Genomic DNA, 111048 nt, shown 5'->3' on the forward strand with positions numbered 1-111048 from the left:
TCCGCGTCCCGTGCAACCACGCCCGAAGAGTCCGCACCGACGGACCCTGCGCCGGCGGCGTTGCCCGTGGGTGTTGCGGCGAGCCTGCCGGCGACCGTGTTGGGCACGGCGGGGCGGTCCTGGTCCCGGAAGAAGACGTCGACCGGCCGCTCGGTCGCCCGACCTGGCGTGCCTGCATCCGGGATCAGGGCGCCCAGGCCCCGCCCGAGCCCACGTCGCTTGTCACTCATGCGTTGTCCTTCTGCTCTGCGCCGCGGTGCGCGATCTCGGCGGCTGCTGCGTGGTAGCACCGGGCGCCGGTGCTCTGGGGGTCATAGGTGATCACGGTCTGCCCGAAGCTCGGGGCTTCCGATACCCGCACCGAACGGGGGATCGTCGCCTCGAGGACCTGCTCTGGGAAGTGCTCCCTCACCTCTTGCGCCACCTGGGAGGACAGCCGGGTCCGTCCGTCGTACATCGTCAGCAGGATCGTCGAGACGTGCAACGCCGGGTTGAGGTGGGTGCGGATGAGGTCGATGTTGTTGAGCAGCTGGCTCAGGCCCTCGAGGGCGTAGTACTCGCACTGGATCGGGATGAGTACCTCGTCCGCGGCGACGAAGGCGTTGACGGTCAGCAGGCCCAGGCTGGGCGGGCAGTCGATGAGCACGTAGTCGATGCGCTCCTCGCCTCGATCCTGCGCGGTCTGCATCCACGCGGCGATCGCCTTCGTCATCCGGCTCTCCCGCGCCACGAGCGAGACGAGCTCGATCTCCGCACCGGCCAGGTCGATCGTCGCCGGCACGCACCACAGGTTGTCCACCTCCGGACATGGCTGCACGACATCCGCGATCGGCGTGCCGTCGACGAGCACGTCGTAGACAGAGGGCACCTCGGCGCGGTGGTCGATGTTCAGAGCGGTGCTCGCGTTGCCCTGGGGGTCGGTGTCGATGAGGAGGACACGCAGACCCGCCTGGGCGAGTGCCGCGGCGAGGTTGACTGCGCTCGTCGTCTTGCCGACACCGCCCTTCTGGTTGGACACGGTGATGACCCGCGGCCGGTCCGGCCGGGGCAGGGTGGCCGCTGGAGCGGGAGTCGGCACGCGCCCCACGTCCGGCGTGCTCGGCCCCGGCTGGGCGGTCGGCTGCGCTGACCCAGAGGGCGCCGAGGTCAGGCCCGGCCCCTCGGCGGGCTGGTCGCCTCCCGCACCTCCGAGCCATCCGACCGGTGCGGTCTCCGCAGGTCCGGCGACCGCCGGCCAACCGATACCCATGACGACGGAGCGTGGTGAGGTCACCGAGACATTCCTCCTGTGGGGACTGCGAGCCCAGCCATACAACCCCACCACGGCCCGACACGCCAAAACGGGGACCGGGCGGACGGTCTGCCGTCGGGTCGCATGGCACTTGTCCATCGGATGTCCACAGCTGGTGGTGGAAAAGTCGAGGGCTCGCGGGGCGTTTCACGTGAAACGCGCGGACCGCGCGGCGGCGACGCAGGGCACCGTTTCACGTGAAACGGTGCCCTGCGTGTGCAGGAGCCGATCCCGGTGCTCAGTGCGCGCGCGGACCGGTCGTGCAGTCGACGGTGAGGGTCGGCTCGGCCAGGACCTCGGTGCCGTGAGCGCTGACCCGGCTGGCGACCACCCCGAGCCGACGCAGCACCTTCGTGGCCGCCTCGAGCTCCTCCTGCGCGGATCGGCCCTTCATGGCGACCATCGTGCCGCCGGGCGCGGTGAGGGGGAGACACCACCGGGCGAGCTTGTCCAGACGGGCTACCGCCCGGGCGGTCACGTACGCCCCCTCCAGGCTCCCGTGAAGCTCCTCGGCGCGACCCCGGTGCACCGTGACATTGTCCAGGCCGAGATCGGCCACGGTGGACTCCAGCCATTGGGTGCGGCGGAGCATGGGCTCGACGAGGTGCAGGTCGAGGTCGGGGCGGGCGATGGCCACAGCCACCCCGGGCAGGCCCGCCCCCGATCCCACGTCCACGACGCGGGCGTCACGCGAGAAGGCGTCCTCGATCACGGCGCAGTTGAGGATGTGGCGCTCCCAGAGGATCGGCACCTCCCGCGGACCGATGAGGCCGTGGCTCACGCCGGTGTCGGCGAGGATCGCCGCGAAGTCCTCGGCACGGGCAAGGCGCCCACCGAAGACTCGGCGGGCGCCTTCCGGTGCCTGGGGCAGCTCAGCTGTCATGGGCCCAGCGTTTCACGTGAAACGTCCTCAGTCCTCGTCCGTCGCGGAAGTGTCGTCGGCCTGATCCGTGGCCACCTCTTCCGTGGCCACCTCTTCCGTGGGCAGCTCCTCCGTGGGGGCGGAGTCCTGTGTCGCGGGATGGATGACGACGAAGCGACGTGGCTCCGTCCCGGACGAGTCGGACACGAGTCCGGCGGCGAGCACCTCGTCGTGGACGACCTTGCGCTCGAAGGCGCTCATCGGCTCGAGCTCGACGGACTCGCCGTCGGCCGTCACCGAGGCGATGGCGGTCCGGGCGATGTCCACCAGCTCGGCGCGGCGGGCGGCCCGGTGGCCGGCGACGTCGAGCATCAGACGGCTGCGGTCTCCCGTCGCGGACTGCACGGCGAGGCGGGTCAGCTCCTGGAGCGCCTCGAGCACCTTGCCGTCCTGGCCGACCAGACGTCGGGGCACGCGTCCCTCGTCGGAGTCGACGATGGCGACTGCGGCCCGGTCACCGTCGATGTCCAGGTCGATGTCGCCGTCGAGGTCGGCGATGTCCAGCAGTGTCTCGAGGAAGTCGGCCGCGACCTCACCCTCGCGCTCGAGCAGCTGACGGCGCGTCTTCTTCGGGGCCGCGTCCTGTGCGGGTGCGGCGGCCGAGTCCTCGGTGGGGGCCTCGGTCGTGGTGTTCTCGCTCATGCACTTCTCCTGCGTGTGGCGGGTGGTCGTCCGGCGCTGCCGGGACGACCGAGGTCAGTGGTCGGTCTCGGGCTGCTGCTCGTCGACGGCAGCGCCCGGCCCCGTCCTGGGCGGCTGACCGCCCTTCTTCTTGGCACGCTTCTTGCCGGTCGGCTGCTGGCGCTGCCCGGAGATGACGCCCTTCGCCTCCAGCTCGGAGGCCATCTCGGCATCGTGCCTGCGCTCCCGCGACTCCTCGGGGGTGTCCAGGGGCTTGCCCGACTTGCGGCGTCGGTCCTGCATCGCCTTCTCCGCGGCGGAGCCGGGGGCCGGCATGCGGCGAATCACGTAGAACTGCTGGCACATCGTCCACACGTTCGTGGTGAACCAGTAGAGGAGGACACCGATCGGGAAGTAGACGCCGGACACGGCGAAGATGATCGGGAACAGGTAGAGCATGATCTTCTGCTGCTGGGCGAAGGGGCCCTCCAGCGCGGACGCCGGCATGTTCTTGCGCATCAGCTGGTGCTGGGTCGTGAAGGTCGTGAGCGACATGAGGATGATCAGCGTGATCGTCACGAGCTTGACGCTCAGCCCGCCCTCGGTCCCGAGGAACTGGGCGGACAGCTGGGCCCCGAAGATCGAGGAGGACTCGGCCTGCGCCGCCACCTGCTGGGTGATCGGGCCGATACCCCGCTGGGCGCCGGAGCCGATCTCGTCGAGGCTGTTGAGGACCCGGAAGAGACCGAAGAAGAACGGCATCTGGGCGAAGATCGGTAGGCAGGAGGCGAAGGGGTTGGTGCCGCTGTCCTTGTACAGCGCCATCGTCTCTTCGGTCATCTTCTGCTTGGACTCGGGGTCGTTCTTCCCCTTGTACTTCGCCTGGATCTTCTGCATCTCCGGCTGGATGAGCTGCATCTTGCGCGAGGCGTGGATCTGCTTGACGAAGAGCGGGATGAGCGCCGCCCGCATGACGATGACGAGGCCGACGATGGACAGGCTCCACGTCCAGCCGTTGTCGGCAGGCAGACCCACCGCGGTGAGCAGCCCGTGCCACAGATACATGATCCAGGCGACGAGCCACTCGAAGGGGTACATGATGTCGCTGAAGCTCACGTGGTGGACGTCCTTCTGTCTGTGGCGTCGCGGGCGACGCCGTCGTCGTGGTCCTCGATGTCGGCGAAGCGCGGTTGGCTCAGCTCAGGAGCGCCGCGTTGCGCCCACGTCTCGGGCACGTGGTCGATGCCCCCGGCGGACCAGGGGTTGCACCGCACGATCCGGTGCACGGTCAGGTAGCCCCCACGCAGCAGGCCGAACCGCTGCAGGGCGGTCACGCCGTAGGCCGAGCAGCTCGGGAAGTACCGGCAGCTCGGCGGGAGCAGCGGCGAGACGAGCAGCTGGTAGCCGCGGACGAGCCAGATCAGGGGCCGGGCGAGGAGCGTCATGGTCCCTCACCAACGAGCAGGCCGCGCAGGCAGTGCCGCAGCGCCTCGCCCAGCTCGTGCGAGTCGGCGTCGGCCGCGGCCGGGTTGGCGCGGACCACCACGTCCGTCCCCGCAGGGAGGGAAGGGAGGAGGCTCGCGGCCTGGGCCCGCAGGCGCCTCTTGACGCGGGTGCGCGTCACGGCGTTGCCCACGGCTTTGGACACGACGAGACCGACGCGCGGGGAGTCGTCTCCTCGAGCGTCGGTCCGGGTCGAGTCCGCCACACGGGCATGGACCACGAGCAGTCGGGAACCCTGGCGTCCAGCGCCTCGTCCCCGGATGGTTGCCGCGAAGTCCGCGCGATCCGTCAGGCGGTGCCGCGCGGGCAGCACCCGGCAGCTCGTCAGGCGGAGAGCTTGGAGCGGCCCTTGGCGCGGCGGGTGGACAGGATCGCCCGACCGGCGCGGGTGCGCATGCGCAGACGGAAGCCGTGCGTCTTGGCGCGGCGACGGGTGTTGGGCTGGAAGGTGCGCTTGCTCATTGCAGTCTCCGATGGGTCGATGGGGCCCGTGTGGCCCGGTGCGGAAGTCGGCGAGCCTCTTCGGCCGCGATCGGAAGCCCACGTCGTGACGCCGGAGCGGTCCGGCAGATCATGGGCATGCGAAAGCGGCCGACAGGCCGACGTCCACGGTACGGGACGGCCGAGCACGGGGTCAAACCGCCCTTCGTCCTCGTGCGGAGTGACCCCAACCGGGCCACGTTGCCAGCACCTGGCCCCTGGTCCCCGCAGACACGCCGAGGGCCGGGACACATCGACGGGCCCCGGGTTGCCCCCACCCGTCCGGGTTGTTAGCGTCGCTCCTCACCACCTGCCATCGGTATATACCCACAGACTGTGGACAACGCTGTGGATCCCGTGACCGGCAGGCGATGATGTCAGTACCAGCGCGTGAATCGATCGGCCACCGGGCCGCAGGAATGTGGGTGAGTCCGTGACCGGAGCCGAGGTCGACTTCGGTCAGGTCTGGCGCACCACGCTGGACTCCCTGGACGCCGACGGTGTCCCGGTCACCCGCCGCGCGTTCCTGAGCATGGCTCGCCTCGTCGGTCTGCTCGACGACACCGCGCTCATCGCGGTGCCGGACGACTTCTCGAAGAACTTCGTCGAGCAACGCCTGCGCATGCACGTCACCCAGGCCCTGTCCGAGCAGCTCGGCCGCGAGGTCCGTCTCGCCGTTACCGTCGACCCCGACCTGGCCGACAGCGAGCCGCTGCCCCCGACCCAGGGTCTCGCCGAGCCGCTGCCTGGCCCGGTCGAGGAGCCCACGGACCGGCCCCGCCCCCAGGGCCTGTCCTCCACGCTGCCCGTCGACGGGCGCGACGACGGCCTCGTCGACGAGGACCCCGAGCCGGCCCCTCCCTCCCGACGCGGCCGCCCCGAGCCGGAGCAGGTGGAGCTGACCCGGCTCAACCCGAAGTACACCTTCGACACCTTCGTCATCGGCTCGAGCAACCGCTTCGCCAACGCCGCCGCGGTCGCGGTGGCCGAGGCGCCGGCCAAGGCGTACAACCCGCTGTTCATCTACGGCCAGTCGGGCCTGGGCAAGACCCACCTGCTGCACGCCATCGGTCACTACGCGCGCAGCCTCTACCCCCACGTCAAGGTGCGGTACGTGAACTCGGAGGAGTTCACCAACGACTTCATCAACAGCATCCGTGACGACAAGGCCGCCAACTTCCAGCGTCGCTACCGCGACGTCGACGTGCTGCTCATCGACGACATCCAGTTCCTGCAGGGCAAGATGCAGACGCAGGAGGAGTTCTTCCACACCTTCAACACGCTGCACAACGCCAACAAGCAGGTCGTCATCACCTCCGACGTGGCGCCCAAGTTGCTCTCGGGGTTCGAGGAGCGCATGCGCAGCCGCTTCGAATGGGGCCTGCTGACCGATGTGCAGCCGCCCGACCTCGAGACGCGGATCGCCATCCTGCGCAAGAAGGCCATCCAGGAGAAGCTCTCGGTGCCGGCCGATGTGCTCGAGTTCATCGCCAGCCGGATCAGCACCAACATCCGCGAGCTCGAGGGCGCCCTGATCCGCGTCACCGCCTTCGCCAGCCTCAACCGGCAGCCCGTCGACATCGGTCTGGCGCAGATCGTCCTCAAGGACCTCATCCCCAACGAGCAGTCGAGCGAGATCTCGAGCGCGACGATCATGGCCCAGACGGCCGACTACTTCGGTCTGACGATCGAGGACCTGCAGAGTGCCTCCCGCACCCGGCTGCTCGTCACCGCGCGCCAGATCGCCATGTACCTGTGCCGCGAGCTGACCGACATGTCGCTGCCCAAGATCGGTGACCAGTTCGGCGGTCGTGACCACACGACGGTGATGCACGCCGAGCGCAAGATCCGCGAGCTCATGGGCGAACGACGCGCGATCTACAACCAGGTCACCGAGCTCACCAACCGCATCAAGCAGCAGGTCGGCTGACGATCCCGGACTCTCGTCCAGTCTACGAGCGATCTGATACACGCTGATACACCGCCATCTGGATCGGTGATGCCTGCTTGTCCACAGGCTTCTCCCCACCTGTGTGTGCCCGGAGACCACATCGTGACCGTCTCCCCCGATCGGTCGCGCTCTCCCTTCGCCCACCCTCTGTCCACAGATCCACAGGGTGTGGACAACCCTGTGGGTCGTCGAAAGATGCCGGGACGAGCACGGATCCGTCCCCGCTGTCCCCATCTCCACACCGAGCCTGTGGGAAACCGGGGACGCCGAGGGCCGGCGACGGGTCACCGCTGTCGGTGTCCGGGCGACGCGTCGGGATCGGCCACCCAGCCTGAGGACGACGGTGTGCGCAGGCCTGTGCACGGACTGTGCAGGACGCCTGCGCCCTGGTGACGAGCTCGCGTCACCCACACCCGGTCCTTGTCGTTCCCCCCTTCGTCCACAGGCTCGCCCACAGGCACGATGCCCGGGACGACGGGGCCCAGCAGGGTTGTCCACGGTATCCACACCGCCTATGACAACGATGAGTCCTCTCTCCATCCGATCCCTCCCCCACGCATGGCTCCTGCCCGGTCTGTGGACCACGGCCTGACGGGCGGATGACAACGGACCCTCGGTTCCCCGTCGCGGCCCCGACCGCGTAATGTCAGGAACCCACGCGCTCGACGGCGCGTGGATCCGTGTCATTCCCATGAGCACGCGCACAGGGCGCGTCGAAGGGCAGGTCTGTCGTGAAGTTCCGCGTCGAGCGCGATGTGCTGGCCGAAGCGGTCACCTGGGTGGCCCGCGGGCTGCCGAACCGTCCCCCGGTGCCCGTGCTCGCGGGTGTCCTCATCGAGGCTGCCGACGACGGGACCCTCACCCTCTCGACCTTCGACTACGAGGTCTCGGCGCGCATCTCCGTCGCCGCCGAGGTCGCCGAACCCGGCACCGTCCTCGTCCTCGGCCGTCTCCTCGCCGACATCTCGCGCAACCTGCCCGCCAAGCCCGTCGACGTGGCAACCGAGGGCGCCAAGGTCCAGGTCACCTGCGGCAGCTCGCGGTTCGCCCTGCTGCAGATGCCGGCCGACGAGTACCCGACCCTGCCGACCTCGCCCGAGGGCAGCGGCTCGGTCGACGGCACCGTCTTCACCCAGGCCGTCCAGCAGGTGCAGATCGCCGCGGACCGTGGGGACACCCTCCCGATCCTCACCGGGGTGCGCGTGGAGATCGAGGGCGAGAAGGTCACGCTGCTCGCGACCGACCGCTACCGACTCGCGATGCGCGAGCTCACCTGGAACCCCAACGTCTCCGACGCGAGCCACGTCGCCCTCATCCCCGCCCGCACCCTCTCCGACACCGCCAAGGCGCTCGGCGCCGCCGGCTCGATCGAGGTCTCCCTCGGCGCGGCCGCGGGCGGGTCCGGGCTCGCCGGGTTCGAGGCCGGGCAGCGGCACACGACGACCCGCCTGCTCGACGGCGAGTACCCCAAGGTCGCCAAGATCTTCCCCACCTCCAGCGAGACCGAGGCGGTCGTCGACACGGAGGTGCTCACCGAGGCGGTCAAGCGCGTCGCGCTCGTCACGGAGCGCAACACCCCGGTGCGGCTGCGCTTCACCGAGGGTCAGGTGACCATCGAGGCCGGCGCCGGTGACGACGCCCAGGCCTCCGAGGCGGTGGAGGCGGTCGTCCATGGTCCGCAGATCGAGGTCGCCTTCAACCCCGGCTACCTGCTCGACGGGTTGGGTGTCCTCGGCACGGCCTTCACCCGCCTGTCCTTCACCGCCCCGCTCAAGCCGGCCATGATCACCGGCCAGGAGAGCCAGGACGGCGAGATCGACACCACCTACCGCTACGTCCTGCAGCCGGTTCGACTCGCCGGCTGAGGCCCCCCTTCGTCCCCGTCAAGGAAGGTCCCGTCATGCAGCTCGGTCTCATCGGTCTGGGCAAGATGGGCGGCAACATGCGTGAGCGTGTGCGCCGCGCCGGCCACGAGGTCGTCGGCTACGACACCAACCCCGAGGTCTCGGACGCCGAGAGCGTCCAGGCGATGGTCGACGCGCTCGCCGCGCCGCGGGTCGTGTGGGTCATGGTCCCCTCCGGCGAGATCACCCGCGCGGTCATCAGCGACCTCGCCGAGCGCCTCGAGCCCGGTGACCTCGTGATCGACGGTGGCAACTCACGCTTCAGCGACGACGGCCCCAACGCCGAGCTCCTCGGTGCGAAGGGGGTCGGCTACCTCGACTGCGGCGTCTCCGGCGGCATCTGGGGCCTGGACAACGGCTACGGCCTCATGGTCGGCGGCGACGCGCAGCACGTGGAGCAGGCGATGCCGATCTTCGACGCCCTGCGGCCGGAGGGACCCCGCGACGAGGGCTTCGTGCACGCGGGCGCCGTGGGCGCCGGCCACTACGTGAAGATGGTGCACAACGGCATCGAGTACGGCCTGATGCACGCGTACGCGGAGGGCTACGAGCTGCTCGAGCGCAAGGACATCGTCACCGACGTGCCGGGGGCCTTCAAGGCGTGGAGCCGCGGCACCGTCGTGCGGTCCTGGCTGCTCGACCTCATGGTCAAGGCCCTCGAGGAGAACCCCTCGCTCGAGGACGTCAGCGACTACACCGCCGACTCCGGCGAGGGGCGCTGGACCGTCGAGGAGGGCATCGCCAACTCGGTGCCGATGCCGGTCATCTCTGCCTCGCTCTTCGCGCGGTTCGCCTCGCGCCAGCAGGTCAGCCCCGCGATGCAGGCCGTCGCGGCGCTGCGCGGGCAGTTCGGTGGTCACCAGGTCATGACGGTCGCCGAGGGCGAGGACCTGCGGGCGGAGGCGGCCAAGGGCGTCGCGGCGGCCAGGACCAGCCGGGCGCAGGAGGAGAAGAAGATCGACAAGCCAGCCTCCCCCGCAGAGGCGCCGAAGGGGGACGCGGCCGATGCCGGTCCGACCTCCGGCACGCAGAGCACGGGTGGGTCGCCCGGGCCGACGAGCGGGACCGGCTCGACGCAGTGACGTGCACGTACGCCACCTGAGCATCGGCGACTTCCGCAGCTATCCCAGCGCCGAGCTGGCCCTCGAGCCGGGGATCACGACCCTCGTCGGGCTCAACGGGCAGGGCAAGACCAACCTGGTCGAGGCGATCGGGTACGTCGCCTCGCTCTCGAGCCACCGGGTCGCGACCGACCAGCCGATGGTCCGCTTCGGCTCCGACCGGGCGATCGTGCGCTGCGCGGTCGTGCGGGACGGGCGCGAGAGCCTCGTCGAGCTGGAGATCACCCCCGGCCGTGCCAACCGGGCCAAGCTCAACCGCTCCCCCCTCCCCCGGACCCGCGACGTGCTCGGCACGCTGCGCACGGTGCTCTTCGCACCCGAGGACCTGGCCCTGATCAAGGGTGACCCGGGCGAGCGGCGACGCTTCCTCGACGACCTGCTCGTGCAGCGCCAACCGCGCTGGTCGGGGGTGCGCTCGGACTACGACAAGATCCTCAAGCAGCGGGGCGCCCTGCTGAAGTCGGCGGCCGCGCTGCTCGGCTCTCGGCGCGGGCGTGGGCGACGCAGCTCCTCGGCCCCCGAGGGCGTGGACCCGCGCGCCGCGGTCGAGGACGCACTGCGGACCCTGGAGATCTGGGACGACAACCTCGCCACCCTCGGCAGCCAGCTGCTCTACGCCCGGCTGCGTCTGCTGCGCGACCTCGTGCCGCACCTGCAGGAGGCCTACCGGGAGGTGAGTGCGAACCAGTCCGAGGCGACCGCGGTCTACCGCAGCTCGCTCCACGAGGAGGCCGCCGAGGCGATCGCTGCCGGCGAGGTGCCCGAGCCGGAGCAGCTGCGCGCCGCGATGCTCGAGTCGATGGCGCGGGTGCGTGACCAGGAGGTCGAGCGGGGGGTCAACCTCGTCGGCCCGCACCGCGACGACCTGGTCCTCGGGCTCGGTGAGATGCCGGCCAAGGGGTACGCCAGCCACGGCGAGTCGTGGTCCTTCGCCCTCGCGCTGCGGCTCGCGGCGTACCACCTGCTGCGTCATGACCTCGGGGACGACCCGGTCCTCGTCCTCGACGACGTCTTCGCCGAGCTCGACTCCGGCCGGCGCGAGCGGCTGGCGGCCATGGTCGCCGACTGCGAGCAGGTGCTCATCACCGCGGCGGTGCCGCAGGACGTGCCGGAGAGCCTGGCGGGGCAGACCTTCACGGTCTCGCTCGGTGAGGTGGGCGCGGCATGAGCCAAGGGGAGGTCCCCCCGCCCGGGGACGAGATCGACGCGGCCGCCGCGGCGCTCGCCCGGGCGCGCGCCGTCGCCAAGGGCAAGGGGCTGCGCCCCGGGATGAAGCCGCGCCCCAGGCGGAAGTGGCAGCCGCAGGGCATCCTGTCGACGGGTGGCCGTGACCCGCAGACGATCGGCGACCAGGTCGAGCGCCTCGTCGGTGACCGCGGCTGGCAGGTCGACGTCGCGGCGGGGTCGGTCATGGGTCGGTGGGGCGAGATCGTCGGTCGCGAGGTGGCGGAGCACTGCGAGCCGGTGACCTTCGAGGCCGGGGTCCTGTCCGTGCGCGCCGACTCGACCGCCTGGGCGACCCAGATCCGGCTGCTGTCGAGCTCGCTCCTCGGACGGATCAGCGAGCTCGTCGGGCCCGACGTGGTCCACGAGATCCGGGTGCACGGGCCGAGCGCGCCGTCGTGGTCGCGCGGCCTGCGGCGCACGAGCGACGGCCGGGGTCCTCGCGACACGTACGGGTAGCCCTTCGAGACGGCCGCGAGCGGCCTCCTCAGGATCCGGGCAGGATGGGCCCATGGGGATCCTCGACACCGACGCCATCGTCCTGGACCAGGTCCGGTCCTTCCTGAGCAACGACTTCGCGATCCACGACCTCGCCGGCACGCCCATCGGGCGCATCGTGACGGAGGGGAGCGCCGGGGCACGGATGCTCATGGGCAGCCGGCAGCTCGCGGTCGTCGACACCGACGGCACCCTGCTCGTCCGCGTCGTCGACACGCCCGACCTCGGCCTCGACCGCTTCCAGGTGCAGGACGGGCAGGGCGGGGTGATCGCCCAGGTCGTCAAGGAGTTCACCTTCTTCACGAAGGCGCTGCGCATCGAGTGCTGGACCGGGCCGCAGCTGCGCCTCGAGGGATCGATGTGGGACCGCGAGTTCACCGTCACCGGACCCGGCGGGCTCGCGGCGACCGCGAGCCGGCACTGGCCGGGCGTGGCCCAGGCCTTCCTCGGGCGGGAGCGCTACGTCCTGGGGTTCAGCCCGCAGGTGCCGGTGCCGGAGAAGCTCGGCACGATCGGCGCGGTCATCGCGCTCGACCTCATCCGGGCCAAGGAGCGCAACGACGGGTGAGCGCCGCCCCGCAGACGCGGGACGGGCCCCCTTCGTCCGGCATTCCCCTAGGGCAATGTAGACCTGGACGTGCATTCCCCTAGGGGAATGCGGACCTTGACGCGCATTGCCCTAGGGGAATGCACGACCGGGACGAAGGGGGGCGCCGCGCCTCGTCGTCGGAGCGTGCCGGAGCGTCCGGACGCGCCGGCGTCTCAGAACTTGTCGGCGACGAGGCTCTCGAGGAGGAACACGAAGGTGTCGTGGGCCTCGATCTGGGTCCAGTGACCGCTCTTGGGGATGATGTGCAGCGACGCGTCCGGCAGGTGCTGGGCCAGCCAGGTGCTCGACTGCACCGGGACGATGATGTCGTCGCGACCGTGGACGCACAGGATCTTGTGCGGGATCGTCGCCATCTCCTCGGCCGTGAAGCCCGGCTTGGGCGCCGAGGGGTCGAACATCGCCGCGTGCGAGCGCTGGATGTCGGGCCGCTCGATGTAGGGCATCCGCTCCGCGACGACCTCGTCGACCTTGGCGGCCAGGACGTCCATGTCGTAGACGAAGGACGAGAGCAGCTGCTTCATCGACGCCGGCGTGGGGTCGGCGTAGAAGCCGAAGAGGTGCTGCAGCCCCTCGGTAACCGGCAGGTCGGGTGCGCCGCCGGAGCCCATGAGGAGCATGGTGCGGATGCGCCCGCCGTCGAGGAGGGCCATCTCGAGCGAGATCATCCCGCCCATCGAGTTGCCGACGAGGGTGACCGGCTCGGTGATGCCGAGGTGGTCGAGCAGCTCGAAGAGGGTGCGGGCCTGGACGAGGTTGAGCGCCTTCATCCCGCGCGGCGGGTCCTCGAGGTGCGTGGAGTCACCGAAACCGATCATGTCGGGGGCGATGCAGTGGTAGCGGTCCCCGAGCTCCTCGATGACGGCCTTCCAGTTCGAGGTCCCGGTGGCCCCGGGCCCGGAGCCGTGCAGCAGCAGGAGCGGGGTCATGCCCGGCTCCCCGGTGGTGTGGACCCGGTAGGTGACCTCGCTCAGGGCGACGTCGCGGCTGGTGACCTCGGCGTTCTTCGTCGGCATTGACGTGTCCTTATCTAGAGTGTTCGTTACACGATAGGCCGGAAGCCGATGCGGAACAAGGCCTTGCCATGGACCGCTGGAACTGATGATCTGTTGCATCTACTACACGGAAGGCGGGTTGACGGATGAGGATGGCCAGCAGCGCAGGACGAGGGGTGGTTCTGCCGGGAGGTGCGGAGGGACCTCTCCACGGGTGGGACGTCGCGACCCTGAGCGAAGGGAGGATCGGCCCGGACCCCATGGCGATGTACGCCGCCGTGGACGAGCTGCGCTCTCTGGTCGCTGCGGCCGACCCGTCCACCGCCACCCCCGTGGCGCTCGAGGAACTCGAGGCGCCGGTCCCCCGCCCGTCGTCCGTCGTCGCCATCGGCCTCAACTACGCCGAGCACGCCCTCGAGTCCGGCTTCGAGCCGCCGGCGGACCTGCCGCCCGTCTTCACCAAGTGGCCGAGCTCGATCACCGGCGCCCACGGCGAGGTGGTCCTGCCGGAGGGGTCGGTCGACTGGGAGGTCGAGGTCGTCGCCGTCCTGGGACGTACGCTCCACCGGGCGAGCCCGCAGGAGGCCGTCGCCGCCCTCGCCGGGGTCACCGTCGGGCAGGACCTCTCCGAGCGGGACCGCCAGCTGCGCGGCCCCGCGCCGCAGTTCGGCCTGGCCAAGTCCTTCCCCGGCTTCTCCCCGATCGGTCCCTGGGTGGTCACCCTCGACGACGCGCCACCCCTGGACGATCTCGCGCTCGGGTGCGCGGTCGACGGGGAGGTCGTCCAGGACGGCACGACGGCCAAGCTCCTCTACCCGATCGCCCGGGCGATCGCCGAGCTGTCGCAGGTCCTGACCTTCTCCCCCGGCGACCTCGTCTTCACCGGGACGCCCGACGGGGTCGGCATGGCCCTCGACCCGCCGCGGTTCCTGCGGCCCGGGCAGACGCTCACGACATGGGTGACCGGGGTGGGGCGCATGGAGCACCGGCTCGTCACGGGCTGAGCCGACCCGACGGATCGTGCCCCGCCCCCCCTTCGCTGCACCGGAACTGACAGAGAAGTCTCGGTAAGCCTCTTGCCCTATCGGCCGCTGCTGTGCTTCCCTATAACGGTCGCTACATGACGAAGACGTCATCGAAGCCCACGAGTCCCCGGACGAGGGGGAGCGACCCCCACTGCGCACGCAGGACGCCGCACCAGCGGCATGACACGGCAAAGGAGCCGACCATGTCCCGCACCACCATCCCCGTTAGGCCCGCGTGGGCCCTGGCCGCGGTCGCCAGCCTCTCCCTCGTCCTCACCGCGTGCGGTGCGGGCGAGTCGTCGTCCGACACGGCCGACACGGCCGGCACCGGGAGCACCGCCAGCGCCGCCTCGGTCGACGAGGCCAAGGCCCAGGTCGACGAGTGGAGCAAGGAGATCACCGAGTGGCCCGAGGTCACCCCGATCGCCGAGCCCGCCGACCTCAAGGGCAAGAAGGTCACGATCATCCCGCTCGGCGACCAGATCCCCGTGATCCACGGCGTCGGCGAGGGAGAGAAGCAGGCTCTGGAGAAGCTCGGCGCGTCGGTCAACGTCTGCGACGGCAAGTTCAACCCGACGACCGTCGCCGACTGCCTGAAGACCGCCGGCGACCAGAAGGTCGACTACGTCATCACCAACTTCGTCGACTACGACATGGTCCCCGCGGCCATCGACGCGCTCACCAAGAGCGGCACCAAGGTCCTCATCGGCTCGATGCACGAGTCGAAGAAGGCCAAGAAGAACGAGAACCTCGCCTTCTTCGACGCCACCGAGCGGGTCGCCCTCCTCTACGAAGCCATGGCGACTGATGCCTTCGCCGGCCAGGGCGAGAAGACCAAGCCGCTCTTCCTCAAGCTCATGGACTCGTCGACGACGAAGACCGCGAGCGAGCGGATGATCACGAAGTTCGAGGAGCTGTGCCCCTCCTGCGAGAGCAGCTCGGTGGAGTTCACCACGGCCAACCTCGACAAGCTCTCCTCGACCGTCTCGGCCGAGCTCGTGAGCAACCCCGACACCAACGCGATCGTCGTCCCGGTGGACACCTTCGTCCCGCCCGCCATCCAGGGCGCCAAGAGCGCCAACAAGATCAAGCAGATCAAGGTCTACAGCTCCAGCAGCGACCTCGCCGGCCTCCAGCGGGTCAAGGACGGTACGCAGGCGAGCGACCTCGGCACCCCGGTGATCTTCGAGGGCTGGAAGCACGTCAACGCGCTCATGCAGATGGCCTCCGGCGAGGAGGTGCAGCCGGCGGATGTCCTCGTCACCCGCGCCTTCACCCCCGACAACGTCAAGGACCTGAAGCTCGACCCGAAGACGTACCTGACCGATGACTGGTTCGGCACCGGCTACCAAGACGACTTCCTCACCGCGTGGGGGGTCAAGTAGCCCATGGCGACGCTGATGAGGCTGGAGGCTCGCGGGCTCAGCAAGACCTTCGGCTCGAACACGGTCCTCTCGGATGCCGACCTCGTCATCCGGCCCGGCGAGATCCACGCCCTCATCGGCCAGAACGGCTCGGGCAAGTCGACCCTCGTCAAGGTGCTCACGGGCTACCACGCACCTGACGAGGGCGGCTCGCTCCGGGTCGACAACACCGCGCTGGCGCTGCCGGTGCGGTGGAGCGAGGCGCAGCAGGCCGGGATCTCGGTGGTCCACCAGGACCTCGGCCTGCTCGACCACCTGTCCGTCGCGGAGAACATCGGGATCGGCGGTTACACCGCCCACCCGCTGACCCGCAAGATCGACTGGGCGGCCCAGCACGACGTCGCCCGTCGGGTGCTCGCCCGGCTCGAGCTCGAGGTGGACCCGCGGACCCCGGTCTCGCGACTGTCCGCCGCCGAGCGGGCCGAGGTCGCCATCGCCCGGGCGCTGCGCGACCAGCGCCCCGGCGAGGGCCTCGTCGTCCTCGACGAGGCGACCCGCGCGCTGGCCCGCGAGGAGCTCGAGCACTTCCACCGCCTGCTGCGCAAGGTCGTCGCCGACGGCACGAGCGTGCTCATGGTGAGCCACAACCTCGACGAGGTCCTGTCCGTCTCCGACAAGGTGACCGTCCTGCGGGACGGTCGGGTCGCCGGCGCCGGGGTCACGACGAGCGAGACCGACGAGGCGGGCCTGGCGCGCCTCATGCTCGGCAAGAGCGTCGACGCGGCGATCCGCCGCTCCGGCGTCCCGGACCCGCAGGCCCCGGCGCTCGTCGTCACCGGGCTCGCCGGGCCGGGCGTGGAGGACCTCGACCTCACCGTCGGCGCCGGCGAGGTCGTCGGCCTCACCGGTCTGCCCGGCTCGGGCTTCGAGTCGGTGCCCTACCTCCTCACCGGAGCGCGGCCGGCGAGCGCCGGCACGCTCGAGGTCGGGGGCCAGCGCCTCCCCCTTCGCCGGCTCACGGTCGCCTGGGCCGTCCGGCACGGGATCGCCCTCGTCCCCGAGGGCCGGATCAAGGAGGGCCTGGCCGTGGAGCTGTCCCTCCGCGACAACATCGCCCTGCCCAACCTCGGCCGCCGAGGTCGACCGTGGTTCGTCTCCCGCGGCTGGCAGGAGTCGGACAGCCGGCACTACATCGACCGGCTCGACATCCGCACCCCCGGCCCGCAGGCGCTCGTCAAGGAGCTGTCCGGGGGCAACCAGCAGAAGGTGCTGCTCGGCAAGTGGCTGTCCGTGCGACCGGACTTCCTCGTCCTGCACGAGCCCACCCAGGCCGTCGACGTCGGCGCCCGTCGCGACATCCTCACGACGATCGGCGAGGCCGCCGACCGCGGCATCGGTGTCCTCCACGTGAGCATCGAGCCGAGCGACCTCACCGAGGTCTGCGACCGCGTCCTCGTCCACCACCCCGGCCGGCCGCTCCTCGAGCTGCGCACGACCGACCCCGACGAGCTCCTCCGGGCCATCTACGCCGAGCCCGGGGACACCGCCCCCACCGCCACCGCTGGAGCCACCCATGTCTGACCACAAGACCCCCGTCCCCCCGTCGTCGTCGCTCGACCGCGTGACGAGCGAGTCCGACAGTGCGGACCGCCTCGTCTCCGACTCCGGCACCCCCGCGGGGTCGGCCCCCGCCCCGACCCGCACGACGCTGCGCTCGCGGTTCGAGCCGGGTTGGCTGCACACGATCACCAGCCGTTACGGCCTGGTCATCGTGTGGGTCGCGATGATCGGGGTCTACGCGACCCTCATGCCGACGAAGTTCTGGAACACGAGCACCCTCTCCTCGATCCTCGGGTCGCAGTCGGTACTCGTCTTCCTCGCCCTGTCGGCGATGATCACGCTCGTCGTCGGCGAGTTCGACCTCTCGATCGCCTCGGTCATGGGCATGTCGGCGACGACCGTCGCCGTGCTCGGCGGGGTCCACGGCTGGCCCATGGCCGCCGCCGTCGCGGCCGGTGTCGCCGTCGCCCTGGTGGCCGGCCTCGTCAACGCCTTCTTCGTCGTCTTCATGGACCTCAGCTCGCTCGTCGTCACGCTCGGCATGGCGACCCTGCTCACCGGCCTGACGCAGATGATCTCCGGCTCGAACATCGTCTCGGTCGACGCACCCGGTCTCGCATCGATCGTCGACCACCGTCTGCTCGGCCTGCCGCTCAGCTTCTACTACGGCATCGCGCTGGCCGCCCTCATCGCGTACGTCCTCGGCTGGACGCCCCTGGGCCGCGGCATGCTCTTCATCGGCTCCAACCCGGAGGTCGCCCGCCTCGCCGGGATCCGGGTCAACCGCGTGCGCGTCGGCAGCTACCTGGCCGGAGCCCTCATGGCCGGCCTCGCCGGCATCATCCTCGTCGGCACGGTGGGCGGCATCGACCCCAGCACGACGATGACCTTCCTCCTGCCCGCACTCGCCGCCGTCTTCCTCGGCACGGCGGTCGTGCAGCCGGGCATGTTCAACCCCATCGGCACGATCATCGCCATCTACTTCCTGACGACCGGCATCTTCGGTCTCCAGCTGCTCGGCTTCTCCGGCTGGATCCAGAACGTCTTCTACGGCGCCGGCCTCGTCATCGCCGTCGCCCTGGCCAAGGTCATCCGCTCGCGGACGACGACGGCCTGACCCCCTTCGTCCCCACCACCACAGGACCCACCATGAGCTCACCCCTGCAGTACGTCCGTGCCCACGCCGAGCAGCTGCGTGCCGAGGCTCGCCCGAGCGACGCGCTCGGCCGGCTCACCGACCGCAGCGTCGAGATCCTCCGCGGCTCGGAGGGGATGAAGATCCTGCAGTCCAAGGACCACGGCGGCTTCGAGGGGCACCCGACCGAGTTCTTCGACTGGGTCGTCGAGGTCGGTCGCCACCACCCCTCCGCGGGATGGGTCGCCGGCGTCGTCGGCATCCACCCGTGGGAGATGGCGATCTGGGGTCCGCAGGCGGAGGACGACGTCTACGGCGCGAAGGGGGAGAAGGCCGAGGACTGGGTGTCCTCGCCCTACGCCCCCTTCGGTCGGGCGGTCCCCGTCGAGGGCGGCTACCGCTTCCGCGGTCGCTGGCCCTTCTCGACCGGGAGCGACCACGTCGAGTGGGCGATCCTCGGCGGGATGGTCGCCGGCGACGACGGGCAGCCGACGAGCCCGCCCACCCTCCTGCACGTCCTCGTGCCGAGGGCGGACCTGCAGATCGTCCCCGACAGCTGGAACGTCATGGGCCTGGCCGGGACCGGGTCCAACGACGTCGTCGTCGACGCCTTCGTGCCCGAGCACCGGGTCCTCGTCGCCGACGACGTGCGCGGCAACGTCTACACCGACCGGTACCGTCCCGACAGCCCGCTGTACCGGATGCAGTTCGGGATGATGTTCCCCTTCGCGATCTCCGCCGGCACCTTCGGCATCGCGCGCGGCGCGGTCGACGCGGCCTACGCGCACATCGAGAAGCGGGTCTCCACGCAGGGCACCGCGAGCCGGACCGATCCCTTCACCATGGCCGCGCTGGCGCGGGCCGAGTCGGACGTCGAGGCGGGCATGGCCCACATCAAGCAGCTCGTCAGCGAGCACTACGACACGCAGAGCGGCGGCGCCGAGCACATCAGCGTCGACGACCGGCTGCGCTTCCGCATCGACCAGGTGCGGGCCACCGACCGGGCGATCGAGGCCGTGGGCGAGCTCTACCGACTCATGGGCTCGAGTGCTATCCAGCAGGCCTCCCCCCTGGAGCCCTACTGGCGGGACCTGCAGGTCGCGGCCTCGCACGTGTGCAACGTGCGCGAGATCTGCTACTCCGCGTGGGGTGCCCACCGCTTCGGTGGGCAGGTCCCGCCGACCGCCCTGTACTGAGGCGGGTCTTGCCAAGCCCACGAGATCCGTCCTACTCTGTAACAACCACTACAGCGAAGACGCTGGACCGTCCCCGATCCGCCGAAACCGTCGGCGGCTGATCGGCGGTACGGGTGCCTGAAGACAAAGGAGTCTCGATGAGCCAGTCGATCACGGAGGAGAGCACCTCCCGGTCCGTCACCACCCCTGACTGGACCATTCACTACAACGAGGCCGGTTCCGAGGATGCGCCCGTGGTCGTGCTGCTGCACGGCTCCGGCCCCGGTGCGACCGGGTGGAGCAACTTCAAGACCAACATCCCCGAGCTGAGCAAGGACTTCCGGGTCATCGCCCCGGACATGCCCGGGTGGGGACGCTCGTCGACCGTGACGAGGGACGAGAACGACCACGCGAAGGCCGCCGTCCAGCTGCTCGACGCCCTCGGGATCGAGCGGGCCACCTTCGTCGGCAACTCGATGGGTGGCATCACCACGCTGCGCCTGGCCACCGAGTACCCCGAGCGCGTCAGCCGGATCGTCACGATGGGCCCCGGGTCCGGCACCGTGCCGATCACCCAGCCCGGCGGCGGCCTCTCCGAGGGGATGAAGGTCCTGCTCGGCGGCTACCGCGAGCCGACCGCCGAGTCGATGAAGCGCCTCGTCGAGGTCATGACCTACGACTCCGCGCGCTTCGGCACCGACGAGCTGGCCGCGGAGCGGGCCCGCTCCGCGCAGGCCAACCCCGAGCACCTCGAGAACTACCTGGCGGGCTTCGCCGCCGGCGGACCGATCGCCAAGTGGTTCAGCCTCGACGCACTCACCTCGGTGGACGTCCCGGCCCTGCTCATCCACGGCCGCGACGACCGCGTCGTCCACTTCGAGCACTCGCTCCACCTGCTCGCCCGCATTCCCGACTCGCGCCTGGTGCTGCTCAACCGCTGCGGTCACTGGGCCCAGGTCGAGCACGCCGACGAGTTCAACCGGATCGTCCGCGAGTTCCTGCTCGCCACGGCCGCCTGACCCACCCGCACCAGACCGAAGAGAGATCAACGATGACTTCTCAGCTGACCAGGACCTCCCCCCTCGAGCACATCCGCGCGAACGCCGAGACCCTCCGGGCCGAGGCCGCCCCGAGCGACGACCTCGGCCGCCTGACCGACGCGACGGTCAAGGTGCTGCGCGACTCCGGCGTCATGCGCCTGTTCGCCCCCGAGCAGTACGGCGGCGCGGAGGCGCACCCAGTCGAGTTCATGCAGGCGGCCATGGAGGTCGGCCACAGCTCCCCGTCCGCGGGCTGGGTCACCGGCGTCGTCGGCGTCCACCCCTGGGAGATCGCGATGATGGACCCGCGCCTCCAGGAGGAGATCTGGGGCGAGGACCACGACGTGTGGACCGCCTCGCCGTACGCCCCCTTCGGCGTGGGTCGGCCGGTCGACGGCGGCTACCTCTTCTCCGGCCAGTGGCCCTACTCCACCGGCACCGACGCCTCCGACTGGGTCATCCTCGGCGGCATGGTCGGCGACGCCGACGGCAAGCCGCTCATGCCGCCGCAGGTGCGCCACTTCGTCATCCCGCGCAAGGACTACGAGATCGTCGAGGACAGCTGGAACGTCATGGGCCTGAAGGGCACCGGCTCCAAGGACGTGAAGATGACCGACGTCTTCGTCCCCGACTACCGCACCGTCGGTGGGGCCGAGATGAACGCCGGCGCCTACGAGGACCGCCAGCCGGGCAAGACGCTCTACCGCCTGAAGTTCCCCGTCGTCTTCTCCGCGGCGATCAACTCCGGCACCCAGGGCATCGCCGAGGGCGCGCTCAAGGTCTTCCACGACTACGTCCTCGAGCGGGTGAGCGCCGACCAGCGCGTCGCCAAGCAGGACCCGGTGCTCATGCACGTCTACTCCGAGGCGGCCGCCGACGTCGCCGCGAGCCGCACGGTGCTGCTCAACGACATGAAGGAGCTCTACGACTTCGTCGACGCCGGTGGCGAGCTGACGATGAACGAGCGGGTGCGCGTGCGCCGCAACGGCGTCCGCGCCGTGCGTCGCTCGGTCGACGCGATCGACCGGCTGTACAAGATCGCCGGGTCGCAGAGCATCCACGAACGCATGCCCAACGAGCGCTACTGGCGCGACATGCAGGCCGGCATGAGCCACATCTGCAATGTCGACGGCCCGATCTACAACGCCGCCGCGACCCTCGACTTCGGCGGCGAGATCACCAACCCCATGCTCTTCGCCTGACGGCGCCGCAGCTCCCCACCACGCAGGAGATCCCGACATGATCACTCGACTCGCCTACCTGGGCGTCAGCTCCCCGAACCACGACCAGTGGCCCGACCTCGCCGAGCAGGTCTGGGGTGCGCAGGTCGTCGACGCCGGCCCCGACGGCGCCACTCGCATCAAGTTCGACGACGCGCCCTGGCGCATCCAGGTCCACCCCGGTGAGGAGGACCGCACCGAGTACATCGGCTGGGCCGTCAACTACGAGGAGGACCTCGAGGAGGTCCTGCGGATCTGCGCCGACCTCGGTGTCGAGCACGAGCGCGGGGACGAGGCCCTGGCCCTGTCCCGCGACGTCAACCGCATCGTCGTCTTCACCGACCCGTGGGGCTTCCGCCACGAGGTCACCTGGGGCCAGAGCTCGGTGCCCGGCAGCTTCCGGCCGAGCCGACCGATCAGCGGCTTCGTCACCGGCGAGCAGGGACTCGGGCACGTCCTGCTCCTCCTGCCCGACATCGAGGAGGGGCACGAGTTCTTCAGCAACTTCGGCTTCCGCCTCTCGGACAAGATCATCGTCCCCGGCCGCCTCAACGCGCGCTTCTACCACTGCAACAAGCGCCACCACAGCCTGGCCCTCGGCCAGTGCCCTCCCGGCGTCGCGGGCCTGAACCACCTCATGATCGAGGTGCGCGACATGGACGACGTGGGCACCGGCTACGAGCTGGCCCAGGAGCACGGCGTGCCGATCACCCTGAGCCTCGGGCGGCACACCAACGACAAGCAGTTCAGCTTCTACCACACGACGCCGAGCAGTTTCCACGTCGAGTACGGCTGGGGCGGGCTGGAGGTCGACGAGGAGGAGTGGATCCCGAAGGTCTACGACCGCACCGCGACGTGGGGACACGTCCCGGGCGAGGGCACGCAGGGCGGCCGTCCGCCCGGCATCATGCACCCGCTGCGCGAGGCGCAGGCCGTCATGCACGAGGTCCCGGAGGCCTGAGGACGGTGCCTCTTCCCCCCTTCGCCCACGCAGCCGACCTGCTGGGGGTGGCCTCGGACGTCACCGCGCACGACAAGCGGGTCGCGCTGCGGGCGGCGCTGTCCGCGGGCACCCTCGTGTTGCCCGGGGCCACGGACGCCATGGGTGCCCGCCTGGTCGAGCAGGCCGGCTTCTCCGCCGGCTACCTCACGGGGGCCGGCCTGGCCAACGCGACCTACGGGCTGCCCGACATCGGTCTGGTCTCCCTGACCGAGGTCGCGGCCCACGTCGACCGGGTCGCCAACGCGGTCCGCCTGCCCCTCGTCGTCGACGCCGACACCGGCTACGGCGCAGCGGTGTCCGTCATGCGCACCGTGCAGGTGCTCGAGCGCGCCGGCGCCGCCGGCATCCAGCTCGAGGACCAGGAGATGCCCAAGCGGTGCGGGCACTTCGACAGCCACGCGCTCATCCCGGCCGAGCACATGGCGGCCAAGATCGTCGCCGCCGGGCAGGCGCGCCAGGACGAGGCGACGGTCATCGTCGCCCGCACCGACGCCCGCAGCGTCCACGGCATCGACGAGGCGATCGCGCGCGCCCGGCTCTACGTCGAGGCGGGGGCCGACGTGCTCTTCGTCGAGGCGCCGCGCACCCGTGAGGAGCTGGCCCTCGTCGGCCGCGAGCTGGCCGGCACGCCGCTGCTCGTCAACGTCGTCGAGGGCGGCAAGACGCCGCAGCTCTCGCTGCAGGAGTACGAGGAGCTCGGCTTCACCGTCGTCCTCTTCGCCAACTACCTCATGCGCTCGATGATGTCGGCCGGTCGCGACGCGCTCGCCCACCTCGCCGCGACCGGCGAGACCGGCTCGCGGGTGGACCGGATGGCCAGCTGGCAGGAGCGCCAGGAGCTCTTCAACCTGCCGCGCTTCACCGAGGCCGAGGCCTGGTTCGACGGGCTCGGGCAGGGCGCACCGTGAGCACCAAGGTCTTCGCCGACGAGCCCGGCATCACGGCCGACGGCCTGCCGGTCGAGCACGAGCTGCCCGAGCGCGTGGGCGTCGTCGTGCTCGGCGGCGGCATGGCCGGCGCCGCGGCGATGCTCGCGGCCGCCGAGGAGGGGCAGTACGTCATCCTCCTCGAGAAGCTCCCGGTCCTCGGTGGCTCGACGATCCGCTCCGCCGGCCTGAGCGCCTTCGTCGGGACGGACGAGCAGCGCGAGCAGGGCATCGAGGACTCCGAGGAGCTCCTGCGCTCCGACCTGCTCGCCGTCGGTGGCCACCGCAACGACCCCGAGCTGGTCGACACCTACGTCGCGCACCAGGCGGGGACCTACCGCTGGCTCAAGGAGCACGGCGTCGAGTACGGCCACATCCACGCGGCCTCCGGGCAGTCCGTGCCGCGCTCGCACCCGAGCGACACCACCGCGACCCTGCGGCGGCTCTTCACCGCCGCCGGGGCCCTCGGCGCACGGATCATCCTCGACGCACCGGTCGAGCGACTGCTCACCGAGGGCGAAGGGAGCGAGCGTCGCGTCATCGGGGTGCTCGTCGAGCGTGACGGCGAGGAGCACACCGTGCTCTGCGACGCCGTCGTCGTCGCCACCGGCGGCTTCGCCCGTGACCGTGAGCTGCTCGACCGCGTCGCGCCGCAGATGGAGCACGCGCTCCTTGCCGGCGGACCGGGCAACAGCGGAGACGGCATGGTCATGGCCCAGGCCCTCGGGGCCGGCGTGCGAGACCTGCCGTGGATCAAGGGCACCTACGGCATCTACGCCGAGCCGCACCCCGGCGAGGACGGCACCGGGATCCTCGCCGTCTACAAGGGCGCGATCATGGTCGACGTCCACGGGCGCCGCTTCGTCGACGAGTCCCGTCCGTACAAGGAGCTCGGCGACGCGAGCCTGGCCCAGGAGGGTGGCTGGACCTGGCAGGTCCTCGACGCCCGGGCCATGGCGCTCACGAGCGACGAGGTGCCGATCTACGACTTCGCCGGCCGGCTGTCCGCCGGGATGCTCGAGGTGGCCGACACGGTCGAGGAGCTCGCCGAGCGCCTCGGGACCGACCCGGGCGTGCTCGAGGAGAGCGTCCGCGACTACAACGCGCGGATCGCCGCCGGCGAACCCGATGCCCGTGGTCGCCGGCACCTCGTCGGCGGGGTGGGCCACCCGACCCCCATCGACACCCCGCCCTACTACGCCCAGCGGTCCGGGACGGTCGTCCTCGCGACGTACTGCGGCCTGACCGTCGACCCGTCGATGCGGGTGCTCGACGTCTTCGGCGACCCGATCCAGCGGCTGTACGCCGCGGGCGAGGTCGTCGGCGGGCTCCACGGCGCCGGCTACATGACCGGCTCGAGCATCGGCAAGGCCGCGATCTTCGGCCGGATCGCCGGCACCCACGCCGCGCACGAGGAGAGTGACCTGGAGTGGTGAGCGGATCCGTGTTCGACATGACGGGACGGGTGGCGGTCGTCGTCGGTGCCTCCGCCGGAGGCCTCGGCCAGGAGGCCGCCCGCGCGCTCGCGGCCGCCGGCGCGACCGTCGCCGTCGCCAACCTGCCCTCCCTCGCCGACGACCTCGACAGCGTCCGCGCCTCGCTGCCCGGCACGGGCCACACGGCCCACGCCGTCGACGTCACGGACGAGGCGTCGGTGACCGCGCTCGCCGACGCGGTCCTCGAGCAGCACGGCCGAGTGGACTCCGTCGTCAACGCGGCCGGCGTGATGCTGCGCAAGGCCTACGACGAGACGACCGTCGAGGAGTTCGAGCGGGTCATCAAGGTCAACCTCGTCGGCTGCTGGCTCGTGGGCCGCGAGTTCGGCTCCCGCCTGGCCGCGGCCGGCGGCGGCCAGCTCGTCAACATCACGACCGTCTACGCCGAGCGCGTCGGGCCGATCCCCGAGAGCGCCTACTACGCCTCCAAGGCGGGGGTGGTCAACGTGACCCGCTCCCTCGCGAGCGAGCTCGGGCCCGCCGGCGTCACCGTCAACGCGCTGGCGCCGGCCGTGTTCTACCCCACGGCCATGACGATGCCGCTCGCCGACGACCCCGAGCAGCTCGAGTGGTTCTCCCGCCGCACGATGCTCGGCCGCCTCGGTGACGTCGACGGCGACCTCGCCGGTCCGCTGCTCCTCCTCGCCACGCCCGCCGGCAGCTACGTCACCGGGCAGGTGCTCTACGTCGACGGCGGCTGGTCCGCCTGGTGACGACGACACCGCCCCTCCCCACTGCCCCACCCCACCCCCACACGAAGGACGCACCATGACCACCGACCGCACCGCCCTGCTCATGCTCGACTACCAGGTCGCGCTCGGCCAGGAGGGCGACCTCTGCCTCGCGCCGCCGCTGGCCGCCCAGGTCCGCGAGCGTGGTGTCGTCGCGACCGCCTCGCGGGTGCTGGAGGCGGCGCGCGCCGCCGGCGTGCCCGTCTTCCACATCCGCCTGGCCTTCGACCCGGCGTACCGCCTGCGGACCAACCGTCTGGCCCGCTTCGACGGCTACCCGAACAACCAGAAGATGCGCGTGGGCAACCCCGAGACCGAGTTCCTCGCCGAGCTCGCCCCGCGCGAGGACGAGGCCGTCGTCGACAAGGGGTGCGTCGACCCCTTCGTCGGGACCGCCCTGCGCGAGGTGCTCGCCGCTGACGGCATCGACCACGTCGTCCTCGGGGGCATCGCCACCCACCTCGTCGTCGAGTCGGCCGCCCGCCACGCGAGCGACTCCGGCCTGCAGGTGAGCATCGTCGAGGACATGTGCGCCACCCCCGACCCGGCCCTGCACGAGCACGCCGTCGCCAAGACGCTGCCGCTCTTCGGCACGGTCACCACGGCGGACGAGGTCATCGGGAGCTGGGCATGAGCGCGGCCGACGTCGTCGTCGTCGGCTCCGGGATCGCCGGCCTCTCCGCCGCCATCAGCGCCCGCGAGGCCGGCGCGAGCGTGCTCCTCCTCGACCGGGCCACCGAGTCCGAGGCCGGGGGCAACACCCGCTACACCGAGGCGTACATGCGGATGGCCTCGGTCGACGAGCCCGCCGACGGGCTCGCCGACGCCCTTGTCGACGACTTCATGGGCCACCCGGACCCGGGCCTGATCGCCGACCTCACGAAGTCCTGGGAGCGGCGCTCGCCGCTCCTGCGCGCCCACCCGATGGTCGACCTCGACTACGTGGAGACCTTCGCCGAGAGCGCCGGCCCGACCCTGCGCTGGCTCGAGGGTCACGGGATGTCCTTCGGCCAGCTGCCGACGCTCTTCCTCACCGTCTCCACGACCCGACTCGCGCCGATCGGCGGCGGGCTCGCCCTTGTCGAGACGCTCACCCGCCGCGCCAAGGAGCTCGGTGTCGAGCTGTCCTACGAGAGCACGGTGCGCGAGCTCGTCGTCGAGGACGGGGAGGTCGTAGGCGTTGTCGCCGGGACCAGCTCCGGGAGCGTCACCCACCACGCCACGCATCGCGGCGTCGTCGTGCTCGCCTGCGGCGGGTACGAGGGCAATGCCGAGATGATGGCCAGGTACCACGGCGACAAGGCGATGACCTGCCGTCCGGTCGCCCGTGGCGGCAACTACAACAAGGGCGAGGGCATCGAGATGGCGCTGGCCGCCGGGGCGGCCACCGCGGGCAACTTCAGCCTCTTCCACGCCGAGCCGATCGACCCGCGCTCCGGAGACCCGGAGGCGGCGATCATGGCCTTCACCTACGGCGTGCTCGTCGACGTGCACGGACAGCGCTTCGTCGACGAGGCCCGCGGTCCCATCGACGCCTGGTACGAGCGCACGACCCGCGACATCCAGGCCCAGGACCGCGGCATGGCGTGGATGATCCTCGACGCCGCCGGCCAGGCGGTGCCCAACATCCGCACCGCGATCCGCACGGAGGAGCCGCCGGTCACCGCGGGCACCCTCGAGGAGCTCGCCGCGGCCATCGACGTCGACCCCGGCGCGCTCTCCGCGACGATCGCGCAGTACAACGCGGCCTGCCCCGGCGGCGAGTGGGACGTCACCCGCCCCGACGGGCTGGCCACCTCGGGCGTGCACCCGCCGAAGAGCAACTGGGCCCGCCCGATCGAGCAGGGACCCTTCGTCGCCTACCCGATCATGGCGGCCAACGTCTTCACCTTCGGCGGGCTCAAGGTCGACGCGTCCTCGCGGGTCGTGGACCGCGACGGCCGGGCGATCCCCGGTCTGTACGCCGCGGGCGAGATGACGGGCCTCTACTACTCCAACTACACCGGGTCGACGTCGGTGCTCCGCGGGGCGACCTTCGGACGCATCGCCGGCGAGCAGGCCGCCCGACTCCGGGGCGAAGGGAGCGCTGTCGCGTCATGAGGATCTGGCACCAGTCCTTCACCGTCCTCGACGACGTCCCGCACTACCGGGACGCCCTCGCGCGGCACCTGTCCGCCGCAGCGGGGCCCGGCCACCAGGTCGACCTGCACGGGATGGCGCCGGGCACGTACCCGAGCGACTACCCGGGCACGCACATCAAGTACGCCTACCTCTCGGGCCTGCACCGCGAGCAGTTCGTCCAGGCCGCCCTGCGCGCCCAGGACGAGGGGTACGACGCCTTCCTCATCGCGACGATCCCGGACACGGGGTACGAGGAGGTGCGCACGCTCGTCGACATCCCGGTCGTGACCTTCGGGCAGACGAGCGTGCTCATGGCAGCGCAGCTCGGGCGACGGGTGGGCATCGTCAACTTCATCGCCGAGCTCGAGCCGCAGCTGCGGCGCAACCTCGAGGTCCACGGCCTCGACCGCATCGTCGGCCCGATCCGACAGGTCGACCGTGCCTTCACCGACATCATGGCCGCCTACGACGACCCGGCCCCCCTGACGGACGCCTTCACGGCCGCCGCCCGCGCGGCGATCGCCGACGGGGCCGACGTCATCGTGCCCGGCGAGGGCCCGCTCAACGTCTTCCTCGCCGACCAGGGCATCAGCCGGGTCGACGACGTGCCGGTCCTGGACTCCCTCGGGACCTGCGTGCGGGTGGCGCTGCTGCGCGCGGCCCAGTACCGCGAGCAGGGGCTCGTGCCGAGCCGGCGCGGCTTCTACGGCGAGCAGCCGCCCCGCGCGCTCGTCGACGCCGCGCGCGGCTTCTACGGGATCTCGCCCGCCCTGGGTGAGCACTGATGGAGGTCATCGAGGTCGACGTCGCCGTCGCCGGAGGCGGCGCCTGCGGCGTCATGGCCGCCCTGCGAGCCAGCGAGGACCCTGACGTCGTCGTCGCCGTCTTCGAGAAGAGCACCCGCGAGGGCTGCAACGCCGACGTCTCGTCGGGCAGCCTTGCGGCCGGTGGCACCCGCTGGCAGCGGGAGGCCGGCATCGAGGACTCGCCCGAGCGCCACTGCGACGACATCATCGCCAGCTCCGGCGACGAGGCCCTGCGCGATCTCGTCCTGGCCTGGTGCCTTGCCGCCCGGGAGTACGTCCACTGGATCGGCGACACCCTCGGGTACCCGCTCGAGGTCGGCGTCGACATGCCGCGCAAGGGCATGAGCGTGCCCCGGCTGCACGCCGACCCGGAGCGCCGGGGCGGCGGACCGCTCATGTCCTGCCTGCGGGCCGAGCTGGTCTCCCGGGACAACGTCGCCTTCGTCGACGAGGCGCCGGTGCGCCGGCTGCTCACCGAGCCCGACCCCGAGCGCCCGGGCGACGAGCGCGTCGTCGGTCTCGTCGCCGAGCAGAACGGCGAGCTCGTCGAGGTGCGGGCGGCGACGACGGTGGTCGCCACCGACGGCTTCGCGAACAACCCCGAGCTCATGCGGCGCTTCGCGGCGTCCCTCGGCACCCCCTTCTACGGCGGCGTGAGCACGTCGACGGGTGACTCCGTCGCGTGGCTCGAGCCGCTCGGGGCGCAGTGGACGCACATGGAGGCCTGCCTGCGGCACGGCCAGGTGACGCTCGGCCACGGCACGCGGGTCAACCCGGCCCTGCCGTGGGCGGGCGCGGTCCTCGTCAACACCGACGGGGAGCGCTTCGTCGACGAGCAGGCCCACGGCTACTCCGGGCTCGCCGCGCAGATCCAGGCGCAGCCGGGCGAACGGGCCCTGATGCTCTGGGACGAGCAGGCGATGGCCGAGACGATCACCTCGGAGATGATGCGCGACTCCCTGGCCGCCGGGGCGATCCGCGAGGCAGAGGACCTGGCAGACCTCGCCCGGCAGACCGGCATCCCGCTCGCCCGGCTCGAGGAGTCGGTGCGCCCGATCGAGGGTCGTCGGGCCCAGAGCGGGCGCCTGCACCACACGTGGGTCACCCACGGGGTGCTGACGACCCAGGGCGGGGCGCTCGTGGACCCGCGGGGCCGGCTCGTGCGTGCGGACGGCTCGACCGTGGTCGGCCTGCGGGTCGGGGGCGGCAGCGCGGTCGGGACGGCCGGCCCGCGCTCGGAGGGCTACTCCTCCGGCGGGGGGCTCATGGCCGCCATGGGGGCCGGGTGGATCATCGGCGCGGAGGTGGCGAAGGGGGCCTGACCCCCTTCGCCCTCCGCGCTCACATCATGAACCAGCTCTGGTAGTCCCTGAGCAGCTCGCTGCTGCCGTTGTGGCCGAGCGCGTCGGTCATCTCGGCGGCGGCCTGCTGCAGCGAGGCGACCCACTCCCGCACGACCGTCCCGTCGACGTCCTGCGGGAGCTGGGTCATCCGCAGGACCATGGAGACGCCGCCGTGGGGGTTGAAGACCGGGACGACGATCGAGCCGAGGTCGTAGGTGCCGTCCTCGCAGATGTCCACCGGTCCGAAGAAGAGCGACATCTGCGCGATGACCTCGCGGACGGCGCGCTCGCGGCTCGGGGTGAGGGGGCCGGAGGCGTACTCGTCGAGCGCCTCGTGCAGGCGCGCGTACTCCTCCTCGCGCTCCGGACCGACCTGGACGACCGCGAAGCCGTCGCGGCGGATCGCCTCGAGCCGTCCGCGGTAGTGGGCGATCGCCTCCTCGTCCTTGGCCGCCTTCGCGAGCCAGTGCTCCTGGACCTGCGGCGGTGCGAACGCGACGTAGACCTCGCCGATCGGCGGCATCAGCGGGATCCGGGCCCCGAGCCGCTCGTACGCCTCCGCGCTCCCGCCGAAGGCGGAGTCGGCCGTGGTCATGTCCTCGTCGTCGATCGCGACGAGGACGGCCGACTCGCAGCCGTGCCGGTCGGCGATGCGGCGGATGTGCGGACGGGCCGTCTCGGCGAGGCGCAGGGCGGCGATGAAGTCACCGTCGCCGAGCGCGGACAGGCCCTTGGGGTTGAACCCGCCGTACCCGCCCTGGAAGAAGAGCAGGGGGGTCACCGGACGGTTGACCTCGAGGTCGTCGACCGCGCAGATGGTGATGTAGTGGTCGCCGGCGAGCACCTCCTGCTCGCGGCGGCAGTGGATCAGGGCGACCGCGTCGTCGAGCACGGGCGCACCCTGCGCGGAGGGCGACCAGCCGACGCGCTCGAACTTGTCGTCGGCCGGGATCGCCATCGTGCGGCAGACATCCGTCTGGTCGTGGGCGAGGACGTTGATGACGAAGGAGGGGCACTCGCGCAGCCGCGCGTAGGTGCCGGAGTGCGCCCCCGGCATGAAGGCCACGAGCGGGGGGTCCATCGACACCGAGCTGAAGGTGCCGACCACCATGGCGACCGGCTCGCCGTCGGGGTGCGTCCCGGTGACGGCGACCACGCCCGTCGGGTAGTGGCCGAGGACCTCGCGGAAGGTCGCGTCGTCGAAGCGGCGCTCGAGCGCCTGGTCCGCTGCCATGTGAGCTCCTCGTTGAGTCTCGGATGACGGCCCCACGGGGGAAGCCTGTAGTGGTTGCTACAGCGAGAGTAGCCATCGCGAAGGGGGTTGATCAAGCCTCCGTCGCAGGATTCCGCGCCAGACGGCATCGATCCCTGTAGGATCGCTTCCAGCACCGGCCCTGCTCGAGGCGGACCGAACGAGACCCGAGGGGGTGGCATGCCGCGCAAGACCGACCGCGTCCACAAGCAGGGCGAGGAGTCCAAGGAGTCGATCCTGCGGGCGACGCTGGAGATCGCCGCGACCTCAGGCTACGACGGCACGACGGTCGCCAAGGTGGTGGAGCGCACGGGCCTGCCGGCCAGCTCGATCTACTGGCACTTCGGCAACAAGGACCAGCTGCTCGCGGCGACCCTCGAGTACTCGTACCGTCAGTGGCGCCCGACCGCCCCGACGTGGGTGGAGCGGGCCGAGCCGGAGGACCTGCGCGAGCGGGTCGAGCAGCGCTTCCAGCGCGCCGCGCAGTCGCTCGTCGACACCCCTCAGTTCTGGCAGCTCGGCCTGCTGCTCACCCTGCAGAAGCGGGTCAAGCAGCCCGAGGCCCGCGCGCGCTACCTCGACGTGCGCCGTGACACCGAGGACGCGATGGCGAGGTGGTGGACCGAGGTGCTCCTCCCCGAGGCCTTCCCCGACGAGAGCGCGCGGCTCGCTGCCGCCCAGCGCGTCGCGCGGACCCACATGGTGCTCATGGACGGGCTCTTCGTCCACGTGCGCTCCAGCTCCCCCAAGGACGTGCGGCGCCTCACCTCGCTGCTCGCCATGGGCTGGTCGGCCCATCTCCGCGAGCTGGGGTGGGCCCGATGAGCGGCAGGCCGACCGGCGCGGCCGACCCCAAGGACCCGGGCCTGGCCTCCCGTGACCGGATCCTCGTCGCCGCCGCCGAGGTCGCCCGGGAGCGTGGTGTCACCGGCGCGACGATCGCGGCCGTCTGCAAGCGCTCCGGGCTGCCGGTCTCGAGCCTCTACTGGTACTTCAGCGACAAGGACGCCCTCTTCGCCGAGGTCGTGCGCACCAGCTTCGCGCGCTGGCTCGCCGAGTCGCCCGGGTGGGGAGCACAACCCGGCGACGTGCTCGAGCACGTCGGCCTGATCCTGCGGGCCTCGGAGGAGACCCTGCGGCAGCGGCCGAGCTTCATGAACATCGGCATGCAGGTGCTCCTGGAGACGGGCGAGGACACCCACCAGACCCGGCAGGCCTACCTCGACGTGCGCGCCCAGGCCCTGACGATGCTCATCGTCTGGCTCGAGCGCGCCCTGGGGCAGGTCGGCGACCCGCAGCTGACGATGGACGTCGCCGTGCTCTTCCGGGCGTTGTCCGACGGTCTCGTCGTCGCCGGCGAGGCCTTCGACGACTTCGCGGCCGCGGAGATCATCGACCTCTTCGTCCCGATGATCCAGGCCGTCATCCGCGAGGCGATCGAGAGCGGCGGGCGTCCCTGACCGGGCCGCGTCGCCGTCGTCGTTCCGCGAAGGGGAACGGTTTACCCCTTCGCCCTGCCGGTGGGAGAGAGTCGTGGTACGGGGCACAGCTGCCCCGTGAGCGACCACGAAGGAGTGTTCGGTGACGATGATCATCGTGCAGCCGTCGGGGACCGAGATCCACGTCTCGCCCGACGACACAGTGCTGGCCGGCCTGCAGAAGGCCGGCTATGCGTACACGGTGGGCTGCCGACGCGGCGGCTGCGGCATCTGCAAGATCGACGTCCTCGAGGGTTCCTTCTCGTACAACCGACCCGTGGCCGACACGGTCGTGACGGAGGAGGAGCGCACCGACGGCACCTGCCTGAGCTGCCGTGCGGTCCCCGACGTCGACCTGACGATCCAGATGCGAGACGCGTCCCTGCGCCTCGTCAACCCCCTGCTCGGCAAGATCAACGCCGCCACACGCGAGCGTGCCAAGGCCGAGCGCACCCTCCCGGAGGAGCAGTAGACATGGGCATCATGCGAATGGGCTACGCCCACGTGCGTGTCACCGACATGACCGAGGCCAAGAACCACTACGCGTCGACCCTGGGTCTGTACGAGACCCTCGAGGACGTCTCCCCGGAGGGCAACAAGCGCGTCTTCTACAAGGGCTGGGACGAGTGGGACCACCACTCCCTCGTGCTCGAGGAGGGTGGCGTCGGTGTCGTCAAGTACGGCTGGAAGGTCCAGCACGAGGCCGACATCGACGACATCGAGGCCAAGGCCAAGACCTTCGGCCTGACCGTCGAGCGGATGTCGAAGGGGGAGAACCCCGAGGTCGGCGACGGCATCCGCTTCGTCACCCCGAGCGACCACGTCTTCGAGGTCTACCACTCGCAGACCGCCATCGGCACCGAGGTCGGCACCCACAACCCCGACCCCTTCCCGCGTCACCTCGTCGGCGTCGGCGTCCCCGCGCTGGACCACTCGCTCATCACCTGCGAGGACCCGAAGACGACGGAGCGCATGCTCATGGACGTCTTCGACTTCTACGCGACCGAGCGGGTCCAGACGAGCCTCGACGACGACCACGAGCTCGTCGGCACGTGGCTCACCTCGAACAACCAGATCCACCAGCTCGCCGTCATCGGCGGCCCGCAGGGCAAGCTGCACCACTTCGCCTTCCGGCTCGACGACTGGAGCCAGGTCGGGCACGCAGCCGACCTGTTCACCATGGACGACGTGGCGGTCGACGTCACGCCGACCCGTCACGGCATCACCCGTGGGCAGACGACGTACTTCTTCGACCCGAGCGGCAACCGCAACGAGGTCTTCGCCGGCGGGTACATGGCCTTCCCCGACCGCCCGACGAATGTCTGGACGGTCGACCAACTCGGTCAGGGCATCTTCTACCACTCGCGTGAGCTCAACGAGCGCTTCACCACCGTCCTCACCTGATGAGCCACACCCGACGCAGCGCCGTCCTGACCCTCGAGGGGGCCGGGGCGGCGCTCGCCGCTGCCCTGGCGCACGCCACCGAGCACGGCCTGCGGATGAACATCGCCGTCGTCGACCCCGGCGGCGCGCTGCTCACCTTCGCCCGGATGGACGGCGCCTTCGTCCACTCCGGACCGATCGCCATCGACAAGGCTCGCACGGTCGCCGGCTTCGGCGGCGCACCGACGGCGGGGCTCTACGAGGCGCTCGCCGGTGAGGACGCGGTGATCCGCGGCATCGCCAACCGGCCGGGGGTCGCGGCCTTCGGTGGCGGCGTCCCGATCCACGTCGACGGCGAGCTCGTCGGCGCGATCGGCGCGTCGGGCGGCTCGGCCGAGGAGGACGAGCAGGTTGCGGCCGCCGGCGCCGCCGCCGTGCAGCAGCCCTAGGCACGCGCAACGAGTGAGTCTGCATTGCCCTAGGGCAATGCAGACTCAGCTCGCCATGGCCAGGGTCCGGCTCGGCAGCTCGCCGTACCGCGCCCGGTAGGCCGCCGCGAAGCGGCCCAGGTGGGTGACCCCCCAGCTGAGCGCGACGTCGGTGACGCTCGCGCCGCGCCCGTGGACGAGGTCGTCGTGGATCCGCTCCAGCCGCACGTCGTGCAGGTGGGCGAAGGGCGTCGTGCCCAGGTGCTCGCGGAAGGCCTGCTGCAGCCGCCGCACGCTCACGCCCGCGATCTCGGCGAGGTCGGCCGGGGTCCACGCGCGGGCCGGGTCGGCCTCCATCGCCGCGACGGCGCGGTGGACGGGCCGCGGCCGCAGGGCCTCGCGGGCCGTCGGCTCCTCGGGCACGGCCGCGAGGAGCAGCCCGGTGACGAGCATGCTCGCGACGGCACCGGCGACCTGGGGGTCCTGGTAGAGGAGCCCGCCGCTCTCGCGCGCGTTGTCGAAGGTCGTGCGTGCCATCTTGAACCACGTCTCGCCGGCGGGGGTACGCAGGTCGATCTCGGTCGGCAGGACGACGTCCTTGCGGGCGAAGACCCGCTCGCTCTCGCGCCGCAGGTGGTCGGCGTCGATCCGCAGCCCGAGGACGATCAGGTCGGAGGTCCACGCGGGCATGCGCGCCGGGGTGTCCGCAGGGAAGGCGGTCGCCTGTCCCGGGCCGGCGTCGAAGTCGATGCTGCCGATGCGGGAGGCGAGGTGCCCGGTCAGCGGGATGTTGACGGCCACGGCGCCGGGATGCTCAGAGTCGATGCCCACGGTGGCCCCGAACTGGATGCGGGCGAGGCGGCACTGGTCGAGGTCGACGACCTCGAGACCGGAGGCGGTGGCCGCTCGGGGGGCGGCGCTCGGGTGCATCGCGTGCGGGAAGTAGGCGTCCGCGAGCGCGTCGTGGAGGCCCTCCCAGTCCTCGAACCGGGGGGCCGACTCCAGAAGGTGCTTCATCGCACTCCTCTCGCGGGGTCATCCGTGATCGTGTCGATGATGACCTCACCCAGTCTGCCACCACCGCGTGTTCCTCCCCGCGGAACGACCGTGGTCCCCGCGCACGGTGCGCCGAGCGGACAGCTACTGCGTCGGGTGGATCACGGCACCGCCGGGAGCGGCCTACGTTCGACGACACGACACATCACACCGGGGTGATGGGCGGCACCAGCCCCCTCCCTCCGGACCACCGAGGAGAGGTGCCATGACGCCCTTCATGACCCGCGTCGCCGAGCTCGTCGGCACGCCCCAGCAGGACCTGGGCCAGCTGGCCCCGAGCGGCGCGACCGTGCCGCAGACCCGGATCAGCCAGCGGGTCGCGACCGGGACCGGCGCCGACCGGCACGTCGCCCTGCGCTCCCTCGCCGAGCAGTACGTCTGCGAGGCCAACGCCGTCCTCGGCCCCGACCGGGAGCACCTCGGTCTCGTCGACGAGGCCCTGCCCGCCGAGCTCGCCTTCACCGTCACCTGCGGTGACGCCGGCGCGCGCTGCTCGACGGCCTTCGCGGACGGGCGGGCCATCGGCCGGCTCGTCGGCACCTTCGACGAAGGGGAGGAAGCCCGCGAGCTCGTCGGTCCCGACGCCCTGCCGGACCTGCTCATCCGCCTCCTGGAGGTCGGCCACCCGACGCCGACCACCGCCTGATCCCCCTTCGTCCCGACCCCGACCACGAGGAGAACGTCCAGTGCAGTACGAGCTCAAGACCCAGGTCATCGAACCCCAGCGGCACACCTTCACCCACATCGCCAAGCGGTACGGCGACAAGCCGGCCTCCCGCTACCTCGAGGGCAGCGTCGACGTGCAGCCCAAGGAGCACTTCCACTACCGCCCCACGTGGGACCCGTCGAGGGAGATCTTCGACGACTCCTACAGCGTCTTCCGCCTGACCGACGCGTACTCCTTCCTCGACCCGCGGCAGTACTACTACGCCCCCTACGTCACGGCGCGCTCGAGCCACCACGAGGCCTTCGCGACGACGCTCGAGTACATCGAGGCCCGCGGCCTGCTCGACCGCCTCCCGGACGGCTGGTCCCGCGTCCTGCGCGAGCTCGTCGTGCCGTTGCGCCACCTCGAGAGCGCCGGCCAGCTCATCCTGTGCAACATGGCCCGCTTCGGCTGGGGCGCGACGATCACCCAGGCCGCCGCCTACTCGGCCTTCGACCGGGTCGGCAACGCCCAGGTCCTCAGCCGCGTGGGCATCGCCCTCGGTGGCGGCACCGCCGACCTGCTCGGGGAGGCCAAGACGCACTGGATGGACGACGCGTCGCTGCAGGGCCTGCGCCGGCTCGCCGAGGAGACGATCGTCGAGGCCGACTGGGGCCTGGCGCTCCTGCACCTCGACGCCGTCGACCGCCTCCTGTACGACCTCCTCTACCGCCACCTCGACGACGAGGCCGTCGTCGGCGGGGCGCCGGCCTATTCGCTGGTCTCGCAGCACATGTCGAGCTGGTTCGACGACAACCGCAAGTGGATCGACGCGCTGTACAAGACCTGGCGCGAGGACCCCGAGCTCGGCGAGACCAACGCCGCGCTGCTCGCCGAGCACGGCGGCGCCGCCGTCGACGCGGCGCTCGAGGCGGTCACCCCCTTCGCCGCCCGCATCGACGAGCTGCTCGGTGACGGGATCGGGGCCGTCGACCGGATCACCACGACCGCTGCCGAGGTGCGCGCCGCGCACACCGGTGAGCAGGCCTGAGAGAGGACACGGACATGAGCGACCAGACCACCACGGAGACGAAGGGCGTCCGCGACGTCGGCGTCGTCATCCAGGAGTCGGAGAGCAACCGGCCCGTCATCGAGGCCATCGAGGCCGACAACCCGGAGTGCAGCGTCTCGCACACCCCCGGGCTCGTGCGCATCACCGCCCCCGGGCGGATCGTCATCACCCAGGAGACCGTCGAGGAGAAGGTCGGCCGGGAGTGGGAGACGCACGAGTTCCAGATGGCCATCGTCAGCTACTTCGGCAACATCCAGGAATGGGACGACGACGAGATCGTCATCGCCTGGGACCACTGAGCCAACCGACCGAACACCGACGTTCACAGGAGACCTGACATGACGCTCGCACCCGAGAAGAAGAGCAACAAGAAGCCCAAGAAGCTGTCGATGAAGGCCCGCTACGAGGCCCTCACCCGCGGCCTCGACTGGGAGCCGACGTACGTCGACAAGGCGCAGATGTTCCCGCACCTCGACTACGAAGGCATCAAGATCCACGATTGGGCGGCCTGGGAGGACCCCTTCCGCCTGACGATCGACGCCTACTGCAAGTACCAGGCGGAGAAGGACAAGCGCCTCTACGCCGTCCTCGACGGCTTCGCGCAGGGCCAGGGCCACCTGAGCCTCACCGACGCCAGCTACCTCAACGCGATGAAGGTCTTCATCCAGGGCGTCACCCCCCTCGAGTACGGCGCCCACCGGCACTTCGCCTACCTCGCGCGGCACTTCGCCGGTCCGGGTCCGCGCTTCGCGGCGCTGTGCCAGTCGATCGACGAGATCCGGCACATGCAGACCGAGATCCACACCCTGTCCAACTACAACAAGTACTACTCCGGCTTCCACAACTGGCCCGAGGAGTTCGACCGGGTCTGGTACCTCTCGGTGCCGAAGAGCTTCTTCGAGGACGCGCTCTCCTGCGGGCCCTTCGAGTTCCTCATCGCCGTCGGGTTCTCCTTCGAGTACCTGCTGACCAACCTGCTCTTCGTGCCCTTCATGTCGGGGTCCTCCTTCAACGGCGACCTGCCGACGATGACCTTCGGGTTCTCGGCGCAGTCCGACGAGTCGCGGCACATGACCCTGGGCCTGGAGGCGATCAAGTTCCTCCTCGAGCAGGACGAGGCCAACGTCGAGATCGTCCAGGGCTGGATCGACAAGTGGTTCTGGCGCTCCTACCGCGTCACGGCGCTCGTCGCCCAGATGCTCGACTACATGCTCCCGCGCAAGGTCATGAGCTGGAAGGAGTCCTTCGAGCTGTACTTCGAGGAGCAGATGCTCGGCGGCCTCTTCGAGGACCTGGCCTTCTACGGCATCAAGCCCCCACGCCACGTCGAGGACGCCATCAAGGAGAAGGACGTCCTCTCCCACCAGGTGTACTGGACCCTGTACCAGTTCTCCTTCGCCGCGAGCTTCACGACGACGGCCCCGTCCGACGAGCACATGGACTGGCTCTCGCAGGCCTACCCCGACACCTTCGACAAGCACTACCGACCGCTGTGGGAGAAGGAGAAGGAGAACATCGCGAACGGCGGGCGGCACTTCGCCCGCGGCCTGCCGCAGCTGTGCCAGGTCTGCCAGGTCCCCATGCTCTTCAGCGAGCCGGGCGAGCCGGACGTCCTCGCGCAGCGCGAGTCCGAGTTCGAGGGCGAGATCTACCACACCTGCTCCAACGGCTGCCAGTGGATCTTCGAGCGGGAGCCGGAGAAGTACCGCCAGGCCTGGCTGCCCGTCCACCAGATCCTCGCGGGCAACTGCGGCGGACCGACCGTGCCCGACGTCCTCGAGTGGTACGGCCTGCAGGACGGCGATGCCGGGGAGTACCTCGGCTCGCGCGACCACAAGAACTGGGTGGCGTGGCAGGGCGAGGCTGCTGCCGACACCGCCGCCCCCACCGACGAGACGAAGGCAGGTGCCTGACATGGCGATCAAGAGCTTGGGTGAGTACGACTTCCCCTCCCGGTCCGCGCAGGAGAACTACGGCGACGACCAACTCGTCAGCGTCTGGTTCCAGGACACGATGTGGTTCGCCGCGCCGGTGATGTTCCGCGCGCCGCGCGAGATGACCTGGGGCGACTTCCGGTCCCAGATGTTCGTGCCCTTCGCGGAGGAGGACCCGGACTACGACCCGTCCGCCGAGCGGACGTGGACGCTGCACGGCGCCCCCTTCGCACCGGAGGACGGCCAGACCCTCGCCGAGCTCGGCGTCCGGCACAAGGACGTCATCGGCACCCGCGTGGCCGCCTGACGCAGCCGCTCCCCAACGTCTCGCTCCAGGAGAACCCATGACCAAGTACACGATCACCGTCGAACCCGTCGGCCGCGAGGTCCAGTGCGACGAGGACCAGACGATCCTCGACGCCTGCCTCCGGGCGGGGGTGTGGCTGCCGCACAGCTGCACCCACGGCACCTGCGCGACCTGCAAGGTGGACAAGCTCGACGGCGAGGTGGACCTCGGTGAGGCGAGCAGCTTCGCCCTCATGGACTTCGAGCGGGACGAGGGGAAGCTGCTCACCTGCTGCGCCAAGCCGCGCGAGGACGTGACGATCGAGGCCGACCTCGACGTCGACGAGGACATTGAGGTGCACCCGGTCGAGGACTACACCGGCACCGTCGTCGTCCTCGAGGACATCGCGGAGGCGACGAAGCGGCTCGTCGTCGAGCTCGACCGCGAGATCGGCTTCAACGCCGGGCAGTACATGAAGTTCTCGGTCCCCGCCGGCGACGGCGGCGAGGAGGTGGACCGCACCTGGTCCATCGGCTCGCCGCCCGGCGAGACCACCCGCCTGGAGTTCCACATCCGCAATGTCCCGGGCGGGCGCGGGACGGACGGCTGGGTCTTCGCCACCCTGGCGGAGGGGGACCAAGTGCGGTTGTCGGGCCCGTACGGCCGCTTCGTGCTCAAGACCGGCGACGACCGGCACGCGATCCTCGTCGGAGGCGGTACCGGTGTCGCGCCCCTGAAGTCGATGGTCCGCCACGGGCTCGAGGCCGGTGAGTACGAGGGCGAGATCACCCTCTACGCCGGCGGGCGGACCCGGGCGCACCTCTACGACGTCGCCGCCTTCCGGGAGCTGGAGGAGGAGTACGAGCAGTTCACCTACCGGCCGTGCCTCTCCGACGAGACCCCCGAGGAGGTCGCCGCCGACGGCGACGACCCGGACGGGTACGCCTACGGCCTGGTCACCGAGGTCATCGAGGCCGACCACGAGCGCCTCGGCGGCTGCCGCGGCTACCTGTGCGGGCCGCCCCCGATGGTCGACGCGGCGCTGAAGACCCTGATGAGCCGGCGGCTGTTCCCCCGGGACATCTTCCGCGAGGACTTCTTCGACGAGTCCGACAAGAACGGGTCTGGCCTGAAGAGCCCGCTCATCAAGCGCTGAGCCGACGGTGCGCTACAGGCCGGCGTCCCGCAGCTGCCGCGAGAGCGTGAAGGCAGCGGTGCGCACGGCCACGCCGAGGCGGGGCAGGTCCATCAGCTGGGTCTGCCCCGTCACGGACAGCGCGGCGCGGATCTTCTTGTCCGCGCCGAAGACGGGTGCGGCGACGCACGAGACCCCGAGATGGGACTCCTCGTGGTCGTAGGACGTGCCGTTGGTGCGGATGTCGCGCAGCGCCCGCTCGAGGTCTGGCGCCGTGACGATCGTGTGCCGCGTCATCGGCGTCAGGCCGGCCTCGACCCGTTGCGCGACGACGGCCCGCGGCGAGTACGCGAGCAGGGCCTTGCCGACGCCCGTCGCGTGCGCCGGGAGACGTCCCCCGATGCTGGAGGAGAGGGGCAGGCCGCCGCGCACGATCTCCACGTAGACGACCTCGACGCCGTCGAGGACCGCGAGGTGGACCTGGCGGTCGGTCGCCTGGTGCAGGTCGACCATGAGCGGCAGCGCGGCCTGGGCGAGCGTGCGCGGCAGCGGCACGTGCGTGCCGAGCTCGAAGAGCCGGACCCCGAGCGACAGCCGGGAGTTCTCGTGGCGCTCGACGAGGCGCTCGTCGACCAGCTGCGCGACGAGGCGGTGGACCGTCCCCTTCGCCAGCCCCGTGGCACCGGCGATCTCGCTGATGCCCACCGGGCCGGGCGCCTCCTCGATGACGGTGAGGATCGACGTGATCCGGCCGACGACGGACGAAGGGGGGTCGTTTCGTTGATCGGAACGCACTCCTTGATCATGCCCCATCCGAGGGCGACAGTGGACTCACCGACGCAGAGAAAGGGTGGACGAAGATGACCACCGCGACGCACGACCCCCACCCCCACGCCACCGTCGAGGACGCCTACTGCACCTCGACCCCCAAGCGGGCGGCCGGCGGCGGGCTGCGCTCGGTCGGCACCGCGCTCGATGTCCTCGAGTGCTTCGCCGTCGACTCCGCGCTCGGGGTCTCGGACGTCGCCCGTCGCCTCGGCGTCGCGAAGTCCACGGCCCACCGGGTGCTCACCACCCTCGCCGGTCGCGGCTTCGTCGAGCAGGACGCCAACGGCCTCTACCGTCTCGGCCTGCACCTCTACGAGCTCGGGATGCTCTCCCACGCCCGCAACGGCCTGCGCCACGTCGCGCTGCCGGTCATGCAGGCCGTGGCCGAGCGGACCGGTCACACGGTCAACCTCGGCGTCCCCGACGGCGCCGACGTCGTCTACGTCGAGCGCATCGAGTCGATGGACGGGGTGCGCATCCTCGGCCACAGCGGTCGTCGCCAACCGGCGCACTGCACGAGCTCGGGCCTGGTCATCGCGGCCTTCAACCCGACCGTCGACCACGACCGCCGCGAGGCCGGCTTCCCGCCCAGGGCGCGCGGCACGATCCGCCGCGTCGAGGACTGGGACCGCGCGCTCGCCACGGTCCGCAAGGCGGGGCACGCCGTCCTGCACTCCGGGAGCTTCACCGACGCCAGCTCGGTGGCCGTCCCGATCCGCGTCCGCGGCACCGCGATCGGCTCGATCTCGGTGCTCGGCCCCACCCCCCTGATCCAACCCGACGTGCGCCGGGTCGTGCCGCTGCTCACCGCCGCGGCCAACCGCATCGCCAAGTCGTACCAGACGACCTGAGCCGTGCCCCGACCGCTGCATTCCCCTAGGGCAATGCAGACCAGACCGTGCATTCCCCTAGGGCAATGCAGACGAACGGCCCCCAGATCGTGCATTCCCCTAGGGCAATGCGGGCGAAGGGGAGATCACGACCGAGTGCGTTCCCTCCGCGGGAACGTACGCCCCGACCAGCGAAGGACAGTCCTAGCGTGACCACCATGGAAGAGAGCACAGACGTCCGGTCCCGGGCAGCCCGGGTCCTCCTCGAGGCCTACGAGACCGGCCGTCCCACGGCCCCCCTCACCGAGCAGTTCGACGGGCTGACCGTCGAGGACGCCTACGCGATCCAGCTCGAGCAGGTGCGGTCCTGGACCGACGCCGGCCGCACGATCATCGGCCACAAGGTGGGGCTCACCTCGCTGGCGATGCAGAAGCAGCTCGGGGTGGACCAGCCGGACTTCGGCCACCTCACCGACGACTTCGCCCACCTGGAGCACCAGCCGATCGCCCTCGACACCTACCTGCAGCCGCGGGTGGAGCCCGAGATCGCCTTCGTCCTGCGCAAGCCCCTGACCGGGCCCGGCGTCACCCTGACCCAGGCCATCGACGCCGTCGACTACGTCCTGCCCGCGCTCGAGGTCGTCGACAGCCGCGTCGCGGACTGGAAGATCACCCTCGTCGACACGATCGCCGACAACGCCAGCTCCGGCGGCTTCGTCCTCGGCAGCACGCCGACCCGCCTCACCGACGTCGACCTGCGCCTCACCGGCTGCGTCTTCTCCCGCAACTCCCAGGTCGTCGGGACCGGCGCCGGCGGCGCCGTCCTCGGCTCGCCCATCTCCAGCCTCGTGTGGCTGGCCAACACCGTCGGTGCCTTCGGCACGACGCTCGAGGCCGGCCACGTCATCCTCCCCGGGTCCGTCACCTCGATGGTTCCCGTCGCGCCGGGCGACGTCTTCACCGCGACCTTCGGTGGTCTCGGCAGCGTCACCGCCGTGTTCGCAGACAAGTGAAAGGTGCACCCATGACCACCCGGACCAAGGGAACTGCCGCGATCGTCGGCCCCGGCAACATCGGCACCGACCTGATGTTCAAGCTCATGCGCCGCTCGGAGGTCCTCGAGCCGCGCTGGATGGTCGGCGTCGACCCCAGCAGCGACGGCCTGCGCCGCGCCAAGACCCTCGGCCTCGAGGCCAGCCACGAGGGCGTCGACTGGCTCCTCGCCCAGGACGAGCTGCCCGACGTCGTCTTCGAGTGCACCTCCGCCAAGGCCCACGAGGCCAACGCGCCGAAGTACGCCGAGGCCGGCATCCTCGCCGTCGACCTCACCCCCGCGGCCGTGGGTCCCTACCTGTGCCCGCCGGTCAACCTCGACTTCAACCTCGACGCGATGAACGTCAACATGATCACCTGCGGTGGCCAGGCGACGACCCCGATCGTCGCCGCCGTCTCGTCGGTCGTCGACGTCCCCTACGCCGAGATCGTGGCCTCGATCTCGAGCAAGTCGGCGGGTCCCGGTACCCGGGCCAACATCGACGAGTTCACCGAGACCACGAGCGAGGCCCTCGAGGTCGTCGGTGGCGCCAAGAGCGGCAAGGCGATCATCATCCTCAACCCGGTCGAGCCGCCGCTGATGATGCGCAACACCGTCTTCTGCGCCATCCCGCAGGCCGCGGCCGAGGCCGGCGCCCTGCGTGACCGCGTCGAGGAGTCCATCCACGCGATGGTCGCCCGCGTCCAGGAGTACGTGCCTGGCTACCACCTGCGGGCCGACCCGCAGTTCGACGACGCCCGCGACCTGTGGAACGGCATGGCCCGGGTCACCGTCCCGATCGAGGTCAAGGGTCGCGGCGACTACCTGCCGGAGTACGCCGGCAACCTCGACATCATCACGTCCGCCGCCGCCCGTGTGGGCGACATGATGGTGGCCCACAAGCTGGGGGTCGACTCCGGCTGGGTCGCCAGCGACGCCACGACCGGCCAGGAGGTCCCCGCATGAGCAACCAGATGACCCACCCCATCCCCCAGTTCTCCGGTGACGTCGACGTCCGCCTGACCGACACGACCCTCCGTGACGGCTCGCACGCGATGTCCCACCAGTTCACCGAGGAGCAGGTCCGCACGACGGTCCGCGCCCTCGACGACGCCGGCGTCCAGGTCATCGAGGTGACCCACGGCGACGGCCTCGGCGGCTCCTCCTTCAACTACGGCTTCTCCGCCGTCGACGAGATGTCCCTGATCAAGGCCGCGGTCGCCGAGGCGCACCAGGCCAAGATCGCCGTCCTCATGCTCCCGGGCCTGGGCACCGTCGAGAAGCTGCACGAGGCGCACAACATGGGTGCCCAGATCGCGCGCATCGCGACCCACTGCACCGAGGCCGATGTCTCGATCCAGCACTTCGGTGCCGCGCGTGACCTCGGCATGGAGACCGTCGGGTTCCTCATGCTCAGCCACATGATCGGCCCCGAGGAGCTGGCCAAGCAGGCCCGCATCATGGTCGACGCCGGCTGCCAGTGCGTCTACGTCGTCGACAGCGCCGGCGCCCTCATCCTCGAGGACGTCTCCGACCGCGTCGCCGCGATCGTCGCCGAGGTCGGCAAGGACGCCCAGGTCGGCTACCACGGCCACCAGAACATGTCCTTCGGCGTGGCCAACTCGGTCCTCGCCTACCGGGCGGGTGCCCGTCAGATCGACGGCTCGCTGTGCGCCCTCGGCGCGGGTGCCGGCAACTCCCCCACCGAGGTGCTCGCCACCTCCTTCGAGCGCCTGGGCATCCGCACCGGCGTCGACATCAGCGGCGTGCTGGCCGCGGCGGAGGACGTCGTCAAGCCCTTCATCCGCCGGATGCCGATCATGGACCGCTCCTCGATCACCCAGGGCTACGCGGGCGTCTACAGCTCCTTCCTGCTCCACGCGGAGCGGGCGGCCGAGCGCTACGGCGTGCCGGCCCACGAGATCCTCATGAAGGTCGGCGAGTACGGCTACGTCGGCGGCCAGGAGGACATGATCATCGACGTGGCCCTGGAGCTGCGCGACGGGAAGAAGGTCTCTGCATGAGCACGCAGTGGGACGTCGAGTCGGTCGCGACCGAGCTCCTGGCCTGCGAGGACGAGCGTCGCGACCGGGTGAAGTTCACCGACGAGTGGCCCGAGCTGGACGTGGCCACCGGCTACGAGATCCAGGACCTCACCCTGCAGCGCCGCCTCGACCGCGGGGAGAAGCTCATCGGCATCAAGCTGGGTCTCACCTCCCGGGCCAAGCAGCAGCGCATGGGGGTCGACACCCCCTTCGTCGCCTGGCTCACGGACGCCATGATCCTGCCGGCCGGTGACCCCGTGCCGCAGGACCAGCTGATCCACCCGCGCATCGAGCCCGAGCTCGTCTTCGTCATGGGCGAGCGGCTCGAGGGCCCCGGCGTCACAGCCGCCCAGGCGATGGCCGCCGTCGACCAGGTCCTCGGCGGCGCCGAGGTCATCGACAGCCGGTACAAGGACTTCAAGTTCGCGGCCGGCGACGTCATCGCCGACAACGCCAGCTCCGGCGCCTTCGTCACCGGCCCGGTGTCGCTGCCGCCGAGCGAGCTCGACCTGTCGACCGAGGCCGTCCTCGTCGAGGTCGACGGCCAGGTCGTCGACTCCGCCACGGGTGCCGCGGTCCAGGGCCACCCGGGCGAGGCGCTCGCGCTCGCGGCCAACGACCTCGCCCGGCGTGGTCACGCCATCGAGCCCGGCTGGATCGTCCTCACCGGCGGCATGACCGACGCGTACTTCGCGACGCCCGGGACCTCGATCTCGCTGCACTTCACCTCCCTGGGCTCCGTGCGGATCAACGGGGGCGAGTGACGTGCCCGTCGTCCAGGTCACGCTCACGCACGGGCGCAGCCCCGAGACGATCCGGTCGATGATCTCGGCGATCACGCAGGCCATGGTCGACTCCGGGGTCGCCCCCAAGGAGGCCGTGCGCGTCATGGTCTCCGAGATCCCCACCGCCCACTTCGCCGCTGGTGACGTCACCATCGCCGAGCGGCACGCCGCGCAGCAGCCCGCCACCCCCACCGAGGAGACCCCGACATGAGCGACCAGTTCTTCGGTCACATCATCGACAACGAGGAGGTCGAGTCGCTCAGCGGTGAGCGCTTCGACGTCTACAACCCGTGGACCCAGGAGGTCTTCGCCCAGGCCGCCGAGGGTGGTGCCGAGGACGCCGAGCGCGCCATCGCCAGCGCCCGCAAGGCCTTCGACGAGGGCCCCTGGCCGCGGATGACGCGCCCCGAGCGGGCCGCCGCGATCCACCGGCTCGCGGACCTCATGGAGGAGCGCGCCGACGAGCTGGCGACGCTCGACTCGACCAACATGGGCAAGCCCTTCGCCCAGGCCAAGCACGACGTCGGCCGGTCGGTCGCCAACTTCCGCTTCTTCGCCGACCACCAGCGTGACCACACCGGTGACGTCTACCCGATGCCGTCCGGGCACCACACCTACAGCGAGTTCGGTCCCGTCGGCGTCGTCGCGGCGATCTCGCCGTGGAACTTCCCGCTGATGATGGCGACGTGGAAGATCGCTCCCGCGATCGCCTGGGGCAACACCTGCATCATCAAGCCGAGCGAGGACACCCCGGCCTCGGTCACCCTGCTCGGCCGGCTCGCGGTGGAGGCCGGGTTCCCCCCGGGCGTGCTCAACGTCCTCAACGGCCACGGTGCGCCCGCCGGCTCGACGCTGACGGCCGACGACCGCGTCGACCGCGTCACCTTCACCGGCTCGTCGACCACGGGCAAGGCCGTCATGGCCTCGGCCTCCACGCACCTCGCGCCGGTCTCGCTCGAGCTGGGCGGGAAGGGGGCCAACCTCGTCTTCGACGACGCGGACATCGACAACGCCGTCTACTGGGCGGTCGAGGCGATCTTCCGCAACTCGGGGCAGATCTGCCTCGCGGGCTCGCGCCTCTTCGTCCAGTCGGGGATCTACGACGAGTTCATGGAGCGCTTCCAGGCCGCGGCCGAGGCGCTGACGATCGGCGACCCCTTCGACCCCGAGGTCAAGTTCTCCGTCCTCTCGTCCAAGAAGCACTTCGACAAGGTGTCGGGGTACGTGGGCGGCGTCGAGGGCGACGGCGGGACCATCCGCACCGGTGGCGTCGACGAGGACGGGCGCTGGCTCGTGCGGCCCACGATCATCGAGGACCTCCCGCTCGACGCCGCGGCGTACTGCGACGAGATCTTCGGTCCCGTGGTCGTCGTCAACAGGTTCGACACCGAGGCCGAGGCCGTCCGCCTGGCCAACGACACCCGCTACGGGCTCAACGCGATGCTCTTCACGGAGAACCTCTCCCGTGCGCACCGCGTCAGCTCCAACCTGCGGGCCGGCACGGTCTGGGTCAACTGCTTCTTCATCCGCGACCTGCGCACGCCCTTCGGTGGCGTCGGCGACTCCGGCGTCGGCCGCGAAGGGGGCGACTTCAGCCGCGAGTTCTTCACCGAGCCCAAGGCCGTGGTCATGCAGATCGACCGGAGCGTCCCCGGCGCCTGACGCCCCCTGACGAGCGAGACTCCCGGACCCCAGCCCTCGGGCGGGTCCGGGAGTCTCGTCGTGTCAGCGGGTGCCGATGACGTCGTTGTCCTGGCCGGCCACGACCCGCGTGCGCGTGCCCCGGGCCAAGCGCTGCGCGACGCGCTGCCAGCCGCCCCGGGGCAGCTCGCCCTGGACGACGTGGTGCAGCACGAGCTGGCTGACCTCGACCTCGCGCAGCAGGTCCCGCAGCTGCGCCTCGGTCGTGTGCGCACCGAACATGTGGTTGCGGAAGGCCTCCTTGATCGCCTCCGGCACGGGCAGCGCGTCGATGCTGGCGACGATGCTCGCGTGGTCGACGACCTCGTGGAGCAGGACGTCGCTGCCGTCCGCCATCTCCAGCAGGTTGGGCGTGAGCGTCGTGTCGCCGGAGATGACGATCGAGCCGTGGTTGGAGTCGAAGCGGTAGGCGTAGGACGGCGCCATCTGGCCGTGGTCGACGAGCGTCGCCGAGACGCGAACGCGGTCGTCCTCGTGGACGGTGAACGGGCTCATCCGGGCCGGCGGACCGGCGACCGGGACGGTGATCCCCGACGGCAGCGCGATGTCGTGCGCCTGCACGACCCGGTCGATGCGCGGGGACCCGGCGTCGAAGATCCGGTCGTTGACGTCGGTGGCGAAGGCGGCGAGCAGCTGCCGCACCATCGAGGTCGTGCCGGCGTCGGCTCCGACGGGTTGAAGGGCGCCGGAGCGGGTCGACCCGGTGGGAAGACGGTCGGCAGGGCGCCGCGGTCGCCCGGTCCATACACGTGGAACGGTGACTCCAGAGAACCGAGCCCGCCACCGATGAAGCCCTGGACGAGGAAGGTCGCCAGGTCGGTCACGTGGTCGGAGTGGAGGTGGGTGATGAAGCCGGCACGGAAGGCGGTGAGGTCGTTCTTGCCGTCCGCAGGGCCCATCACACCGGCGTCGACCATGCCGGCCGCCGATCCGTGCCCGGCGTCGACGAGGTACCGCGCGCCGTCCACCTCGACCACGGTGCAGATCCCCCGTCGGCCGCTGGCCATGGGCCAGATCGGGCCGCCCGCGGTCCCCACGAGGACGGCGCGCATCCGGGCGTCGGACCGGCGGGGTGCCCGGGCCGTCGCGGCGGAGGCCGGGCCCGCCGAGGCCAGGGCGGCGGTCAGGGCGGCCGAGGCCCCGAGCCCGCCGTAGAGCAGGCCGCGCCTGCCGATGCCCGCGCGCTGCGGGGTGTCCCCGGTGTCCCCGGTGTCCCCGGTGTCCCCGGTGTCCGGGTGGTCGGGTGAGGTGTCAGCCAAGGGCACGACAGGTGTGCAGGATCCGCACATGAGAGCTCCTTTGATCCCAAGCGTGTGTAGTGCTCACTACGATGACGGGCCACGCGCGAGGGCGCAAGGGAGGCGTCGACGCCGTGGGACGCGGACGTTCCGCGGAGCCGGACGATTGGCCGTCTCCCCGGGTCGTTATGGCATCGTGAGATGTCGCTCTTGATCCCGGGGGCGGTGACGTGCATTCGAGGAGAGCAGACATGAGCGGTCCGGAGAGCCCGCGGGGCGGCGACGCCTTCGACGACTTCTTCGGCGACCCCACCCCGTCCGGTCGGATGGGCCCCGCGCCCGACCAGCCGGCGGGAACCCCCTTCGCCGATGCCGACGACGAGACGACCCGAGCCATGGCCCCGGCCCGGCCCGAGGCCGACCCGGAGGCCACCCAGGCCGCCGAGGTGCTCCCCCCGATCACGCCCGAGCCGACGCCCCACGGCGCCGTCCCCGAGGCCTGGTGGGCACCCGAGCCCGAGAGCGCGCCCCCGCAGCGCGCCGATGGCGGCCACGGCAGCACCTGGCAGCCGGTCCCGTCTGCCGGGCCTGCGCGTGACGAGCCCCAGCCGTACCGCGAGCCGGGCCACCCGGGTCGCTCGGTGTCCCCGCTCGCCCTCGTCGCCATGCTCGTCGGTGGCGTCCTCCTCGGTGGGCTCTGCGTCGGCGGGCTCGTCATGACCCTGGGCGGCGGCGACGAGCCGGTCGCGCAGTCCACGACGGTCACCGAGCCGGGCACGCCGCCGGACTCGACGTCGTCGGGTGCGACACCGCCGTCCACGTCGTCGACGCCTCCGTCGTCCTCGTCGTCCTCGTCGACCACCGCCGCCCGCACCGGCCAGCTGCCGGCGGGCGCGAGCCGGTGCGCCGGCCCCAAGGACGGCACCTCGGTCGCCCGGGGCACCCAGGTCACCAGCTGCGAGTTCGCCGCGGTCGTGCGCGACGCCTACCTCGCCGAGGCCCCCGAGGACGGGCGCGCCACGCTCGAGGTGCGCAGCCCGGTGACCGACAAGACCTACACGATGACCTGCAGCGGGGCGGCGGTCACCCGCTGCACCGGCGGTGACAACGCCGTCGTCATCCTCTACTGACGTGCGCCTGCGGCTCGTCGGGGTGAGCGCCCTGCTGCTCGGCCTCCTCCCCGCCTCGGCGTGCACCCGGGAGGTCGCACCGACGCGGCCCGCGACGACGGCCAGCCCCACGTCCGCGGCCACGACGGCCCGGCCCTCGTCCACGAGGACACCGACGCGCCCGGACGCCCGTCGCCTGGACGCCGCCCTCGAGCGGGTCGCCCGGCAGCACCCCGACTCCGAGGTCGCCGTGGCCTGGGCGCCCGTCGGGACGAAGGGCAGGCCCCACGTCGTCGGCGACCCCACCCGTCTCGTCGCCTGGTCGACCATCAAGGTCCCCCTGGCCCTCGCCGTCGTCCGCGCCGGGCACGGCGACGAGATGGCGGACGACATCGACCGGGCGCTGCGCGCCTCGGACAACGAGGCGGCCACCCGGCTCTGGGAGCGCCTCGGCGGCGGAAGCCGCGCGAGCGAGGCGGTGGGCACCCAGCTGCGACGTGGCGGGGACCGGACCACCGACGTCCCGGCCGAGGTCACCGTCCCGGGGTACTCCCCCTTCGGCCAGTCGTCGTGGGCGCTCACGGCCCAGACCCGCTTCACCGCCGCCCTGCCGTGCCTGACCGGGTCGGCGTCGGTCACCGACGCGATGGGCCGGGTCTCCGACGGCCAGCGCTGGGGGCTGGGCGGCATCAGGGGTGCGCGCTACAAGGGCGGCTGGGGGTCGACGCCGGGCGGGTACGTCGTGCGGCAGCTGGGCATCGTGCCCGGGACGAAGGGGGACACCGCCGTGACCCTGCAGGTGCGGACCGGGACCCACGAGCAGGGCACGGCGATCGCCGACGAGCTCGTCGCGGCCCTGCGGGGGCACCGCGACGGGCTGCCGGTCGGCACCTGCCGCTGAGCGGGGCGGATCAGGAGGTCGTGACCGAGTCGATGATCGTCTCCGCGACCTCGTCGGCGGTGTCCTGCGAGCCGGCCGAGACGGTGATCATCGCGGCGCCGGCATCGGTCGGCACGGCAAGCATCCGGGCGTGGAACTGCTGCGAGCCCTGGCCCATGGTGTAGCTGCTGTCGAGGGCCGCGCCGAGCTCGGTGCCCGTCTCGTCGATCTGGCCGACCTTGGCGCCGATCCCCTCCAGCTGCGACTTCATGTCGGCCTCGGTGGGCATCGCCGGCGAGGCGACGACGTTGACGTTGTTGCCGAAGCCCTGCTCCGTGTCACCGATGACCATGACGTCGACGGACTCCGCCACCTGCGCGACGAGCTCCTTGGCCGTGGTGCCCTGCCGTTCCGCCGAGTCCTCGAGGGCCTGGGGCGCCTGCTGGCTGCCGTCGGCGATCTTGGCCGGGTCGACGACGGTCCAGCCCTCGGGCACGTCGAAGGCGACGCCGGCCTGGGTCGCCGTCGCTGACTCGGCCTCGGGGGTGGACTCGGCCGAGGACTCGGCGGAGGACGTGGTGGCGGCGCTCGACTCGTCGCTCGTGCCGTCCCCGCCGCAGGCGGAGAGGGCGAGGACGGCGGCGCCGGCCAGGGCGGCGAGGACACGGGAGCGGTGCGTTGTCGTCATGCTTCGACCCTCGTGAGGCCACCCGGATCCGCGATGGGGAGCCCTCCCCGTCGACGACGCCCGCAGGCGGCGATGAGAGCGCCGCGGGGGCCGGGACACGTGTGGGGAGTCGTCCGACCGTCCCTCCCGGGCCGAGAGCGGCCGCCACGGGGCGTGCATGATGCTTCGTGGAGAGGGGGCGCGGGGTAGAATCGGGGGGTTGAGGCCGCGGCGCCAGCCCCATGGGGCCAGCCCGCGGTAATCCATGCACCGCACCAGCTCGAGGAGCACCGTGGCAGACGAGCAGTCGCCGAAGGCCCAGCCGAAGACCCCGGACCCCGGGGGGCCGGAGTACGACGCCAACGCGATCCAGGTCCTCGAGGGCCTCGAGGCCGTCCGCAAGCGCCCCGGCATGTACATCGGCTCCACCTCGGAGCGGGGCCTGCACCACCTCGTGTGGGAGATCGTCGACAACGCGGTGGACGAGGCGATGGCCGGCTACGCCGACACCATCGACGTCACCCTCATGGACAACGGCGCGGTCCGGGTCAAGGACAACGGCCGCGGCATCCCGACCGACATCCACGAGGCGGAGGGCATCTCGGCCGTCGAGCTCGTGCTCACCCAGCTGCACGCCGGCGGCAAGTTCGGCGGCGGCGGGTACAAGGTCTCCGGTGGTCTGCACGGCGTCGGCTCGTCCGTCGTCAACGCGCTCTCGACGCGGCTCGACGTCTGCGTGCGGCAGAAGGGGCACGCGCACCGCATGTCCTTCGAGCACGGCGTGCCGACCGGCCCCCTTCGCCAGGAGGAGGAGACCGATGCGACCGGCACGACGATCACCTACTGGGCCAACGACGAGATCTTCGAGACCGTCGAGTACGACTGGGAGACGATCCGGGCGCGCTTCCAGCAGATGGCCTTCCTCAACAAGGGCCTGACGATCAACCTCGTCGACGAGCGCGTCGAGGAGCCCACCGAGGCCGAGCAGGCCGAGGACCTCGACCACGTCGACGACGACATCACCGAGGTCGTCGACTCCGAGGACGGCGCGGCCGCGGCCCCCAAGAAGGCGCGCAAGGTCTCCTACCGCTACGACAACGGCATCGTCGACTACGTCACCCACCTCGTCTCCTCCAAGAAGGCCGAGCCGGTGACCGCCGAGATCATCTCGATCGAGACCGAGGACGTCGACCGGGCGCTCTCGCTCGAGCTGGCGATGCAGTGGACGAGCGCCTACAGCGAGTCGGTGCACACCTACGCCAACGCCATCAACACGCACGAGGGCGGCACCCACGAGGAGGGCTTCCGCGCGGCGCTGACCAAGCTCGTCAACGACTTCGCGCGCAAGCAGAACATCCTCAAGGACAAGGACGACAACCTCACCGGTGACGACATCCGCGAGGGCCTGACCGCCGTCATCTCCGTCAAGCTCGGTGAGCCGCAGTTCGAGGGCCAGACCAAGACCAAGCTCGGCAACTCCGAGGTCAAGGGCTTCGTCCAGCGGGCCATGACCGACGAGTTCGGCCACTGGCTCGAGGCGCACCCCAACGAGGGCAAGGACATCGTGCGCAAGTCGGTCCAGGCCGCCGCGGCGCGCATGGCCGCCCGCAAGGCGCGCGAGGCGACCCGCCGCAAGGGCCTGCTCGAGTCCGGCGGCCTGCCGGGCAAGCTCTCCGACTGCCAGAGCAAGGACCCCACGGTCTCCGAGGTCTTCATCGTCGAGGGCGACTCCGCCGGCGGTTCGGCCAAGGCCGGTCGAAACCCGGAGAACCAGGCGATCCTCCCGATCCGCGGCAAGATCCTCAACGTCGAGAAGGCCCGGATCGACAGGATCCTCGCCAACCAGGAGGTCCAGGCGCTGATCTCGGCCTTCGGCACGGGCATCGGCGAGGACTTCGACATCGCCAAGGCGCGCTACCACAAGATCGTGCTCATGGCCGATGCCGACGTCGACGGCATGCACATCCGCACGCTGCTGCTGACCCTGCTCTTCCGCTTCATGAAGCCCCTCATCGAGGCCGGGTACGTCTACCTCGCCCAGCCGCCGCTCTACCGGCTCAAGTGGTCCAACCACGACCACGAGTTCGCCTTCACCGACCGGGAGCGTGACGCGATGATCGCGGCCGGCCAGGCGAAGGGGTGGCGACTGCCCAAGGACAACTCGATCCAGCGCTACAAGGGTCTCGGCGAGATGAACTACCAGGAGCTGTGGGAGACCACGATGGACCCCGACACCCGGGTGCTGCTCCAGGTGACGCTCGACGACGCGGCCGCCGCCGACGAGATCTTCGCCGTGCTCATGGGCGAGGACGTCGAGTCCCGACGCAGCTTCATCCAGAAGAACGCGCGCGACGTGCGCTTCCTCGACATCTGAACCCTCGGGGGGCTCCGCCCCCCGAGTGCCCCCCCGAGAACCGCGGAGCTGGCCCCGAACCCGCCTCCGCCCCCTTCGGCCACGACCCCGAGGTGACCTGCAGACCATGACCGACACCCCCACCACGCCCGAGACCGACCGGACCGAACCGGTCGACCTCAACGCGGAGATGCAGCGCAGCTACATCGAGTACGCGATGAGCGTCATCGTCTCGCGCGCGCTGCCCGACGTGCGCGACGGCCTCAAGCCGGTGCACCGCCGCATCGTCTACGCGATGTACGACGGCGGCTACCGCCCCGACCGTGGCTACAACAAGTGCTCGCGCGTCGTCGGCGACGTCATGGGCCAGTACCACCCGCACGGTGACAGCGCGATCTACGACGCGATGGTCCGCCTCGTGCAGCCGTGGTCGCTGCGCTACCCGCTCATCGACGGCCAGGGCAACTTCGGCTCCGCCGGCAACGACGGCGCGGCCGCCCCCCGGTACACCGAGTGCAAGATGGCTCCGCTCTCGCTGGAGCTCGTGCGCGACATCGACCAGGAGACGGTCGACTTCGTCCCCAACTACGACGGCAAGACGCTGCAGCCGGACGTGCTGCCCGCGCGCTTCCCCAACCTGCTGGCCAACGGCTCCGCCGGCATCGCCGTCGGCATGGCCACGCAGATCCCGCCGCACAACCTGCGCGAGGTCGCCGACGCCGCCCAGTGGATGCTCGACCACCCGGAGTCCTCCCGCGAGGAGGCCCTCGAGGCCGTCATGGGCTTCATCAAGGGCCCCGACTTCCCGACCGGCGCGCTCATCATGGGCCACCGCGGGATCGAGGACGCCTACCGCACCGGCCGCGGGTCGATCATCATGCGCGCCGTCGTCGAGGTCGAGGAGATCCAGGGCCGCACCTGCCTCGTCGTCACCGAGCTGCCCTACCAGGTCAACCCCGACGCGCTGGCGCAGAAGATCGCCGAGATGACCAAGGAGGGTCGCCTGAGCGGCATCGCGGACATCCGCGACGAGACCTCCGGGCGCACCGGCCAGCGCCTCGTCATCGTCCTCAAGCGGGACGCGGTCGCCAAGGTCGTGCTCAACAACCTCTACAAGCACACCCAGCTGCAGACCAACTTCGGCGCCAACATGCTGGCCCTCGTCGACGGGGTGCCCCGCACCCTGCCGGTCTCGGCCTTCATCCGGTACTGGGTCGAGCACCAGATCGACGTCATCATCCGGCGCACCGAGTACCGGCTGCGCAAGGACGAGGCCGCGATCCACATCCTGCGCGGCTACCTCAAGGCCCTCGACATGCTCGACGAGGTCATCGCGCTCATCCGCCGCTCGCCGACGGTCGACGAGGCCCGTGCGGGTCTGATCGAGCTCCTCGACATCGACGAGGTGCAGGCGATGGCGATCCTCAACCTCCAGCTGCGGCGCCTCGCCGCGCTGGAGCGGCAGAAGATCATCGACGAGCACGACGAGATCGAAGCCCGGATCCTCGACTACAAGGACATCCTCGCCAAGCCCGAGCGGCAGCGGCAGATCGTCAAGGACGAGCTCGCGGAGATCGTCGACCGCTACGGCGACGACCGGCGCACGCGGATCCTGCCCTACGACGGCGACGTCGCCATGGAGGACCTCATCCCCGAGGAGGACGTGGTCGTCACGATCACCCGGGGCGGCTACGCCAAGCGCACCCGCGTGGACGAGTACCGGGCGCAGAAGCGTGGCGGCAAGGGGGTGCGCGGCGCCTCCCTGCGCGGTGAGGACGTCGTGCGCAACTTCTTCACGACCACGTCGCACCACTGGCTGCTGTTCTTCACCAACCTCGGCCGGGTCTACCGGGTCAAGGCCTACGAGCTGCCCGAGGCGGCGCGTGACGGCAAGGGCCAGCACGTCGCCAACCTGCTGGCCTTCCAGCCGGACGAGCAGATCGCGGCCGTCTACGCGATCAAGGACTACGAGGCGGCGCCCTACCTCGTCCTCGCGACCAAGCGCGGCCTGGTCAAGAAGACCCGCCTGACGGAGTACGACTCGCCGCGCAGCGGCGGCCTCATCGCCATCAAGCTGCGCGAGGACGACGAGCTCATCGGCGCCGCCCTCGTCGCCGCCGAGGACGACCTGCTGCTCGTCTCGCGCAATGCGATGTCGGTGCGCTTCCACGCCACGGACGACGTCATCCGCCCGATGGGCCGCTCGACGAGCGGTGTGACGGGCATGAAGTTCCGCGGCGACGACTCGCTGCTCGCGCTCAACGTCATCGAGGACGGCACCGACCCGGACGTCTTCGTCGTCTTCGAGAACGGTGTGGCCAAGCGGACCGCCGCCTCGCAGTGGACCGCCAAGGGCCGGGCCGGCCTGGGTGTCACGGCGGCCAACTCCGGCAAGGGCGGCCAGCTCGTCGGCGCACTCGTCGTCGACGAGAGCGACGAGGTCATGGTCGTCATGGAGAAGGGCAACATCGTGCGCTCCGCGGTCACCGAGATCAACCGCACGAGCCGCAACACGATGGGTGTCAGCTTCGCCACGCCGCGCAAGGGCGACGCGATCGTGGCCGTCGCCCGCAACGTCGACCGCGGCGACGCGGACCCGGAGGCTGACGTCGACGAGCAACCCGACGGGGTAGCGTCGGAGCCTGACGAGCAGTCCGCCGGGAGCGACCCGGTGGAGCCCGCCCAGCAGGGGGACATCCCCGGAGGTGACCAGGAGTGAGCCCGACAGGAGACACCACGGCCGTGCGCACGGCCGCCGGCCCGTCCCAGACGCCCCGCCGCGCCCCGTCCGGCAGCGCGGCCCGTCCGGCCCCGAGGGCCGGCCGACGTGTGAAGCTCATGGTCTCGCGGGTCGACCCCTTCTCCGTGATGAAGGTCGGCTTCCTCGTCTCGGTGGCCATGGGCATCGCCATGGTCGTCATGACCGGCGTGATGTGGGGCCTGCTCTCGGCGATGGGGGTCTTCGACTCCGTCAACGAGCTGGCCGGCCAGATCATCGGCGACGGCTCCGGCGAGACCTTCGACGTCATGGACTTCCTCGGCTTCGGCCGCGTGCTGTCCCTGTCGATCGTCCTGGCGGTCGTCGACGTCTTCCTGCTGACGGCCATCGCGACCCTCGGCGCCTTCCTCTACAACATCGTCGCCAGCCTCGTCGGCGGCGTGCACATGACGCTGACCGACGACTGATTCCCCCCGGCCTGCCGCCGTTTTGGTGGTGGCGGCAGGTGTGGGGTAATCTCGGGCGTCGCGCCACGGAGAGATCCACGGCGCAGCACGGGCCCATAGCTCAGGCGGTTAGAGCGCTTCGCTGATAACGAAGAGGTCGGAGGTTCAAGTCCTCCTGGGCCCACCACCTTCGACGGTGAGGAGAGATCGATGAAGAAGGTCCTCGTACTCGTCGCGGCAGCGGCCGGCGCGGTGTACGCGCGGCACAGGATCGAGCAGCAGCGTTCCGAGAAGGACCTGCACGCCGCCACCAGCCGCATGGGCAACGCACCGAAGTCCTCCTCCGGGACCGGCGCCGCATGGGCGGCCGCCAGCGACCGTCCCACCTGATCCACCAGCCCTCGGGGGCGTGGCGCAATTGGTAGCGCACCTGCTTTGCAAGCAGGGGGTTGTCGGTTCGAGTCCGATCGCCTCCACCGAGGACGAAGGGGGTGTTCCGCGCTGCGGTTCACCCCCTTCGTCGTACCCGGGTCATCCCTAGATTGCGGGGTATGACCTCTGTCGAGACCGCCAACCCAGAGATCGCCGAGACGATCGACGTCAACGGCATCGCCACCAACTACCACGACGTGGGGGAGGGCGACCCGGTCCTGCTGATCCACGGCTCCGGGCCGGGCGTCAGCGCCTGGGCCAACTGGCGCGGCGTCCTGCCGGTCCTCGGCGAGCGCTACCGCGTCATCGCCCCGGACGTCCTGGGCTTCGGCTACACCGAGCGCCCGGACGGCGTCACCTACGACCTCGCGACCTGGACCGAGCACCTCGTCGGCGTGCTCGACGCGCTCGGGCTGGAGCGGGTCGCGGTCGTCGGCAACAGCTTCGGCGGGGCGCTCGCCCTCAACGTCGCCGTGCACCACCCCGAGCGGGTCTCCAAGCTCGTCCTCATGGGTGCGGCGGGCGTCCCCTTCGAGATCACCGAGGGCCTGGACCGGGTGTGGGGCTTCGAGCCCAGCCTGCCCAACATGATCGACCTCATGGACCTCTTCGCGTACGACAAGTCCCGGCTCACCGAGGACCTGGCGAAGATCCGCCTCGCGGCCGCGACGCGCCCCGGCGTGCACGAGGCCTTCAGCGCGATGTTCCCGGCGCCGCGGCAGCGCTCGGTCGAGGCGCTCACCGTGCCCGACCAGTACATCCGCGAGCTGACGCAGCCCACCCTCGTGATCCACGGCCGCGACGACGAGGTCATCCCGCTCAGCACCTCGCTGCGCCTGCACGAGCTCATCGAGCAGTCGGAGCTGCACAGCTTCGGCCAGTGCGGCCACTGGGTGCAGATCGAGCACGCCGAGGGCTTCAACCGGCTCGTCGGGGACTTCCTGGCGTAGGTCCGGGCACGACGAAGGGGAGGTCCCACCGCACGGTGGGACCTCCCCTTCGTCGTGCGGGGCTCAGGCCTTGGTGTCACCCTCGGCCGGCAGGTCGCCACCGAGGTGCTCGGTGGACAGATCGGTGCCCTCGGAGGTCCCCGAGACGGACGGGATGGACGAGTTGTCCGCCCAGTCGCGCGCGGAGCTCCAGGCGTCGCTGCCCTCGGCGGCGTCGGCGTCCGCGCTCTGGGCGCGGGCCTCCGGGGAGTCGTCGACCGGGGCGGCCGGGGCCGCCAGCGGGTCCTGGTCGAGCGCCGTCGGCGCGGCCAGCGGGTCGCTCTCCGGGGCGGGCGCGCTGTCGGACTTCTCCGAGAGCGGAGCCGCGGCCGGGGCGGCGACGGTCGACTCCCGACCGGTCGTCGGGGCCTTGTACGGGTCGCCGGCGGGGACCGCCCACGGGTCCTTCTTCGGCGCCTGCTTCTGCTTCGCGACGAAGGCGGCGATGCCACCGGCCACGAGGGCGAGGAGCAGGAACTTCAGGCCACGACGCTTCGTGCGGGGCGGCTCCCCCTTGGCGGCGGCGAGGGCCATGTGGGGGTCCCGCTCGTCACGCAGGGCGGTGACCACCTCGGGCGCGCGGGTGGCGGCCTCGTCGGCGGCCTTGCGGCCGGCAGCGACACCGGCGGCGGCCAGGGTCGTCGCGGTCGCGGTGACCTTGGGCAGCACGTCGTCCACGAGCGTGTCGCGCAGGTCGTGGACCTCCTTGCCGGCCTTCTTGCCCCGCTTGCGCGCGGCCTTCTTGCCCTTCTGGGCGTCCTTGACGGCCTGCTTGCGCGCCTCGTGGGCCTGCGCGCGCAGCTCGGCGGCGTGCGCGGCGGCGCTCTCGCGGGTGGCGGCCGCCTGCTCGGTGGCGGCGGCGCGCAGCACGTGGGCCCGCTCGGCACCCGTCTCACCGTGCTCGGCCATCCTGTCGATGATCTCGTGGACCTTCAGGGATGCGGACTCGGCGGTCTCGTGGGCGCGTACGCGCCCGGTCTCGACCTTGTTGTTCTGCTTGAACACTCTTCCTCCTGCGCAGTCGGGTACCTCCCCCATCCTGCACCGGATCGGCGGACAGGGAAACCGAGGAGGCGTGGGGGGCGCCACATCCCCCCTTCGTCCGTGTCTACGATGGTCGTCATGAAGGCGATCCTGCACACCAACCACGGCGACATCTCCATCGAGCTGTTCCCCAACCACGCTCCCAAGACCGTCGACAACTTCGTCGGCCTCGCCACGGGCGAGAAGGAGTACACCGACGACGCCGGTCGCTCCAACCCCACGAAGTTCTACGACGGCCTGGGCTTCCACCGGATCATCCCCGGCTTCATGATCCAGGGCGGCTGCCCGCTGGGTCAGGGCGTCGGCGGCCCCGGCTACGCGTTCGACGACGAGATCCACCCGGACCTGACCTTCGCCAAGCCGTACCTGCTCGCCATGGCCAACGCCGGCAAGCAGATGGGCCGCGGCACCAACGGCTCCCAGTTCTTCGTCACGGTCGGTGAGACCCCGTGGCTCAACGGCAAGCACACGATCTTCGGCGAGGTGTCCGACGGCCCGAGCCGCGAGGTCGTCGACAAGATCGCCGCCGTCCCGACCGGTGCGATGGACAAGCCGGTCGAGCCGGTCGTCATCGAGTCCGTCGAGATCGTCAAGGACTGATCCACGATGTCGCAGCCGCCGTCCGGCGTGCCGGGCGGCGGCTCCGGCACCGACGTCCCCGTCTGCCCGCGTCATCCCGACCGGGTCACCTACATCCGGTGCCAGCGGTGCCGGCGCCCCGTCTGCTCGGAGTGCCAGCGCAGCGCCGCGGTCGGTGTCCAGTGCGTGGACTGCGTCCGCGAGCAGGCGAGGGCGGACCGCCCCCGGGTCACGGTCTTCGGTGGGCGCGCCGGCGCCTCCGCCGAGAAGCCGTACCTGACGATGGGCATCATCGCCGTCTGCGTCGTGGTCTGGGTCGGTGAGCTGGTCTCCCCGCGGGTCTTCCAGGAGGTGGCCTTCGCTCCGGCGATCGGCGCGAGCGAGCCGTGGCGGCTGCTCACCTCGGCCTTCGCGCACAGCCCCAACCAGCCGATGCACATCATCTTCAACATGCTGGCGCTGTGGCTGGTCGGCGGCTACCTCGAGCGGATGCTCGGCTGGGCCCGCTACCTCGCGATCTACCTCGTCACCGCCCTCGCCGGCTCGGTGACCTGGCTGCTCTTCCAGCCCGTCGACCCCTTCGACCCAGAGGCCTACGTGCCGGTCGTGGGTGCCTCGGGCGCGGTCTTCGGGCTCTTCGCGGCGGTCATCGTGCTCAACAGGCACCTCGGCCGGGACAGCTCGGCGATGGTGGCGACGATCGGCATCAACGCCGTCATCGGTTTCCTCGTGCCCAATGTCGCCTGGCAGGCGCACCTCGGCGGCCTCGTCGCCGGCGGCGTCATCGCCGCGGCCCTGGCGCTCTCGCGCACCCGACGGCAGCCGGTGATCGCCTGGGTGGGGATCATCGGCGTGCTCGTGGTCGTCCTGGCCCTGGGGATCGGCAGGTACGCGTTGTCCCCAGCCCCGGTGCTCGGTCCCTTCGCCTGAGGCCCCCGGTCGACGGACCCTGTGAAACCGGGGAGTTACACCGATGTCATTTGTCCCCAGCTGTGAACAAGCCTGTGGATAACCCGGGTTGTCCACAGCACGTGTGGACGACGAGAGGCCGCACCCGCGGTGAGCGGGTGCGGCCTCTCGTCGTGAGCGAGGGCGGGCGGCTACTTCCAGCGCGTCGTCATCGCGAAGCCGGCGAGGATGAAGGCGAAGCCCGCGCCGAGGTTCCAGCGACCCCATGACTCGACGGGGTACTGCTCCTGCGAGATGTAGAAGGTCACGACCCAGACCAGGCCGATGAGCATCAGGCCGAGCATGACCGGGGTGAACCAGCCGGGGTTGCCCACGCGCTGCGCCTTGACCTTGTGCCGCGCCCTGGCCTCGGCGGCGTCGACCTCGCTCTGGGCGGTGGCCCGCTTGCGCGGGTCGCCGGAGCGCTCGGCGGCGCTGCGGGTGGTCTTCCTGGCGGAGGTGACCGCCTGGTCGGTCGTGTCCTTCGCGTCGTCGGCCGACTTCGCCACTGGGTGCTCCTCGAGGTTGTGCGGGTTCGTGGCCTAGCGTAGAGGTCGAGACCGTCGTCACCGATCGAAGGGGGGTCCCCGCCGTGCGGACCTGGCTCACGCACCGCCCGAGCCGGTGGTCGGCCCTGGTGCCGGTCATCGCCGTCGGCGCCGGCCTGCTCTTCGCGACCTCCAGCACGACCGCGCGGGGCACGGACCTGCGCAGCGAGGCGACCGGGCTGCCGGATGTCATCCGGGAGCGCACCATCGACAACGAGCGCTCCGGCCAACGGGTCGAGGCGCTGCGCTCCGACGTCGACCGGTTGACCTCCGACGCCGCCCCCGGCAGCTCCCGCCTGCGGCAGATCGACCGCACCACCCGCGCCAACGCCGCCCCGGCGGGGCTCACTGCGGTCCAGGGCCCCGCCCTCACGGTGACCCTCGACGACGCTCACCTCAAGGCGAGCGAGGTCCCCGAGGGGTTCACCGTCGACGACGTCGTCGTGCACCAGCAGGACGTGCAGGGCGTGGTCAACGCGCTGTGGCGCGGCGGCGCCGAGGCGATGCAGATCATGGACCAGCGCGTCATCTCCACGAGCGCCGTGCGCTGCGTCGGCAACACCCTCATCCTCCAGGGTCGGGTGTACTCGCCGCCCTTCACCATCACCGCGATCGGCGACCCGGACGAGCTGCAGCAGGCACTGGACGACGACCCGGCCGTGAGCATCTACAAGCAGTACGTCGACGCGGTCGGCCTGGGCTACGAGGTCCAGCGCGATGACGACAAGGAGCTGCCCCCCTTCGCCGGTCGGACGAGCCTGGAGCACGCCCGGCCCGTCGCCGACAACGAGTGAGGGACATACTGTGCCGGTGAGCCAGATCCTCGTCGTCGACAACTACGACAGCTTCGTCTTCACGATCGTGGGCTACCTGCAGCAGCTCGGCGCGCAGACCACGGTCGTGCGCAATGACGCACTGGGCCCCGGTGACGGCGCGGACTTCGACGGGGTGCTCGTCTCTCCGGGCCCCGGCACACCGGAGGGTGCGGGCGTGTCCATGGCGATGATCGAGGCCTGCGCGGAGCGCGCCCAGCCGATGCTCGGTGTCTGCCTCGGCCACCAGGCCCTCGGCGTCGTCCTCGGCGCCACCGTCGGCCGCGCGCCCGAGCTGCTCCACGGCAAGACGAGCCGGGTGCTGCACGACGGGGCGGGGGTCCTCGCGGGCCTGCCGTCCCCCTTCACCGCGACGCGGTACCACTCGCTGACGATCGACCCGGCGACGGTGCCGGACGAGCTGGTGCCGACCGCCCACACGCAGTCCGGCGTCATCATGGCGGCGCGCCACCGGGACCTGCCGCTCCACGGGGTGCAGTTCCACCCCGAGTCGGTGCTCACCGAGGGCGGCCACCGCATTCTCGCCAACTGGCTCGCCCTGACCGGCGACGCCGACGCCGTGGGCCGCAGCGCCGGCATGTCCCCGCTCGTGCGTGACGTCGAGGGCGTCGCGCGCGCCGTCGCCGCCGGCTGAGCGGCAGGGCTGCTGTGGGCGAGCCCCGCGTCGGTCCGCTCGACCGGCTGCAGCGGCGCCACTCCGTGCTCGGGTTCCCGATCGGGGTCGTCTACAAGTTCTTCGACGACTTCGGCGGGTACCTGTGCGCCCTGCTCACGTACTACGGCTTCCTCTCGCTCTTCCCGGCCCTGCTGCTCCTGTCGACGGTCGTCGGATTCGTGCTCCGCGACCAGCCCGACTGGCAGCAGGCGATCCTCGACTCGGCCCTGTCGGAGTTCCCGATCGTCGGCGACGAGCTCGCCTCGACCGGCACTCTCGGGGGAGGGCCGCTCGGCCTGCTCATCGGTGGGTTGGCCGCCCTCTACGGCGGGCTCGGCGTCGGCCAGGCGCTGCAGTACGCCAGCAACACGGCGTGGATGATCCCGCGCAACTCTCGGCCCAACCCCTTCGCCAGCCGGGCGCGCGGGCTGCTCCTGCTCGTCGTGGCCGGCGTGACGATCGTCCTGACCACCGGCCTGACGATCTACCTCAAGCAGGTCGTCGCGGGCGGCTACGCCGGGTGGGCGATCACCATCGCCTCGGTCGTGCTCAACACGCTCGTCTTCGGGGTCGTCTTCGTCATCGCGACGACCAGGCCGCTGGACCTGTGGGACGTGCTCCCCGGCGCGGTCCTCGCGGCGCTCGCGTGGCAGGGGCTGCAGACCGTGGGGGCCTTCTACGTCAGCACGGTCATCGAGGGGGCGAGCAACCTCAACTCGGTCTTCGCCATCGTCCTGGGCCTGCTCGTCTTCCTCTACACGATGGCCGTGGTGACGATGCTCTGCGTCGAGGTCAACGTCGTGCGCAAGGAGCACCTGTGGCCGCGGGCGCTGCTCACGCCCTTCACCGACCAGGTCGTGCTCACCACCGCCGACCAGCGGTCCTACTCACGCCACGCGGAGGCGCAGCGTCTCAAGGGTTTCCAGCGGATCGACGTCTTCTTCGACGAGTCCCGCGGTCACGACGACCCCGCGGAGTGACCTCGTCGGGGTCATGGGCTCCGGTTGGGGCTCGCGGGGGACTGGGTCGTGCTGCTGGTCGGCGGGCCGGTCGGTCGCGGCGTCGTGGACGACGGCGTGAGCGGGTCGGACGTGGGGCTCGTGGACGTCGGGCTCGGCTCAGTCGTCGGTGAGTCGGTCGTCGTCGGCTCCGTGGTCGACGTGGTCGACGAGGGCGTGGTCGACGTGGGCGTGGGCGTCTCGGTGACCGTCGCCGTCGTCGTCTGCCCCGGGGGCCGCGCCACGACGAGCGTGACCGTGCTGCCCTGCTTGACCTTGCCGGGGCCGGGGCGCTGCGAGAGCACCGTGTCGGGCTCCTCGCCCGACTCCTGCGACTCGCGGACGACCTTGAGGTTGAGCCCGAAGATCTCGCGCGTCGCGTCGTCCACCTGCTGCCCGGTGTAGTCCCCGAGCTCGACGTTGCCGCTCGCGACGACGAGGTCGACCTCGCTGCCCGCGGCCACCGACTCGGCCGGCCCCGGCGAGCTGGAGATCACCCGGTTGGTCGTCTGGTCCGGGCTGTCCTCCTTGGTCACCGTCCCGAGCTCGAGCCCGGCGGCCTCGAGGTCGCGGGTCGCCTCGGCGAGGCCCTTGCCGGACAGGCTCGGCACCGGTACCTGGTCCGGGCCGCTCGAGGCCACGAGCGTCACGGTCTCGCCCTCGGGCAGGGTGGTCCCCTCCCGGGGGTCCTGCTCGAGCACCTCGCCCTTCGCGGCCTCGTCGGCACGCTGCTCGACGTCGACCTCGAGCCCGACCTTCTCGATCGCGGCCGTGGCCGCGTCCACGTCGCGGCCGACGACCCCGGGCACGGTGACCTGGACGACGTCGGGTCCCTGCGCGGCGTCCCAGGCGAACCACCCGAGCAGCGCGAGTGGGATGAGCAGGAGGGCCGCGAAGACCCACCCCAGCCGCCCGCTGCGCCGTCGCGGCTGGGTCGCGGGCATGGAGGCGGTGTCCGGGTCGGTGCGCGGCACGGGTACCGCTCGCGGCGCGGTGAGCGGGATCGTCGCGGTGGCCGCCTCGAGGCTGTCGGTCGCGACCGGGCTGATCGGCATGCCGCCGCGGTAGGCCTTGAGGTCCTCGGCCATCGACCGCGCGTCGGTGTAGCGCTCGTCGCGGTCCTTGGTGAGCGCGTGGTGGACGATCGCGTCCAGCTGCGGCGGGACGTCGGGGTTGATCGACGAAGGGAGCGGGATGTCGGCGTTGACGTGCTGGTAGGTCAGCGAGATCGGCTCACCGGTGTACGGGGTCCGTCCCGTGAGCAGCTCGAAGAGGAGGCAGCCGGTCGAGTAGACGTCGCTGCGCTGGTCGACCGTCTCGCCGCGGGCCTGCTCGGGGGAGATGTACTGGGCGGTGCCGATGACGGCCTGGGTCTGGGTCATCGTGGCCTGGGTGTCGGCGAGGGCGCGCGCGATGCCGAAGTCCATGACCTTGACGCTGCCGTCGTCGGTGACCATGACATTGCCCGGCTTGATGTCGCGGTGGACCATGCCCATCTCGTGGCTGTAGGCGAGTGCCTCGAGGACCGCCTGGACGATGCGCGCGGCCTCGTCGGGATCGAGGTAGCCGTGCTCGGAGTCGTTGAGCAGCTCGCGCAGCGTGTAGCCGTCGACGAGCTCCATGACGATGTAGGGGATGTCGAGGGCGGCCCCACCGGCCTCGGTGTGCCGGTCCTCGCCCGAGTCGTACACGGCGACGATCGAGCGGTGGTTGAGCCCGGCGACGGACTGGGCCTCGCGGCGGAACCGGCCGAGGAAGGCGGCATCCCGGGCGTGGTCGGTGCGCAGGATCTTGATCGCGACGGGTCGACCGAGCCGGGTGTCGTGACCGAGGTGGACCTCGGCCATGCCGCCACGGCCGATGAGCTCACCGACCTCGTAGCGCCCGCCGAGCAGGCGGGGTGCTGACGTGCTCATGCGCTCTCCCTCGGCGAGGTGCTCGGTGTGTCCGGGTGACCGGTGTGGTCGGGGTCGTCTGCTGGGCAGGTCACTGGAGGGCCGCCTTCATCACGGCCGCGCTGATCGGCCCGGCGACCGAGCCCCCGTAGCCCTCGTTGCCCGCCCGGCCGCCCTCCTCGACGACGACCGCGACGGCGATCTGCGGGTTGTCGGCCGGGGCGAAGGCGGTGAACCACGCGTGCGGCGCCTCGTCGTCCGCGTGCTCGGCGGTGCCGGTCTTGCCGGCGACGCTGTAGCCGGGCACGGCGCCCTGGGTGCCGGTGCCCTGCTCGACGACGAGCTTCATCATGTCGGTCAGCTGGTCGGAGGTCTCCGGCTCCATGGCCCTGGACAGCTGCTCGGGCTTGGTCTCGTCGATCTTCGACAGGTCCGAGCCGAGCACCGACTGCACGAGGTGCGGCTTCATGACGACGCCGTCGTTGGCCACCGCCGCGGTCACCATCGCGACCTGCATCGGGGTGACCCGCACGTCGTACTGGCCGATGCCGACCTGGGCCTCCTGCGGCGGGCTGAGCTCCTCGGGCACGGTCGACGGCGTGACGCTCATCGGGATGTCGAGGTCCTCGCCGAAGCCGAACTTGCCGGCCTGCTCGCGCACCGCGTCGCCGCCGAGCTCCATGCCGAGCCAGCCGAAGGCGGTGTTGCACGAGTCCTGCATGGCGACGGCCAGGGTCACCTTGTCGTCCGGCCCGCAGGCGCCGGGGTGCGAGTTGGGCAGACCGACGTCGGTCTGGGGCAGGTCGAGCACGGCGGGACCGGGGATCGAGGAGTCCTCGGACCAGCGACCGTCCTCGATGGCCGCGGCGGCGGTGACGATCTTGAAGACCGACCCCGGCGGGTAGAGGTTGCCGCCGATGGCCCGGTTGACGAGCGGGCGTGCCGGGTCGCTGTTCAGCGAGTCCCAGGCCTTCTTCTCCGTGGCGGGGTCATGGCTCACCAGGGGCGTCGGGTCGAAGTCGGGATGGGAGACCATCGCGAGCACCGCGCCGGTGCGCGGGTCGAGGGCCACGACGGCCCCCCGCTGGTCGCCGAGCGCCTCGTCGGCCGCCTGCTGCACCCTGGGGTTGATCGTCAGCTCGAGGCTGGCGCCCTTGGGCTCGCGCCCGGCGATCGTGCCGGTCACACGGTCGTAGAAGAGCTGGTCGTCCCGGCCGGAGAGCAGGCCGTCGGCGGCGCTCTCGATGCCACCACCGGGGCCGTAGGTGAAGGAGTTCCACCCGGTGACGTGGCTGTACAGCTCGGGCTCGCTGTAGCGGCGCTGCCACTGCAGGTCGTCCTGCGTCGGGGTGGAGCGCGCGATCGGCCGGCCGCCGAGCAGGATCTGCCCGCGCTCGCGGGCATAGCTCTCGAGCTGGGTGCGCCGGTTGCCGGGGCGGTCGTTGATGTCCTGGGAGCCGAGGACCTGGATCCACGTGCTCGACCCGAGCAGCAGGACGAAGAGCATCGCGACGAGCATCGACAGGCGGCGGATGGGCTGGTTCACCGGGCCTTCACCACCTGGGTCGGCTCGTCCATCGACGCCGGGTCGAACTCCGGCTCGGGGCGGCGGGCGTGGTCGCTGATGCGCAGCAGGATGGCGACGAGGGTCCAGTTGGTGAGGAGCGAGGATCCGCCGTAGGCGACGAAGGGGAGGGTGAGGCCGGTCAGCGGGATGACCCGGGTGACGCCGCCGATGACGACGAAGACCTGGATCGCGAGGACGAAGGTCAGCCCGGTGGCCAGCAGCTTGCCGAAGCCGTCCCGCAGGCCGATGGCCGAGCGCAGCCCGCGCTCGACGAGCAGCGCGTAGAGCATGATCAGCGCGAAGACGCCGATGAGGCCGAGCTCCTCACCGAGGCTGGTGAAGATGAAGTCGGACTCCGGCAGCGGGGTGAGCCAGGGTCGGCCGCGGCCCAGGCCGGTGCCCGAGATCCCGCCGGCGGCCATGCCCATGATCCCGGTGGCCAGCTGGCCGCACTGCTGCATGCCCTCCTCGGAGAAGGTGTCGGTCCAGCACAGGACGCGGGTCTGCACGTGCGAGGCGAACTGGTAGACGACGAAGGCGCCGGCCGCGGCCATCGTCAGGCCGAGGACGATCCACGAGACCCGCTCGGTGGCGACGTAGAGCATCGCGACGAAGAGCCCGAAGATCAGCAGCGTGGTGCCGAAGTCGTTCTCCAGCACGAGGACGGCGGCCGCCGCGAGCCAGGCGATGGCGAGCGGCCCGAGGTCGCGTGCCCGCGGGAAGCTGATGCCGAGGAACTTGCGTCCGGCGAGGGCCAGCATGTCGCGGGTCTGCACGAGGTAGCCGGCGAAGAAGATCGCGAGCAGGATCTTGGCGACCTCGGCCGGCTGGAAGGTGAAGGCGCCGAGCTTGATCCAGATCTTCGCGCCGTAGACGGAGTGGCCGAAGGGGGTGAGCGGCAGCGTGATGAAGAGCAGCGCGAAGAACCCGGCGGTGTAGGTGTAGCGCCGCAGCACCCGGTGGTCACGCAGCATGATCAGTACGACGAGGGCGATGGCGACACCCAGTCCCGACCAGATGAGCTGGCGCAGCGCGAGCCCCTCGCTGAAGTCTCGCCCTGCGGCCAGGTCGAGCCGATGGATCATCACCAGCCCGATGCCGTTGAGCAGCGTGACGATCGGCAGGATGATCGGGTCGGCGTAGGAGGCCCGCCAGCGCAGCACGAGGTGCACGACGAGCGCGATGGCCGCGAGCAGGCCGGTGTGGCCGAGCAGGTCCGGCGGGACCTCGCCGGACTCGGCGACCGAGACGTTGACGTAGGCGAGGATCACGACGCCGATGGCGAGCGCGGTGAGCAGCAGCTCGACATTGCGGCCGCGGGCAGGGGTGATCGTCGTGATGGCGCGCATCATCGGCCGCAGGGCTCCCCTGTGGCCCGCAGCTGGCCGCACTTCTCCGCGGCGACGCGCAGGCTCTCGACCCGCTGGTCGGCGGCGGAGCGCGAGTCGACGGAGATCGTCGCCTCGACCTCGTCGCGGTAGAAGGTGGGCAGCTCGGACAGCTGGATGTCGGTCGGGTCGACGGCCGAGCTCAGCGAGATCGGGCCCAGGTCCTCGGCCACGCCCCGGTAGACCGTGACCTTGCCGTCCTGCGCCCCGACGAAGTACTGCTGCTGGGTCCACGCGTACCCGGCGTACAGGCCGGCGCCGAGGAGCAGCACGACGACGAGCAGGCCGCCGAGCCGACGGCCCCAGCGCCCCCGGCGACTGGTGGCGCCCTCCTCGTCGAGCTCCACCCCTTCGTCCTCGTCGTCGGTGCGGGTGAGGGCGGCGGCCTTGCCGGCCGGGGAGGTGTCGACGCGCTTGCGCGGGCGGCGCAGGGCGGCGCTGCCGACCACCTGGGGCTGGGTGGACGGCGCGGACCCGGCCTCGACGACGTCGGCGACGACGACCGTGACGTTGTCGGGCGCCCCGGCGCGGATGGCGAGAGAGACGAGGTCGTCGGCGGTCCGGCCGGGGGCCGCGCCGGCGGCGAGGATCTCCTCGATGGTGTCGCGGGCGACGAAGCCGGAGAGGCCGTCGCTGCACAGCAGGTAACGGTCGCCGAGGCGCGCCTCGCGGGCGCCGAGGTCGGGCTCGTCACCGTCGGCGCCGGTGAGCACGCGGGTGACGACCGAGCGCTGGGGGTGGGTGCTCGCCTCCTCCTCGGTGATGCGGCCCTCGTCGATGAGGGTCTGCACGAAGGAGTGGTCCTTGGTGATCTGCGTGACCCGCCCCTCGCGCAGGAGGTAGGCCCGGGAGTCGCCGATGTGGGCGAGGATCAGCTTGTTCCTCGCCCGCATGATCGCGGTGACCGTCGTGCCCATGCCCTCGAGCTCGCTGTGCTCCGCGGCGGTGCGGGCGATCTCGGTGTTGGCCGAGGTGATCGCACGGCTGAGCCGGGTCGAGGCCTCCGCGGCCGTCAGCGAGTCGTGGTCGATCTCGACGAGCTCGGTGATCGCGGTCGCCGAGGCGATGTCGCCGCCGGCGTGCCCGCCCATGCCGTCGGCGACGACGAGCAGGTGCGGCCCGGCGTACCCCGAGTCCTGGTTGTCCTTGCGGACGAGACCGACGTCGGAGCGCGCGGCGAAGTGGAAGGTCAGCGCCATCAGTTCCTCAGCTCGATGACCGTGCGACCGATCCGGATCGCGGTCCCGGTCTCGACGGGCACGGGGTCACCGACGCGGTACTGGCCGAGGAAGGTGCCGTTGGTCGAGCCGAGGTCCTCGACGTACCACCCGTCCTCGGCCCGGATGATGCGCGCGTGGCGGCCCGAGGCGAACTCGTCGTCGAGGACCAGGGCGCACTCGGGGTTGCGGCCGATGAGCACGCCGGAGTCGCGCAGCGGCAGGGAGGTGCCGGTGAGCGGGCCGGTCGTCAGGACGAGGTGGGTGGGCGTGCGCGGGTTGCGCGGCGCCCGGCGCGGCGCCTCGGCGCCGGCCTCGGAGCGGCTGGCGCGGCGCCCCTCCTTCTTGGGTGGGGCGGGGCGGCGGTTGACCACCCGCGTGCCGAAGAGGTCGGTGCGCAGCACGGACGCGACGGACAGCACGAAGACCCACAGGAGCACGAGCAGGCCGAGGCGCAGCACGGTGACCGTCAACTCGCTCAACTCTGGGCTCCTTGTGTGTGGGTGGCGCGACGCGTCAGCGACGGCCGGCGTGGAAGGTGGCGTGGGTGCGACCGACGGTGATCCGGTCACCGTCACCCAGCCGGACGGCGTCCGTGGGCTCGCCGTTGACGAAGGTGCCGTTGGTCGAGCCCAGGTCGCGCAGGTGTGTCACGAGGTGCGGCCCGTCGTGGGTGACGCGCACCTCGCAGTGGCGACGGGAGATGCCGGGGTCGTCGAGGACGACGTCCGCGCTCTCGTCGCGGCCGAGCACGGTCATCGCTGAGACGAGCGGGTAGCGCTCGCCGTCGACCTCGAGCCACGGGCGGTCCTGGACGGAGACCGGTGGCGGGGTCTGGCGCGGTGGCTGGGGGCGCTGCACGGAGGTCGGCGCCTCCTCGGGCACGCGCCGGGGCGAAGGGGGTCGCGGCACCGTCCGCTCGACGGCGGCGGCCGGGGCCGGGACGGGCTCGTCCGGCTCGTCGTCGAGGTCCCAGCCGCCGGAGTACTCGTCGTATGCGTCGTCGTCGCCGGCCTGCTCGTCGGAGTAGGCCCGCACCTGCTCGGCGCGGTCGACGCGCTGCCGGGCGGTGGCGGGGCGCACGCGGAAGACGCCGGTCTCGAGCTCCTCGTCCTCGTCGAAGAGGACCTGCAGCGGGCCTCCGGGCTGGTAGCGCTGAGACTCGGCGTGCTCCTGGGCGGCGGCGACGAGCTCGTCCTCGAGCTCCTCGTCGAACTCGGTGAGGCGCTCGTAGTCGCTCGGGGCGAGCTCGATGGTGAAGAGGTTGGGGACGATCGTGCGGCCGCGGCCGAGCATCGTGGCCCGGTCGTCCATGGCGCGGCGCAGCGCCGAGGCGAGCTCGAGCGGCTGGACCTCGGCGCGGAAGGCGCGCGCGAAGACACCGTTGACGGTGCGCTCCAGCTTGCGCTCCATGCGCTCGAAGAGGCTCACGGAAGCCCTCCTCCCTTCGCTCGGTCTGACCCTGCCCGCATGGACATGGGTGCGCCGATCCTAACTGCGGACGCTGGAGGATCGCTGGACCCGCGCCGAGGGGGGAGCGACGCGGGTCAGGACCCTGACGGCGCACCCAGCCGGGGACCCGCGACGACACGGACGGGACCGCGTGCCGTGCGGACGTCGACCGGCTGGCCGCCCTGGGTGACGACGAGGGTCCCGTCGGCGGCGAGGGCCGCGGCCACGGCACGGACCTCGTCCATGAGGTCGCGCCACCCCTGGCCGCCCACGGCGCGGGCGATGTCACTGGGGCACGCGCTGCGCGGGTCCCGGTGGCGCAGGAGCACCCTGAACGTGGCTGCGATGCGCTCGCGGCGCGCCTGGTCGTCGGCGTCCTCCCACCACGGGTGCCCGCGCTCACCGAGCGCGACCTTGGCGTCATGGACCCGCGGACGCGCCGTCCCGGGATCAGTGCGCACCGCCCGTCGCGCGGCCATGAGCTCGGAGACGAGCTCGGCGCGCAGCGCGTCGGGGATGGCGGGGTCGCTGGCCCGCCACCGCCGACCGTCGACGAGCACGTAGCGACCGTCGTCGACGTGCTCGACCCCGTCGCTCCCGTCGCCACGGTCCGAGCTCGACCCGTCCCGGGTGTGGTGCGGCATGCAGCCGACCCTAGTGCGGGTGGGCGGTCCGGGTCAGGCGACCGCCGAGCCCAGTCGCTCGCGGGCTCCCCGACCGCGTCGGGTCGCCTCGACGGTGCCCGTGAGCGCTCCGAGGCCGGTGCGGGCGCCGTTGCCGTAGAGCGTCTCGATCCCGCCGGCCGGCACGGCGAAGGTCTCGTGCCAGATGCCCACGGCCTCGGGCTGCCGGCGCGCGACGGCGTTGAACTTCTTCCACGCCGGCAGGTGCTTGGCGTCGGCCATGGAGGCGTAGCGGTAGAGCTGGTCGGTGCTGCGCCAGTACTGGACGACCCACGGGCCGCCGCGACCCATGAGCGTGTAGGCGCCCAGGAAGCCGAGGTCCTCGGCCTCCCCGCGCTCGGCGGCCGCCCGGTTGCGGGAGAGCTCGCCGATCATCTGCGGCATGGCGACGAAGGGGGCCCACCACAGGTCGGGCCGGTGCGGCTTGCGGATCGTCATGCCGATGTTGAAGACGACGACGTCGCCGTCGTGGGCGTGGGTCTCGTGGCGCATGGTCTCTCCCAAGAGGCTGGATAGTGATGGTATCCAGTATTGGGTACCGCTACTATCCAGCGCAAGAGGTGAGGCGCGTGAAGATCTCCGAGCTGGCTGCGGCCACCGACGTGCCGGTGGCGACCCTGAAGTACTACCTGCGTGAGGGGCTGCTCCCTCCCGGGGAGGCCCTGACGCGGACGAGTGCCGCCTACGGGCCGGAGCACGTCGAGCGCGTGCGACTGGTCCGCGCACTCATCGGCGTCGGCGGGCTGTCCGTCGCGACGACGAGGCGGGTGCTCACCGTCATCGACCAGCCCGGCACCGGCCGGGTCGACGTCCTCGGCGCGGCCCAGCGGGCGCTCCTGGGTGAGGAGTTCGTCGGTGAGCCGCCGCCCGCGGACGCGCCGGCGCCGGAGTCGCGGGCCCGCCGCTGGCTCGCGGACATGGGGTGGCGGGTCCACCCGCACGACCCGGTCATCGACGACCTCGACACGGCGTGGGCGGCCTGCGACGCCGCGGGCCTGGGCCTCGACGAGGAGCGGATGGCGGCGTACGCGGAGGGGGTCCTGCGGATCGCCCGGGCCGACGTCGACTCCGTCCCGCCGGACCCGGCCGGCGCCGTGCGCCAGGTCGTCCTCGGCACCGTCCTCGTCGACCCGGTCCTCGCCCCCCTTCGCCGCCTCGCCCAGCAGCACCTCGCGGTGAGCGAAGGGGGCTGACCCCCGGCCCGCGTCCACCGCTCCCCGAGGAGCCCTCGTCCACCGCTCCCTGAGGAGCTTGCGCAGCAAGCGTCTCGAAGGGCCCGGCTCGCCCCCCCACCCACCGCTCCCTGAGGAGCTTGCGCAGCAAGCGTCTCGAAGGGCCCGACTCACGCCCCCGCACCCACCGCTCCCTGAGGAGCTTGCGCAGCAAGCGTCTCGAAGGGCCCGATCACCCGCTTTGGGATTCCGCCAGGTCATGGGGCACAATGAGACGGCTCACGCGCCCATGGTGCGGGGCATCACTCATTGCGCGAGTGGCGGAACGGCAGACGCGCTGGCTTCAGGTGCCAGTGTCCGAAAGGGCGTGGGGGTTCAAATCCCCCCTCGCGCACAGTCCGAAGGGCGTCGCACCACATGGTGCGGCGCCCTTCGTCGTGCGGGGCGTGCGCGTCAGGTGGGATCGATCGGGGTGAAGCTCCCGCGGGCGCGCTCGATGACCTCGCCGACGTCGAGCAGGCGCTCGTCGTCGAAGCGGCGCCCGATGAGCTGGACCCCGGTGGGCAACCCCCCGACCACCCCGGTCGGCACGGCCAGCCCAGGGACACCGAGCAGCGGGAGCGACATCATCGGCCACTGGATGTCCATGCACCGCCGCATGCCCTCGGCGCTCTGGATGTCGGCGTCCTGGAGCATGACCTCGTCGGCCGAGACGGGCGTGAGGAGTGTCGGGTACTCCTCGAGGACGGTGCTCAGCTTGCGCATCAGCTGGCCCCGGCGGGCATAGCCCGCGATGTAGTCGTGCAGCGTGGGCTCGGTGCCCCACCACTCGGCGGACCCTTCTTGATAGAAGAGCGCGGCTCGCTGCATCGCCTCGTCGCCGACTTCCCGCACCAGCGGCATGATGGTCAGGAACTCCCGCAGCACGAGGAGGTACCAGATGCGGTAGGCCTCGGCGAAGAGCGGCAGCTCGACCTCCTCGACCTCGTATCCCGCCGCCTCGAGGTCACGGCCCGCCTGGGTCAGGGCAGCATCGACGGACGGGCTGGGAGTGACGACGCCGGGGTCGCGCAGCAGCCCCACGCGGCGAGCGTTCGGAGACGGAGCAGGCGTCGGGTTGCCGGCCACCTGCCACGGGTCCCGCGGGTCCCGACCGCTCATGCCGTGCAACCCGAGGCGAACGTCACCGACGGTGCGAGCGTGCGGCCCGTGGACCGCCATGGTCTGCACCGACAGCGTCTCCGGTGGGTCCCCGGCCGCCGTGCCACCAGATACCAGGCCGGGCGTGGGGCGCAGCCCGACGGTCCCTGTGGCGTAAGCGGGGTAGCGGACGGAGCCGCCGATGTCGTTGCCGTGCCCCAGGGGGAGCATCCCCGAGGCGACGGCTGCGGACGACCCACCGCTTGAGCCGCCGGGTGTCCGTCCGGCGTCCCAGGGGTTGAGGGTCCGTCCGTGCAGGTCGTTGTTGGAGAACCAACGGAAGGCAAAGGCGGGCGCGTTCGTGCGGCCCACGAGGAGGGCGCCGGCATTGCGCAGGCTGGCGATCACGGGCGCGTCCTCCTCCGCGACCGCCTCCGCCCAGGCCACGACCCCTTGGGTCGTGGCGTAGCCCCGCTGCTCCGTGTTGATCTTGGTGGCGACGGGGATCCCGTGCAGGCAGCCGTGGGCCTCACCGGCGGCCCTCGCCGAGTCGGCCGCCTCTGCGGCCGCGCGCGCCTCGTCGGGCCGGACCTCGACGAGAGCGTTGAGTCGGGGGTTGACGGCCTCGATGCGGGCCAAGCAGCTGTCGACCAGCTCTCGCGAGCTGGCCTCACCGGAGTCCAGGAGGTCGCGCATCCTCGTCGCAGGGAGCGTCCAGAGTTCATTCGTCATCGTTGACACCTACTCGCTCGGGAGATCTTCGCGATCATCGTGCGCCCACGACGACGAGGAGAGGAAGGTCGCTGCGTGCCATGACGACGGCACTCAGCGACCTTGCCCTCGGGGAGGTTCTACGCTGGCGCAGTCCGCTGTTCTCCAGAGTGGGAGGGCCATGTCAACGGTCGAGCAGGTCGATGCCGGGACGATCGTCTCCGACTACCTCGTCGGGTCGGTCGGGGTTGATCGCGTCCTCATGACGGCCACGGGCAGAGGCCGCGCCGGGACCCGGTTCACCGGTGACTTCACCTCGTGGGAGGCCGGCAGCCTGGCCGGCTGTGATGTCGCCGGCGAGGGCCCGACTCGCGCCTCCGCGCGGTGTCGATGGCCCTCGGGCGTCCACGTCGTCGGTGCGCTCGTCGACGGATCTGCCGAGTACACCGACGACACGGTCAGCCGCTCCCTCCTCCCGGCGTCCGTCCTCATCTACCCCGGCGATGCCCCCTTCGTCTTCGACTTCGACGACGTGTTCCGTTACGTCGTCGTCACGGTGACCGCACAGGACCTGGGGGTGACGAAGGGGAGCATGGAGCGGCTCGCCCGCCCGCGCGTCGTCGAGCCGTCACCCTTCGCCGGCGCGCTCGCCGCGCTCATCGGGAGCTCGGCGGCCTGGGCCTCCCGCACCCCGACGGCGACCGCGGGGCTGGGTGACGAGATCCGCAGCCTGCTGCAATGCATGGCTCGCTTCTCCGACGAGCAGTACTTCGGCGTCGGGGTCCACGCCCGGCACGCGGTCGTCCTGGAATGGATCGAGCAACACCTGGCGGACCCGACTCTGGACCACGAACGGATCGCGGCGGCGCACCACATCTCGATCCGCCAGCTGCACCGTCTCTTCGCCGAGCTCGGCATCACCTGCCGGCGCTACGTCCTCCGCCGACGGCTGGAACGGGTGCGCGCGGACCTCGTCGGGACGCAGCTGTCCCTGGGGGAGATCGCGATGCGATGGGGTCTCGGAGACTCCACGTACCTGTCCAAGGCCTTCAAGGCCGAGTACGGGGCCAGCCCGAGCGAGGCACGGCGACACGCGTCTCCCCGGGACCGGCCGAACGAATAAACACGGCTCGATTTGTGAATTAAATGCTCGGGGAGAAGACTGACCGCGCCGGTGCAGGTGAGCGTGATCCGGCCGGGTCACGCCCTCCACCGAGGTGGTGCGAGAGCCGTGCCACCGCTCCAGGAGGTCGTCCGTGCTGTCACCCGAGTCCGCCGAGATCGTCCGGTCGACGTTGCCCGTCATCGGCGCCAAGATCGACGAGATCACCCCGATCTTCTACCGCCGGATGTTCGCCGCCCACCCCGAGCTGGAGCGCGATCTCTTCAACCGCGGCAACCAGGCCCAGGGTGACCAGCAGCGGGCGCTCGCCGGTGCCATCGCTGCCTACGCGACCCTCCTCGTCAGCTCGCCGGAGAGCGACGTCGACGGGCTCCTCTCGCGCATCGCGCACAAGCACGCCTCGCTCGGCATCGCCCCGGACCAGTACCCGATCGTCCACCGGCACCTCTTCGAGGCGATCGCCCAGGTGCTCGGCGACGCGGCGACGCCCGAGATCGTCGCGGCCTGGGAGGAGGTGTACTGGCACATGGCCCACGCCCTCATCCGGATCGAGCAGGGCCTCTACTCCCGCTTCGGCGTCGAGCCGCACGAGGTGTGGCAGGAGCTCGTCGTCACCGCGCGCCACCACGAGTCGCCCGACACGGTCGCCTTCACCGTCGCCCGGCGCGACGGGACGCCACTGCCGCAGGCTCTGCCGGGCCAGTACGTCTCGGTGCAGGTCCCGCTGGCCGACGGTGCCCGCCAGATCCGCCAGTACAGCCTGACGGGGGCGCCCGACAGTCCGACGTGGGGCTTCACGGTCAAGGCGATCCGCGCGAGCGAGGCCGCCGGGCTCCCGGCCGGCGAGGTCTCGACGTACCTCCACGAGGAGGTCTTCGAGGGCGACACGCTGCGCGTCTCGCTCCCCTTCGGCGACCTCGTCCTCGAGGAGGGCAGCGACCCGGTCCTGCTCGTCTCCGCGGGCATCGGCTGCACGCCGATCATCGGGATGCTCCACCACCTCGCCCGGGAGGGCGCCGACCGGCCTGTCACCGTCCTGCACGCCGATCGTTCGCCCGCGCGCCACGCCCACCGCCGTGAGCTCGCCGACCTCGTCGGCCGGATCGACGACGCGCGGCTGCACCACTGGTACGAGGACCTCGGGTCGCGTGCGGCGACCGAGACCGTGCGGCACGGCCGCATCGACCTCGCGTCGGACGACATCGACCCCTCCGCGGAGGTCTACCTCTGCGGTCCGCTGCCCTTCATGGAGTCCGTCCGCGGGCAGCTCGCCGAGCGCGGCGTCCCCGAGGAGCGGATCCACTACGAGGTCTTCGGACCGGACACCTGGATCCCGCACGTGGACACCGCCGGCGTCTGAGGACCACGACGACGAAGGGGGCCGCACCAGCGGGTGCGGCCCCCTTCGCCCTCGTCGTGCGGCAGAGTCGGGGCATGACGTACACGACGATCACGCACGACCTCGACGACGGGGTCCTCACCGTCACCCTCGACCGGCCGGAGCAGCTCAACTCCTTCACGCCGCAGATGGCCGAGGAGCTGGAGCGGACCTTCCGGGAGGTCAACGACGACGACGCGGTACGCGCGGTGGTCGTCACCGGCGCCGGGCGCGCATTCTGCGCCGGGATGGACCTGGGGGCGGAGGGCAATGTCTTCGGGCTCGACGAGACGATGAGCCCGTCGCTGGCGGACATGGACCGGCTCGAGGACCCCGCGCTCATCGCGGGCGTGCGCGACACGGGCGGCCGCGTGACGCTGGCGATCCACGACTGCCGCAAGCCGGTCATCGCGGCGATCAACGGCCCGGCCGTCGGCATCGGCGCCACGATGACCCTGGCGATGGACGCCCGCCTGGTGTCGAGCAAGGCCAGGGTCGGCTTCGTCTTCGGCCGCATCGGGATCGTGCCGGAGGCCGCGTCGAGCTGGTTCCTGCCGCGCATCGTCGGGCTGCCGACCGCCCTCGACCTCGTCCTCTCCGCCGACATCCTCGACGCGGACGCGACGGTCGCCGCGGGGCTGGCGGACGGCCCGCACGCGCCGGACGACCTGCTCACGGCGGCCCGCGCGCTCGCCGACCGGTGGACGAAGGGGAGGTCCCCCGTCGCCGTCGCCCTCGCGCGGCAGATGCTGCGGCGCAATGCAGCCCAGGACCACCCGGCCGAGGCGCACCGGATCGACTCGCTGGCGATGTTCCACACGAGCATCGGTGACGGCAAGGAGGGCGTCGCGGCCTTCCTCGAGAAGCGGGACCCGCAGTTCACCGGGCGGGCCTCGCAGATGCCGGACTTCTACGACGAGTGGATCGGCGGGTGAGCCACGCGTGGCCGGGGCCCACCCGCGGGTGGCGACGGCTCAGGCGCGCGCCGGCCGGTAGGTCAGGTGCGTGACGAGCGACGTCGCGCGGACCGACACCCGCTCCATCCGCTGGGCCGGCACGCCCTCGAAGAGCCGCTCGCCCGCCCCGAGGATGCTCGAGGTGACGTGCAGGCGCAGCTCGTCGAGCAGGCCGGCGGCGAGGAACTGGTTGACCGTGCTCGCCCCGCCGGCGACGGAGATGTTGCGGTCGCCGGCCGCCGCACGGGCCCGACCGAGCGCGACCTCGATGCCCTCGGTGACGAAGTGGAAGGTCGTGCCGCCCTCCATCCGGATCGGCTCGTGGGGGAAGTGCGTGAGCACGAAGACGGGACCGTGGTACGGCGGCTCATCACCCCACCAGCCGCGCCAGTCGCGGTCCCACTCACCGCGGACGGGACCGAACATGTTGCGACCCATGATCGTCGCGCCCGCGTCGAGGATCGCGTCGACCTCGGCGCGGTTGCCCTCGTAGTCCTGGAGCATCCACGCGTGGAGCGCGCCGTCCTCGATCTCGCCCATGGGCGCGGCCTCGCTCTGGTGAGGCCCCGCGGCGAAGCCGTCGGCGGAGACCGCGATGTCGGTGCAGACGATGCCCACGGCGCCGCCCCCTTCGTCTCAGATGAACTCGAGCGGGTCGAACTCGTCGATCTCGATGACCCGGACGCGCGGCAGCCGGCTCCTGAAGGCCGAGACGTCGTACTCGAGGTCGAAGAACTCCATGCCGTCGACCTGCCGCAGCCCGTTCGCCATGAACTCGCCGAAGCCGACGACGCCGATGCGGCGCTCCTCGTCCCGCGCGAGCGCCTCCATCTGCGGGGTGAAGTCGTTGTCGTGGCTGACGAGCATGACGTCTGCGTCGCGCTCCAGGAGCGCCTCGGCGGTGCGCTGGATCGCGATGTCGACGACCTTGCCCTCGCCGCGCAGCGGCACGGGCCGGTAGCCCATGGCGAGCAGCGCCTGGACGAAGGAGGCGGGCAGCTCACCGGCGACGGCGAGGAAGAACAGGCCCTTGACCGGCTGGTCCCACGCGGTCTCGGTGTACTCCAGCAGCGTGTTCCACCGCGGGCGCTCCTGCGGCTCCGGACGGCGGCCGAGGACGGAGACCCCCAGGGTCGCGTCGATGTTTTCCCCGTCGACGAGGAGGTACGTGGTGCGCTCGGCCATGCCCGGACCTTACTGTGGGTCGGGTCGGCGCGTCTGCCGGCACGACGACGAAGGGGAGTGAGCCGCCCGTGTGCATGCCGGTCCGGTGCCCGAGATGTGGCAAGACGACGTGGAGCGGGTGCGGCGAGCACGTCGCCCAGGTGCGGGCGCAGGTGCCCGCCGACCAGTGGTGCCAGTGCCCGGAGAACGCCGATCCCGACGCCTAGCTAGTCGAGGGTGATGCGGACCTTCGGAGGCTCCCCCTCGGCGCCGGCGAGCTGCCACAGCCGCCCGAGGGTCGGCTGCAGGAGCCAGGCGCCGATCTGCCGGACGAGGACGGTCACGGCCTGCTCGGTCACGGGCACCCGGCTGCGGGTGACGCCGTGGTCGCGCAGGGTCTGGGTCTGGGCGACCGTCTCCTGGACGAGCTTGCGGGCCAGCCCGACGTCGCCCGGCTCGGGGGTGACGACGACGCGTCGCAGGTAGTCGACGACGTCGGGGTTGCCGGCGAACATCCGGGCGATGGCGCGGTCGCGGGCCGCCGCGATCTCGGCGGTGCTCCCTTCGAGCGGGACCGAGGCGAGGGCCTCGCGGAACCGCAGCACGACGAAGTCGTCCACGGCCTCCCGCAGCCCGTCCTTGCCCCCGAAGTGGTGCCCGACGAGACCGGGTGCGACCCCGGCGGAGCGGGCGACCTCACGCAGGCTCGTCGCCCCGACGCCACGCGCCGCGAAGAGCGCGAGGGCCGTCGCGCGGATCCGCTCGCGCGAGTCGGTCGCGGGTGAGGTCACGGGGCTCCCTTTTGCTCGTCGTGTGAACTGTCGGACACACCATTGCACAAGTGTTCAACGCGTGCGTAGGGTGCGCAGCAGATCATCCCCCCGTGACCCGAAGGAGCCGGCCATGCCCGAGCAGCCCCAGGCCGTCATCTACGACGCCGTCCGCACACCCCGTGGGAAGGGGAAGTCGTCCGGCTCCCTCCACGAGGTCAAGCCGATCGACCTGACCGTCGGTCTCCTGCACGCGCTGCGGGAGCGCAACCCCGGGCTGGACGCCGCGCAGGTCGACGACCTCGTCATGGGCATCGTCTCGCCGGTCGGCGACCAGGGCGCGGTCCTCCCGCGCATCGCCGCGCTCAAGGCCGGCTACCCGGAGCCGGTCGCGGGCGTGCAGCTCAACCGCTTCTGCGGCTCCGGCCTGGAGGCCGTCAACCAGGCGGCCTCGCGCGTGCGCTCCGGCTTCGAGGACCTGCTCATCGCCGGTGGCGTCGAGTCGATGTCGCGCGTGCCCATGGGCAGCGACGGCGGCGCGTGGGCGCTGGACCCGCGGACCGCGCTCGAGACCGACTTCGTCCCGCAGGGCATCAGCGCCGACCTCATCGCGACGATCGAGGGCTACGACCGCGCCGAGGTCGACCGCTTCGCCGCGCAGTCCCACGAGCGCGCCGCGGCGGCGTGGGCGGGCGGGTACTTCGACCGGTCCGTCATCCCCGTCACGGACGCCAACGGCATCACGATCCTCGACCGCGACGAGACGATCCGCCCCGGCACGACCGCCGAGTCGCTCGGCGGGCTGCGCCCCTCCTTCGCCGCGATGGGCGAGCAGGGCGGCTTCGACTTCGTCGCCACGGAGAAGTACCCGCACGTCGACCAGATCAGGCACGTGCACCACGCCGGGAACTCCTCGGGGATCGTCGACGGCGCGGCCCTGCTGCTCGTCGGCAACGAGCGCGTCGGCGAGGAGATGGGCCTCACCCCCCGCGCCCGCATCATCTCGACCGCCGTCATCGGCTCCGAGCCGACGATCATGCTCACCGGTCCCGCGCCCTCGTGCCGCAAGGCGCTCGACCGCGTCGGCATGACCGCCGGGGACATCGACCTCGTCGAGATCAACGAGGCCTTCGCGGCCGTCGCCCTCAAGCTCATGCGCGACATGGGCTGGAGCGAGGAGCAGACCAATGTCAACGGCGGCGCGATCGCCATGGGCCACCCGCTCGGTGCCACGGGCGCGATGATCCTCGGCACGCTCGTCGACGAGCTCGAGCGCCGCGACCTCGAGCGCGGCATCGCCACCCTGTGCATCGGCGGCGGCATGGGTGTCGCGACCGTCGTCGAGCGCGTCTGACCCCCCTTCGTCACGGACAGGAATCGAAGAACAGCCATGAGCGAGAACATGATCCGGTACGAGCGCGACGACGAGGGCATCGTCACCCTGACGATGGACGACCCCGGCGCCGGCGCCAACACCATGAACGACACGTACACCGCGGCGATGGGGGAGACCGTCGACCGCCTCGAGGCCGAGCGCGACGAGATCACCGGCGTGGTCCTGACCTCCGCCAAGAAGACCTTCTTCGCCGGCGGCAACCTCACCGACCTGCAGTCGGTCACCCCCGAGAGGGCCGGCGAGTTCTTCGCCGGCATCGAGCGCATCAAGTCCCAGCTGCGCCGCCTCGAGCAGCTCGGCACGCCGGTAGTCGCCGCGATCAACGGCACCGCCCTCGGTGGCGGTCTCGAGCTCGCGCTCGCGACGCACCACCGCATCGCCGTCGACGACCCCGGGATCAAGCTGGGCCTGCCCGAGGTCACCCTCGGGCTGCTGCCGGGGGGCGGCGGCGTGACGCGCCTCGTGCGGATGCTCGGCATCCAGGAGGCGCTCATGGGCTGGCTGCTGCAGGGCCAGCAGTACGCCCCGGCGCAGGCGCAGGCGAAGGGGGTCGTCGACCAGCTCGTCGCCACCCGCGAGGAGCTCGTCCCGGCCGCCAAGCAGTGGCTCCGCGAGCACCGCGACGACGAGAGCGCGGCCGTGAAGCCGTGGGACGTCAAGGGGTACAAGATCCCCGGTGGCACCCCGTCGGTCCCGAAGTTCGCGGCCAACCTGCCGGCCTTCCCCGCCAACCTGCGCAAGACGCTCAAGGGCGCCCCGACCAGGTCGCCCCGCGCGATCCTCGCGGCGGCCGTCGAGGGCGCCCAGGTCGACTTCGACACCGCGAGCCGCATCGAGTCGCGCTACATCACCGAGCTCGCCGCCGGTCGTGAGTCGACGGCGATGATCCAGGCCTTCTTCTTCGACCTGCAGGCGATCAACAGCGGCAAGCTGCGCCCGGCGGGCGTCGAGAGGCGGACGGTCGGCCGGGTCGGCATCCTCGGCGCCGGCATGATGGGTGCCGGCATCGCCTACTCCGCCGCGATGGCGGGCATCGACGTCGTCCTCAAGGACGTCTCGGTCGAGGGCGCAACGCGCGGCAAGGGGTACTCGGAGAAGCTCCTCGCCCGGCGGGTCGAGCGCGGCAAGCTCTCGGACGACGCCGCCAGCGCCATCTTGGCGCGCATCACCCCGACGGCCGACGCGGCGGACCTCGCCGGCGTCGACGTCGTCATCGAGGCCGTCTTCGAGGACTACGAGCTGAAGAAGCAGGTCTTCACCGAAGTTGAATCAGTGGTCGAGTCCGATGTGCTGCTGTGCTCCAACACCTCGACGCTGCCGATCACCTCGCTGCAGGAGTTCGCGACCCGGCCCCGGGACTTCATCGGCCTGCACTTCTTCTCCCCGGTGGACAAGATGCAGCTCGTCGAGATCATCCGCGGTGAGCAGACCTCCGACGAGGCGGTCGCCCGCGCGGTCGACCTCGTCCAGCAGATCCGCAAGATCCCCGTGGTCGTCGGCGACGGCCGCGGCTTCTACACGAGCCGGGTCTTCGGCACGCTGATCCTCGAGGGTGCCGTCGCGGTGGCCGAGGGGATCGACCCGATGGTCGTCGAGCGGGCCGCGACGAGCGCCGGCTTCCCGGCGCCGCCGCTGGCGATGCTCGACGAGGTCTCGTTGACCCTCACCCAGCACATCCGCGCGGAGGCCGAGAAGGCCGCTGCCGCGGAGGGCAGGACCCTGACCAAGGGCCCGGGCGAGGAGCTCATCGACAGCCTCGTGGCCGAGGGGCGCAAGGGCCGCGCCGCAGGCGCCGGCATGTACGACTACCCGGCGGATGGCCCCAAGGTGCTGTGGCCCGGCCTGCGCGAGCGGTTCGCGAAGGGGACGCAGGTTCCGATGCGCGACCTGCAGGACCGGTACCTCTTCGTCATGGCGCTGGAGACCGCGGGCTGCTTCGAGGACGGGGTCCTCACGGACGCGGAGTCGGCCAACATCGGCGGCATCTTCGGGATCGGCTTCCCGCCGCACACCGGTGGTCCGGCGACCTTCATGACCAACTACGAAGGGGGCCTGGCCGGCTTCGTCGCCCGGGCCGACGAGCTCGCCGACACCTACGGCGAGCGGTTCCGCCCGTCGGCGTGGCTGCGCGGTCGCGTCGCCACCGGCACCCTGGTCGACCAGGCCTGACCGTGGACGCACCCCTGACCGGCGTCCGTGTCGTGTCCGTCGCGGTCAACCTGCCGGGGCCGGCCGCCGTCGCGCGGCTCACCCGGCAGGGGGCGGACGTCGTCACCGTCGTCCCGCCGGGCGGTGACCCGATGGAGCAGTTCGCGAGGGCCTACTTCGACGAGCTGCACGTCGGTCAGGAGGTGCGCCGGGTCGACCTGAAGTCCGACGCCGGCCGGGCCGAGCTCGACGAGCTGCTCGCTGCCGCAGACGTCCTCGTCACGAGCTCGCGGCCGTCGGCGCTGCGTCGGCTCGGGCTCGACTTCGCGTCCGTGCACGCGCGGCACCCGCAGGTCTGCCAGGTCGACATCGTCGGCTACCCCGGCGACGACGCGGAGACCCCCGGGCACGACCTCACGTACCAGGCCGCCACCGGCCTGCTGGGCGAAGGGGGGATGCCCGCCACCCTCGTCGTCGACCTCGCCGGGTCGGAGCGGGCAGCGGCCGAGGCCGCGGCGGCGCTCGTCGCCCGGGCCCGGGTCGGCGAAGGGGTGCGCCGCGAGGTCGCCCTCTCCGACCTGTCGGAGACGATGTCGCGCCCGCTCGCCCACCGCCTCACCGCTCCGGGCGCCCTGCTGGGCGGCGGCTTCCCGGCGTACGGCCTCTACGACGTGTCCGACGGGCGCATCGCGCTCGCGGCCCTCGAGCCGCACTTCACCGCCCGCCTGCTCGAGGTCCTCGGCATCCCCTCCGAGGAGCTCTCGCGCGAGCGGCTCCAGGCCATCTTCGCCGAGCGCTCCGCCGACGAGTGGGAGGAGTGGGCGCAGGCCCACGACATCCCGCTCACCCCCCTTCGCGCCGCCACCGCTCCCTGACCCGCCCACCGCACGCCCGCCACCGCTCCCGCTGCCTGCAGCTCCTCGGCGGGTACGGCTACATGCTCGAGTACCCGATCGCGCGCCTGTACGCCGGCGCTCGCGTGCACAAGATCTACGGCGGGACCAACGAGATCATGGAGGAGCTGATCTCCCGCACCCTGTGAGTCCCTTCCCGCTCCGTCCGTGCGTTGTCTAAGGTCGCACCATGGGTCTGACTGATGTGATTCTCGTGCGGCACGGCCAGTCCGAGGGGAATGTCGCTGCGGAACGAGCGCAGGCGGAGCGCAGGGACCGGATCGAGGTGCCGGCGCGGGACCCCGACGTCGTGCTGTCGCAGGTCGGGCAACGACAGGCCGACGCCGTGGGGCGCTGGTTGACCGCGCTCCCACCTGATGAGCAGCCCCAGGTGATCTGGACGAGTCCCTATCGTCGCGCTCGCGAGACGGCGGAGCGCGCCCTGGCCGTCGCCGAGGTGGACCTCGACTACCGCGTCGACGAGCGGCTTCGGGACCGCGACATGGGGATCACCGACCAGCTCACCGCGCAGGGGATCACGGCCCGCTTCCCCGAGGAGGCGGAGCGACGCCAGTGGCTGGGCAAGTTCTACTACCGCCCGCCGGGCGGCGAGTCGTGGGCCGATGTCGCCCAACGCGTGCGCGGCGTGCTGACCGATCTCGCCAACACCGAGACGCACGAGCGGGTCCTCGTCACCGGGCACGACGTCGTCCTGCTGCTCTTCTGCTACGTCGCCGAGGGCCTCGGCGAGGAGGAGGTGCTCGAGCGGGCGCGCACCAACGGGTTGCGCAACGCCGCCATCTGCCGGATCCGCCGCGACGAGGAGTCCGTGACCGGATGGGTCGTGACGGAGTACAACCTGGACTCCCACCTGCGCGAGGAGGGCGTCGAGGTGACGGATCAGCCCGGCGCCTCGGACGAGGTCGGGGCCGAGCGTGCCTGAGGAGAGCGCTCCTCGAGGGCCCGACAGCGGCGTGGTCGCGGGGGTGGAGGGCGGCTCGCCGAGGTTGCCGCGCCTGGTCACCCCGGCGCTGCTGCGGTCCTGGCCGCTGCCCGAGCCGGACGGGACCAAGTACAGCCGTGGCCTGGCCCTCGTGGTGGGCGGCTCCTGCTCGACCCCCGGCGGAGCGATCCTGGCCGGGGTCTCCGCGCTGCGGATGGGTGCCGGTCGGCTGCACCTGGCCACGGCGGAGGGGGTCGCCACGCAGGTGGCCGTCGCGGTGCCCGAGTGCGGCACGACAGGGCTGCCGCAGGACGGCAGTGGCGCCGTCACGGGGGAGGACTGCGGGGTCCTGCTCGAGCGGGAGCTGTCGCGAGCGGATGCGGTGCTCGTCGGGCCCGGACTCTCCGACGCCGAGGGCTCGGCCCGGCTCCTCCACGAGGTCGTCGGGGTGCTGCCGGAGGGCACCCCCATCGTCCTCGACGCGTTCGCGGCGACGATACTGCCGGACGTCCCGGACCAGGTCGCCCGCGCACTCGCCGGCAGGCTCCTGCTCACCCCCAACTCCAGCGAGCTGGCCCGGCTCGTCGACCGGGACACGCTGGCCGAGGACGACGTCGTGGATGCTGCTCTGGCCGTGGCGCGGCGGTTCGGCGCGGTGGTGAGCTGCGACAGCTGGATCGTCGCCGGGGGCGATGTCTGGCAGGTCACGACCGGTGACACCGGGCTCGGCACGTCGGGCAGTGGTGATGTCGTGGCCGGGGCCGCCCTGGGTCTGCTCTCACGGGGCGCCGGGCTGGTGCAGTCGCTGGTCTGGGCGAAGTACGTCCACGCGGCTGCCGGCGACGCCCTCGCAGCCCGCTTCGGTCGGGTCGGCTACCTCGCGAGCGAGATCCCACCGGAGCTGCCCCTCGTCCTCGGGACGCTGCGGGGCGACTGAGTCCCCGGCGAACGCTCGGCCCGCAGCGCCGGCAGGAGGCACCACACGCCGCCCAGGCCGAAGACGCCGGCGGCCGCCATCGCGAGCTGGGTCGACGTCGCGGAGGCGAGCAGACCGGCCAGGGGCATGGTGATCGCGGTGAAGCCGAAGGCCGACATCGAGGCGAGCGACAGCACGGTCGAGCGGTTGGCCGAGCTCGCCTCGCGGTGCAGCAGCGCGTTGTAGGCCGGGCCCTGCATGCCGTGGCCGGTGTAGGCGAGCAGGTGGGCGACGACGAGGCCGATGGGGCCGACCGCCAGCGCCATGCCGATCGTCAGGACGCTGTGCACGAGCCGGCCGAGGATCGCCGCGCGGGCCACGCCCCAGCGAGCAGAGGCCCTGCCGCACGCCCACGCCCCGAGCGCGAAGACGAGCCACGCGACGGCCGCGAGCGGACCCATGACGACGCCGGCGCGCTCCTCGCCGCCGAGGAGCTCGGCCATCCGCACCGGGGTGAGCGACTCCGAGGCGATGAGTGCCGTGCTCCAGAAGCACTCGAGCAGCACCAGCCCGCGCAGCACCGGGTTGTCGCGCACGAGCCGCAGACCGGACCCGATGATGCGCGGCGTGGCCCTGGCCGACGTCGCCGCGCGGGCCCAGCCCGTCGAGTCGAGGTGGGTGACCGGTTCGCGCATGAGCGCGACGACCGCGACCAGGTGGACCACCGACAGCGCCAGGCAGACGACGACCGGCAGCCACAGCGCCGAGTGCGACCCGATCGGGTGCCACGCGACGAGCCCACCGGACAGCAGCGCCCCACCCGCGATCGCCAGGCCGAGGATCGAGGTCGAGCGGGAGAGGTCCTGGTCGACGTCCGCGCCCGGACGGCTCACGTGGACCGTGTCGACGTACCAGGCCTCCAGCGGCCCCGAGTCGAGCGCGCGGAAGACACCGGTGAGCAAGGACGCGAGGACGAAGGCGAGGAAGGACTGGGCCACGAGCAGCGCCACCATCGACGCGACGTTGGCGACCGCGGCCGCGACCAGCACCGGGCGGCGGCCGAGCGCGTCGGCGAAGCCGGACGTCGGCAGCTCCAGTGCCACGACCGCGACGCCCATGACCGCGGAGGCGGTGAGCGCCTGCGGGAGGGTCAGACCCCGCTCGAGCTGCCAGAGCGTGAAGAGCCCGACGACGAAGCCGATCGGCAGCCAGCGGGTCGTCGTCAGGGTGAGGAAGACGCGGCGGGCGGCATCGGGGGAGAGCGGCTCACGCATCCCAGGGGTCCTCGTCCTCGGTGGGGAAGCTCGAGACGATGACGGCGTAGCGGCGCTGGCCCTCCTCGAGGGGGCCGGGGGCCGGGGGATGCTCCTCGAGGACCTCCCAGACGAGGGCCTCGAAGCGCTCCTGGATCCTCGCCGCCTGCTCCGCCGTCACGGGCACCTGCAGATCGCTGATCGAGGTGAGCGGGCGCCAGTCGTCGGACTCGCCCCCACGGCGGGTCGCGGCCGCCTGCATCCGGCTCGCCGAGTGTGTCACCGCCAGCTGGTGGAAGGCGTCGGTGGCGTCCCTCCCTTCGTCCGTGGTCACGTCCTCGTCGCGCACGGAGGTCGACAGCGCGCTCGCCCGCCACCAGCGGTCCCGTCTGGTGCCGAGCTCGGGCGCCTCCTCGATGAACCCGTGCTCCGCGAGCTGGCGCAGGTGGTAGCTCGTCGCGCCCGAGTTGAGCCCGAGGCGGCGCGCGACCTGGCTCGCCGTGGCGGGGCCGAGCGTGCGCAGCATGCCGAGCAGCCGCAGGCGCACCGGGTGCGAGAGGGCCTTGAGCTGGGTGATGTCGGGGACGACGGGCTCCATGGGACGAGGATAGACCGCAAAGAGATGTTTGCAAAGAGCCCTTTGCGATGCACTGTTCGCGTAGACGTCAGGCGGTGTTCTCCCTTCGCGCCTACCGTCGGGCGCATGACCCGACTCCCGAGGTACGCCGCCCTCCTCGGCGTCGCCGCCCTGGCCGCGACCGCCGCTCCCGCCACCGCCACCCCTCAGGCGAAGGGGGGTCCCGGCACCCAGACCGTGCGCTTCGCGAGCTTCAACGCCTCGCTCAACCGCGCCACCGAGGGCCAGCTCGTCAACGACCTCTCGACACCCGACGACGTCCAGGCCCGCAACGTCGCCGAGACGATCCAGCGCGCGGACCCGGACGTGGTGCTCGTCAACGAGTTCGACTACTCGCCGGAGGCCGCCGAGCTCTTCCGCGACAACTACCTCGCGGTCGGCCAGCGCGGTGCGGACCCCATCGCGTACCCGTACCACTACATCGCCCCGAGCAACACGGGCGTGCCGAGCGGCCACGACCTCAACGACGACGGCCGGGTCGGCGGGGGCGACGACGCGTTCGGCTTCGGGCTCTTCCCGGGGCAGTACGGCATGGTCGTCTACAGCAAGTACCCGATCGACCTCGACCGCGTGCGGACCTTCCAGGAGTTCCGCTGGGCCGACATGCCGGGCAACCGCATCCCCACGGACTACTACTCGCCGGCCGAGCAGGCGGACCTGCGGCTGAGCTCCAAGAGCCACTGGGACCTGCCGATCGAGATCGGCCGCAAGGACGTGCACTTCCTCGTGAGCCACCCGACGCCGCCCACCTTCGACGGTCCCGAGGACCGCAACGGTCGGCGCAACGCGGACGAGATCCGCTTCTGGGGCGACTACGTCACGGGTGGGCGGACCGCCGCGTACATCCACGACGACGAAGGGGGCCGGGGCGGGCTGGCGCGCGACGCGCGCTTCGTCATCGCCGGCGACCAGAACGCCGACCCGAACGACGGCGACAGCACGGACGGCTCCATCCACCAGGTCCTCGACAACCCGCGCGTCAACACCTCGCACACCCCGACGAGCGGGGGTGGCGTCGAGGCCAGCGAGACCCAGGGCGGGATCAACGCCGAGCACGTCGGCGACCCGGCCCAGGACACGGCCGACTTCGCCGAGCCGCCGGGCAACCTCCGGGTGGACTACGTGCTGCCGAGCCGCAACCTGCCGATCCGCGACTCCGGGGTCTTCTGGCCCACGAGCGACAGCCCGCTGTACCGCCTGACCGGCACCTACCCCTTCCCGACGAGCGACCACCGGCTCGTCTGGGCGGACGTGAAGGTCGCGGGGAGCGGGACGCGACGCTGACCCCCTTCGTCCGCAGCTGAGCAGGACTTTCCTCGCCTTCGCAGGAGTTTCAAACTCTTGCGAAGGCGAGGTTTATCGGGTGACCCGAGAAACCTGGGGCGCATGGGGTTCGGGGTCGGACAGGCGGGCGCGTTAGTGTCGCAACATGTCAGCTGCGGCCGTCGGTGACGATCCCTCCACGCTGCTCGACGACTACCGCGAGGTCGTCACGAGCAGCGAAGGGGTGGACGAGCTCGTCACCCTCGACGGGGTCCGCGAGGCCGCGCAGCCGCTCGCGGACCAGCTCGCCGGGGCCGGGCTGCCCGCGCTGCTCGCCGCCCGCGCGGCTGCCCGCCGCTTCGTCGCCGACGATGGCATCACCTACGGCGCCGGGGTCCCCGCGGAGGGCAGCGACGCCGCCGAGGGGCCGCAGGTCCCGACGGAGCCGCGCGAGTGGGAGCTCGACCCGCTCCCGCTGACCTTCGGCCCGGCCGAGTGGGCGCGGCTGGAGCAGGGCGTCAGGCAGCGCTCCGCCCTCCTCGACGAGGTGCTCACCGACCTCAGCGGCGAGCAGCGGCTCGTGCGCCACGGCATCCTGCCGGGCGCCGCGGTCTTCGGCCACGACGGGTGGCTGCCGCAGGCCGACGGGATCCGCGTCCCCGGACCGCGCCAGCTCGTCATGCCGGCGATGGACCTGGCCCGCGACCGCAACGGCACCTGGCGGGTCTTCGCCGACCGGACGCAGGCACCGAGCGGCGCGGGCTTCGCCATGGCCAACCGGCGGATCACCGCCCGGGTCCTGCCCGACCTGCACCGTGAGGTCGACCTCGCCCGGCTGCGCGGCTTCTTCTTCCAGGTGCACAAGGCGCTCGTCGCGGCGGCCCCCGAGACCGACGACGTGCCCCGGATCGTCATCCTCACGCCGGGCGCGCTCAGCGACGCCGCCTTCGACGAGGCCCTCCAGTCCACGGTCCTCGGCGTGCCCGTCGTCGAGTCCGAGGACCTCGTGAGCCGGGACGGCCGGATCTGGATGCGCACGACCTCCGGGCTCACCCCGGTCGACGTCATCATGCGCCGGGTCGAGGGCGACGCGGTCGACCAGCTCGACCTGCGCGGCGACTCCCGGCTCGGGCTGCCGGGCATGGTCGAGGCCGCCCGCCTCGGCAACGTCTCGATCGTCAACCCCGTCTCCTCCGGCGTCCTGGAGAACCCTGCCCTCATCCCGTACCTGCCGCAGATCTGCCGGCACGTCCTCGGCGAGGACCTCTCGCTCGCCTCGACGCAGACGTGGTGGGCCGGCGAGCCGACGCACCTCAGCCACATCGTCACCCAGCTCTCCAGCCTCGTCGTCAAGCCCGCCTCGCGCCAGGGCAACACCAACTCGATCTTCGGCTGGGAGCTGAGCGCGCAGGAGCGCGACGACCTCGCGATGCGCATCCAGGCCGAGCCGTGGCGGTGGACGGCGCAGGACCCGCTGACGATGTCGACCGCGCCCGTGGTCACGGCCGGCGGGCTCGAGCCGCGCAGCGTCGTGCTGCGCACCTTCGCCGTCGCCGACGAGGACGACTACGCGGTCATGCCCGGTGGTCTCGCCCGGGTCGCCGTGCGCCCCGACTCCGGGGCGATCTCGAGCATCAGCGGGGCGATGAGCAAGGACGTGTGGGTCCGCGCGGACCCCGACGCGCCGCGCGAAGGGGAGGTCCTCACCTTCCCCAGCGTCCAGGGCGGGACGGCGAGCGGCTACGCAGCCCCGGCACCGCGCGTCGCCGCCGACCTGTACTGGATGGGCCGCTACGCCGAGCGGGCCGAGGCCGCCGCCCGGCTGCTGCGCGTCGCCGACAACCTCGTCGACGACCACGCGGCCCGGCCCGGGACGACCGGCCACACCGCGATGCTCGCGATCCTCGACGCCGTCACCGAGGTCATGTCGGTCTCGCCCGGGTTCCAGGGCGAGGGCGCCGCGGCTCGCCGCGAGGACCCGCTGCCGTACCTGCGCGAGCTGACGCTCGAGCCGCGGGTCATCGGGTCGGTCGCCTACAGCACCCACCGCGCCGTCATCGCCGCCCAGGCCGTGCGCGAGAGCCTCTCGCTCGACACCTGGCTGGTCATGTCGCGCCTCGAGCGCACCCTCCAGCACGCCGTCCCGCAGGACGACCTGCAGGAGCTGCTCATGGAGACCATCGAGGGCCTGCTCGCGCTCGCGGGCATCGGGGTCGAGTCGCTCATCCGCGACCCCGCCTGGGCCTTCACCGACGCCGGCAAGCGGGTCGAGCGCGCCCAGCAGACGATCCGGCTGCTCTCCAGCGTGCTCGCCGTCGAGCGCGCGCCCGTCGTCGAGGGCACGACGACCGAGGCCGCGCTCATGGCCGCAGAGTCCGTCATCACCTACCGGCGGCGGCTCACCGGTGGACTCGGGAGCCTGTCCTCGCTCCAGGCGGCCGTCGACCTGCTCCTGCGGGACGTCACCAACCCGCGCTCGGTCGCCTTCCAGGTCGAGCGGCTCGTCGAGGCCCTCGACCTCATCGACGACGAGGACGCGCTGCCGCTGGCGCGCGAGCTGACGGAGCGGATCGCGGTCCTCGACCTCGACGAGCTCTTCGCCGACGCCCGCGCGCCCCTCGGCGAGGCACTCACCCGGCTCGGCAACGACCTGCGCACGATCCACCGCACGATCGACGCCTCGTACTTCAGCCGCAAGACCCCGGGACGCAGTGTCCAGTGGGTCCAGTGGAACGGTGGGGAGGAGTCCTGGTGAGCATCGACAACACCTCTGTCCCCCCGCACCCGCCGGCCCCCGAGCCGGTCGCCACCGGCAACCCGCTGGTCCCCGTCATCAAGCCGGAGCACCACACCCTTCGTCGGTACGAGGTGCGCCACCGCACGACGTACACGTACGAGGAGTACGTGACCGACTCCTTCGGCCGGGCGCTGCTGCGGCCGCGGGAGACCGCGCAGCAGCGGGTCGTCGAGCACTCCGTCGAGATCGTGCCCGAGCCGCACATCCACACCGAGCACGTCGACCACTTCGGCAACCACTCGAGCTTCTACGAGGTGCGCACGCCGCACACCGTGCTCGACGTGTACAAGCGCAGCCTCATGGAGATCGAGTGGCCGCCGCCGGACATGGGCCGGCTGGACGCGTGGACGGTCGCGGAGGTCGCCGAGCTCGTCGACGCCGGCGAGGGGATCGACCGGGCCGAGGCGGCGCAGTACCTGCTGCCGTCGGCGCTCGTCGAGATCGCACCCGAGGTCATCGCCTACTCGGCCGGCATCCTGCCCCCGGACCGGCCCTTCGGCGAGGCCCTCGTCGCGCTGTACTCCGACATCTACCGCGACTTCACGTACGCCAAGGGCACGACGAGCGTGAAGACCACGCTGCCGGAGCTGCTCGCCCAGCGCGAGGGCGTCTGCCAGGACTTCGCCCACCTCGCCGCCGGCTGCCTGCGCGCCGTCGGCATCCCCGGCCGCTACGTCTCGGGCTACATCGAGACCCGGCCGGCGCCGGGCAAGGTCAAGCTGCAGGGCTCGGACGCCTCGCACGCGTGGGTCGCGGCGATGACCCCCGACGGCGACTGGGTCGACCTCGACCCGACCAACAACCACTTCGCCGACTCGCGCTACATCGTCACCGGCTGGGGACGGGACTTCCGCGACGTCTCGCCGCTCAAGGGCGTGATCTTCGGCGAAGGGGGTGGGTCCAGCCTCAAGGTCGGCGTCGACGTCATCCCCCAGGACGGGTCGGACCCGCGCGCCGGGACGACCCCGCAGTAACCTGACGACCATGCCCGTGACTGCCTTCGTCCTCGGTGGCGGTGGCGTCCTCGGAGCGACCCAGGTGGGCATGCTGCGCGCGCTGCTCGCCGCGGACATCACGCCCGACCTCGTCGTCGGCACGAGCATCGGCTCCGTCAACGGTGCCTTCATCGCCGCCGACCCGACCGCCGAGGGCGTCGAGCGGCTCGAGGGCCTGTGGCGCGATGTCGTCAGCTCGGGGGAGATGAGCGAGAACCCCGTGCGGCAGGCCGCGCGCTTCGCGAGGCACCGCACGCACGTCATGCGGCGCGGGCTCATCGCGGACCTCGTGGAGCGGCACCTGGGGGTCGACCTCATCGAGGACCTACCGGTGCCCTTCCAGTGCGTCGCCGCGGAGATCGAGAGCTCGGCGTCGCGGTGGTTCACGTCCGGCCGGATCGGGCCGGCCGTGGCCGCGAGCTGCGCGGTGCCCGGGCTCTTCCCGCCCGTCCAGATCGACGGCGCGCACTACTACGACGGCGGGCTCGTGCACTCGATCCCCGTGGGGCGGGCGATGGCCCTGGGCGCCACCGACATCCACGTGCTCCAGGTCGGACGGGTCGAGCAGCCGCTCCTCGCGCCGACCAACCCGCTCGACGTCGGGCTCGTGGCCTTCGAGATCGCGCGTCGGCACCGCTTCGTCGAGGAGATCGCGGAGGTGCCCGACTCGGTGCGCCTGCACGTGCTGCCGAGCGGCGTGGACCGGACCCCGACCGCCTCCCTGCTCGGGCAGGGGTCGGTGGCCAAGGTCGAGGACCGCATGGCCCGGGCCTTCGCGGCGACGACCGGCTACCTCGAGGGTCTGGCGTGAGGATCTCGGCGCTGCCCTCGCTGCCCGCTCCGCCGATGTGGCTGCGGCTGCTCCTGCAGGCGCTCTACCCGTTCGTCGGCATCGTCGTGTCCCTGCTCTTCGTCGTCATCACCCCCTGCCTGCTCCTGCTGTGGCCGTGGGACCGGCGGCTGGCGCTCCTGCGCTGCCTCTTCCTCGCGCTCTACGTCATGTGGGAGGACATCGGGCTGGTCGTCGAGTGCTGGTACCTGCGCCTGCGCTCCCCGCGGGGGACGAGCCCCACGTGGGACGCGGACCACCTCGAGCTCATCCAGCGGGCGCTCGACCACGTGCTCTTCACGGCCCGGCGGGTCGTCGGGTTCCACGTCGAGATCGAGGGGGAGCTGACCGTCGGCCGTCCCGGCCACCCGCTCGTCGTCATCTCCCGGCACGCCGGCCCGGCCGACTCGCTCGCCATCGCCTGGCTGCTCGCCTCGACCGCCGGGCGCATCCCCCGGGTCGTCCTCGCCGACGCGATGCTGTGGGACCCGGGCATCGCGATGGTGCTGCAGCGGCTCGACTCCTACTTCGTGCCCTCGCGCTCCGGTGCCGGTGACGACCGGGCGCGTGGCGTCGCCGAGCTCGCCGCGACGCTCACCGCCAAGGACGCGATGCTCATCTTCCCGGAGGGTCGCAACTGGACCCGGGAGCGGCACGAGGTGCAGGTGCGTCAGCTCAAGGCCCGCGGCGAGGCCGAGCGGCTCGCCACCGCCGTCGCCCGCCCCTGGGTCCTCGAGGCCCGCTCCCGCGGCGTCGCCGCGATCCGCGAGCGCGCCCCCGAGGCCGACGTCATGGTCATCGCCCACACGGGGCTCGACATGATCTCCGGGCCGGCCGCGGTCGTGCGGGCCGTGCCCTTCCGCAACCGGCTGCTCCTCCGTGGTCGCACCTTCCGCAGCGAGGACGTGCCGACGGACCCGGACGAGGTCGCGGTCTGGCTCGAGCGGCAGTGGGGCCAGGTCAACCACTGGGTCGACACGCACGTGAGCGGACGGGAGCACCTGTGAGGGCGTGGTTCCCGCCCACGGTGAGCGCCGTGGCGGTCGCGGCCGCGGCCGCGGCGGACAACCGGGTCCACCGGTGGCCGCTCACGCCGCGGACCACCCGGTGGCTGCGGGCGAAGGGGGCGAAGCAGCGCCTCGCCGGGTTCGAGGCGGACCGAGCCGGTCTGGGCGTCGGGACGCGACGCGATGCGCGGGGGCACCTCGTCATGACGACGCCGGGGGCGAGCGAGGGCGCGTGGGTGCTGTGGGTCCACGGCGGCGGCTTCTGCTGGGGCTCGGCGCATGACGGGACCGGGCTGCGGCTGGCGGCCGGGCTCGGCCGGCCGGTCGTCTCGGTCGAGTACCCGCTCGCTCCCGAGGCGCGCTTCCCCGTCGCCGTCGACGTCTGCCTCGAGGCCTACGTGGCGGGGGTGGAGGAGCGCGGCCCGCGGGTCCTGCTCGGCGGCGTCTCGGCCGGCGCCAACCTCGCGCTCGGTGTGCTGCAGCGCATCCGGGAGCTGCGAGCAGCCGGTGACGGGCCGCCGCTGCCGCTCGGGATGGTGGCGCTGACCCCCTTCGGGGACCTGGCGGGAGAGGGCGACAGCCACCGGGTCAACGAGGGCCGCGACGCCTACATCCGGTGGCGGGGGCAGCAGGAGCGGTTCGCCCGGGCCTACGCCGGCGACGCGGACCTGCGCGACCCGCTCGTCTCACCCGTGTACGCCGACTGGTCGGGCGGGGCACTGCCGCCGGCGATCTTCACGACCGGCACGCGCGACCTCTTCCTGTCCGACACCGCCCGGATCCACACGGCCTGGCGGGCCGCCGGCGGGGAGGCGGACCTCGTGCTCGCCGAGGGGCTGTGGCACTCCTACCTCTCCGACCCCCGGCTGCCCGAGTCGGCGGCGCTCACGGCGCGGCTGCTCGACTGGTGCGAGGGCGCGTGCGACGGTTCTTCCCCGCGGGCTCCCATGCTGTAGACAACAAGCATGTCCGAAACCCGCGCTCCGCAGGCCACCCACGATCTCCCCGTGCTCTCCGTCGACGGCGACTGGAGCGGCCAGCTCGTCGCCACCGCCGTCCACGCCGGCCACGACCTGCGACCCGAGGTCCACGAGCAGATGGTCCTCGACGAGGAGGTCCGGCTCCGCGAGGAGGACCCCTTCACCGACCGCTTCATCGAGCGGCTGCCGGCTCGTCTCGTCGTGCACCGGTCGCGCTTCGAGACCGACCTCAACCGGGTCCGCGAGGAGGCGGTCTACCGCGAGCCCGAGGACGCCTGGGGGCTCGACATGTGGCGCGGCGGCCGGCTCCCGGACGACATCGCCGAGCGCTCGCTGGAGGTCTTCGACGAGGTGTACGACGAGCTGGGGCGTCGCTTCGACGAGATCGCGGCCCGCGGCCCCTTCGTCGTCTACGACGTCCACTCCTACAACCACCGTCGTGACGGTGCCGACGCCGTACCGGGCCCCCAGGAGGACAACCCCGACGTCAACGTCGGCACCGGCAGCCTCGACCGGGAGCGCTGGGGCAGCGTCGTCGACACCTTCATGGAGCACGTCGAGCTGTCCGGCGGACGGCTCGACGTGCGCGAGAACGTCAAGTTCCGCGGGCGCGGTATCGCGCAGTGGGCGCACGCGCGCTACCCCGACCAGGCCGTCGTGCTGGCCATCGAGTTCAAGAAGACCTACATGGACGAGTGGACCGGCGAGCCCGACGACGAGCGCATCGCGGCGATCGCCGCGGCCCTCGCCGCCACCCGGGGCCCGGTCCTGGCGGCGCTGGAGCGGCTGACCGAGGGGGCCACGGCATGAGCGAGGACGCCGCGGCGCTGCGCAGGGTCAGCGTCAACGACCTCGCGATCGACCACGCCCTCGCCCAGATGTCGGGGTCGATGCGCTTCCTGCTCGACGTCACCCCCGTCAACGCCGACGACATCAAGGCCGAGTTCGTCGCCGGCAGGGTGAGCGAGCCGCGCTTCGTCTACCGCGAGCTCGAGGCCGACCAGGAGGTCCTCAAGCAGGTCGTCACCAACATCGACGTCAGCCAGGTCGAGGACACCACGGTCGCGTCCCTCCTGCGGGCCAAGCACCGTGAGCTGCTGCTGCAGATCGACATGCTCATGGCACGGGACAGCGACGTCTTCCGCCAGCTGAGCACCGAGCTCTACGGCGGGACCTCCCCCCGCCTGCGGGAGCAGGCGGAAAACATCCTCGCCGCCGTCCCCACCCCCGAGACGAAGGGGGAGGTGGTCACCGCCGAGGAGTTCCTCGGGCTGGCCCAGGCGGAGATCGACCACTACACGGGGATCGACCCCGGCATCGACATCCACGCAGAGGTCCGTGACGACGTCAACGGCGTGGTCGTCTCCGGCAACACCCTGCTCATCGACCCCGACGCGACCGTCCAGCGGGCGCGGGCCGACGCCCTCCTCCAGCACGAGGTCGGGACCCACCTCGTCACGCAGGTCAACGGCTCGGCCCAGCCCATCCAGGTGCTCGGCACCGGTCTCGCCGGCTACGACGAGACCCAGGAGGGGCTGGCGGTGCTCGCCGAGATCGGGTGCGGCGGCCTGACCCCCTTCCGGCTGCGGCAGCTCGCGGCCCGGGTCGTCACCGTCCACCGGATGACGGGGGGTTCCTCCTTCGTCGAGGCGTGGGAGGGACTCGTCGACGCCGGGTTCCCCGAGGCCAGCGCCTTCACCACGACGATGCGCGCCTACCGCTCCGGGGGGCTGACCAAGGACGCCATCTACCTGCGCGGCCTCGTCGACCTGCTGGACCACCTGAGGGGCGGCGGCACCCTCGATCGCCTGTGGCTCGGCAAGTTCTCGCTCGACGACCTGCCGCTCATCGACTCGCTCGACGAGGCCGGCATCCTCAACCCCCCGCGGATCCTGCCGCGGTGGCTCGACGACCCCTCGACGGCGGACCGGCTCGCGGCCGCCGCCGAGTGCTCCGACGACGTCACCCGGCTGCTGCCCCCGAGCGTCCACGCCTGAGCCACCCCCCTTCGTCCCCCACCTGACCCAAGGAGAAGCCCGCATGAAGATCGGATTCGTCGTCAACGACGTCCTCACCGAGGAGCCGTACTACACCACCACCCGCCTGGCGATGACCGCCCACACGATGGGCCACGAGGCCTACCTCATGGGCCTCGGTGACTTCGCCTACGAGCCCGACGGCTCCCTCTCGGCGCGTGCCCGCACCGGCGCGGCGAAGGCCTACAAGTCGCTCGAGCGCTTCCTGGCGGACGTGCAGAAGCCCAAGATCGAGGAGCAGATGCGCATCGACGAGTTCGACGTCGTCATGATGCGCTTCGACCCGGCCGACGACGCCGAGGACAACCCGTGGGCGGGCAACGCGGGCGTGGCCTTCGGCCAGCTCTTCGCGGCTGCCGGCGTCCTCGTCGTCAACGACCCCACCTCGCTGGCCAACGCGCTCTCCAAGGCCTACTTCCAGCACTTCCCGGAGATCGTGCGGCCCAAGACCCTGATCTCCCGCGACGAGGCGCTCATCGAGCAGTTCGTCGGTGACCTCGGCGGCCGGGCCGTGCTCAAGCCCCTGCAGGGCTCCGGGGGCAGCGGCGTCTTCCTCGTCGACCGCAAGGAGTCCCCCAACCTCAGCCAGATCATCGAGGCGATCGCCCGTGACGGCTACGTCGTCGCCCAGGAGTACCTGCCCGAGGCCAAGGACGGTGACGTGCGCATGTTCGTCATGAACGGCCGCCCGCTCGAGGTGGACGGGCAGGTCGCCGCCTTCCGCCGCAGGAGCACGAGCAAGGACCTGCGCTCGAACATGTCAGCCGGCGGCAAGGCCGTGAAGGTGACGATCACCCCCGCGATGCGCGACCTCGTGGAGGCGGTGCGTCCCAAGCTCATCGCCGACGGCATGTTCCTCGTCGGGCTCGACATCGTCGGCGACAAGCTCATGGAGGTCAACGTCTTCAGCCCCGGTGGGTTCGGCTCGTGCGAGCAGCTGTACGGCATCGACTTCGTGCCCGCGGTCATCGCCGACCTCGAGCGCAAGGTCGCCGTCGGCAAGCACTACGCGGACATCGCCAACACCCGCCTGGCGACGCTCTGAGCGGCGCCCGGCCGGCGGGCGCCGACCTCAGGCTTCGACCTCAGTCGCCGAGCCGCCGCAGCCGGTCGAGCCAGTCACGGGCGGCGACGAAGGCCGCGTCGCTCGTGATCGGGTCGACGGTGATCGGGGTCCCGGCGGCCGCCGGGTAGGAGCCGAGGAAGCGCACGTCCGCGCAGACCCGGTGCAGGCTCATCAGCGCGGCACCGACCCGCTCGTCCTGAACGTGCCCCTCGAGGTCGATCGAGAAGCAGTAGGAGCCCATCGACTTCTTCGTCGGGCGGGACTCCAGCCGCGTCATGTTGATGCCCCGCACCGCGAACTGCTCGAGCAGCTCGAGCAGGCCACCGGCCCGGTCGGCGCGCTGGTAGAGCACGACGGTCGTCTTGTCGCGGCCGGTCGGGGCGGGCAGCCAGTCCGGCCGCGCCACGACGACGAACCGGGTGACGGCGTTGGTCATGTCGCCGATGTCGTGCGCCAGCACCTCGAGCCCGAAGTGCTCCGCGGCGATCAGGGCGCACACCGCGACGTCGTAGCCGAGGTCGTCCGGGTGCTCGGCGAGGTCCTTGGCCGCGGAGGCGGTCGAGAGCGTCGGCACGTAGATCGCCTGCGGCGCCTCCTTGCCGGCCCACCCGCGCACCTGCGCCCACGCGTGGCTGTGCGTGCCGATCGCGCGGACCCGGCCCAGGTCCGTGCCCGGTCGCGCGCACGCGACGAAGGTGATCGGCACGAGCACCTCGCCGACGACGACGAGCGGGTCGCCCGAGGCGAGGGCGTCGAGGGTGGCCGAGACACCCCCTTCGACGCTGTTCTCGATGGGCACGACCGCCGCGTCGACGTCGCCGGCGCGCAGCGCGTCGAGCGCGGCGTCGACCGACCCGAGCGGCACCTGCTCGTGGGCCGCGTCGGCCACCCACGACAGCAGCGCCTGCTGCGTGAAGGTGCCCTCGGGTCCGAGGTAGGCGTAGCGGGTCATGTCTCCTCCAGTGGTCGGGGTCAGGCGTCCGGAGACCCGGTGCGGGCCGCCGCGAGCGCCTGACGCTCCTCGGGGGTGAGGGTGGCGTCGGCGTCGCCGCCGACGACGCCCTTGGCGTAGGTGCGGGACTCCCCGCGGCCGTGGATGCTGCTGAGGACGAAGCCGTCGCCGGTGTCGTCGACGACCGCGGCGGAGAAGCTCAGCCGCCCGCCCATGTCGCCGAAGGCGTCGTAGCGCACGACGGCCACGTGCCGCAGCGCCTGGGCGAGCTCGTGACGAAGGGCGACGAGGTCACCCTCGCCGACGGGCGCGCGCTGCTCGAGCATCACGACCCGTTCGGTGAGGCGGCGCACCCCGGCGAGGAGCACGACGACGCACAGCAGGGCGAGCGCGAGCCCGCCCAGCAGCGCGATCTCGACGGCACTCATGCGGTCACCCTAGGGGCTGGGTCGGGCCCGTCGACCGGCGTCTCGTGGGCGCGCTCGCGGTCGGTGCGCAGCACCGCCCAGCCGAGGAGGGCGAGGACGACGACGCTGCCGATGACATTGCCCTCGACGAGGAGGTCGCCGACCCAGGCGGGGGAGCGCCCTTCGCGCTTCCAGAGCACCCCCCAGAACGGCATCGTGCAGACGAACCACGCGACGACGACGGCCGCGGCCGCGACCCGTCGCACGTCCGGGCGGGCCCGCAGCACCGAGACGCCGAGGATCGCCGGGACGATGACCATGATCCAGTGCAGGTGGTGCACCCAGGAGACGGGCGAGAGGAGGAACCCGGCGAGCCCGATCGCCGCGGCCTCGGCCACCCAGTCACCCTGCCGGTACGCGCGGTGGCCGATCCAGAAGACGAGCGCGCCCATGACGAGCAGCCACGGTGCCCACGCGAGGGTGAGCTCGGTGCCCTCGAGGCCGCGCCGCAGGAGCGTCGCGCGGAAGGCCTGGTTGGCCGAGCCGTCGTTGGGTCCCAGACGGGTCGGGTCGGAGAGCGCGCCGCCCCAGAAGGCGAAGGAGGCCTGCGGCAGCACGAGCCACGCCGCGACCGAGACGAAGGTCGCCGTCCCGATCGCCCACCCGGCCTCGCGCCACCGCTTGTTGAGGAGGTAGTGGATGACGAAGACGCCCGGCGTGAGCTTGATGGCCATGGCCATCCCGACGAGCATCCCCGGCGGGACCTGCATCAGCCAGCGGTGCCGCGGCCGCTGCAGGTCGAGCAGGATCATCAGCACGAGGAAGGCGTTGACTTGCGCGAAGCGGATCCCGTCGCCGACCGGCTGCGTCCACAGGAACCCGGCAGCGACGACGCCGACGAGCACGGGCGCCCACCGGCCCACGCGCTCGCGGAGCCGGTACCAGGCGATCCACGTGATCGCGACGTTCGCGAGGAGCTGGGTGATCGTCCACCCCCACGCCGCGACGGGGAAGGGGACGAGCGCGAGGGGCACCGACAGGAAGGCCGCGATCGGCGGGTAGGTGAAGGGGAGCAGCTGCGGTGGCTGCGTCATCTGCGCGTAGATCGGGCGCCCCTGGAGCACCGACAGGCCGCCCTCGCGGTAGACCTGCACGTCGACCTGCCACTGGTCCTGCGGGAAGAGGAAGAGGAACTTCGCGACCGGCCAGGCCGCGACCAGCACGAAGAGCACCACCCCGAGCAGCAGGTGCGGGCGGCTCACTCGGGTCATGGCCTCCATTGTGTCCGACGCGGATCCGCGTCGGCCCATCACTACGGTGGGTCCATGCTCCGCCTCGCCCTGCTCGTCCTCGCCGGCCTCGTGCTGCTCGGCGCTGCGACGCCGGCGCAGGCCGCGGACGCTCCCCGCGACGTCGTCGTCATCGGCGCGCCCGGCCTCTCGTGGAGCGACATCACGACGAAGGGGGCCCCAGCCATCCACTCCTTCGCCGGCGACGCGGCGGTCACCAACGTCAACGTCCGCTCGACGTACTTCACCTCGTGCCCGAGCGACGGCTGGCTCGGTCTGTCGGCGGGCACCCGCGCCGCCGAGCCGCGTGATGTGACGCGGGGACAGCTGCGCGCTCACCCGCGTGCGCTGCCGCGCTGCTCGCCGCTGCCGAGCCTGCCCGGCCCAGGGTCCGGCCCCGAGCTGGTCGCGGTCGACATGGACCGCGAATTCTGGCGCGGCCTGTCGCAGGGCGTCGCGGCACAGGGCTTCGACGCCCGGATCGGGGTCCTCGGCCAGGCCGTGGCCGACGCCGGCGGGTGCATCGCCGGCTCGGGCGACGGCGCGGTCCTCGCGATGCCGGACCTCGAGGGCGTCATCCCGCACGGTGAGCCCGGCGTCCACGAGACCTGCGCGATCACGCTCGTCGGCGCGCCGGCGGTCACCGTCCCCGCCGCCCCCCGTGACCTGAGGAGCGACGAAGGAGCCTCGAAGGTGCGCGCCGACCAGGTGACGGCGGTCGACGAGACCGTCCGCGACGTCCTGACGACCGCGCACTCGGACACCGTGGTGCTGCTCGCCGGCCTCTCCGACGACGGCGGCCAGCCCGGCCTGCGGGTCCTCGCGATGGGTGGCGGCGGCACCGAGCCCGGGTGGCTGCACTCCGACTCGACGACCCGGGACGAGATGGCGCAGGTGGCCGACGTGACGCACACGGCGCTCGCGATCGCCGGGATCACACCTCCTGACGGCATCGCCGGTCGCGAGCTCGTGCCGGTCGGCGACACGGGGTCCTTCGCCGAGCGCCGCGCCCGGCTCGTCGACGACGACACCCAGCTGCGCGAGGCGGACCGGGTGATCCCGCCCTTCTTCCGGGGCTTCGGGGTCGGGCTGGCGCTCCTGCTCGTCTCGGCCGCGGTGGCGTGGCGGTTCGCACCGCGCGCCCGGCCGGTCGTCACCGCGGTCACCGGGGTCGTGGGGCTGGCAGCGATGGCCCTGCCCGTGTCGACCTACCTCGTGACACGGACGCGGTGGTTCGCCACGGACGAGCCCTTCGCGGGGTTCGTCGCGCGGGTGGCGGTCATCGACCTCGTGGTCGTCGCGCTCACCGTGCTCGGGATGCTCCTCGGGCGGCGGAGAGCGCCGGACTCTCCCTTCGCCCCAGCGCTCGTGCCGGTCGGGGTCGTCGCCGGCCTCACCTGGCTGGTCCTCGCCGGCGACCTGCTGCTCGGCAGCGGTCGGATGACGATGCTCTCCGTCCTAGGGCTGCTGCCGCTCGACGGCGGGCGGTTCCACGGGTTCGGCAATGTCCCCTTCGCCATCTTCGTCGCCTCCGCCTTCCTGCTGGTCACGGCGCTCGTCAGCCCGCTGCTCGCGGCGGGGCGGCGCCGGGCCGCGGTCGGGGTCGTCCTCGTGCTGGGCGGGGCGACCTTCCTCGTCGACGCCTGGCTCGGGGCCGACGGGGGTGGGGCGCTCGCGCTCATCCCCTCGGTGGTCTACCTGGTGCTCGCGGTGGCGGGCGTGCGCCTCACGTGGGCCCGGGTGCTCGGGATCGGCGTGGTGACCGCGGTCGGGTTCCTCGCGATGGCCGGCGCCGACTGGTTGCGGCCGGAGGAGCAGCGCACGCACCTCGGCCGGTTCTTCGGCACGCTCCTCGACGGGGACGCGTGGGCGATCATCGTGCGCAAGCTCGAGACCAATGTCGACCTGCTGCTCGGCCCGGAGCGCGCCGCCCTGCTCGTGCCGGTCGTGCTCGTCGCGGTGATCTGGGTGCTCGCGCGCCCGGACAGCGCCCTGGGCCGCCGCGTGTCACCCCTGCTCGATGCCCACGCCGGCCTGCGCATCGGCCTCACGGCCCTCGTCGTGGCGCTGACCGTCGGCTTCCTGCTCAACGACTCCGGCACCGCGATCCCGGCGGCTGCCGCGCTCGTCCTCGCGCCCGCGCTCGTCGTGCTCGTCGTCGGGACGCAGCCGGCGAGCACAAGAGGTCGTGCTGCTGCATCTCGTGGCTGAATCAACCACGAGGTGCAGTAGCACGACCCTGAGTGCTCGCGGACCGGCGCCACATCACGGCGATGACGACCCAGACCGTGAGCGTCGCGAGCGGTGAGGCGACGAAGCGGAAGCCCAGCGTCACCGTCTCGATGTCCTCGGGCAGGCGCACCCGGCCGGGGACGTAGGCGAGCGCGAGGACGCTCGAGCGGGCGAGGAGCACCAGCAGCAGGGGCCGGAACCGCTCCCAGCCCTCCCGCCCGAGCAGCCCGACGAGCACGGCCGTCGCGAGCCACTGCGGCAGCTCGTACCAGGGCAGCACGTACCCGGCGCCGAGCGCGTAGGCCGTCGACAGCACGAAGAGCACCCGCACCGCGACCACGTCGGTGAGCCCGGCAGTGATGTGCCACAGCGCGACCGCGAGCAGGACGCACCCGATCGCGGCCAGCCAGGTCGTCACCGAGCGGGCGCTCCCCTCGCCGAGCACGACGTCGAGCGCCGTGTAGACCGCGCGCCAGGGCATCGCGTACGAGATCCCGCCGCCGGCGCCGACGACCCGGGAGATCGCGTGGGTGCCGACGGCCAGGTGCGTGGGGACGAGCACGAGGAGCGCGCCGCCGACGAGCGCGAGGGTCGGGCGGAGCCGCGCGGGGCCGGTGTCCCGGGCGAGGATCGCCCACAGCAGGGCGATGCCGACCACGCCGGCGGTCAGCTTGGTGCTCGCGGCGAGCCCGACGGCCAGCCCCGCGAGGAGGGGCCTGCGGGCCAGGCCGAGGCCCAGCGCGGCGGCCATCGCGGCGACCGCGAGGACGTCGACGTGCGCGCCGAGCACGCCCGCGCCGAGGACCAGGACATTGGTCGTCCACCAGCGGTCGACGGTCGCGCGGTCGGTGCCCAGGCGCACGAGCAGCTCGCGGGTGCCGAGCCACGCGGCCACGACGAGGACCTGCCAGACCTGGACGACCTGCCGGGCGGTGTCGCCGCCGAGCCGGCCCGCGAGACCCATGAGCCACACCGCGAGCGGCCCGTAGACGCTCGGGGCCTCCCGCCACGGGGCCTGGACCAGGCTCACGACCGGGTCGAGGCCGTCCTGCCAGCTCGCCGGGACGACCGACCAGGGGTCGCCGCCCTCGACGAGGATCCGCCCGTAGGCGGCGTAGTTCGTGTGGTCCGCCGTGCCGAAGGGGGCCGTGAGCAGGACGAGCGCAGCGAGCAGCGCCAGGTGCCACCACCGCAGGCGAAGGGGGCTCGGCCGCCGCACGTACCGCCACAGCGACGCGGCACCGAGCAGGTAGCCGGTCGTCTGCAGGGCGACGACGGTCCAGCCACCGAGCTGCCACGGCAGGTCCGGCGAGGCCCAGCCGGGCGGGCCGAGCGGTGGGAGCGCGAGCGACTCCCCGCTCGCGCCGACGAGCAGGAGCAGGCCGATGCCGGCGACCAGCAGCCCCACGCCGAACGGGTCGCGGTCGGTGCGGGCCCGCGTCACGACAGGAAGCGCCGGGCGAGCAGCGCGCCCGAGACATCGCGCAGCTGCATGGCCCGGTGTACGCGCCCCTTGATGTCGTTGGCCGTGCGGCGGTGGGTCAGCTCGACGGGCACCTCGACGACCCGGCGCCCGGCGCGCAGCACGTCGACGAGCATCGCCGCCTCCACGCCCCAGCCCGTGGCGAGCGGCGTCGCGTCCGCGAAGGTCTCCCGGGTCAGCGCCCGCATGCCGTTGAGCGGCTGCTCGATCGTGCGCCCCGTCATCGCCTCGATCTGCGCGCGGGCGAGCCGCACGACCCGCCCGGCACCGAGCGAGGAGGCGCTGCGCGGGATGTTGGCGACGGCGAGGTCGGCCGACCCGGTCAGGACGGGCACGAGCAGCGGCTCGAGGTTGGCCGCGGAGGGGCCCAGGTCGGCGTCGGCGAAGAGCAGCAGGTGCGGCCCGGTCCCCGTGTACTCCTCCTCGGCGGCGAGCCTCGCCACGCCCGTCTCGAGCGCGGCGGCCTTGCCCTGGTTGGCGGGGTGCCGCGCGACGAGCGCACCGGCGTCGGCGGCGTTGGCGGCCGTCGCGTCGGTGGAGCCGTCGTCGACGACGACGACGAGAGCGACGTCGTCGAGGCCGAGGAGTGCCGTGACCGTCGACGCGACCAGGTCCGCCTCGTCCTTGGCCGGCACGATCGCGGCCACCCGCGCACCCATGGTCAGCGCAGCGTCACCTGGCGCGAGATCAGGCCGGACCGGGCCCGACGCTCCTCGGCGGTGAGCTCGTCGGTGGATGCGGCAGCCGTCGCGTAGCGCGCGGCGAAGTCGGCCACGGCACCCTCGTGCTCGGCCGGGTCGGAGTCGGGGTCGACCTCCCAGACGGGGACGATGAGGCCACCGGCGCGGAAGGCCCCGAGGAGGCGACGCTCCTCGTCGAGGTGGGCCTCCCCCTTCGCGTGGAGGCGGGCGAGGGCGGTCGTCGCGGTCTCCTCGTCGTCGGCGAGCACGTGACGGATGTACGTGCGCTCGCCGATGCGGCACCAGTACGTGCTCGGGGTACCGGCGACGGGGGTGCTCGGGACGACCGACTCGTTGGCGCGCTCGAGGGAGGCCGCCGCCTCGCCGGAGACCTCCTGGCCCTCGACCCAGAAGTCGAAGCCCTCGTGGACGGTCAGCTCGAAGGGCGCGGAGGTGTCGACGAGGTCCTGCAGGCGCGGGGTCTCGGCTGTGGTGCGCGGCAGCTGCGCGACCGGGGCGCCCGGCTCGGTGGCGAGGGCGGTGAGCAGGGCCTGGGCCATGTCGCGGCTCGGGTCGCCGCTCGCGGACCCGGCCTGGGTCGCGACGAGGATCTCGCCGGTGTCGCGGCGCAGGGCCGGCCACGCCATCGGCAGCACCGTCGCGAGCGTCACCGTCTCGGGCGAGCCCTCCGGCACCGCCGCCGGGTCGAGGTGGAGCGTCGCCGTGGCGGCGGGCAGGATCTCGTACGCCGCCACCCAGTCCGGCTCGCCCGGCAGCCCCGCGAAGGGGCGTGCGACATACGGCGCGGGGGCGACCTTGGTCTTGCCCTGCGCGTCCTTCTTGCGTCGTGAAGCCTTACCCATGGCGGTCAGCGTAGGCCGTGACGGGGTGGGAGTTGGGCCGCACCGCCGGGGCGGGGACAATGACGGGGGCCAGCGACCGCAACCGAGGGAATCCGCACACCATGTCCGAGGCACACGACCGACGCACCGACGCGCCGAAGCTCGACTCCTTCGGCGGCGAGATCGGTCGCGGCCAGGCCCGCACCATCCGCGCCCGCTGGGAGCTGCAGACCGTCACCAAGGTGCGCGAGGCGATCGCCCTCGACCTCGTCGCCCGCGGGGTCGGCGAGCACGTCGTCGGCGAGGCGGAGCTCGTCGTCACCGAGCTCGTGACCAACTCGCTGCGTCACGCGACGCCCCTGTCCGACCGGACCGTGCGGGTGCACTGGAAGGCTCGCGGGGACAATGTCGAGGTCGAGGTGAGCGACGGCGGCTCCGACACCGAGCCGGTCCCTGCTGCCCGGGCGGTCTGGGCGACCTCCGGCCGCGGCCTGCGGATCGTGCGCAGCATCGCCCACGAGTGGGGCGTGCAGCGCGACGACAAGCAGACGACCGTCTGGGCGGCGCTGGGGGGCCCGTCGCGCCGCAGGGTCGGTCCCTGACCTAGACCTTGGACTTGCGCCAGCCGGCGTTGCGGGCAGAGGTCTCGGTGCAGAACCAGCGCTCGCCCTTGCCGAGGTCGATCTTGGTCACGCTGTAGTAGCGACCGCCGGGCACGTGGTAGATCTTCTCGCCGCTGCTGGAGATGTTGCCCTTGATCTTGCCGACGCAGGTGGAGGTCGGGGTGGGCTTCGGCCTGGCGCACGCACCCCACAGACCGCGCGCGGCGGCCTTGGCGGAGGACTGTGCCCGGCGGTGCGAGTACTGGCCCTTGTAGGCGCGGCTGTACGTGTACTCGCGGGCGTAGCCACCCTTGATCATCGTGAGCGCGAGCGAGGTGCCGCCCGGGGTGTAGACGTGCCGCAGCAGCCGGCCGTACCTGTCCTTGTTGCCCTGGGTGCCGTCGGTCCTGATGTAGACGGTGCCGCCCTTGGTCAGCTGCGCCATCCGGGACGTGGCCTGGCTGCCGTAGCACTCGCGGGGGGAGATCTCCGGGGCGTCGAGGCCGATGAGGCGCACCGGGGTCGAGTGGCCCTGGTAGCGGATGCGGATGGTGTCCCCGTCGGTGACGCTCACGACCTTGGCGGCGTAGCTGCCCTTGGGTACGGCCGGGGCGGCTGGGGCGGCCGTGGCGGCGGGGGCGGACAGGACGAGGGCAGCGGCAGCGAGGGCAGCGGTACGGCGGATCACGGCAGGGGCTCCGGGGGTGAGGGTGTGGCGAGGGAGTGGCGAAGGGAGGAGATCTGGACCGGCGGGAGGGGTCACCGTCGGTCGTGAGCGCATCCTCGCGGCAGGAAGTTGATCTGTCAATGGTCCCTCGCCGAGGCGTCCCGGGGCGGTAAATCGCTGGCGCCCGCCGCGGCCCGGTGCCACCTTGGACGGGATGACGGACTCCACCGCACTCACCTCCCTCGGCTGGGACGAAGGGAGCGCCGCCGCCCTCGACGAGATGGCGACGGGCGCCCCCTTCGTCCTCGTGCCGGGACGCGTCGGACGCGTCGACCGCGGCCGGGTCACGGTGCACACCGCCGACGGCGCCGTGCCCGCCCTGGTCCGCCTGCCCGCGGGCAGCGACCTCGAGGACCAGCCGACGACCGGCGACTGGGTCGGGCTCGAGCGCCGCGCCGACGGTGACGTCGTCCGCGCGGTGCTGCCGCGCCGGAGCGCGATCGTGCGCAAGACCGCTGGCGAGCGGTCCGACGCGCAGGTCATGGCCGCCAACCTCGACCGCGTGCTCGTGGCGGTGCCCTTCGAGACCCGGGTCAACCTCTCGACGATCGAGCGCTACCTCGTCGTCGCGTGGGAGTCGGGGGCACAGCCGCTCGTCGTGCTCACCAAGGCCGACCTCGCCTTCGACCCCGACGCCACGGTCGCCGAGGTGCGGGCCGCGGCGCCCGGGGTGGGCGTGCTCGTCGTCTCCGCCGAGACCGGCGAGGGCGTCCCCGAGCTCGCGGCGGCGCTCGCCGGCGGCACGACCGCCCTCATCGGGCAGTCCGGCGCGGGCAAGTCCACGCTCGTCAACGTCCTCGCGGGGCAGCCGGTCCAGGCCGTCAGCGACACCCGGCAGGACGGGAAGGGGCGGCACACGACGACCGCTCGCGAGCTCATCGCGCTCGCCGACGGGGGCGTGCTCATCGACACCCCCGGGCTGCGCTCGATCGGGCTGCACGAGGACGGCGAAGGAGTCTCCCTCACCTTCCCCGACGTCGAGGAGCTCATCGCCGCCTGCCGCTTCGCCGACTGCGCGCACGAGACCGAGCCGGGCTGCGCGGTGCGTGCCGCGCTCGAGGGCGGCGAGCTCGACGCGCGGCGCTGGCACAGCTGGCAGAAGCTGCAGCGCGAGGCCGAGTGGATCGCCATGCGCACCGACCCCGTCGCCCGGGCGGCCGCCCGCAAGCGGTGGGTCGCGCTCGGTCGCGGGGGCAAGGCGCAGGCGGCGCTGAAGCGGGGGCAGGACCCCTTCGGCTGAGCCGGTCTCAGCGCCGCGCGGACCGCGGTCCCCGGACCAGGCGCACGGCCAGTGCCGGCACCCCGACGAGCAGGGCCAGGACGGGCAGGACCACCATCCAGAAGAAAAAGGTCCCCCACGAGGGCACGAACACCCTGAGGTACCAGGGGTAGTCGACCTCGACGAGGGTCTGCCGGCGGTAGGTCCGGTCGGTCGCGGAGCGGGTGAAGGTCATGTCGCTCGTGACGTCGTCCGGCCGGACGTACGCGTCGAACCGCGTGACGAAGGGGGCGCCCTGGGTGAGCTCGGCCAGGGTCGATCCCCGCGGGACATCGGCCGCACGCAGCGGCCCGGCGAAGGCGACCTCGGGCTCGATCGCCCCGAAGTCGACCTCCGTGCGGTGCTCGGTGAGGGTGTAGACCCGCAGCGTGCTGACCGACGCGGCCTG

The 111048-nt window shown here is 71.8% G+C and carries 109 protein-coding genes, 3 tRNA genes and 4 pseudogenes (2 of these 116 cut by a window edge); 77 read left to right on the forward strand and 39 right to left on the reverse strand.

All coding sequences use genetic code 11. The features are described 5' to 3' along the window. The 8 genes from V3C34_RS02220 to rpmH form a co-directional block, all read right to left on the reverse strand. Nucleotides 1-230: the start of a ParB/RepB/Spo0J family partition protein gene (locus V3C34_RS02220; RefSeq protein ID WP_346007955.1), read on the reverse strand. 913 nt of this gene lie to the left of the window's left edge; only the first 230 of its 1143 coding nucleotides appear in the window; the start codon lies at nt 228-230; its stop codon lies beyond the left edge, outside the window. Continuing rightward, the gene (locus V3C34_RS02225; protein ID WP_346007956.1) at nt 227-1273 is read right to left on the reverse strand and encodes a ParA family protein; all 1047 of its coding nucleotides are present in this window, start codon (nt 1271-1273) and stop codon (nt 227-229) included. Before V3C34_RS02225 ends, V3C34_RS02220 begins: the two co-directional genes overlap by 4 nt. 256 nt (nt 1274-1529) lie before the next feature. After that, a complete protein-coding gene (rsmG, locus tag V3C34_RS02230) occupies nt 1530-2174 on the reverse strand; it encodes a 16S rRNA (guanine(527)-N(7))-methyltransferase RsmG (protein WP_346007957.1) in 645 nt (214 codons plus the stop codon). Between the two features lie 27 nt (nt 2175-2201). Next, nucleotides 2202-2855, reverse strand: a complete 654-nt coding sequence (locus tag V3C34_RS02235) for a protein jag (RefSeq protein WP_346007958.1) — start codon at nt 2853-2855, stop codon at nt 2202-2204. A gap of 54 nt (nt 2856-2909) precedes the next feature. Next, nucleotides 2910-3950 (reverse strand): membrane protein insertase YidC, encoded by a 1041-nt coding sequence (gene yidC / locus V3C34_RS02240; protein ID WP_082807684.1) that lies wholly within the window; start codon nt 3948-3950, stop codon nt 2910-2912. Next, nucleotides 3947-4279 carry a membrane protein insertion efficiency factor YidD gene (yidD, locus tag V3C34_RS02245; protein WP_346007959.1) on the reverse strand — a complete coding sequence of 111 codons (333 nt, stop codon included), beginning with the start codon at nt 4277-4279 and terminating at the stop codon, nt 3947-3949. Before yidD ends, yidC begins: the two co-directional genes overlap by 4 nt. Then, a complete protein-coding gene (gene rnpA, locus V3C34_RS02250) occupies nt 4276-4650 on the reverse strand; it encodes a ribonuclease P protein component (protein WP_346007960.1) in 375 nt (124 codons plus the stop codon). Before rnpA ends, yidD begins: the two co-directional genes overlap by 4 nt. 11 nt (nt 4651-4661) lie before the next feature. Beyond that, nucleotides 4662-4799: a 50S ribosomal protein L34 gene (rpmH, locus tag V3C34_RS02255; protein ID WP_068327653.1), complete on the reverse strand. Its 138-nt coding sequence runs from the start codon at nt 4797-4799 to the stop codon at nt 4662-4664. 451 nt (nt 4800-5250) lie between these two features. Here rpmH and dnaA point away from each other — a divergent pair, with 451 nt between their 5' ends. From dnaA to V3C34_RS02285, 6 genes are all read left to right on the forward strand, one after another. Continuing rightward, a complete protein-coding gene (gene dnaA / locus V3C34_RS02260) occupies nt 5251-6747 on the forward strand; it encodes a chromosomal replication initiator protein DnaA (protein ID WP_346007961.1) in 1497 nt (498 codons plus the stop codon). 752 nt (nt 6748-7499) lie between these two features. Next, nucleotides 7500-8633, forward strand: coding sequence for a DNA polymerase III subunit beta (gene dnaN, locus V3C34_RS02265; RefSeq protein ID WP_068327649.1), 1134 nt, complete (start codon nt 7500-7502; stop codon nt 8631-8633). Between the two features lie 35 nt (nt 8634-8668). Further along, nucleotides 8669-9754, forward strand: a complete 1086-nt coding sequence (gene gnd, locus V3C34_RS02270) for a phosphogluconate dehydrogenase (NAD(+)-dependent, decarboxylating) (protein WP_068327646.1) — start codon at nt 8669-8671, stop codon at nt 9752-9754. Between the two features lies 1 nt (nt 9755). Next, entirely contained in the window at nt 9756-10961 is a 1206-nt protein-coding gene (gene recF, locus V3C34_RS02275) for a DNA replication/repair protein RecF (protein ID WP_338539097.1), read from the forward strand. Continuing rightward, a complete protein-coding gene (locus V3C34_RS02280) occupies nt 10958-11476 on the forward strand; it encodes a DUF721 domain-containing protein (protein WP_346007962.1) in 519 nt (172 codons plus the stop codon). Before recF ends, V3C34_RS02280 begins: the two co-directional genes overlap by 4 nt. Before the next feature lie 52 nt (nt 11477-11528). Continuing rightward, nucleotides 11529-12083, forward strand: a complete 555-nt coding sequence (locus V3C34_RS02285; protein WP_346007963.1) for a hypothetical protein — start codon at nt 11529-11531, stop codon at nt 12081-12083. A 194-nt stretch (nt 12084-12277) separates the two neighbouring features. On the opposite strand, the gene V3C34_RS02290 is transcribed toward V3C34_RS02285, so the two are convergent. Then, nucleotides 12278-13138, reverse strand: a complete 861-nt coding sequence (locus V3C34_RS02290) for an alpha/beta hydrolase (protein WP_338539095.1) — start codon at nt 13136-13138, stop codon at nt 12278-12280. A gap of 155 nt (nt 13139-13293) precedes the next feature. On the opposite strand from V3C34_RS02290, the gene V3C34_RS02295 reads away from it, so the two are divergent. The 16 genes and pseudogenes from V3C34_RS02295 (at nt 13294) to V3C34_RS02365 (ending at nt 30041) form a co-directional block, all read left to right on the forward strand. After that, nucleotides 13294-14121 (forward strand): fumarylacetoacetate hydrolase family protein, encoded by an 828-nt coding sequence (locus V3C34_RS02295; RefSeq protein WP_245634836.1) that lies wholly within the window; start codon nt 13294-13296, stop codon nt 14119-14121. 224 nt (nt 14122-14345) lie between these two features. After that, nucleotides 14346-15527 carry a sugar ABC transporter substrate-binding protein gene (locus V3C34_RS02300; protein WP_346007964.1) on the forward strand — a complete coding sequence of 394 codons (1182 nt, stop codon included), beginning with the start codon at nt 14346-14348 and terminating at the stop codon, nt 15525-15527. A 15-nt stretch (nt 15528-15542) separates the two neighbouring features. Next, nucleotides 15543-16049 (forward strand): annotated as a pseudogene (locus V3C34_RS17690) (ATP-binding cassette domain-containing protein); the annotation flags it as partial. Nucleotides 16050-16376: 327 nt separating this feature from the next. Continuing rightward, nucleotides 16377-17087: pseudogene (locus V3C34_RS17695) on the forward strand (ATP-binding cassette domain-containing protein); the annotation flags it as partial. Then, nucleotides 17080-18183 (forward strand): ABC transporter permease, encoded by a 1104-nt coding sequence (locus V3C34_RS02310; RefSeq protein ID WP_346007966.1) that lies wholly within the window; start codon nt 17080-17082, stop codon nt 18181-18183. The pseudogene V3C34_RS17695 and the gene V3C34_RS02310, both read left to right, overlap by 8 nt. A gap of 32 nt (nt 18184-18215) precedes the next feature. Further along, nucleotides 18216-19397 (forward strand): acyl-CoA dehydrogenase, encoded by a 1182-nt coding sequence (locus V3C34_RS02315; RefSeq protein WP_346007967.1) that lies wholly within the window; start codon nt 18216-18218, stop codon nt 19395-19397. 137 nt (nt 19398-19534) lie between these two features. Next, nucleotides 19535-20395 (forward strand): alpha/beta hydrolase, encoded by an 861-nt coding sequence (locus V3C34_RS02320; RefSeq protein ID WP_346007968.1) that lies wholly within the window; start codon nt 19535-19537, stop codon nt 20393-20395. 32 nt (nt 20396-20427) lie between these two features. Next, on the forward strand, nt 20428-21618 hold the full coding sequence (locus V3C34_RS02325; RefSeq protein ID WP_346007969.1) for an acyl-CoA dehydrogenase family protein: 1191 nt from the start codon (nt 20428-20430) through the stop codon (nt 21616-21618). A 37-nt stretch (nt 21619-21655) separates the two neighbouring features. Beyond that, nucleotides 21656-22597 carry a VOC family protein gene (locus tag V3C34_RS02330; protein ID WP_346007970.1) on the forward strand — a complete coding sequence of 314 codons (942 nt, stop codon included), beginning with the start codon at nt 21656-21658 and terminating at the stop codon, nt 22595-22597. Between the two features lie 5 nt (nt 22598-22602). Beyond that, entirely contained in the window at nt 22603-23547 is a 945-nt protein-coding gene (locus V3C34_RS02335) for an oxaloacetate decarboxylase (RefSeq protein ID WP_346007971.1), read from the forward strand. Then, nucleotides 23544-25001, forward strand: a complete 1458-nt coding sequence (locus V3C34_RS02340) for an FAD-dependent oxidoreductase (protein ID WP_346007972.1) — start codon at nt 23544-23546, stop codon at nt 24999-25001. The genes V3C34_RS02335 and V3C34_RS02340 overlap by 4 nt, the downstream gene beginning before the upstream one ends. Next, the gene (locus V3C34_RS02345; protein ID WP_346007973.1) at nt 24998-25774 is read left to right on the forward strand and encodes an SDR family NAD(P)-dependent oxidoreductase; all 777 of its coding nucleotides are present in this window, start codon (nt 24998-25000) and stop codon (nt 25772-25774) included. The genes V3C34_RS02340 and V3C34_RS02345 overlap by 4 nt, the downstream gene beginning before the upstream one ends. Before the next feature lie 55 nt (nt 25775-25829). Continuing rightward, on the forward strand, nt 25830-26426 hold the full coding sequence (locus V3C34_RS02350; protein ID WP_346007974.1) for an isochorismatase family cysteine hydrolase: 597 nt from the start codon (nt 25830-25832) through the stop codon (nt 26424-26426). Then, nucleotides 26423-27892, forward strand: coding sequence for an FAD-dependent tricarballylate dehydrogenase TcuA (gene tcuA, locus V3C34_RS02355; RefSeq protein WP_346007975.1), 1470 nt, complete (start codon nt 26423-26425; stop codon nt 27890-27892). The genes V3C34_RS02350 and tcuA overlap by 4 nt, the downstream gene beginning before the upstream one ends. Beyond that, on the forward strand, nt 27889-28698 hold the full coding sequence (locus V3C34_RS02360) for an aspartate/glutamate racemase family protein (protein ID WP_346007976.1): 810 nt from the start codon (nt 27889-27891) through the stop codon (nt 28696-28698). The genes tcuA and V3C34_RS02360 overlap by 4 nt, the downstream gene beginning before the upstream one ends. Further along, a complete protein-coding gene (locus V3C34_RS02365) occupies nt 28698-30041 on the forward strand; it encodes an FAD-dependent oxidoreductase (RefSeq protein ID WP_346007977.1) in 1344 nt (447 codons plus the stop codon). The genes V3C34_RS02360 and V3C34_RS02365 overlap by 1 nt, the downstream gene beginning before the upstream one ends. A 19-nt stretch (nt 30042-30060) precedes the next feature. On the opposite strand, the gene V3C34_RS02370 is transcribed toward V3C34_RS02365, so the two are convergent. Continuing rightward, nucleotides 30061-31296 carry a flavin reductase gene (locus V3C34_RS02370; protein ID WP_068327622.1) on the reverse strand — a complete coding sequence of 412 codons (1236 nt, stop codon included), beginning with the start codon at nt 31294-31296 and terminating at the stop codon, nt 30061-30063. A gap of 198 nt (nt 31297-31494) precedes the next feature. Between V3C34_RS02370 and V3C34_RS02375 the strand changes: the two genes are divergently transcribed. From V3C34_RS02375 to V3C34_RS02395, 5 genes are all read left to right on the forward strand, one after another. Further along, entirely contained in the window at nt 31495-32139 is a 645-nt protein-coding gene (locus V3C34_RS02375; RefSeq protein ID WP_068327613.1) for a TetR/AcrR family transcriptional regulator, read from the forward strand. After that, entirely contained in the window at nt 32136-32774 is a 639-nt protein-coding gene (locus V3C34_RS02380) for a TetR/AcrR family transcriptional regulator (protein ID WP_170307639.1), read from the forward strand. Before V3C34_RS02375 ends, V3C34_RS02380 begins: the two co-directional genes overlap by 4 nt. Before the next feature lie 127 nt (nt 32775-32901). Next, nucleotides 32902-33264, forward strand: a complete 363-nt coding sequence (locus V3C34_RS02385) for a 2Fe-2S iron-sulfur cluster-binding protein (RefSeq protein ID WP_068426082.1) — start codon at nt 32902-32904, stop codon at nt 33262-33264. A gap of 2 nt (nt 33265-33266) precedes the next feature. Continuing rightward, nucleotides 33267-34196: a catechol 2,3-dioxygenase gene (locus V3C34_RS02390; protein WP_338539090.1), complete on the forward strand. Its 930-nt coding sequence runs from the start codon at nt 33267-33269 to the stop codon at nt 34194-34196. Continuing rightward, nucleotides 34196-34624, forward strand: a complete 429-nt coding sequence (locus V3C34_RS02395) for a heme-binding protein (protein WP_346007978.1) — start codon at nt 34196-34198, stop codon at nt 34622-34624. Before V3C34_RS02390 ends, V3C34_RS02395 begins: the two co-directional genes overlap by 1 nt. Before the next feature lie 45 nt (nt 34625-34669). Here V3C34_RS02395 and V3C34_RS02400 read toward each other — a convergent pair whose 3' ends face one another. Beyond that, the gene (locus tag V3C34_RS02400) at nt 34670-35620 is read right to left on the reverse strand and encodes an AraC family transcriptional regulator (protein ID WP_338539088.1); all 951 of its coding nucleotides are present in this window, start codon (nt 35618-35620) and stop codon (nt 34670-34672) included. A gap of 244 nt (nt 35621-35864) precedes the next feature. Between V3C34_RS02400 and V3C34_RS02405 the strand changes: the two genes are divergently transcribed. The 6 genes from V3C34_RS02405 to V3C34_RS02430 are packed head-to-tail and all read left to right on the forward strand — an operon-like array spanning nt 35865 to nt 40753. Continuing rightward, nucleotides 35865-36305 carry a hypothetical protein gene (locus tag V3C34_RS02405; RefSeq protein ID WP_338539087.1) on the forward strand — a complete coding sequence of 147 codons (441 nt, stop codon included), beginning with the start codon at nt 35865-35867 and terminating at the stop codon, nt 36303-36305. A gap of 40 nt (nt 36306-36345) precedes the next feature. Beyond that, nucleotides 36346-37356, forward strand: a complete 1011-nt coding sequence (locus V3C34_RS02410; RefSeq protein WP_338539086.1) for a hypothetical protein — start codon at nt 36346-36348, stop codon at nt 37354-37356. Between the two features lie 14 nt (nt 37357-37370). Continuing rightward, complete coding sequence (locus V3C34_RS02415; protein WP_338539085.1) at nt 37371-37676, forward strand: MmoB/DmpM family protein; 306 nt, start codon at nt 37371-37373, stop codon at nt 37674-37676. A gap of 39 nt (nt 37677-37715) precedes the next feature. Next, nucleotides 37716-39290: a YHS domain-containing protein gene (locus tag V3C34_RS02420; protein ID WP_338539084.1), complete on the forward strand. Its 1575-nt coding sequence runs from the start codon at nt 37716-37718 to the stop codon at nt 39288-39290. A gap of 1 nt (nt 39291) precedes the next feature. Continuing rightward, a complete protein-coding gene (locus V3C34_RS02425) occupies nt 39292-39618 on the forward strand; it encodes a phenol hydroxylase subunit P4 (protein WP_338539083.1) in 327 nt (108 codons plus the stop codon). A 37-nt stretch (nt 39619-39655) separates the two neighbouring features. Further along, nucleotides 39656-40753 (forward strand): NADH:ubiquinone reductase (Na(+)-transporting) subunit F, encoded by a 1098-nt coding sequence (locus V3C34_RS02430; protein WP_338539082.1) that lies wholly within the window; start codon nt 39656-39658, stop codon nt 40751-40753. 12 nt (nt 40754-40765) lie between these two features. Here V3C34_RS02430 and V3C34_RS02435 read toward each other — a convergent pair whose 3' ends face one another. Next, nucleotides 40766-41527, reverse strand: coding sequence for an IclR family transcriptional regulator (locus V3C34_RS02435; protein ID WP_068425808.1), 762 nt, complete (start codon nt 41525-41527; stop codon nt 40766-40768). A gap of 65 nt (nt 41528-41592) precedes the next feature. Here V3C34_RS02435 and V3C34_RS02440 point away from each other — a divergent pair, with 65 nt between their 5' ends. The 7 genes from V3C34_RS02440 (at nt 41593) to V3C34_RS02470 (ending at nt 47915) form a co-directional block, all read left to right on the forward strand. Continuing rightward, nucleotides 41593-42411 (forward strand): IclR family transcriptional regulator, encoded by an 819-nt coding sequence (locus V3C34_RS02440; RefSeq protein WP_338539081.1) that lies wholly within the window; start codon nt 41593-41595, stop codon nt 42409-42411. A gap of 197 nt (nt 42412-42608) precedes the next feature. Then, nucleotides 42609-43403 (forward strand): 2-keto-4-pentenoate hydratase, encoded by a 795-nt coding sequence (locus V3C34_RS02445; protein WP_068329284.1) that lies wholly within the window; start codon nt 42609-42611, stop codon nt 43401-43403. An 11-nt stretch (nt 43404-43414) separates the two neighbouring features. Beyond that, nucleotides 43415-44389 carry an acetaldehyde dehydrogenase (acetylating) gene (locus tag V3C34_RS02450; RefSeq protein ID WP_068327585.1) on the forward strand — a complete coding sequence of 325 codons (975 nt, stop codon included), beginning with the start codon at nt 43415-43417 and terminating at the stop codon, nt 44387-44389. Next, on the forward strand, nt 44386-45447 hold the full coding sequence (gene dmpG, locus V3C34_RS02455) for a 4-hydroxy-2-oxovalerate aldolase (RefSeq protein WP_255218330.1): 1062 nt from the start codon (nt 44386-44388) through the stop codon (nt 45445-45447). Before V3C34_RS02450 ends, dmpG begins: the two co-directional genes overlap by 4 nt. Then, nucleotides 45444-46232, forward strand: coding sequence for a 2-keto-4-pentenoate hydratase (locus V3C34_RS02460; protein WP_338539079.1), 789 nt, complete (start codon nt 45444-45446; stop codon nt 46230-46232). The genes dmpG and V3C34_RS02460 overlap by 4 nt, the downstream gene beginning before the upstream one ends. A 1-nt stretch (nt 46233) precedes the next feature. Continuing rightward, entirely contained in the window at nt 46234-46464 is a 231-nt protein-coding gene (locus V3C34_RS02465) for a tautomerase family protein (RefSeq protein WP_068327578.1), read from the forward strand. Continuing rightward, nucleotides 46461-47915, forward strand: a complete 1455-nt coding sequence (locus V3C34_RS02470) for an aldehyde dehydrogenase (protein ID WP_338539078.1) — start codon at nt 46461-46463, stop codon at nt 47913-47915. The genes V3C34_RS02465 and V3C34_RS02470 overlap by 4 nt, the downstream gene beginning before the upstream one ends. Before the next feature lie 63 nt (nt 47916-47978). Here the strand turns inward: V3C34_RS02470 and V3C34_RS02475 are convergent, their stop codons facing one another. Beyond that, complete coding sequence (locus tag V3C34_RS02475; RefSeq protein WP_346007979.1) at nt 47979-48599, reverse strand: hypothetical protein; 621 nt, start codon at nt 48597-48599, stop codon at nt 47979-47981. 38 nt (nt 48600-48637) lie between these two features. Beyond that, nucleotides 48638-49243, reverse strand: a pseudogene (locus tag V3C34_RS17700) (MBL fold metallo-hydrolase); the annotation flags it as partial. Nucleotides 49244-49443: 200 nt separating this feature from the next. On the opposite strand from V3C34_RS17700, the gene V3C34_RS02480 reads away from it, so the two are divergent. Then, the gene (locus V3C34_RS02480) at nt 49444-50322 is read left to right on the forward strand and encodes a hypothetical protein (RefSeq protein ID WP_346007980.1); all 879 of its coding nucleotides are present in this window, start codon (nt 49444-49446) and stop codon (nt 50320-50322) included. A gap of 1 nt (nt 50323) precedes the next feature. Then, nucleotides 50324-51202, forward strand: a complete 879-nt coding sequence (locus V3C34_RS02485) for a hypothetical protein (protein WP_346007981.1) — start codon at nt 50324-50326, stop codon at nt 51200-51202. Between the two features lie 10 nt (nt 51203-51212). On the opposite strand, the gene V3C34_RS02490 is transcribed toward V3C34_RS02485, so the two are convergent. Continuing rightward, entirely contained in the window at nt 51213-51869 is a 657-nt protein-coding gene (locus V3C34_RS02490; RefSeq protein ID WP_346007982.1) for a hypothetical protein, read from the reverse strand. A 244-nt stretch (nt 51870-52113) separates the two neighbouring features. Between V3C34_RS02490 and gyrB the strand changes: the two genes are divergently transcribed. The 7 genes from gyrB (at nt 52114) to V3C34_RS02525 (ending at nt 58748) form a co-directional block, all read left to right on the forward strand. Then, a complete protein-coding gene (gene gyrB, locus V3C34_RS02495) occupies nt 52114-54222 on the forward strand; it encodes a DNA topoisomerase (ATP-hydrolyzing) subunit B (RefSeq protein WP_371836290.1) in 2109 nt (702 codons plus the stop codon). 106 nt (nt 54223-54328) lie between these two features. Beyond that, nucleotides 54329-56920: a DNA gyrase subunit A gene (gyrA, locus tag V3C34_RS02500; protein ID WP_068327558.1), complete on the forward strand. Its 2592-nt coding sequence runs from the start codon at nt 54329-54331 to the stop codon at nt 56918-56920. Beyond that, nucleotides 56917-57387, forward strand: coding sequence for a DUF3566 domain-containing protein (locus V3C34_RS02505; RefSeq protein WP_245634814.1), 471 nt, complete (start codon nt 56917-56919; stop codon nt 57385-57387). The genes gyrA and V3C34_RS02505 overlap by 4 nt, the downstream gene beginning before the upstream one ends. A gap of 89 nt (nt 57388-57476) precedes the next feature. Further along, nucleotides 57477-57553 (forward strand) — tRNA-Ile (locus V3C34_RS02510). 23 nt (nt 57554-57576) lie between these two features. Further along, nucleotides 57577-57756, forward strand: coding sequence for a DLW-39 family protein (locus V3C34_RS02515; protein WP_068425341.1), 180 nt, complete (start codon nt 57577-57579; stop codon nt 57754-57756). A gap of 13 nt (nt 57757-57769) precedes the next feature. After that, a tRNA-Ala gene (locus V3C34_RS02520) sits at nt 57770-57842 on the forward strand. 75 nt (nt 57843-57917) lie between these two features. Beyond that, nucleotides 57918-58748 (forward strand): alpha/beta hydrolase, encoded by an 831-nt coding sequence (locus tag V3C34_RS02525; RefSeq protein WP_346007983.1) that lies wholly within the window; start codon nt 57918-57920, stop codon nt 58746-58748. 63 nt (nt 58749-58811) lie between these two features. Here the strand turns inward: V3C34_RS02525 and V3C34_RS02530 are convergent, their stop codons facing one another. Continuing rightward, entirely contained in the window at nt 58812-59792 is a 981-nt protein-coding gene (locus V3C34_RS02530) for a hypothetical protein (protein ID WP_346007984.1), read from the reverse strand. Nucleotides 59793-59909: 117 nt separating this feature from the next. Between V3C34_RS02530 and V3C34_RS02535 the strand changes: the two genes are divergently transcribed. Beyond that, a complete protein-coding gene (locus V3C34_RS02535; RefSeq protein WP_068329278.1) occupies nt 59910-60431 on the forward strand; it encodes a peptidylprolyl isomerase in 522 nt (173 codons plus the stop codon). Nucleotides 60432-60437: 6 nt separating this feature from the next. Next, nucleotides 60438-61340 (forward strand): rhomboid family intramembrane serine protease, encoded by a 903-nt coding sequence (locus tag V3C34_RS02540; RefSeq protein WP_068327547.1) that lies wholly within the window; start codon nt 60438-60440, stop codon nt 61338-61340. Nucleotides 61341-61510: 170 nt separating this feature from the next. Here V3C34_RS02540 and V3C34_RS02545 read toward each other — a convergent pair whose 3' ends face one another. Continuing rightward, complete coding sequence (locus V3C34_RS02545; protein WP_082807681.1) at nt 61511-61867, reverse strand: cell division protein CrgA; 357 nt, start codon at nt 61865-61867, stop codon at nt 61511-61513. A gap of 83 nt (nt 61868-61950) precedes the next feature. Here V3C34_RS02545 and V3C34_RS02550 point away from each other — a divergent pair, with 83 nt between their 5' ends. The 3 genes from V3C34_RS02550 to V3C34_RS02560 are packed head-to-tail and all read left to right on the forward strand — an operon-like array spanning nt 61951 to nt 64374. Beyond that, nucleotides 61951-62700 carry a DUF881 domain-containing protein gene (locus V3C34_RS02550; RefSeq protein ID WP_068327545.1) on the forward strand — a complete coding sequence of 250 codons (750 nt, stop codon included), beginning with the start codon at nt 61951-61953 and terminating at the stop codon, nt 62698-62700. Nucleotides 62701-62716: 16 nt separating this feature from the next. Further along, complete coding sequence (locus V3C34_RS02555; protein ID WP_068329276.1) at nt 62717-63373, forward strand: aminodeoxychorismate/anthranilate synthase component II; 657 nt, start codon at nt 62717-62719, stop codon at nt 63371-63373. 14 nt (nt 63374-63387) lie between these two features. Continuing rightward, nucleotides 63388-64374 carry a YihY/virulence factor BrkB family protein gene (locus V3C34_RS02560; RefSeq protein ID WP_338539072.1) on the forward strand — a complete coding sequence of 329 codons (987 nt, stop codon included), beginning with the start codon at nt 63388-63390 and terminating at the stop codon, nt 64372-64374. 11 nt (nt 64375-64385) lie between these two features. Here the strand turns inward: V3C34_RS02560 and pknB are convergent, their stop codons facing one another. The 8 genes from pknB to V3C34_RS02600 all read right to left on the reverse strand — a co-directional run bounded on the left by pknB (nt 64386) and on the right by V3C34_RS02600 (nt 73086). After that, entirely contained in the window at nt 64386-66308 is a 1923-nt protein-coding gene (gene pknB, locus V3C34_RS02565; protein ID WP_068327539.1) for a Stk1 family PASTA domain-containing Ser/Thr kinase, read from the reverse strand. 70 nt (nt 66309-66378) lie between these two features. After that, nucleotides 66379-67833, reverse strand: coding sequence for a peptidoglycan D,D-transpeptidase FtsI family protein (locus V3C34_RS02570; protein WP_068425332.1), 1455 nt, complete (start codon nt 67831-67833; stop codon nt 66379-66381). Continuing rightward, on the reverse strand, nt 67830-69203 hold the full coding sequence (locus tag V3C34_RS02575; protein WP_068329274.1) for an FtsW/RodA/SpoVE family cell cycle protein: 1374 nt from the start codon (nt 69201-69203) through the stop codon (nt 67830-67832). The genes V3C34_RS02570 and V3C34_RS02575 overlap by 4 nt, the downstream gene beginning before the upstream one ends. Continuing rightward, nucleotides 69203-70441: a Stp1/IreP family PP2C-type Ser/Thr phosphatase gene (locus V3C34_RS02580; RefSeq protein WP_068327532.1), complete on the reverse strand. Its 1239-nt coding sequence runs from the start codon at nt 70439-70441 to the stop codon at nt 69203-69205. The genes V3C34_RS02575 and V3C34_RS02580 overlap by 1 nt, the downstream gene beginning before the upstream one ends. Then, nucleotides 70441-70941, reverse strand: coding sequence for an FHA domain-containing protein FhaB/FipA (locus V3C34_RS02585; RefSeq protein ID WP_068327529.1), 501 nt, complete (start codon nt 70939-70941; stop codon nt 70441-70443). Before V3C34_RS02585 ends, V3C34_RS02580 begins: the two co-directional genes overlap by 1 nt. Nucleotides 70942-70975: 34 nt before the next feature. Next, complete coding sequence (locus tag V3C34_RS02590) at nt 70976-71890, reverse strand: DUF3662 and FHA domain-containing protein (RefSeq protein ID WP_338539070.1); 915 nt, start codon at nt 71888-71890, stop codon at nt 70976-70978. A gap of 116 nt (nt 71891-72006) precedes the next feature. Then, nucleotides 72007-72555 (reverse strand): DUF3253 domain-containing protein, encoded by a 549-nt coding sequence (locus tag V3C34_RS02595; RefSeq protein WP_068327523.1) that lies wholly within the window; start codon nt 72553-72555, stop codon nt 72007-72009. A gap of 33 nt (nt 72556-72588) precedes the next feature. Next, nucleotides 72589-73086 carry a DUF4188 domain-containing protein gene (locus V3C34_RS02600; protein ID WP_346007985.1) on the reverse strand — a complete coding sequence of 166 codons (498 nt, stop codon included), beginning with the start codon at nt 73084-73086 and terminating at the stop codon, nt 72589-72591. Between the two features lie 77 nt (nt 73087-73163). On the opposite strand from V3C34_RS02600, the gene V3C34_RS02605 reads away from it, so the two are divergent. Both V3C34_RS02605 and V3C34_RS02610 read left to right on the forward strand, forming a co-directional pair. Further along, nucleotides 73164-73787, forward strand: a complete 624-nt coding sequence (locus V3C34_RS02605; RefSeq protein ID WP_346007986.1) for a MerR family transcriptional regulator — start codon at nt 73164-73166, stop codon at nt 73785-73787. Nucleotides 73788-74077: 290 nt separating this feature from the next. Beyond that, nucleotides 74078-74160 (forward strand) — tRNA-Leu (locus V3C34_RS02610). A gap of 59 nt (nt 74161-74219) precedes the next feature. On the opposite strand, the gene V3C34_RS02615 is transcribed toward V3C34_RS02610, so the two are convergent. After that, the gene (locus V3C34_RS02615; protein WP_068327516.1) at nt 74220-75638 is read right to left on the reverse strand and encodes an amidase; all 1419 of its coding nucleotides are present in this window, start codon (nt 75636-75638) and stop codon (nt 74220-74222) included. Between the two features lie 160 nt (nt 75639-75798). Here V3C34_RS02615 and V3C34_RS02620 point away from each other — a divergent pair, with 160 nt between their 5' ends. From V3C34_RS02620 to V3C34_RS02630, 3 genes are all read left to right on the forward strand, one after another. Continuing rightward, nucleotides 75799-76740, forward strand: a complete 942-nt coding sequence (locus V3C34_RS02620; RefSeq protein ID WP_346007987.1) for an AraC family transcriptional regulator — start codon at nt 75799-75801, stop codon at nt 76738-76740. Nucleotides 76741-76873: 133 nt separating this feature from the next. Next, entirely contained in the window at nt 76874-78100 is a 1227-nt protein-coding gene (locus tag V3C34_RS02625) for a globin domain-containing protein (RefSeq protein ID WP_068327508.1), read from the forward strand. Nucleotides 78101-78174: 74 nt separating this feature from the next. Next, on the forward strand, nt 78175-79053 hold the full coding sequence (locus tag V3C34_RS02630) for a crotonase/enoyl-CoA hydratase family protein (protein ID WP_068327504.1): 879 nt from the start codon (nt 78175-78177) through the stop codon (nt 79051-79053). A 39-nt stretch (nt 79054-79092) separates the two neighbouring features. Here the strand turns inward: V3C34_RS02630 and V3C34_RS02635 are convergent, their stop codons facing one another. The 3 genes from V3C34_RS02635 to V3C34_RS02645 all read right to left on the reverse strand — a co-directional run bounded on the left by V3C34_RS02635 (nt 79093) and on the right by V3C34_RS02645 (nt 81029). Continuing rightward, nucleotides 79093-79692: a dihydrofolate reductase family protein gene (locus V3C34_RS02635; RefSeq protein WP_346007988.1), complete on the reverse strand. Its 600-nt coding sequence runs from the start codon at nt 79690-79692 to the stop codon at nt 79093-79095. Between the two features lie 18 nt (nt 79693-79710). Further along, entirely contained in the window at nt 79711-80259 is a 549-nt protein-coding gene (locus V3C34_RS02640) for an NYN domain-containing protein (protein WP_068425319.1), read from the reverse strand. 206 nt (nt 80260-80465) lie between these two features. Beyond that, nucleotides 80466-81029, reverse strand: a complete 564-nt coding sequence (locus tag V3C34_RS02645; protein ID WP_068425314.1) for a TetR/AcrR family transcriptional regulator — start codon at nt 81027-81029, stop codon at nt 80466-80468. A gap of 112 nt (nt 81030-81141) precedes the next feature. Here V3C34_RS02645 and V3C34_RS02650 point away from each other — a divergent pair, with 112 nt between their 5' ends. The 6 genes and pseudogenes from V3C34_RS02650 to V3C34_RS02675 all read left to right on the forward strand — a co-directional run bounded on the left by V3C34_RS02650 (nt 81142) and on the right by V3C34_RS02675 (nt 87325). After that, the gene (locus tag V3C34_RS02650; protein ID WP_068327493.1) at nt 81142-82362 is read left to right on the forward strand and encodes an acetyl-CoA C-acetyltransferase; all 1221 of its coding nucleotides are present in this window, start codon (nt 81142-81144) and stop codon (nt 82360-82362) included. Between the two features lie 36 nt (nt 82363-82398). Beyond that, nucleotides 82399-84573: a 3-hydroxyacyl-CoA dehydrogenase NAD-binding domain-containing protein gene (locus V3C34_RS02655; RefSeq protein ID WP_346007989.1), complete on the forward strand. Its 2175-nt coding sequence runs from the start codon at nt 82399-82401 to the stop codon at nt 84571-84573. A 2-nt stretch (nt 84574-84575) separates the two neighbouring features. Next, nucleotides 84576-85427, forward strand: a complete 852-nt coding sequence (locus V3C34_RS02660; RefSeq protein WP_346007990.1) for a CoA transferase — start codon at nt 84576-84578, stop codon at nt 85425-85427. Between the two features lie 29 nt (nt 85428-85456). Next, a pseudogene (locus V3C34_RS02665) lies at nt 85457-85594 on the forward strand (acyl-CoA dehydrogenase family protein); the annotation flags it as partial. 41 nt (nt 85595-85635) lie between these two features. Beyond that, nucleotides 85636-86388, forward strand: coding sequence for a histidine phosphatase family protein (locus V3C34_RS02670; RefSeq protein ID WP_068327485.1), 753 nt, complete (start codon nt 85636-85638; stop codon nt 86386-86388). Then, entirely contained in the window at nt 86381-87325 is a 945-nt protein-coding gene (locus V3C34_RS02675; RefSeq protein ID WP_346007991.1) for an ADP/ATP-dependent (S)-NAD(P)H-hydrate dehydratase, read from the forward strand. Before V3C34_RS02670 ends, V3C34_RS02675 begins: the two co-directional genes overlap by 8 nt. Here V3C34_RS02675 and V3C34_RS02680 read toward each other — a convergent pair. Then, the gene (locus V3C34_RS02680; protein ID WP_346007992.1) at nt 87262-88578 is read right to left on the reverse strand and encodes an MFS transporter; all 1317 of its coding nucleotides are present in this window, start codon (nt 88576-88578) and stop codon (nt 87262-87264) included. The genes V3C34_RS02675 and V3C34_RS02680 overlap by 64 nt on opposite strands. Further along, complete coding sequence (locus V3C34_RS02685) at nt 88571-89155, reverse strand: helix-turn-helix domain-containing protein (protein ID WP_338539060.1); 585 nt, start codon at nt 89153-89155, stop codon at nt 88571-88573. Before V3C34_RS02685 ends, V3C34_RS02680 begins: the two co-directional genes overlap by 8 nt. A 105-nt stretch (nt 89156-89260) precedes the next feature. Between V3C34_RS02685 and V3C34_RS02690 the strand changes: the two genes are divergently transcribed. The 9 genes from V3C34_RS02690 (at nt 89261) to V3C34_RS02730 (ending at nt 100146) form a co-directional block, all read left to right on the forward strand. Further along, complete coding sequence (locus tag V3C34_RS02690; protein ID WP_346007993.1) at nt 89261-90478, forward strand: endonuclease/exonuclease/phosphatase family protein; 1218 nt, start codon at nt 89261-89263, stop codon at nt 90476-90478. 145 nt (nt 90479-90623) lie between these two features. Then, on the forward strand, nt 90624-93212 hold the full coding sequence (locus tag V3C34_RS02695) for a circularly permuted type 2 ATP-grasp protein (protein ID WP_068425291.1): 2589 nt from the start codon (nt 90624-90626) through the stop codon (nt 93210-93212). Next, nucleotides 93209-94228: a transglutaminase family protein gene (locus V3C34_RS02700; RefSeq protein ID WP_346007994.1), complete on the forward strand. Its 1020-nt coding sequence runs from the start codon at nt 93209-93211 to the stop codon at nt 94226-94228. The genes V3C34_RS02695 and V3C34_RS02700 overlap by 4 nt, the downstream gene beginning before the upstream one ends. Before the next feature lie 10 nt (nt 94229-94238). Then, a complete protein-coding gene (locus V3C34_RS02705; RefSeq protein WP_068425285.1) occupies nt 94239-95060 on the forward strand; it encodes a patatin-like phospholipase family protein in 822 nt (273 codons plus the stop codon). Then, nucleotides 95057-96085, forward strand: a complete 1029-nt coding sequence (locus V3C34_RS02710) for a 1-acyl-sn-glycerol-3-phosphate acyltransferase (protein ID WP_068327466.1) — start codon at nt 95057-95059, stop codon at nt 96083-96085. The genes V3C34_RS02705 and V3C34_RS02710 overlap by 4 nt, the downstream gene beginning before the upstream one ends. Beyond that, a complete protein-coding gene (locus V3C34_RS02715; RefSeq protein ID WP_346007995.1) occupies nt 96082-97041 on the forward strand; it encodes an alpha/beta hydrolase in 960 nt (319 codons plus the stop codon). Before V3C34_RS02710 ends, V3C34_RS02715 begins: the two co-directional genes overlap by 4 nt. Before the next feature lie 9 nt (nt 97042-97050). Further along, entirely contained in the window at nt 97051-97875 is an 825-nt protein-coding gene (locus V3C34_RS02720; protein WP_068327460.1) for an N-formylglutamate amidohydrolase, read from the forward strand. Beyond that, nucleotides 97872-99062, forward strand: coding sequence for a flavohemoglobin expression-modulating QEGLA motif protein (locus V3C34_RS02725; RefSeq protein WP_346007996.1), 1191 nt, complete (start codon nt 97872-97874; stop codon nt 99060-99062). Before V3C34_RS02720 ends, V3C34_RS02725 begins: the two co-directional genes overlap by 4 nt. A gap of 43 nt (nt 99063-99105) precedes the next feature. Then, nucleotides 99106-100146 (forward strand): glutathione synthetase, encoded by a 1041-nt coding sequence (locus V3C34_RS02730; RefSeq protein WP_068327455.1) that lies wholly within the window; start codon nt 99106-99108, stop codon nt 100144-100146. Nucleotides 100147-100186: 40 nt separating this feature from the next. Here the strand turns inward: V3C34_RS02730 and pheA are convergent, their stop codons facing one another. From pheA to V3C34_RS02745, 3 genes are read right to left on the reverse strand one after another with little or no spacing between them, the layout of a single operon-like run. Then, on the reverse strand, nt 100187-101119 hold the full coding sequence (gene pheA, locus V3C34_RS02735; RefSeq protein WP_068327452.1) for a prephenate dehydratase: 933 nt from the start codon (nt 101117-101119) through the stop codon (nt 100187-100189). 20 nt (nt 101120-101139) lie between these two features. Beyond that, the gene (locus tag V3C34_RS02740) at nt 101140-101547 is read right to left on the reverse strand and encodes a DUF4446 family protein (protein WP_068425266.1); all 408 of its coding nucleotides are present in this window, start codon (nt 101545-101547) and stop codon (nt 101140-101142) included. Next, nucleotides 101544-102797 (reverse strand): glycosyltransferase 87 family protein, encoded by a 1254-nt coding sequence (locus V3C34_RS02745; RefSeq protein ID WP_346007997.1) that lies wholly within the window; start codon nt 102795-102797, stop codon nt 101544-101546. The genes V3C34_RS02740 and V3C34_RS02745 overlap by 4 nt, the downstream gene beginning before the upstream one ends. A gap of 54 nt (nt 102798-102851) precedes the next feature. On the opposite strand from V3C34_RS02745, the gene V3C34_RS02750 reads away from it, so the two are divergent. Continuing rightward, nucleotides 102852-105026 (forward strand): hypothetical protein, encoded by a 2175-nt coding sequence (locus V3C34_RS02750; protein WP_346007998.1) that lies wholly within the window; start codon nt 102852-102854, stop codon nt 105024-105026. 1 nt (nt 105027) lies between these two features. On the opposite strand, the gene V3C34_RS02755 is transcribed toward V3C34_RS02750, so the two are convergent. Genes V3C34_RS02755 through V3C34_RS02765 form a run of 3 tightly spaced genes read right to left on the reverse strand, consistent with a single transcriptional unit; the run spans nt 105028 to nt 108073 of the window. Continuing rightward, complete coding sequence (locus tag V3C34_RS02755) at nt 105028-106491, reverse strand: hypothetical protein (protein ID WP_346007999.1); 1464 nt, start codon at nt 106489-106491, stop codon at nt 105028-105030. Continuing rightward, nucleotides 106488-107177: a glycosyltransferase gene (locus tag V3C34_RS02760; protein WP_346008000.1), complete on the reverse strand. Its 690-nt coding sequence runs from the start codon at nt 107175-107177 to the stop codon at nt 106488-106490. The genes V3C34_RS02755 and V3C34_RS02760 overlap by 4 nt, the downstream gene beginning before the upstream one ends. A gap of 14 nt (nt 107178-107191) precedes the next feature. Beyond that, nucleotides 107192-108073: a DUF5926 family protein gene (locus tag V3C34_RS02765; RefSeq protein ID WP_068425252.1), complete on the reverse strand. Its 882-nt coding sequence runs from the start codon at nt 108071-108073 to the stop codon at nt 107192-107194. A 101-nt stretch (nt 108074-108174) separates the two neighbouring features. Between V3C34_RS02765 and V3C34_RS02770 the strand changes: the two genes are divergently transcribed. Further along, entirely contained in the window at nt 108175-108654 is a 480-nt protein-coding gene (locus V3C34_RS02770; RefSeq protein ID WP_068327432.1) for an ATP-binding protein, read from the forward strand. 1 nt (nt 108655) lies between these two features. Here V3C34_RS02770 and V3C34_RS02775 read toward each other — a convergent pair whose 3' ends face one another. Further along, nucleotides 108656-109342: a thermonuclease family protein gene (locus V3C34_RS02775; RefSeq protein ID WP_338539051.1), complete on the reverse strand. Its 687-nt coding sequence runs from the start codon at nt 109340-109342 to the stop codon at nt 108656-108658. A 193-nt stretch (nt 109343-109535) separates the two neighbouring features. Between V3C34_RS02775 and rsgA the strand changes: the two genes are divergently transcribed. Continuing rightward, on the forward strand, nt 109536-110621 hold the full coding sequence (gene rsgA, locus V3C34_RS02780; protein ID WP_338539050.1) for a ribosome small subunit-dependent GTPase A: 1086 nt from the start codon (nt 109536-109538) through the stop codon (nt 110619-110621). A 7-nt stretch (nt 110622-110628) separates the two neighbouring features. Here the strand turns inward: rsgA and V3C34_RS02785 are convergent, their stop codons facing one another. After that, nucleotides 110629-111048, reverse strand: partial view of a DUF2330 domain-containing protein gene (locus V3C34_RS02785; protein WP_346008001.1) — the 3' end only. Its footprint extends 687 nt past the window's final position; the window shows 420 of its 1107 coding nt (coding positions 688-1107); its start codon lies off the right edge, out of view; it ends in the stop codon at nt 110629-110631.

Origin of the sequence: Janibacter terrae, assembly GCF_039636765.1 — a bacterium.
GTDB lineage: Bacteria > Actinomycetota > Actinomycetes > Actinomycetales > Dermatophilaceae > Janibacter > Janibacter terrae.

What these genes read in the sequence shown, in the direction of transcription:
- V3C34_RS02375 (WP_068327613.1), top strand. Translation starts at nt 31,495, where the DNA reads ATGCCGCGCAAGACCGACCGCGTCCACAAGCAGGGCGAGGAGTCCAAG.
- V3C34_RS02640 (WP_068425319.1), bottom strand. Translation starts at nt 80,259, where the DNA reads ATGGCCGAGCGCACCACGTACCTCCTCGTCGACGGGGAAAACATCGAC.
- V3C34_RS02475 (WP_346007979.1), bottom strand. Translation starts at nt 48,599, where the DNA reads ATGGTGCGGCAGCTGCTCGCCGCCTTCGCCACCGACGTCAACGACCGG.
- V3C34_RS02405 (WP_338539087.1), top strand. Translation starts at nt 35,865, where the DNA reads ATGACGCCCTTCATGACCCGCGTCGCCGAGCTCGTCGGCACGCCCCAG.
- V3C34_RS02385 (WP_068426082.1), top strand. Translation starts at nt 32,902, where the DNA reads ATGATCATCGTGCAGCCGTCGGGGACCGAGATCCACGTCTCGCCCGAC.
- pheA (WP_068327452.1), bottom strand. Translation starts at nt 101,119, where the DNA reads ATGACCCGCTACGCCTACCTCGGACCCGAGGGCACCTTCACGCAGCAG.
- V3C34_RS02770 (WP_068327432.1), top strand. Translation starts at nt 108,175, where the DNA reads ATGTCCGAGGCACACGACCGACGCACCGACGCGCCGAAGCTCGACTCC.
- V3C34_RS02360 (WP_346007976.1), top strand. Translation starts at nt 27,889, where the DNA reads ATGAGGATCTGGCACCAGTCCTTCACCGTCCTCGACGACGTCCCGCAC.
- V3C34_RS02380 (WP_170307639.1), top strand. Translation starts at nt 32,136, where the DNA reads ATGAGCGGCAGGCCGACCGGCGCGGCCGACCCCAAGGACCCGGGCCTG.
- V3C34_RS02720 (WP_068327460.1), top strand. Translation starts at nt 97,051, where the DNA reads ATGTCCGAAACCCGCGCTCCGCAGGCCACCCACGATCTCCCCGTGCTC.
- rsgA (WP_338539050.1), top strand. Translation starts at nt 109,536, where the DNA reads ATGACGGACTCCACCGCACTCACCTCCCTCGGCTGGGACGAAGGGAGC.
- V3C34_RS02310 (WP_346007966.1), top strand. Translation starts at nt 17,080, where the DNA reads ATGTCTGACCACAAGACCCCCGTCCCCCCGTCGTCGTCGCTCGACCGC.
- V3C34_RS02415 (WP_338539085.1), top strand. Translation starts at nt 37,371, where the DNA reads ATGAGCGACCAGACCACCACGGAGACGAAGGGCGTCCGCGACGTCGGC.
- V3C34_RS02580 (WP_068327532.1), bottom strand. Translation starts at nt 70,441, where the DNA reads ATGGCGCTGACCTTCCACTTCGCCGCGCGCTCCGACGTCGGTCTCGTC.
- V3C34_RS02400 (WP_338539088.1), bottom strand. Translation starts at nt 35,620, where the DNA reads ATGAAGCACCTTCTGGAGTCGGCCCCCCGGTTCGAGGACTGGGAGGGC.
- V3C34_RS02430 (WP_338539082.1), top strand. Translation starts at nt 39,656, where the DNA reads ATGACCAAGTACACGATCACCGTCGAACCCGTCGGCCGCGAGGTCCAG.
- V3C34_RS02535 (WP_068329278.1), top strand. Translation starts at nt 59,910, where the DNA reads ATGAAGGCGATCCTGCACACCAACCACGGCGACATCTCCATCGAGCTG.
- rsmG (WP_346007957.1), bottom strand. Translation starts at nt 2,174, where the DNA reads ATGACAGCTGAGCTGCCCCAGGCACCGGAAGGCGCCCGCCGAGTCTTC.
- V3C34_RS02290 (WP_338539095.1), bottom strand. Translation starts at nt 13,138, where the DNA reads ATGCCGACGAAGAACGCCGAGGTCACCAGCCGCGACGTCGCCCTGAGC.
- V3C34_RS02575 (WP_068329274.1), bottom strand. Translation starts at nt 69,203, where the DNA reads ATGCGCGCCATCACGACGATCACCCCTGCCCGCGGCCGCAATGTCGAG.
- V3C34_RS02325 (WP_346007969.1), top strand. Translation starts at nt 20,428, where the DNA reads ATGACTTCTCAGCTGACCAGGACCTCCCCCCTCGAGCACATCCGCGCG.
- V3C34_RS02595 (WP_068327523.1), bottom strand. Translation starts at nt 72,555, where the DNA reads ATGCCGCACCACACCCGGGACGGGTCGAGCTCGGACCGTGGCGACGGG.
- V3C34_RS02690 (WP_346007993.1), top strand. Translation starts at nt 89,261, where the DNA reads ATGACCCGACTCCCGAGGTACGCCGCCCTCCTCGGCGTCGCCGCCCTG.
- dmpG (WP_255218330.1), top strand. Translation starts at nt 44,386, where the DNA reads ATGAGCAACCAGATGACCCACCCCATCCCCCAGTTCTCCGGTGACGTC.
- V3C34_RS02650 (WP_068327493.1), top strand. Translation starts at nt 81,142, where the DNA reads ATGCCCGAGCAGCCCCAGGCCGTCATCTACGACGCCGTCCGCACACCC.
- V3C34_RS02740 (WP_068425266.1), bottom strand. Translation starts at nt 101,547, where the DNA reads ATGAGTGCCGTCGAGATCGCGCTGCTGGGCGGGCTCGCGCTCGCCCTG.
- V3C34_RS02750 (WP_346007998.1), top strand. Translation starts at nt 102,852, where the DNA reads ATGCTCCGCCTCGCCCTGCTCGTCCTCGCCGGCCTCGTGCTGCTCGGC.
- V3C34_RS02480 (WP_346007980.1), top strand. Translation starts at nt 49,444, where the DNA reads ATGAGCGGTCCGGAGAGCCCGCGGGGCGGCGACGCCTTCGACGACTTC.
- V3C34_RS02365 (WP_346007977.1), top strand. Translation starts at nt 28,698, where the DNA reads ATGGAGGTCATCGAGGTCGACGTCGCCGTCGCCGGAGGCGGCGCCTGC.
- V3C34_RS02285 (WP_346007963.1), top strand. Translation starts at nt 11,529, where the DNA reads ATGGGGATCCTCGACACCGACGCCATCGTCCTGGACCAGGTCCGGTCC.
- V3C34_RS02680 (WP_346007992.1), bottom strand. Translation starts at nt 88,578, where the DNA reads ATGCGTGAGCCGCTCTCCCCCGATGCCGCCCGCCGCGTCTTCCTCACC.
- V3C34_RS02390 (WP_338539090.1), top strand. Translation starts at nt 33,267, where the DNA reads ATGGGCATCATGCGAATGGGCTACGCCCACGTGCGTGTCACCGACATG.
- V3C34_RS02745 (WP_346007997.1), bottom strand. Translation starts at nt 102,797, where the DNA reads ATGACCCGAGTGAGCCGCCCGCACCTGCTGCTCGGGGTGGTGCTCTTC.
- V3C34_RS02395 (WP_346007978.1), top strand. Translation starts at nt 34,196, where the DNA reads ATGAGCCACACCCGACGCAGCGCCGTCCTGACCCTCGAGGGGGCCGGG.
- V3C34_RS02330 (WP_346007970.1), top strand. Translation starts at nt 21,656, where the DNA reads ATGATCACTCGACTCGCCTACCTGGGCGTCAGCTCCCCGAACCACGAC.
- V3C34_RS02670 (WP_068327485.1), top strand. Translation starts at nt 85,636, where the DNA reads ATGGGTCTGACTGATGTGATTCTCGTGCGGCACGGCCAGTCCGAGGGG.
- V3C34_RS02620 (WP_346007987.1), top strand. Translation starts at nt 75,799, where the DNA reads ATGTCAACGGTCGAGCAGGTCGATGCCGGGACGATCGTCTCCGACTAC.
- V3C34_RS02725 (WP_346007996.1), top strand. Translation starts at nt 97,872, where the DNA reads ATGAGCGAGGACGCCGCGGCGCTGCGCAGGGTCAGCGTCAACGACCTC.
- V3C34_RS02440 (WP_338539081.1), top strand. Translation starts at nt 41,593, where the DNA reads ATGACCACCGCGACGCACGACCCCCACCCCCACGCCACCGTCGAGGAC.
- V3C34_RS02445 (WP_068329284.1), top strand. Translation starts at nt 42,609, where the DNA reads ATGGAAGAGAGCACAGACGTCCGGTCCCGGGCAGCCCGGGTCCTCCTC.
- gnd (WP_068327646.1), top strand. Translation starts at nt 8,669, where the DNA reads ATGCAGCTCGGTCTCATCGGTCTGGGCAAGATGGGCGGCAACATGCGT.
- V3C34_RS02600 (WP_346007985.1), bottom strand. Translation starts at nt 73,086, where the DNA reads ATGCGCCACGAGACCCACGCCCACGACGGCGACGTCGTCGTCTTCAAC.
- V3C34_RS02280 (WP_346007962.1), top strand. Translation starts at nt 10,958, where the DNA reads ATGAGCCAAGGGGAGGTCCCCCCGCCCGGGGACGAGATCGACGCGGCC.
- V3C34_RS02370 (WP_068327622.1), bottom strand. Translation starts at nt 31,296, where the DNA reads ATGGCAGCGGACCAGGCGCTCGAGCGCCGCTTCGACGACGCGACCTTC.
- rpmH (WP_068327653.1), bottom strand. Translation starts at nt 4,799, where the DNA reads ATGAGCAAGCGCACCTTCCAGCCCAACACCCGTCGCCGCGCCAAGACG.
- V3C34_RS02470 (WP_338539078.1), top strand. Translation starts at nt 46,461, where the DNA reads ATGAGCGACCAGTTCTTCGGTCACATCATCGACAACGAGGAGGTCGAG.
- V3C34_RS02515 (WP_068425341.1), top strand. Translation starts at nt 57,577, where the DNA reads ATGAAGAAGGTCCTCGTACTCGTCGCGGCAGCGGCCGGCGCGGTGTAC.
- gyrA (WP_068327558.1), top strand. Translation starts at nt 54,329, where the DNA reads ATGACCGACACCCCCACCACGCCCGAGACCGACCGGACCGAACCGGTC.
- V3C34_RS02460 (WP_338539079.1), top strand. Translation starts at nt 45,444, where the DNA reads ATGAGCACGCAGTGGGACGTCGAGTCGGTCGCGACCGAGCTCCTGGCC.
- V3C34_RS02315 (WP_346007967.1), top strand. Translation starts at nt 18,216, where the DNA reads ATGAGCTCACCCCTGCAGTACGTCCGTGCCCACGCCGAGCAGCTGCGT.
- V3C34_RS02450 (WP_068327585.1), top strand. Translation starts at nt 43,415, where the DNA reads ATGACCACCCGGACCAAGGGAACTGCCGCGATCGTCGGCCCCGGCAAC.
- tcuA (WP_346007975.1), top strand. Translation starts at nt 26,423, where the DNA reads ATGAGCGCGGCCGACGTCGTCGTCGTCGGCTCCGGGATCGCCGGCCTC.
- gyrB (WP_371836290.1), top strand. Translation starts at nt 52,114, where the DNA reads ATGCACCGCACCAGCTCGAGGAGCACCGTGGCAGACGAGCAGTCGCCG.
- V3C34_RS02685 (WP_338539060.1), bottom strand. Translation starts at nt 89,155, where the DNA reads ATGGAGCCCGTCGTCCCCGACATCACCCAGCTCAAGGCCCTCTCGCAC.
- V3C34_RS02525 (WP_346007983.1), top strand. Translation starts at nt 57,918, where the DNA reads ATGACCTCTGTCGAGACCGCCAACCCAGAGATCGCCGAGACGATCGAC.
- V3C34_RS02615 (WP_068327516.1), bottom strand. Translation starts at nt 75,638, where the DNA reads ATGACGAATGAACTCTGGACGCTCCCTGCGACGAGGATGCGCGACCTC.
- V3C34_RS02540 (WP_068327547.1), top strand. Translation starts at nt 60,438, where the DNA reads ATGTCGCAGCCGCCGTCCGGCGTGCCGGGCGGCGGCTCCGGCACCGAC.
- V3C34_RS02730 (WP_068327455.1), top strand. Translation starts at nt 99,106, where the DNA reads ATGAAGATCGGATTCGTCGTCAACGACGTCCTCACCGAGGAGCCGTAC.
- V3C34_RS02490 (WP_346007982.1), bottom strand. Translation starts at nt 51,869, where the DNA reads ATGACGACAACGCACCGCTCCCGTGTCCTCGCCGCCCTGGCCGGCGCC.
- V3C34_RS02350 (WP_346007974.1), top strand. Translation starts at nt 25,830, where the DNA reads ATGACCACCGACCGCACCGCCCTGCTCATGCTCGACTACCAGGTCGCG.
- V3C34_RS02695 (WP_068425291.1), top strand. Translation starts at nt 90,624, where the DNA reads ATGTCAGCTGCGGCCGTCGGTGACGATCCCTCCACGCTGCTCGACGAC.
- V3C34_RS02300 (WP_346007964.1), top strand. Translation starts at nt 14,346, where the DNA reads ATGTCCCGCACCACCATCCCCGTTAGGCCCGCGTGGGCCCTGGCCGCG.
- V3C34_RS02705 (WP_068425285.1), top strand. Translation starts at nt 94,239, where the DNA reads ATGCCCGTGACTGCCTTCGTCCTCGGTGGCGGTGGCGTCCTCGGAGCG.
- V3C34_RS02425 (WP_338539083.1), top strand. Translation starts at nt 39,292, where the DNA reads ATGGCGATCAAGAGCTTGGGTGAGTACGACTTCCCCTCCCGGTCCGCG.
- V3C34_RS02320 (WP_346007968.1), top strand. Translation starts at nt 19,535, where the DNA reads ATGAGCCAGTCGATCACGGAGGAGAGCACCTCCCGGTCCGTCACCACC.
- V3C34_RS02420 (WP_338539084.1), top strand. Translation starts at nt 37,716, where the DNA reads ATGACGCTCGCACCCGAGAAGAAGAGCAACAAGAAGCCCAAGAAGCTG.
- yidD (WP_346007959.1), bottom strand. Translation starts at nt 4,279, where the DNA reads ATGACGCTCCTCGCCCGGCCCCTGATCTGGCTCGTCCGCGGCTACCAG.
- V3C34_RS02765 (WP_068425252.1), bottom strand. Translation starts at nt 108,073, where the DNA reads ATGGGTAAGGCTTCACGACGCAAGAAGGACGCGCAGGGCAAGACCAAG.
- V3C34_RS02630 (WP_068327504.1), top strand. Translation starts at nt 78,175, where the DNA reads ATGACGTACACGACGATCACGCACGACCTCGACGACGGGGTCCTCACC.
- V3C34_RS02655 (WP_346007989.1), top strand. Translation starts at nt 82,399, where the DNA reads ATGAGCGAGAACATGATCCGGTACGAGCGCGACGACGAGGGCATCGTC.
- pknB (WP_068327539.1), bottom strand. Translation starts at nt 66,308, where the DNA reads ATGAGCACGTCAGCACCCCGCCTGCTCGGCGGGCGCTACGAGGTCGGT.
- V3C34_RS02235 (WP_346007958.1), bottom strand. Translation starts at nt 2,855, where the DNA reads ATGAGCGAGAACACCACGACCGAGGCCCCCACCGAGGACTCGGCCGCC.